The following is a 115,343-nucleotide window of genomic DNA, read 5'->3' as shown; positions in this document are numbered from 1 at the left end:
AAATTTCGGATTTGATCCTGATCAAAGTTTTGTCGTTCCTGATGAGGTTTTAGATTTTTACCGGAAGGCCGGAAAGAAATCGGCGAAAAAAGAAGAAGATTGGAACCAATTATACAAAAATTACAAAAAAAGACATCCCGAACTCGCCAAAGAATATAAAAACATTACTTCAGGAAAATTACCTGAAGGATGGGAAAAAAAACTTCCGGTATTTGATGCGGGTGAAGAATTGGCCACGAGAAAAGCTTCCAGCAAAACTTTGAACGCAATCGCAGAATTTTTTCCACAGTTGATCGGAGGTTCCGCAGACCTTGCACCGTCTACCGATACCAATCTCACTGCTTATCAATCGTTTTCAGTAAAGCACCGCGATGGCCGTAATTTCCATTTTGGAATCCGTGAACATGCGATGGGAGCAGTGTTAAATGGAATGGCACTCAGTAATTATCTGATTCCTTACGGTGCTACATTTTTGATATTTTCAGATTATATGCGACCTCCTCTTCGGTTGGCGGCAATTATGAAAATCCGTCCCATTATGGTTTATACCCACGACAGTATTGGTTTAGGCGAAGACGGTACAACGCATCAACCGGTCGAACAATTAATAGGATTGCGAACAGTTCCAAATATGACGGTAATTCGTCCGGCAGACGCCAATGAAACTGCTCAGGCTTGGCGCGTCGCAATCGAACATACGGACGGTCCGGTTTGTATTGTTTTAACCCGCCAGGGAATTCCGGTCATCGATCAGAAAAAATATGGCAAAGCTAAAAATCTTGAAAAAGGAGCTTATATTCTCTCTGATTCAGAAGGCGAACCGGATTTAATTCTAATGGCCAGTGGATCAGAAGTTCAATTGATTTTGGCAGCTCAGGAAGAATTAAAAAAAGCAAATATTCAGGCGAGAGTAGTGAGTATGCCTTGTTGGAATTTATTCGACAGGCAAAGTGCAACCTATAAAGAAAAGGTTTTTCCGAAAAATATTCGAAAGAGATTAGCGGTAGAAACAGGTTCTCCCGTTGGATGGATGAAATATACAACCGATGATGGCGATGTTATCGGCATCGAAAAATTTGGTGAATCCGCACCGGGAGATGAAGTGATGAAAGAATACGGCTTCACTGCAGAAAATGTAATGAAAAGAGCACGGGATTTGCTTTTGAAAAAAGACTAAGATTTTTTTTCCTGTTCTTCTTTTTTTATTGACCGCATCCCAATTAAATCAAAAACAATGTCCAACGAATCATTAAAAATAGGAATTTGCGCAGATCACGGTGGTTTTGAACTCAAGGAAAGTTTAAAAAGGTTTTTAATTAGAAACCAATTTGAACCCGTGGATTTTGGAGCAAAAGAACTGGACAATGCCGATGATTTTCCAGACTACGTAATTCCTTTAGCAAGAGCAGTTGCGTCTGGAGCAGTTTTCCGGGGGATTGCTATTTGTGGAAGTGGAGTTGGTGCTTGTATTGCTGCCAATAAAGTTCCTGGAGTGAGAGCGGCTCTGATTACAGAGTATTTTTCTGCGCATCAGGGAGTAGAAGATGATGACATGAATTTGATTTGTCTTGGCGGTCGTATTACAGGTTATGCAAGTGCTGAAGAGTTGGTTCTGGCGTTCTTAAATGCCAGATTTATCGGTGCTGAAAAACATCTGCGGCGACTCCACAAAATTCAGAATTTAGAAAAATAATCTTAAAAAAATGGTCGCTTTTCTAAATTGATTTTTAATTCTTATTAATTTTAAAATAAAGAAAATGAACCCATTAAATCAAATACAAAAACAAGGTCAGAGTATCTGGCTCGATTTGCTCGACCGCGAAATTATGGACTCCGGCAAGTTGCAGGATCTCATTGATAATGATGACCTTGGTGGCTTGACTTCAAATCCTTCCATTTTTGAAAAAGCCATCAGTGGCAGTGCAGACTACGACGAAGATATTGTAATTCTCTCGAAAAAGGAGGGCAACAATCCTGCGATTTTTTTCGATTTAGCCATTGCTGATATTCAGAGAGCAGCTGATCTTTTTAAACCAGTATATGATAAAACCAACGGTACCAATGGTTTTGTAAGTTTAGAAGTCTCGCCCTATTTGGCGCGTGATACAGACGCAACAATCGAGCAGGTAAGAGATCTGTGGAAGCGGGTGAACCGGAAAAACGTCATGATAAAAATTCCGGGAACCAAAGAAGGTTTAGTCGCAATTCGGGAATGTTTACGGGAAGGAATCAACATTAATATCACGCTGCTTTTCGGACTTCCCCGCTATCGGGAAATAACAGAAGCGTTTATGGGCGGACTTGAAGATCGACTCAAAGAAGGGAACTCCATAAAGGAGATATCTTCTGTAGCGAGCTTTTTTTTAAGTCGGATCGATGTGATGGTCGATCCTATGCTCGAAGAAAAAGGAGCACAGCGTCTGAAAGGTAAAATTGCAATCGCTTCGGCGAAAAAAGCATATCAGATTTATTTAGAGATGATTTCCAGTGAGCGTTTTAAAAAATTAGAAGAGCAGGGAGCGCAAAGACAGCGTGTACTTTGGGCAAGTACGGGCACAAAAGATCCCTCATTCAGCGATGTGTTGTATGTTGAAAATTTGATTGGAAAAGATACCATCAATACTTTGCCGATGGAAACCATCGATGCATTTCGTGATCACGGAAAAGTTGCCGAAACTTTGACCAAAGAGCTTGATGAATCGAATAAAGCAATGGAAGATCTTGAGAAAACAGGAATTGATATTGATAAAATTACCCAAAAACTTGAAAACGAAGGAATAGAAAAATTTATTCAAGCCTACGATAAGTTGATGAAAAGTATTGAAAGTAAAAAACATAAAGAAAGCTAAAAGTAATGACCGATTTTGAAACATCAAAAATAAAAGCTGTTTTTTTGGATATCGGCGGCGTGATTTTAACGAACGGATGGGATCATGAATCGCGTGAGAAAGCGGCAAACGTTTTTGGTTTTGATTATACCGAAATGAATATCCTGCACAATTTCATCTACAATGTTTTTGAAATTGGCAGTATTTCGTTGGATGAATATCTCGACACTGTACTATTTGAAAATCCGCGGGATTTTACAAAAGAGGAATTCAAAAAATTTATGTATGCCCAATCGGTAGAATTGCCACAGATGTTATCCTGGTTTAAGAGCTGGAAAAAACAGACCGATTTACCCGTATTTGCCATCAGTAATGAAAATAAAGAGCTTAATGAGTATCGAATCCGGACTTTTAATTTACATGAATTATTTGATGGATTCTTCTCCTCCTGTTATGTTGGCTATCGTAAACCTGATCCGCGGATTTTTAAGACCGCTTTAGAAATTACGCAGGTAAAACCAGAGGAATGCATTTATTTTGACGACCGCCCCATGTTAGTTAATGCGGCTGGAAAGCTGGGAATGAACAGTATTGTACATCAAAACTTTGAAACCACTAAAAATATTCTCGAACATTTTATACGAAAATAATATGATGACACATCAAAATAAAAATCAAAGTTCTTTTGGAATGATCGGACTGGGCACCATGGGTTCCAACCTTTTGCAAAATATTGCGGATCACGGTTACCATTGTTCCGGCTACGATAACGATGCTAAAAAAGTCGATACGGTGAATATTTTGAATCGGGAAAATATTCATGCTTTTCCAGATTTAAAGGATTTTGTGCAAAATTTAAAAAGTCCGAAAGTGGTCATGCTTCTGGTTCCGGCCGGTAAAATAGTGGATTCTGTTATTGAAGAATTGCTTCAGGTTATGGATCAAGGAGATATCATTATTGATGGCGGAAATTCTCATTTCACCGATACCGAGCGACGGTTTGTAGATTTGGAGAAAAAAGGTTTTCATTTCGTGGGAATGGGTGTTTCCGGAGGTGAAGAAGGTGCCAGAAAAGGACCGAGTATGATGCCGGGTGGCGATAAAAAAGCGTATGAAACCCTGAAACCTATTTTAGAAAAAATTGCGGCCCATGTCAATGGCGAACCTACGGTAGCTTTTATGGGTGAACGCTCTGCCGGACACTTCGTAAAAATGGTGCATAACGGAATCGAATATGCGTTGATGCAGTTGATTTCTGAAACCTATGAAGTCATGAAAAAAGGACTTCAAATGGAAGACAGAGAAATTCATTCGGTTTTTGAAAAATGGAATGAAGGCCGTTTAAAGTCGTATTTAATAGAAATTACCGGTGATATCTTTGCCTACAAAAAGAAAGGGGCGCACCATCTTTTCTTTAATGATATTAAAGACGAAGCAAAAGCAAAAGGAACCGGCAAATGGACCTCTCAGGCGGCAATGGATTTAACCGTTCCGATTCCGATGATTGATATTGCCGTTTCCATGCGTGATCTTTCAAAATACAAAGACCTCCGGATTAAAGCGTCAAAACTATATCCTGATGATAAGAAACCGGAGTTTGATACAACAGAATATATAGCCAAACTCGAGGAAGCTTTTTATTTCTCGATGGTCTCAGCTTATGCGCAGGGAATGCATCTGCTTGATCGGGCCAATGAAGAATTCAAATATGATCTGAATTTAGATTTGATTGCAAAGATCTGGCGAGGCGGATGTATTATCCGTTCAGAATTTCTGGAAGATATTTATGCAGCCTATAAAAAAGATCCGAAATTGAAACATCTGTTTCTGGACGATTCTATTCATAAAAGTCTCCTTAAAAGTGTTCCCTCTGTCCGGTCTGTTATTTCAGATGCCGTGCTCCAGGGGATTGCAATACCATCTTTTGCGGTAGCAATGAGTTATTTTGATAATGTACGGAATGAAGAAATGCCTGCAAATCTCATTCAGGCGCAACGGGACTTTTTTGGTTCACACACTTATGAACTCAAAGGAAAAGAAGGCGTTTTTCATACCGATTGGGAAGATTCCAGCCATTAAAAAATCTGTTCAAAAATCCAAAGATTTAAAAATTAAAGAAATGCTAAAGACCTCAAAAAATAAATCAGATTCCACTATTTTTATCATTTTCGGCGGGACTGGAGATTTGACCAAGCGGAAAATAATGCCCGCGCTTTACAACCTTTTTCTCAATAAATGGTTGCCTGAAAATTTTGCAATTATTGGTACTTCGTCAACTAAAATGAATGTTCAAAAGTATATTGATGATTTACGGTCAGCAGTCGACGAGTTTTCCCGAAATGGTAAAACAAATGATGAAGACTGGAAAAGATTTTCTGCAAATATTACTTTTCAGGATGCTGATATCACTGATTCTGCAGCATTTAAACCCTTTGGAAAACTTATAGATAAATATAAAAAGGAGTGGCAGAAAACGCCTTCTATTATTTATTACTGCGCCGTGGCGCCGCGTTTTTTCTGTACAATCGCTGAAAATATATCAAAAGCTAACCTCGAAAATGATCCTGGCACTACGCGAATTATTGTAGAAAAACCGTTCGGAATCGATCTGGAATCTGCCAGAGAACTCAATAAAAAACTGCTTGGTATTTTTGATGAAACGCAGATTTACAGAATCGACCATTATTTGGGTAAAGAAGTGGTGCAGAATATCATGGCTTTCCGTTTTGCGAATTCTATTATGGAGCCACTTTGGAACCGAAATCATGTGGAACATGTTCAGATTTCGGTTACGGAACAGATTGGGATTGAAGGTCGAGGTAATTATTTCGAACATGCCGGCATTTTGCGGGATATGATTCAAAATCATTTGTTGCAGCTGCTCTGTATTATTTCAATGGAACCACCGATAAACTTTAATGCTGATGAGGTTCGGGATAGAAAAGTTGATGTTTTAAAAGCAATGCGAAAAATTGAAACTGGAAAAGTGGAAACCATGTCCGCACGAGGCCAGTACAGTTCCGGATGGATAGAAGGGAAAGAAGTTTTAGGCTATCGAGAAGAGAAAAATGTAGATCCCGATTCGAATACAGAAACCTATGCAGCTCTTAAACTTTATGTTGATAACTGGCGCTGGCAAGGCGTTCCCTTTTATTTGAGAACAGGCAAGCGGCTTTTCAAATCAGCTTCTACAATTACCCTGCAGTTTCGGGAAATCCCACACAATATTTTTCTGTCGGAAGAATCCGGTGCTCCCAAACAAAATCGTTTGGTAATCAGTATTCAACCTGATATGGCAATCCGTTTTCAACTGCAGAGTAAAGTTCCCGGACTCGAAATGAATTTAAATACAGTAGATGTCGTTTTTGATTATTCCGCAAGTAAAAAAACAGATTCGCCGGAAGCATACGAAACGCTTTTGCTTGATGCTATTACCGGTGATCAAACGCTGTTTATGCGCGCCGATCAGGTAGAAGCTGCCTGGGAATTGATTATGCCGATCCTCAATTACTGGGAAAAAAATAAGGAACAGAATTTCCCGAACTATTCGGCAGACTCATGGGGGCCTGAAAATGCCGAAGCCCTGATTGCAAGAGACGGTTATCACTGGTTCAACCTACCAGATAATAAATAAGAAGGCTTAAAATGGACTTAAATATTTATAATACTATTGATGAAGTGATGAACGCTTTGGCGACAACCATTTGCCATGCTTCAGAACTGGCGATTAAAAAGCGCGGACAGTTTAATTTTGTACTTTCGGGTGGAAGTTCGCCGCGTAAATTGTATGAACTTTTGGCATCAAAAACATACCACAATAAGATTGCCTGGAACAAAACCTTTTTTTTCTTTGGTGATGAAAGGTTTGTGCCCGAAACCGATCCACAGAGAAATTCGCTCATGGTAAAAGAAGTTTTATTTGATCCTCTGAAGATCAAAAAATCTCATATATTCAATGTCAACACAACCGGTTCTCCGGTAGAAGCTGCCCGAAAATATGAAGAATCCATCGCAGCACATTTTCAAAACAAAACAGTTGAATTCGACTTTGTTCTGCTGGGGCTTGGCGACAATTCACATACCGCTTCTCTTTTCCCAAATACATCTGTATTGGAGGAAACTGAAGCTGCCATTAAATCCGTTTTTGTGAAAGAAGTGGATATGTACAGGATTACGATGACTGCACCCCTGATAAATCAGGCTAGAAAAATTGCGTTTTTGGTTTTCGGAGAAGAGAAATCTGAGGCAGTATTTCATGTTCTGAACGATCAATCCGGTTCGGAAAGTCAATATCCAGCGCGTTTAATTAAAAATGAACAAAAGAAAGTGCAGTGGTTTTTAGATAAAAAAGCGGCGTCCCGATTATAGCTGAAAAAATTTTCTGTACAACTTCCTATTATATTTTTAAAAGATTCGAAAATGTTTCCGAAAATAAATCCTGCCGAAACTTCGGCTTGGGAAGCATTAATTGTACACCAAACTCAGATGAAAAAAGTTCAGCTGAAAGACCTTTTTAAAAATGACTCCCATTTAAAAATGGTAAAATACAGGTTTTAGTCTGCGGATCTCAGGGTGTGAATGGCGTAAATTATTTTAACAATTGTGTAATGGATTTAAGTATAGAATTATTCACCTTTGAATGGCAATTGGTGATTACGTCCTAAAATAAAAGAGATGAAATACAATAATTCTAAAAGTTGTAATCACATACCTGATCATCAATTACAAGCATAAAAGTTTATTAATGGATTTATTCTGATAGTGGTTAAAACATAAATAATATTAACAATGGAAACAACGAACACAAGTACGAATACATTGAAAAAGTTATTTGAAACTGTTTTTATATTCGCGCTATTTATTGCGATGTATGCCAATTTTGGGATAACCAAAGTTTTTGCACAGTCCCGGATTTCTGCAACGATTACCTACCAAACTTTTTATGATGAACTTTCTCCTTATGGGAACTGGATCGAATATCCGGGGTATGATCATGTTTGGAGCCCCAATGTAAATGGCGATTTTAGACCTTATTTAACCAACGGAAATTGGGAATATACGAACGATGGTTGGGCGTGGGCCTCTAATTATGATTGGGGCTGGGCACCTTTTCATTATGGCCGTTGGTTGTATGATCCTCAATATGGATGGTTATGGATTCCTGGTTACGAATGGTCTCCAGCTTGGGTGACTTGGGGAGAAGTCGATAATTATTATGCCTGGGCACCTTTGGGACCGCTTGTAAGTGTAGGTTTTGCCTATAACAACTGGAGACCGAATGCCTTTTACTGGAATATCGTTCCAAGGGAGCATATTCATGATAGAGATATATCGAGATTCGCAGAAGACCGAGGCAGAGATAATGCTTTTACAAATAGAATCCAGACGCTTAATAATTTCGACAGAACGTCCATCCATAATCATTATTATTCCCGTGGACCGGAACTGAAAAATGTTGAACAATATACCAACCGGCAAATCCCTCCTGTATCAATTAAATCAGCGGCTAAAATAATGCCGGCCAAAAGAGAGGGTAATAATTTACAGCTTTATCGTCCTGAAGTCATTCATCCGCAACCCTCAGTTTTTAAAAGGATGAATATTGAAAACCCTCCAATTAGAACTGGAGAAGAAAGAGGCGCTTTTCCATCAAGAAACTCCAATCAACAAAACAATAATAGAAACCCACAAGTGATAGAGAATAATCGTCAAAATCAAAATGCGGAGGTTAGAAGATCACAACCGATAGAAAACAGTCCCCAAATTCGCAATACAGAAGAGCAGAGAATGCCTTCGGTCGACAGGGCTGTACAACGACAAAATGTAGAGCGGATGCCAGAAATGAGAAGTCCCGCACGTTCTTCCGAAAACAGGATGCCTCAGGGTTCAGGTAGAAGAAGATAAAAAAGATAACCGTTCACTGGAGATTCCTGCAATTTTAAAAAGGTACCAGTAATTGTTTTTTACTACATTTTATCTCAGGTGGCGGGTCTGCTGTAATTATAAAAAATCTCTTTTATCTGGTTTAAACAAGCAAATTATCAGACTTCATTTTAAAACCTAACAGCAGGCTTTGAAAAAGTTAGATTTTGTAATAATAAAGCAGCATCCAGTTTTTCTGATATCAATAAGTTTTAACAAATCATCATAATTAAATTTTAAAAAAATGAAAAAGTCAATTTTAATTTTAGCAATGATAGGATTGGGTTTTCAATCCTATGCACAGGATACTTCAGTTCTTTACAGTGCTGTCTTGAAAAGGGGAGACGTACCGGAAGTGGTCCTTAAATCAATTGAAACAAATTTTCCGAATTACGTTGTGGAAGGTTATAACGCAGTTCCTATTGATTATGTAGCGGGAAATGTATATGTAAATAACGATGTAGACCTTTCAGATATAAATAGTTATCAGATCACAATTTCTTCAAAAAATAAAAAACTTGTCGCCAATTTGGATGGAGATGGTAAATTGATGAGCACCGTAGAAAATATAAAAGATGTTCCTCCGCCATCAGCCGTATCCCGATCTATTGCATCAGCATATCCTGGCTGGACTATCGGTAAAGATAACTATCATATGATTAATTATGCCAACGGAAGAACCGTGGAACATTATAGATTTCTTCTTTATAAAGATGGAAAGACCAAACGCGTTCATACCGATGCCAATGGTAAAATTTTAAAGTAAAATCGTTTCTAAATATTGACAAAAATGAAAACAGTACATTATATTGTACTTGCCGTGATTTTTTTAACCTTAGCCAATTGCAAAAAGAGGAAGATGGGTGATCAGGTAACGAATAATAAAGTCCAAACTACACCCAATGGATCTGATATTAAATTTGCTGAAGCTTTAAAATTTATTGAAAATGGGCAATTACCTAAAGCTTCAAAAAGAATTAAAGAGGGAATTGCTGAACTCAACAAAGAAGCGGAAAACATTAATAAGAGCGAAAAACAAAAACTAGATTCTCTTAATTCTCACTTAAATAAGGTTTCTAATGATCTCGAAAACGGGAAGGCTGTACAGATCAACCTAATAAGGAATCTTATAGCCAATGCCGAGATTATTGCGAATCACAGCTACTTAAGCAGTGATGATTTATTGATTTGGGAAGATCCCGACGCTGCGGAAATAAACACAACCTCCAAAAGATTCGATGTCACTTTTGCTAACCTTAAAAATACGGAACGGACCGTGAAACAAGATGCCCAAAAAGATCACAAAGATTTGGTTATGGAAGGGGAAAAATTGAAGGCAGATTATAATGTCTGGGAGAAAAGAACTGTAGAATTCAACAAAAAAGTTAATGATCACTTTAAGAAGAATTTTCAGGAATTTTCTTATTTAAATTAGAGGATTAAAATGTTTTTCTATAAATTTTAAAGTAGGCTGATGTCCTATTTTAAAAATTTCTTAAATAAATCCCATTTTTTTAATCTCCCAATCAATTCGACTGGGAGATTTTGGCCTTTTAAAATAAATTGCCTCGGACCCAACAAAGTAGAATAGAAGTTCGCGGTATTTTCTTCGTATTGGGCTTTGTTTTAAATATTTTATTGTTTATTTCTAAAATATTGAACTATTTCACTTCCGGCTTTGGTGTATTGTTGTTTTTATTCTTTCCTGTAAGAAATTCCTCCAATGATTGAAAGAGAATAAAAAGCCCCGGTATCACAAAAACTCCGAATAAAGTTCCTACAAGCATTCCTCCGACGGCACCAACGCCAATGGATTGATTACCAGCAGCACCGACACCTGATGCAAAAACCAATGGCAGCAGTCCCACAATAAAAGCAAGAGAGGTCATGAGAATAGGGCGTAATCTTGCAGTGGCTCCTGCAACAGCAGCATCAATAATCGTCATTCCCGAATGTCGTCTTTCCAAGGCGTATTCCACGACCAGAATAGCGTTTTTGGAAAGCAGTCCTATGAGCATAATGACCGCTAACTGCATATAAATATTATTATCAATTTTAAACAAATGGGCAAAAAAATAGGTCCCCATCAAACCAACCGGTAAGGTGAATAATATGGAAAATGGTATAAGAAGACTTTCATATAACGCTACCAAAAGAAAATACACGAAAACAAGACACAGGATATAGATGTACAACGTTTGACCACCACTTTTACTTTCTTCCCGTGAAATTCCCGAATATTCAAATCCATAGCCTTGAGGAAGGGTTTTCGCGGCGACTTCCTGTATGGCATTCAGTGCGTTGCCACTGGTATATCCTGTATTGGGCTGCCCGGTAACAGCCATACTGGTATACAAATTAAAACGGGAAATACTTTGCGGTCCAAACGTTTTGGTCATCGTTATAAATTCGTTAATGGGTGCCATCGTGCCGGCGGAATTCTTAATATATATATTGTTTAATCCCTGAAGCACGCTTCTGTAAGGTGCATCTGCCTGAACAATGACCCGGTATTGTTTCCCGAATTCATAGAAATTGGAAGCGTAGTCCCCTCCATAATATCCCTGCATTGTCGAAATAATAGAATTCATAGTAAAGCCAGCTTCTTTTGCCTTTGCAACATTGATCTCCATTAAATATTTGGGGTAGTTTAGCGCAAAACCTGTCGCAGCATACTGAATTTCCGGCCGTTTATTTAATGCGTCCAGAAATTTTTCTGAAACGCTGTTGAATTTTTCAAGACTGCCTCCGGTTTTATCCTGCAGTTGTAATGAAAAACCTCCGGAAACGCTAAAGCCGGTAACCGTCGGTGGCGCAAAAAATAGAATTTTAGCATCCTTGAATTGTGATGTTTTCTGAAACAGTAGACCTATAATATCATTGATGCCTACTCCTTTTCTTTCGCCCCAAGGTTTCAGACGCATGATCAGTAAAGCATAATTGCTTCCGCTTCCATTGATGATGCTGTTGCCTGTTACTACAGCATTGTTCTGTATGTCCGGTATCCCTGATGTTATGTCATTAACCCGATTGGCAATTACGGTGGTTCTGTCCAAAGAACTCCCTGGTGCTAGGGCAATGTCCGCAAAGAGTACTCCTTGATCTTCATCAGGCACAAAGCCGGATGGGGTAATTTTCATAAAATAAATCAATAGCGAAATAGCGACCAATATCGCGACCGGAACCATCCATTTTTTGCGGGATAAAAATAAAATGGATTTTTGATATTTTCCTTTTATAGAATCAAAACCTGTGTTGAAACCAGTTTTAAATTTTTGAAGGAAAGTCTTTTTCTGATTTGGATCTTCGTGATGTGGTTTAAGAAATAAGGCGCATAAAGCTGGACTTAGAGTTAAAGAACTGATTGCAGAAATAACAATAGCTGATGCCAGCGTCAAACCAAACTGATTAAAAAACACTCCCGAAGATCCACTTATAAATGAAACCGGTATAAATACAGAAGCCATTACCAATGTGATTGCGATAATAACGCTGCTAAGATTGGACATGGTATCAATCGCTGCCTGTTTTGATGAAGTATAGCCTTCGTCGAGTTTGGCGTGTATCGCTTCAACCACCACAATTGGATCATCCACCACAATACCGATGGCCAAAACCAAGGCAAAAAGCGTAAGCAGGTTAATGGTAAAACCAAAAAGCGTGAGGCAGGCAAAGGTGCCGACAATGGAAACGATAATGGAAACCGCCGGAATAAGGGTCGACCTAAAATCCTGCAGAAATAACAGCACAACCAAAAAAACAAGGAAGTAGGCGATAAGCAGTGTTTCGACCACTTTACTAATAGAAGCGCTTAAAAAATCATTAACATTAAATAAAGAAATATAATGAATTCCTGTAGGGAAAGACGCTGAAGCGGCGTCGAGTGTAGCAATGGTCTGCGTTACAATATTTTGTGCATTTGAACCTGCCGTTTGGCTTACGGAAATTACGGTCGCCGGTTTTCCGTCTGTACTTTGGGTAGATGCGTAAGTTAAAGTACCCAGCTCTATCCGTGCGATGTCTTTTAACCGTAACAGTGATCCGTCTTTAGAAGCATGCAGGATGATATTTTCAAATTCTGCAACCGATTGAAGGCGTCCTGTAAACTGAATATTGTATTGAAATACCTGATTGCTGTTTTCGCCAAATTTTCCTGGAGCAGCATCGATATTCTGTTCTGCGAGAGCATTCACCACATCATCAGGAGACAGTCCATACACAGCCATAACATCGGGCTTTAACCAGATACGCATGGCATAATCCTGCGATCCAAAAACATTTACACCACCTACACCATTGATCCGCTGAATAGTTGGGACAATATTGATGGTGGCATAATTACTCAAAAACTTTAGGTCATAATCTGGATTGTCGCTTTTCAGGGCAAAAAATAAGAGGTTACTGCTTTGTTTTTTGCTTACCGTAACTCCAGTTTGAATGACTTGAGCGGGTAAAAGTTTTGTGGCGCTTTGAACACTGTTCTGAACATTTACTGCATTAATATCGGGATCGCTCCCCAAATTAAAATAAATAGTAATGGCCGCGGTACCGTCGTTGGTAGCAGTTGAGGTCATATAAGACATTCCTTCAACACCATTGATTGCCTCTTCCAGTGGAATAACGACATTGTTGAGAACTACTTCTGCATTGGCACCAGGATAGGTCGCAGTAACATTCACGGTGGGAGGTGCAATTTGTGGATATTGGGTAACAGGTAATGAGAGGTAGGCTAATACTCCCAAAATCACTATCATTACCGAAATGACGACAGATAATAATGGTCTTTCAATAAATATCTTGAACATTTGATTTTATTTATAAGAGTTATTATTTTACTTCTTTTAAGACAGCTTGGTAAACACTGTCTTTTTTTACAGGAACTGGTTTTATGCGCATTCCCGGTTTTAAACCACCTATACCTTCCAGAACGATGATGGCGTTTTTATTTAATCCTTTGTTTACTATAAATAGATTTCCAATGGTGTTTTCACTAACTTCTATGCTGGTGCTTATTAAGCTGTCTTTGTTGATCACCTGGTACACGAATTTCTTGCCCTGAAGATCAAAAGAGGCTTCCTGAGGAACTAAGATTGTCGACTCCACGGGGATTGGGATTAAAATGTTGGCACTGCTTCCGCTCTGTATCAGCCTGTTTGGGTTGGGAAAGGTGGCTCTGAAATTTGCAGATCCCGTTTCGGTACTTACGGCCCCGGAAGAGGCAGTTACTTTTCCCTTTACAGGATATACGGTTCCGTCTGCCAGTTGTAGGGAGACTTCTTCTAAATTACTAAATTTATTTTGTTGCGTATTTCCCTTAAAATGATGGGTGAAACCAAGCAGCAGTTTTTCATTAACTGAAAAATAAACATACACATTTGAGGTATTGTAAACGGTCGTCAAGCTATTTCCGGCACTGCTGCTTACCAAACTTCCCGTTTTGTAAGGTATGACTCCCACCGTTCCGTCAGCAGGACTTCGAATGGTAAGATAACCGAGATTTACCTGGGCGTTGGTAAGGTTTGCTTTTGCTGAAGCAAGTGATGCCTGGCTGGATTCCAACGCATATTGATTGGCCTCAAGAGCATATTTGCTCACAATATTGCGATCCACCAAAGGTTTTACCTGATTCACCTGCATCTGCGCAGATTTCACATTGGCAACTGCTATTTTTACTGCAGCATTGGCGCTCCGAACCGCTTCCTCGTACTGTGGATTTCTTAACTGAAAAAGAAGCTGTCCTTTTTTAACATCAGCACCTTCGTCCACATACATCTTTTCGATAAACCCATCTACTTTTGGAATAATAACCACGTCCTGCTCTCCCTTTATGGTTGCAGGAAAAGAATAGGTAATAACGGCATCTCCATAATATACCGGTGCTACTTTATAAGCAGCTATGGGGGCCGTCCCAGATTTTCCAGGGTTTTGCTTGTTTTTATTACAGCTTAATAAGACCGAGAGTAATAGTAAGAAGGTTAGTTTTTTCATCAGATGCTTTAATTGAAGAATAGTTAATGACCCCATTAGTTAATGATATTAATTATACATAACTATGGTATTGATCTAAATTGCAATACGCTGCCGTTTCTAAACGGTTTCAATAATTCCCATTGCTGCATAATACGCGGCCCCGATCAAAGCTGTCTGATCGTTCAGTACTATTTTCACAGGAACTGTTTTCAGCAAATGTTCCATACGCCCGAAGTTGATAAAGTTCTTATAAAATTCTTCTTTATTAATGAGACCTAGAATTTTTGGAGCAATCCCGCCACCGATATATATGCCACCGGTTGCTTTGGTTTTCAAGGCAAGCTGTGCCGACTCCACACTAAGGTATCTTACAAAGTGTTGCAAAGTTTCGGCACATATCGGATCTTTCTTTTCCAGAGCTGCGGTAGATATTGCGATAGGTGGATCTTCATTTTGAAATTGTTTAGTGAGCCATTTGGGTTCTTTTTCGTTTCTGAAGTTTCGTAAAAATTGATAGATATTATGAATCCCCTGGCCTGAAATAAGCCTTTCACAGCTAATATGATCAAATTTAGTTTTTAGAAATTTCCATAATTCTATATCAAGCGGACTGCTGGGCGCAAAATTGCAATGTCCACCTTCTGTCGCATACGGATGATAATGTGAACCGTCCCAATACATTCCCGCCTCGCCAAGACCTGTGCCCGGTGAAATTACCGCTGCATTGCCTTCGGATTTTTTACCCACTGTCAAAACTTCAAAGTCATTTTCTTCAAGTGCAGATAGGCCGTAAGCGTTGGCTTCCAGATCATTAATCAGAAGTACGCGTTTAATGTTTAGATCAGATTCTAATTTTTTAGCATCGATTTCCCAGGCGAAATTTACACCCCGAACTTTGTCACCATCCACGGTACCTGCGACACCCAAACAGGCACAATCAATAGTAGAGGAATTATCTTCGTGAAAATGAAGAATTGCCTTTACAAAAGAACCGTGATCTGTGGTAGGATAACGTTGATTTTTAATCGAAATTAATTTTCCTTTTTGAATTTCAAAAAGTGCCAGATTTGTTTTAGTTCCACCCACATCAGCCGCCAAAACCAATCCAGAGCTGGGTAATTTCTTTTCGCGGGAAGGATAGGCCATGGGTAGAGTGGCATCTGAAATATCGGGTAATGATATTGATTTAAAATTCTCCATTTTTGATTGCTTTTATCGTTAAGGGATTGTCCCGGAATAGCGTTTTATATGATTTTTAATTTTCGGGCAAGCTTTCGGGGACTGTCATTTTTGCGACACCTATTCTGTCATCGGCCATTCCGTAATACACATCAATTCTATTGGGTTGGCCGATGTCGTCACGGCGGTCTGTACCGGTGGGAAAAACCACATTACCAACTGTTCCGATTTTTTCCTCCGGTAAATCTGGAAATAAAACAGGCTTCGTCGAACGGTACAAGATTTTTTGAGGCTCTTTTTCAGATAAAATCATCACGCCTGCAGAATAAGAATATTTAGGATCATCTTTAGTGCAGTTTTCATGTTTTTGTACGCCGTGATAAATGATTAACCAGCCGTGTTTTGTCAGGATCGGAGGGGCGCCGCCGCCAATTTTTAAATTTTCCCAGGAGTAAACAGGATTCGCTAAGCAATGATGGGACGTGAATTTTGCATTTTGCAAAGAAGTATCTTTCCCTTCTTTCAGGTTGAAATAAGAAATCCATATGCTTTCCTTATTTTTATCGATATTTCGGTATTCGCCTCTCTTAACTGTTTCTTCCGGAATACTGTCGGGAAAAAGTGGACGGTGCAACATGGCAATAGAAGTGTGGTGGTGCGGACTGGGCAGAGCAATGGGGAAAAAACTGGCATCTTTATCATCCACATTATTAAAATCAAGTGGTTTATAAAGGGTATAACCAATCAAACCCATTCTTTCCCAGGTGAAAAGATCTTTCGATCTTGCCATGGCGATGCGCGGTCCGTGTGGGCCATAAGCGGTATAAGTCATAATATAATGTTCCACAGGTTCTACGTAGGTTATGCGCGGATCCTCGCAACCGCCACCGCCATTCGGACGTTTCTCATAGTCTGCTTCAGGTTCCAGCACAACACCCAAACGTTCTACGCCGACAGGATCACCAGCATCATTAAACAGTACTTTTGCAATACCGATCCGAGAGTAATTATTCTTGGCCACCAAACGTGGAAAAAGATAAAGTTTTCCATCTGGACCGCGGGTTACCGCAGGGTTCAGTACTCCTTCAACTTCAAATTCGTTTCCTTCCTCTGGTTTCATGATGGTACAAAGTCGATGTAATTTGAAGGGTATCATTGTTTTTTATTTTTAGAGGTTAAGCAGGCAATGATTGTTTCAATAATTCTTTTGGTTTCTTCAGGATCTCTTACCTGAATACAATCTGCACCGGTATTTCTGGCAGGGTAATCGTTGCCGCCTTCAAATAATGCATCGCCGATAAAGAGCATTTCAGGAATTTTTATTTCTAAAATTTCATTAAGTTTTCTTATTCCATACGCCTTATCTATACCCGGTTTTACAATATCGATGGATGTTGTTCCGCCCATACCGATCGAAAATTCACTTAACGTTTCTTTCAGTGGTTCGACAATTTTTTTACGTTTTTCAAAATCAGGATCCCAGACTTTTTTCTGGTCCAGAGGTGCCTGTTGTCCTAACCCTGAAAAGGTAATCTGACTTCCCCGGTCTTCAATTTGCTCACCCCAGGTTTTCTTGATGTCCAGACGGGCTGCTTCTATTGCAGTATGCAGATTGTTCAGAATTTTTTCTCTTTCTTCTGCAGTGAAATTTTCTTCATACAATTCTTCCCAATCTTTTCTGTACTGATAAAACTTTGTTCCACAAGTCGGAAGAATCATTAATTTTTTAAGCATTGCTTTTTTTGGTAAATACTGCAACACCTGTGTTTCGAACTGAGGCCAGTCGCCACCGGATATAATAGCGACCTGGGCGACTTCGAGTAAATTATTTAAGAGTTCAGCCATTTCCCTGTCAATTGCTGATTTGCTCTTGGCCAAAGTACCGTCTAAATCAAAAATAATGAGCCTTTTCATCTTTTTTAATGAAGTTTTTTATCGGAAATAGCGATTTGCAGAAGCGTGATTTCTTGCGTCGGTTGAAGATTGAGCAGACCTATAATTGCCGGCAAGAGTATCACTTCACCTTTATCGATGTGGTAATCTTTACCATTGTAATTCATCGAGCCCTTGCCATCGATGCAAACTAAAATTGCCGGTTCATCTTTAAAGCCTACCATATAATCTGATCGGGTTTTGATTCGCCAGGCTTTAAAGTGTTCATTGTCGAAAAGTTTTTCGGTATCTTTAAGATCTGGAGTTATTAAAGGATTCACCGGTCCAATATCCACTTGATTAAAATCAATACAGGCAACAGCTTCTTCGACCTGAAGTTCGCGTGGTTTTCCCGTTTTCTGATCAGTTCGATCCCAATCATAGAGGCGGAAAGTGACATCACTGTTTTCCTGAACTTCAAAAACGACCGTCCCGCCAAGGGTGTGAACCGCTCCTGAATGAATAAATATGGCGTCATCTTCTTTGGGCACGAAACTGTGCAAACAATCGGATACGGTATTGTTCTGAATAGATTCCAGCAATTTCTCTTTGGTCGTTCCTTTTTTTAAGCCTGCGTAGATGCGGCTGGTTTCACTGGTTTCCAAAACGACCCAGGCTTCCGTTTTTCCGGAATCGCCTTCCGGGATATATTCTTTTTGATGATCCGACGGATGAACCTGAACAGACAGTACTTCTTTGCAATCCAGAAATTTTAACAAAAGTGGAAAGTGATCGAAATGGCCACCCAATTTACCCATAATTTCGTACCGGAAATCATGCATTAACTTTGTCAAAGTTGTTCCTTTCAATGCTCCTTCGGAAACCTCGTTTGCATAATCTTTCCGGTCGCTTAACAGCCATGCTTCTCCCACAGGTTCGTCTTCAGGAAGTGGTTTTGAAAGTAAATTTTCTAATCTCCTACCGCCCCATAACCGATATTGATAAATAGGATCGAATTTTAAAGGATACATTTGATTGCTCATCTTGATAAGTTTAGAATAATGAACAACTGTTTTTTTCAATTTTTACAATCCCGCGGAAAAACTTACGGTTTCATATTACTTAAAATTGAAAGATTTAGCCAGTTTTTGAATGTAGAACAAACGTAAATATGAGATATAATTACCTGAAAAGTGTTACATATTTGCTGTAAGAATTACATATGTGACAGATTTTATTGAAGTAGAATGAGGGATGAAATTAATTATGACTAAATTCGTTTTTTTTATTTTCATTGGGCTGACGGCAATGATTTTTTAAAATGCGGAAAAGCAAGAATATAAGATGATTAGCGTCATTTCTTCCAGAGAATTTAAACTTTAAAAAAAAGAAATCTGAACAAGATTCAAAATAGTGGAACAATAACAGTATTTAATTGTTTGATGGGGACAGGAATATAACACATCTATGCTGATGCCGCAGACTGATAAAGGAGTAAAATCCCAAAAAGTTTTAGTCAAATAGATTTATTGAAATTTTATTTTTCAAATTATATTTAGAAAGGCAGCGATAATTTATTGCTGCCTTTTTTTGTTTCAATTATGGAACGTTACTTAGAGAAGGTTGAATTACAGATGAAATTTTTCCGGTGAAGTTGAATATCACAAATCATCCGTATCGTCATTGGTATATCCCATTTTTGTTAATATCTTATCCAGCAGACACCAGTTCGTCACTGAGGACTGCAGTAAATTAACACCTACGAATCCTGTTAACCACAACCAGTTTTGGCTCATATAAAGGGTTAAAAGTATACTTGCCAAAATCATGGTTCCTGCGAAAGCATGGATTATTCTATTTCTCATAATTGTTTTTTTTTATTTTAAAATTGTTGTTCTAAAGCGACAAGCGCAATGTGGATCTTCGAAAGTGTTTCTTGTTTTCCATTGAATTCTTTGATTTTTTCGAGAATTTGAACGGAATTTTCCGCCGATGCAAAAACTGTGAACAACAAAGATTCTGTTTCTGAATAGGAAGAGGCGAACCAATTTTCTAATACATTGCTGGTTTTTTCATTCTTAAAACCTTGAACAGTGTGATAAGTGAAAGATTTTGCCCCGGATTTCACCAATATATTTTTCACTTCATTTTCAAATTCCGTGATGGCCGTGATGAGTAATAATTTCATAGTTTGATGTTTTAAATTTCTCTGCTGAAATAGTTTCCAGCAGAGAAATGAGTTAATTAATCCTTAAGATTTTCTTCAATGGAATCGGGTTCTGCTTTTATAACTACAGGCTCATTCTAAAGCCATTTGTCCTTTTCAGACATGTAATAAATCAGCGGAATGACAATCAGCGTGAGCAAAGTGGAAATAATGGCTCCAAATACCAGCGAAATTGCCAATCCCTGGAAAATTGGATCGAAGAGAATGACTACCGCTCCGATTACAACTGCTCCAGTAGTTAATAAAATTGGTGTTGTTCTTACCGCTCCAGCTTCAATAATGGCTTGTTTAATGGGTGTTCCTTCCTTCAGGCGGATTTCAATAAAATCAATGAGAAGAATCGAGTTTCTCACCATGATTCCTGCCAAAGCAATCATTCCGATAAACGAAGTTGCCGTAAAGAAAGCGCCTAATAACCAGTGTCCAAGCACGATGCCGATTAATGAAAGTGGAATTGGAATCATCATCAGAATCGGTGTTTTGAAGTTTTGAAACCAACCCACAATCAACATATAAATAATGATGATGACCACTAAAAACGCCGCTCCCAAATCCCGGAAAACCTCCAAAGTGATTTGCCATTCTCCGTCCCATTTCACGGTGTAATCGGATTCATCTTTCGGAGGATTCATGTACAGTTCATTCAATGAATATCCTGCCGGAAGTTGAATGTTTTTCAGTTTTTTATCCATTCCGAGAATCGCATAAGCCGGACTTTCTAATCCTCCAGCCATATCTGCAAGGATATAAACCACGCGTTTCTGGTCTTTTCGGTAAATTGATTTTTCTAAAGTTTCCCGCTGAACTTTCACCAAATCGCTTACGGGAACCATTCCGCTTTGACCTTTTATTTTCTGATCGGTAATGTCCGAAATACTGGTTTTATCGCCATCTTTTAATTTTATTACAATATCAACGGCGTCATTGGATTTTGGATCATATAAATTCCCGATGGAATGTTCGCCAATCAGATAAGTGAGGTTTCCTACAATTTGTTGTGGAACAATGCCGTTCAACATTGTTTTTTCTTTATCAGCCACAATTTTGAATTCCGTTTGTGGCGATTCTACCATCCAGTCCACATCCACAACATCATCCGTATTGATGAGGATTTTCTGAACTTCATTTGCAATTCTCACCTGCTCGTTATAATCCGGACCGTAAACTTCCGCAACAATGGTGGATAAAACCGGTGGTCCTGGCGGAACTTCTACAATTTTTACATTCGCACCGTATTTTTTCGCAATCCTGTGAATTTCTGGGCGAATGACTTTTGCAATATCGTGACTTTGCAGATTCCGGTCTTCTTTATGCAAAAGATTCACCTGAATATCCGCTGTATTGCTGCTTCCACGCATGTCGTAATGACGAACCAATCCATTAAAAGTAATGGGAGATGCCGACCCAATATAAGATTGATAATTCACCACTTCCGGCACGGTTTTCAGATATTGCGCGATGTCTTGTGTAGCTGCCGCAGTTCGTTCTAAAGTCGTTCCTTCGGGCATATCGATGACCACCTGAACTTCATTTTTGTTGTCAAACGGAAGCATTTTTACCGCCACCCATTTTGCACCAAAAGCCAACATGGAAATCATTAATAATATAAAAGTAACTCCGAGCATCGTCCATCTTTTTTTACCATTATCCAGCAATGGTTGCTCAATTTTTTTGTAAATTTTGTAGATGAAACCCGTTTCCAGACCCTGTTCTTCTTTATGTTCTTCAGAATCTTTTACTTTTAATAAATGGAATCCTAAATAAGGCGTAATCGTTAAAGCAATAAATAAAGAAAGTAACATCGCAATCGACGCTCCAATCGGCATTGGCGACATATAAGGTCCCATCATTCCGGAGACAAATGCCATCGGTAAAATCGCTGCAATTACCGTAAATGTTGCTAAAATTGTAGGATTTCCTACTTCATTAATGGCGAAAATTGCGGCTTGCTTGAACGGTAATTTCTTCATGTGAAAATGCCGGTGCATATTTTCTGCAATGATAATACTGTCATCAACAACGATTCCCACTACGAAAACCAGGGCGAAAAGCGTAATTCTATTGAGCGTATAACCCAACATATAATAGGAAAAAAGCGTTAAAGCAAAAGTTAAAGGAACCGATAGAAACACGACCAATCCGCCTCTCCATCCCATGGCAAGCATCACCAAAATGGTTACGGCAACAATGGCGATTCCCAAGTGTCCCATTAATTCTGAAACTTTATGAGACGCAGTTTCCCCGTAATTCCGGGTGACTTCTACATGAACATCATTGGGAATTAGAGTTTTCTTTAAAGTTTCTACTTTTGCTAAAATTTCCTCGGAAATATGCATTGCATCTGCACCTTTAACTTTCGAAACAGAAAGCGTTACCGCAGGATATTCTGATAAGAAACTCTTGCCTTTTTCGGTTGCGTTTCCATATCCGAAATTTACATAATTCGTGGAAGAGGAAGCACCGTCTTCAATTTTTGCTACCTGTTTCAAATAAACCGGCATATTTTGCGAAGTTCCGATCACGAGATTTCCCACCTCTTCGGCAGAACTTAAAAATTCTCCGGTGGTGAGTAAATATTCCTGATCGTTACTGGAGAAACTTCCGGATTGTGAACTTCCGTTATTCGCCAGAATCATCTGCATAATTCCCAATGCATCTACATTGGATTCTGCCATTTTATCTTTATCAACAATTACTTTTAACTGTCGGCTTCTTCCTCCAATCACGTTAGTTAAAGAAACATCTTTCACCTTTTTTATTTCAGATGAAAGTTCTTCTGTAATTTGTCTTAACTGAAAATCGTTATATTTTTCGCTCCAAAGCGTTAAACCCAACATAGGAACATCGTCGATGGAACGCGTTTTTATCAAAGGTTCATACACTCCTTTTGGGAAGATGTTTTTGTTCTTCATCATCTCATCGTAGAGTTTCACGTAAGAACGTTCGGTGTCTTCGCCCACGTAAAATTGTACGATAATCATGGCTTTTCCGTTCATTGCCATGCTGTGAACATGCTCTACACCTTTGATGTTGGAAATTATTTTTTCCAAAGGTTTCACCACACGGTTTTCTACTTCTGTGGGATTTGCACCGGGATAACCGACCATTACATCGGCCATAGGAACAATGATCTGCGGCTCTTCTTCTCTCGGTATTAAAGTGGAACTGTATGCGCCAATCACCATCAAAGCAACCATTAATAGAATGGTGAGTTTTGAATTGATAAAGACTTTGGCAATCTTTCCTGCTATTCCTTCTTGCATAATTTATTTTTTTTATTTAACAGTGTATCAATTTACCAGTGTAACAATCTTTAGTTATTCAATCGACCAATTTTTTTTAAGAAAAATATGGACAATTAATACTCATTATTGAATTGATTGGTAAATTATTACATTGATAAACTGTTACATTATTTTTTTACTTTCACTCCGTTGAAAAGTTTGCCTTGTGCAGAAATGATGTACGGTTCTTTTGCATTTAGACCAGATAAAATCTCTACCTGATCGCCTAAATCTTTTCCGGTTTTCACCCAACGAAGAATCGCAGTATTATTTGCGCTTACGGTATAAACTCCCGTTAATTGTCCGTTTTCTACCAAAGCAGATTTGGGAATCATCACACCTTCCTGGGAATCCTGATTCGTTTTTCCATTATTTTTAAAGGGGAATTGAACGTTCACAAACATTCCCGACAAGAGATTGGCACTGTTGGAGACATTCACCTTAACCAAGTATTGTCCACCTGTGTTTGCGGATGATCTGCTGATTTCCGCAACTGTTCCGCCGACTTCCTGATTAGTTGATTTCAAGGTGATTTTCACAGGCATTCCCTGTTTTATTAAAGTGATATTTTGCTCAGAAACCAATACCTGCGCCTTTAAAGCAGATGGAGATTCGATCGTCAGCAAAGGCATTCCCGGACTTGCCATATCGCCTTGTTCGGCATATTTTGCAGTAATGACTCCGGAAATGGGCGCGGTAATATTGGTGTATCTGTATTGTGCATTCACTTCACTTTTCATTGCTTGAGCCGCATCTAATCCTGCTTTTGTCATTTCGTAACGCGCTCTCATATCATCGAGTTCTTTTTGAGAAGCACTTTGACTTTTATATAAATTAGAAAAACGTTCGTAGTCTCTTTTAGCACTGTTGAAATTTGCCTGCGCCTGTGAAATCTGCGCGCCGGCCTGTCCGCCTTTTGCCTGAATGTCGGCGCTGTTGATGCTTACCAACAATTGTCCGGCGCTTACGTTTTGGCCCACTTCGGCTTTCATTCCGGTTATGTAGCCCATTATTCTGGTGCTTACATTTATGGAGTTTTTTGAGACTAATTTTCCGCTTGCGGTGGCAAAAGCACCTTCAGAGCTGGACCGGGACTGACTCACGGTTACTTCAATGGGTTTTTGCTGCAGGGTTGCGTCTTTTTCGTCTTCTGAACAACTTATCGTTAATCCTAATAAAAGGACGGAGTAAATTAATATTTTCATTGGATTTTTTTTTATTTTAAAAATTTAAAGTATTCAAGAGCTGAATTATATTCGAAAATCGCCTGCTGATGTTCCAGTTCTTTTTGGGACATTTGGGTTTCCGCGGAAAGTAAATCTGATGATTTCTCCAAACCCTGAGCATATCTGTTTTTTCTTATTCTATAAGCTTCTCCGCTTTGTTCCCAGGCTAATTTGGAAAGGGAAACTTTTCGGTCCGCATCTAAAACCTGGCGGTATGATTTATTGAGTTCTAGCTGATTCTGTTTTTGGTATTGCTGAATTTCAGTTTGTGCTTTGGATAAATCTGCGCGGTATTTTTCTTGTTCGCTTTTCGCTTTCAGGCCATCGAACACGTTCCAGGAAAGCTGCAGTCCGACCAAATATCCGTTGGCATCAAACTGATAGGGTTTATTGTCATAAAGTTCGAAACTTCCGAAGGCATTTAATTTGGGTAAGAATTTCGCTTTCGATGATTTGATGAGATAATGGTATGCTTCCATAGATTTCTCATACGCCTGCAAATCTTTTCTATCGATGTTGAGTTGGGGATTTTCTTCTAAAATATGTTCTTGATAAGAGAATTTCTCGGATGGTTTGAATACTTTGTTTTTAGAATCTTCATTTAGCAAAAAATAGAGATAATCCGAAGCGTTTCTCACATTGGATTTTGCATATTGGATCTGGTTTTCAATTTCAGAAACACGCACATCCATGTACAACACTTCTGATTTCTGAATCATGCCGTTTTTGTAATAATTGTCGATGACTTTTTTATTGGCAAGCGTAGTTTGTTGGGCTTCTTCCAGAACGTTGACCACTTTATACGCCATTTGCAGCTGGAGATACGCTTTATTCAAATCGAACTGAAGATATTCTTTGGTTCGTTCTGCTTTTATTTTTAAAACATCTACCTGAACTTCGCCCGCTTTTTTCCGATAAACGGCATCTTTATTAAAAATCGGTTGCTGAACTTCCAGTTTCGTGGCGAAATTGAAAATATTATCTGGATTGTTGAGTTTTGCCGGATCAAAATCCATCATCGTAATGCGCTCCTGATTCAGTTTTGAACCAAATGCCATCAATGGATTATTGGTGGAAATTCCCGTGTAAGAAGCGGTTACATTAGGCAAATACATCGCTCTGGTTTCCAGTAAACTTGCTTTTGCAGCATTCACTTCATCGTTGGCTAATTTTACCGATAAATTTTGTCCTTCAATTCGGGCTTCTAAATCTTTTTTAGAAATCTGAAGAGTATCCTGACCAAAAATTTGGGTAGAAATAAAGAGTAAAAACAATAATTTTTTCATAAATCTTAATTTGATGACAAAAGTAAGACTGTGAAAAATCCTGTACAGTGATGTTTATCACAAAGCCCATTAATAAAGAAATTTTGCTGGTTTCATATTGGATGAAAAAAACAAAACCCCGACTTCTCGAGGTTTTATTTCTATCATTGATAAGATGTGTTTTTAAAGAGTGACGATTGTAGTTTTCATTGTGACTTTCGACTTTATTGAATTGGAGATCAAGCAATGCTGCTCAGATTTTTGTAAAACACGTTCTGCTTTTTCACGGTCGCTTTCATTCGCAATGGTAACAGTTGGTTCCAAAATAACTTCTGTCATTAGGAATTTTCCTTCTATTTGCTCCAGTTTTCCGTGTGATTTGCACGTGAAACCTGTGAACTCTAATTTGGAATTTTCCGCGATAGATAAAAATGTGGTCATCAGGCAACTTGCAACTGCAGAAGTGAACAAATGTTCGGGAGACCAAATTCCTTCCACGCCTTTTGGGAATTGCGGTGGAGTAGCGATTTCTACGGTTGTGGAAAGTTCCGGTGAAGACATTTCTCCCTGCCGGTCTTTCGACCAGGTAATATCTACGTTATATAAATGAGGTTCCATTTTTTTAAATTTTACTGTTTAAACTTGCCCAACCGCCGCCGTTATGAACATCGGTATAGCCATTTTTTACAAGCAGCGTTTTTGCAGAAGCACTTCTCATTCCGGAAGCGCAACACGTGATGATGGTTTTGTTTTTGTCTTTCAATCTCGATAGATTTTTCAGAAGTTGATCTACAGGAATGTTGATGGAGTTTTTGATATGACCTCCGGCAAATTCCTCTTTGCTGCGTACATCCAAAATAATAGCTCCTTTTTTAATAAGGTCTGCGTAATCTGTTTTTTTGAATCCGAAAAGATGATTAATGGTGTCTAACATAATTTTGCGTTTTTGATTGATTTAATAATGCAAATTTAAGTCAGAGAAAATATGGCTACAGTAATCTATATCACAGAAGCTTAAATTTTTTACCGCAAAAGAAACAAAAGTTCAGGTTAAAAATTTAGTTATTCAAAAGTTTGCAGAAGCGCAATGATTATCGTTCCTACATTTGCTTTCTTTTGAAGTGATTAAAATCCAAATTTTTCTTTTGCCGCTTTTGCGGTAGAAAATTTTTCCTCCAATCACAGAAGTTCAATTTTATTTCGGGAAAGAATAAGGAGATGTTCCTTTTCCATCTGTTTCAGCACCCGGCTTGTTGCTTCGCGGGTAATGCCCAATTCATCAGCGAGTTGTTGATGGGTAACCGAAATTTCTTTGGACTTATATAACTGTACTTTTTGTTTGATAAGGTGTAAAAGCCGGGTATCTATTTTCTGGAAAGCAACTGAATTGACCACATCCAAAAGTTCTTCAAAACGTTTTTGGTACAGATCAAAAATAAACTCGGTCCAATCGGGATATTTTTTCACCCATTCTTTGGCTTTATCTGCAGGAATCAGCATGATATCTGCGTCTTCTTCTACGATGGCTTTGATTTTTGAAGTCTCATTTTTCATCCCTGAAAGAATGGAAACGATGCAGCTTTCCCCCGGAGTTAAATAATAGAGCAGGATTTCACGTCCATCTTCTTCGGTCCGGATTACTTTAATACTTCCGGAAATCACCACCGGAATATTTTTGATGTACGAATCCATATTCACGATAGTTTCGCCCGCTTTGAAATGATTCAGGTTGCCGGATTCTTCAATTTCTTTCACTAAATCTGACTGGAAAATATCTTTTAAAACCATGGCATAAAGTTAACAAAATTATCATTTCGTATTTGATATTATAACAATTTATGAGTTCTTACGGCTTTTAATCAGAAAAGTAGTTGTTTAATACGTTTTATATGCTTATATGGTTTTGCGGTTTCGCTATGGAATTCAGGTTTTTAGCGATTTTTAAGGAGTTTTTCAAAAAGAAATTGATTAAAAAGAGGTGATAATTAGTTAATTTTTATATTTTTGAAAATCTTAAAAAAAATATAAAATGTCAAATCTTTGGAGAACCAAACCTCTGAGCCAGCTTTTGTCAGAATCTGACGAGACTTCAGACGGATTGAAAAAAACATTGTCTTCCGCTTCGTTGGTGGCTTTGGGAATCGGTGCCATTATTGGTGCCGGATTATTCTCAATCACCGGGCTTGCGGCTGCTAACTACGCCGGGCCTGGAATCATGATTTCCTTTATTATCGCAGCTATTGGCTGTGCTTTTGCCGGATTGTGTTATGCAGAATTTGCCTCAATGATCCCTGTTGCAGGAAGTGCTTATACCTACTCGTATGCCACGATGGGTGAATTTATAGCATGGATTATCGGCTGGGATTTAGTCCTCGAATATGCGGTAGGAGCAGCCACTGTAGCCTCGAGCTGGTCGGGATATCTTGGAAAATTCTTTTCCAGTTTTGGGGTTTCACTGCCTAATAATTTAATGATGACGCCCTTTGACAATTATATAGTCGATGGTGTAGCTCACACAGGTTTAATCAATCTGCCTGCTGTTTTCATTGTAACCATTATGTCCTTGATTTTAATTAAAGGAACAAGCGAATCCGCATTTGTTAATACTTTAATTGTAATTCTTAAAGTTTCCATCGTTATTATCTTTATCGTTGTGGGGTGGAAATATGTAAAACCAGAAAACCTACAACCGCTAATTCCCGCCAATACTGGTAAATTTGGTGAATATGGCTGGTCTGGAATTATACGGGCGGCTGCCGTAGTCTTCTTTGCCTATATTGGTTTTGATGCAGTTTCAACCGCTGCACAGGAAACCAAAGATCCTAAAAAATCGATGCCGATCGGGATTATGGGATCGCTCATTATCTGTACCGTGCTGTATATTATTTTTGCTTACGTAATGGTAGGGGTAGTAAACTATAAAGCATTTACTGCCGGTGGTGGTGGCGATCATTTAGCGCCGGTTGCCATTGCAATTGAAGCGATGGGAAGTGTAGTGAACGGAACAATGGTTCCTGCATATCCCTGGTTGAATACCACGATTATCTTAGCGATTTTGTTGGGGTATTCATCGGTTATTTTGGTAATGTTGATGGGGCAAAGCCGTGTATTCTACTCCATGAGTAAAGATGGTTTGTTGCCAAAAGTTTTCAGCGAAGTTCATGCAAAATTCAGAACTCCTTATAAATCCAATCTTTTCTTCTTGGTTTTTGTGAGTTTGTTTGCGGCTTTCGTACCGGGAAGAGTTGTGGGTGAGATGACCAGTATTGGGACTTTATTTGCCTTTATTTTAGTTTGTGTAGGAGTATTGGTTTTAAGAAAAACACAACCCAATGCGCCGCGTGCGTTCAGAACGCCGCTGGTTCCGTTGATTCCGGTTTTAGGAATACTGGTGTGTCTGGGAATGATGGTTTTCTTACCGTTTGATACCTGGATCCGTTTGGTGTGTTGGATGATGATCGGTCTGGATGTTTATCTCTATCGTGGAATTAAAAACTCTATTTTAGGAAAACAAAACAGCACGACTGACGATCCGAAAAATTATTCTATAACTGCTATTTCCGGTTTTTTCTTAGTCGTACTTTTAGGAGTATTGGCTTATCTGCATCACCAGAATGCAGAAGTTGATGACAGTGGTCTGATCATGTTCTCTATAGGAATGCTTATTGTACACACTGTTTTATATGGATATTATTTCTTTAAATACAAAAAGTAAATATCAAAATATAACAATAGATTTCCCGTCATTTTTTGGAGGTCACTGAAAAACCCTATGATTTTTAGTTTATTCTTCTAATTTGGGTTACAAAGGAGAGCTTATTACGATGTTTAAAACTTTCGTAATAAGTTCTTTTCTTTTTTTGTGTATAAAATTTTTGTGGCTTTATGGTCTTGGATGTGTGCTCTGTGACGACTTTTGATAAATTACTGCTCAGATATCGTTCTTCTCTATATTAACTTCAGTATCCTCTTCAAATTAACTGCGAAAATAGCCATTGCTCCCTGCATTTGCATGTTTTCGATGCCGTAGGCAATCGCTCTGTTATAGCCGTGCACATTTTTAAGTTCGCTGTTTTTGGCTTCAATTTTATAGCGGTGTTTGGATCTTTCTTTGTAATAATCGCTTTCCTGAAAAGCCATTTGCTCCTGATGGAAATTTGATTTAATGGAGACTGAATAGGTTTTGGATTTCGCCCCGGCTTTGTAGCAGCCTTCGTTCAGTGGGCAAACCTTGCACTTTTCGATATCAAAATAATAAGTGTCAACCTGATTTTTCCCTTTGTTTTTCTTGCCCTGCCTAGCCTTGCGGATTGCCATGTGCCCGGCAGGACAAACAAAACGGTCAGCATCTTTATTATAGTCAAACTGATCTTCATCTTTTCGAAACCCCTGCGTGATGGCGGGATTCAGTCGGGCGACCACTTTGATGTTTTGTTCCTTTGCTAATTTCAGATTTTCTTTTCCGCTGTAAGCGGCATCGCCAATAATGGCATCTACCTCCATCCCGTTATCCTGGCTCATCTGCAATAATTTTGGAAGCTCCGGGCCATCACCCTTCTCTCCAGAAGTTACAACGGCTGCCGTGATAATGCGCTCTTCGCTCATGGCCAGATGCGTTTTGTATCCGAAAAAAGAACTGTCAGCGGATTTATGACCCGTTTTGGCGTCACCGTCTTTTGAAAAAACCAATTGCTCGTTGGTGTCTTCCATCATTTCTTTCAGAAGGTTTAGTTTCTCCTTTACGGCAGGGATCTCACAGACAGCGGGGTCGTTTTCAATACGTTTTTCGAGTTCTCTGCAATAATCCAATTCCTTGTTTAGATCATTATCGGTGTTTTTTGAAGGCATTTGAGTTTTAAATTCGTCATCAAACTGATAAACGGTTTTCCGAAGTAATTTTGAGCGTTCCCGCAATGCTTCTATCGTGGAAAAAGGGTTACTTCTGGACAGGGTATGCGTCGCGTCTACAATAATTGATCTGGATTTGATGATCCCTTTTTCAATGGCAATGCTCACAGTTTTGCCTATAAGTAAACTTAACAGATCGCTGTCTTTCAAACGCAGTTTTCTGAATTTTGTAAGCGAGCTGGGATTAATGACATTCTCCTCGGGAGTCATTCCCAAAAAATACTTGAACGACATATCATACCGGGAACGCTCCACCACATCTACATCAGAAACCGTATAAATACTTTTCAAAAGCAGGTATTTGAACATCCGCACAGGGCTTTCTGCATTACGACCGTTGCTTAAACAATATTTGTTCAAAAGCTCATCATAGATAAAAGAAAAATCAATAAGCTCATTAATTTTACGAAGAAGATTTTCTCTGGGAACAATTAAATCATATAATCCGGAATAGGAACTCAGTGCTAGTTTTTCTTGCTGTACCAACATATATTCTGCTTTTGAAATACGCCTTTAAGATACGAAAAAGGAGGGAAAACAAAACTGTTTTCCCTCCTTTGTTTATTATAAAGCACTTTTTCAGTGACCTCATTTTTTGGCGGGATTTTTTTTGGTCAAAACTTAAAATCCTAACTGTTTCCCAAATCGGATTTTTTTAGAGCTAAACCCCAGTTAGATTCATTTAATTATAATACTCGATGAAAATCTTAATTTTCCTTAATCTCTCAATGTTAAAAAGACACTCGCCTTTTTTTACTATTTTTGATTAAATTAAATCTCAATGAAAAAAGCTTTCGGTTTCGTGCTCTTTCTTTTATGCTTAAATTTTCTCTTTGCTCAAAAGGTGGAATTTCAAACGTTATTAAAAGATAATATCTCCATTCGTGCCTTGCAGATTTACGATGGAAAAGTATGGTATTCCGGAACAGATTCCAAATTCGGATATGTCAGTTTAAAGGATTCTGCGGATAAAAAGCAAATAAGATTGTCCGGTGAGAATTTGCAGTTTCGCACCTTAGCGCAGAATAATGCTTATTTTTACGCTATTAATATTGAAAGTCCTGCTTACTTTTTTAGAATTGATAAGTTGACGCTGAAACCGGAAGTGGTGCATACCGATAGCGCGAAAAACGCTTTTTATGACGCCCTGTATTTTCAAGGTAATTATTTTTATACTTTCAGCGATCCTGAAGAGAATTTAAAATTGAAATTTGCAAGATTCACCGGCAACGGAAATTTTAATATTAATTATCTTAATAAAGAGCTTTTGGATTTGAAAAAAGGAGAAGCTGCTTTTGCTGCAAGCAATACCAATATAGCTTCTTCCAAGAAAAATATTTGGATAGCGACAGGCGGAATGGTGTCCCGAATAATAAAGATGAATTTGAAAACAGGAAAAATTCATTTATTTGAAACACCATTTATTCAGGGGACTTCTTCCCAAGGAATCTACTCCATCGATTTCTATGATGAAAATTTCGGAATTGCTGTCGGCGGCGATTATACCAAACAAGCAGAAAATATTAATAATATCGCTACCACAAACGATGGCGGAAAAACGTGGCAGATTCAAGCTTCCGGCAAAAATGGCGGTTATAAAACCTGCGTAAAATTCCGTCCGAAATCGAAAGGAAAAGATATGATCGCAGTCGGTGATCAAAATATCGAATTTTCTAATGATTACGGCAAAACCTGGAAAACCATTTCAGAGGAAAAAGGATTGTATGTTTGCGAGTGGATTGATGAAAATACGGCTGTTTTTGCAGGAAAAAACAGGATTGTGAAGATGAAGTTCAGTAATGGTCTTTAGTCATTTTCAAACATTAGAAAACTGTCAAAACTCATCTGTACGATTTACAAGTTCTATTTCAGAATTCGACCACTCTTAAGTTATTTCGTATTTTTGCAAAATGAAATTTCAAAATGAATTTCATAAATATCCGTAAAAACCATACTTCCAAATGAATTCTTTAATCGATAAATATAATATTCCCGGACCGCGTTATACTTCTTATCCAACCGTTCCTTTTTGGGATGACGCCAGTTTTACCAGCGATCTTTGGCAGCAGTCTGTCTTGAGAACTTTTAATGAAACCAATGATTCCGAAGGGATCTCCATTTATATTCACTTGCCGTTTTGTGAGCAGTTGTGTACGTTTTGTGCCTGTCACAAAAGAATTACCAAGCAACATTCTGTAGAAACTCCGTATCTGGAAACGGTTCTGAAAGAGTGGGATTTATATGTGAAATTATTTGGCCGAACTCCCAAAATCAAAGAACTCCATTTAGGTGGCGGAACACCCACTTTCTTTTCTCCAGAAAATTTAAGAATTCTATTGGAAGGGATTTTTGCCAAAGCAGAAATCGCCGAGCATCCGGAATTCTCTTTTGAAGGACATCCGAATAATACGACCAGAGAGCATTTGCAGACTTTATATGATTTAGGTTTCCGAAGAGCCAGTTTCGGGGTGCAGGATTATGATCTTCAGGTTCAGAAAGCGATCAACAGAATTCAGCCTTTTGAAAATGTAAAAAAGGTGACCGAAATGGCGCGTGAAATCGGTTACAAAGGCGTTTCTCACGATTTGGTGTTTGGTTTGCCATTTCACACTTGGGAAAAAATGGAATATACAATTCGCAAAACTTTGGAATTAAAACCGGACCGCTTAGCATTTTATTCTTACGCCCATGTTCCCTGGATTAAAGGAGTTGGACAAAGAGGTTTCGACGAAAACGATTTGCCAAGCGGTGAAGAAAAAAGAAAACTCTATACCAACGGAAAAAAACTGTTGGAAGAATTAGGCTATATCGAAGTAGGAATGGATCACTTCGCTTTGGAACACGATGACCTTTATCAATCGATGGTTTCCGGCGATATTCACCGAAATTTTATGGGATATTCGTCCAGCAAAACCCAGTTAATGATTGGTTTGGGAATGTCGGCAATTTCAGATTCCTGGTATGCTTTTGCCCAAAATAATAAAAGTGTAGAGGAGTATCAGAAAATCGTAGAAGAAGGAATTATTCCTGTGGTAAAAGGACATGTCTTGAATCAGGAAGATTTAATCATCAGAAAACATATTCTGAATTTAATGTGCCGTCTGGAAACTTCCTGGGATTTGCAAACTGCTTTCCCCGAAATCGAAAATGCGCTGGAAGCCTTAAAAGAAATGGAAACCGATGGCTTGGTAGAAATTGCTGACAATACCATTAAAATAACCGAAAAAGGCCGCGCTTTTACCCGAAATGTAGCGATGACTTTTGATTTAAGAATGATGCGGAACAAACCCGAAACAAGGATTTTTTCGATGACCATATAATTTTGATATTAAAATAAAAATAGAAAGCGGCCTGAAAAAGTCGCTTTTTTCGTTACGTGAAAATTAAAAGTTTCGATTTTTGTTTTTTTAGATGTTTTATTATTGTCGCATCTCCGCATTTTCGAGCCGATTATCATTATCTTTACGAAAAGAAGTTAAATTTCACCTTAAATAATGATCATAACAAACAGCGTTTTAGACGATATCCCCGAAATTTTCAGACTTTATAAATTCGCAACCGATTATCAAAAAATCACCTTTCCCGGAAATGTCTGGCCGGAATTTGATAAAGATTTTATTGCAACTGAAGTCATGGAAAACCGACAGTTCAAAATAATGATCGACGGTAAAATTGCCTGCATTTGGGCGATTACTTATAATGATGCGCAGATTTGGGAGGAGAGTGAAAACAATGATGCCATCTACCTTCATCGAATCGCGACAAATCCTGATTTTAGAGGAAATAACTTTGTTCAGACAATTGCCGAATGGTCAAAAGAATTTGCCAAAAAACAAAATAAAAAATTTGTAAGAATGGATACTTGCGGACAAAACGATCGGTTAATCAATCATTATAAAAATAGTGGATTTCAATTTTTAGGAATGAAAAAGCTAAAAGATTCTTCTGAATTGCAGGAACATTATCAAAATGCCGACGTGTGTTATTTTGAGATCAAACTGTAATAATTAATTCAGCTCCTTTCTACCTTTTTAATTAAAACAGTAGTTGTTTTTGAGGTAAAAACATATAAAATATTCAACAATGAAAACCAGAATAAATATCTCAAAAGTAGATCCCAAGGCGTACGAAGCCATGATAGGACTTGAAAAATATCTTGCCCAAAGTGGTTTGGATAAAATACTTTACGAACTTATTAAAACCAGAGCTTCGCAAATAAATGGTTGCGCATTCTGCATTAATATGCACACGCGTGATGCGATGAAATTGGGTGAAACCTCACAAAGATTATTTTTATTGGATGCCTGGCGGGAAACCGAACTTTTTACAGAGAAAGAAAGAGCAGTTTTAGCGTTGACAGAAGCGATGACTTTGATTACTGACGGTCATGTTCCAGACGATGTTTATAAAAATGCCGAAGAACATTTAGCACCAAATGAATTGGCTGCCGTCATCATGGCAGTTGTCGCCATCAATGGTTGGAACAGAATAGCGATTACAACAAGAACACCTTTAGACTAAGCGCTTTTTTAAATACACCTCAGTCGCATTGGTTTCGAATAGTTTCAAGAAACGGAATTGCACATTCGCGGGAAAATCATAAATTTTCTCAACTCATCTAAAGTATTGTGGTTCCATTCCGAAATAAACGAGCAAAAGAGAAAAGTACTGACTAAGATTGTTAGGTTTCCAACCTGCTTTTTTCGTTCTTTGCAAATTAAGAATTAAGAGGTGAGTTCGCCTGAATCTCAGCCAAGAAATCAATATCAATTATGTCAACAGAAAAAAATACGCAAGAAAAAATAAGACTTCATATCCGTAATAAAAATCGCGAAAGATATGATTTAGATGCCCTGAAAATAGCGGTACCTGAATTGGCTGAACATATTACAGTTAATAAATATGGTACCGAATCGGTTGATTTTGCAAATCCTATAGCGGTGAAATTGCTCAATAAAGCTTTGCTGAATCATTATTACGGAATAAAAAACTGGGATTTCCCGGATGAAAATTTATGTCCGCCCATTCCCGGTAGAGCCGATTATCTGCATTATATGGCCGATTTGTTAGGTCAAAGTAATTTTGGTGATCTGCCGGAAGGTGATAAAATCAAAGTTTTAGATATTGGTGTCGGCGCCAGTTGTATTTATCCGGTCATCGGGGTTTCAGAATATGGCTGGAATTTTATCGGGTCAGATATTGATCCGCAGTCTGTGGAATCTTCAAATAATATTGTCACTTCAAATCCATCTTTGGAAGGAAAAATCGAAGTTCGTTTACAGGAGAATCCAAAAGCTTTTTTTGATGGAATTTTAAGCAGTGAGGAGAAAATTGATTTCTCCATGTGCAATCCTCCCTTTCACTCTTCCACTGAAGAAGCTCAAAAAGGAAGTCATCGAAAAGTGAAAAACCTCAAAGGAAAAAAAACCGAAAGACCGGCGCTTAATTTTGCCGGCATCAGCAGTGAATTGATTTGTGAAGGAGGCGAATCCAGGTTTATTCACGATATGATTACCGAAAGTCAGAAATTTGCAGAGAACTGTTTTTGGTTTTCGACTTTGGTGTCAAAACAATCAAATCTGAAAGGGATTTATAAAGCCTTAAATGAAATGGAAGTTGCCCAAATTAAAACCATTCCCATCGGAACAGGTAATAAATCAAGTCGAATTATCGCGTGGTCTTTCCTGTCGAAAGAAGAGCAAAAAGAGTGGCGGGAAATGAGATGGAGAAAAACAGAAGATAAATAAAAAATTTGCTTTTTTCATTTATACGATAATTAGCAGTGATCTAAACACTAACAAAAAGATTCATGTCTTATAATTTACACGACCAAACTTTTGACAAAATAGATTTTTCCCAAAAACCTTTAATTAAAGGCGAATATGAAAACTGCCTGTTCACAAACTGCAATTTTGAAGAAACTAATCTCACTGAATTTAAATTCGTTGACTGCGAATTCCGGGATTGCAACTGGAGCCTGGCGCTGCTGCATGGAACGGTTTTGCGGGAGGTGAAGTTCACCGGCTGTAAAATGCTCGGTCTTCAGTTTGAAACGTGCAATGATTTTGGACTGTCCTTTTCTTTTGAAAATTGCCAATTGAACCATTCGACCTTTTTTCAGATGAATATCAAAAAAACCGTCTTTAGAAATTGTCAGTTACGGGAAATCGATTTTTCAGAATCCAATTTAACCGGTGTTATTTTTGACAACTGCGATCTTTTACAGGCCATTTTTGCGCACAGTATTTTAGAAAAAGCAGATTTCCGAACCGCTTACAATTATTCCATCGATCCTGAAAATAACCGTCTCAAAAAGGCGAAATTTTCAGTCTCAGGAATTTCCGGACTGCTGGATAAATATGATATTGTCATAATTTAATTGGCTCGTTTTCATTTAAATGTTTTTTTGACTGCCGCAGAAATGCTTAAATTATTAAAAAAAATAAATGATGACTGAAAAATATTTTCTGAGACAGAAGGTTTAATTAAGATTAATTTAACTTTCATCGTACCGATCTTGGTTAAATTTTTCCTAATTTTGAATGAATATAAATAATCGAAATTATGGCAGACATTACATTACAGGGCAATCCGGTTCACACAGTCGGGAACTTGCCAGAAATAGGAACCACGTTGAAAAACTTTAAACTGATCAATGTGGATTTAAAAGAAAAAACCAATGATGATTTTTCCGGCAAAAAGAAGATTTTCAATATCTTTCCGAGTATTGATACCGGTGTTTGTGCGGCTTCTGCGAGAAAATTTAATGAAGAAGCAGGGACGTTAGAAAATGCCGTAGTGATCAATGTTTCAAAAGATTTGCCTTTTGCATTGAACCGCTTCTGTGCTGCAGAAGGTCTCGATCATGTGGTAAGTTTATCAGATTATCGTGGCTCTTTTGGAGATGATTTCGGGGTGAAAATTTCCGATTCTCCAATGCAGGATCTTTTGAGCCGTGCCGTAATTGTGGCCGATGAAAACGGAAAAGTAATTTATACAGAGCAGGTTCCCGAAATTGCACAGGAACCTAATTACGAAGCAGCTTTGAATGCTTTAAAGTAAATTGTAAAAAACCAATCATAAAACTTGTCAGTAGTAAACTGGCAAGTTTTTTTATTTATACCGAAATTTTTTAACTTTAAATATTTAAATAATGGATTCAATAAAAATTGAAATAACAATTCTAAAACCCGTTTCAACCGTGTGGGAATTTTTCACCCAACCCGAACATATCACCCAGTGGAATTTCGCAAGTGATGAATGGACTTGCCCCAAAGCAGAAAATGATTTACAGATCGGTGGCGAATTCAATTATAGAATGGAAGCAAAAGACCAGAGTTTCGGTTTTGATTTTAAAGGAATCTATGATGAGGTTGCTCCTTTTGAAAAGATAAAATATCATTTGGAAGATGGCAGAAAGGTGGAGGTATTATTTGAAATTCTAGATCAGAATACAACAACTGTAACCGAAATCTTCGAGCCGGATCCAGGGCAGCCAGAGCTCATGCAGAGAGAAAGCTGGTATGCAATTCTTGATAATTTTCATAAATATGTAGAGAATTATTAACCGTACAGACTTCCTTATATTAAATTTTAAAAATTATTCCGTATTTTTATAAAAAATAATCTATGGAGCCGATAACGATAAACATTACCATTCTAAAACCCATTCAAAAAGTATGGGATTATTTTTACAGCCCAAAGCATATTGTAAAATGGAACTTTACCACACCCAACTGGCATTGCCCCAAAGCGGTGATCGATTTTCGCGAAGGTGGACTCTTTGATTATCGTCTGGAATATAAAGATAAAAGCTTCGGTTATGATTTCTCCGGCCAAATCGTAGAAATCAGAGATTTGGAATATGTGAAAAGTATTTTAAATGATGGCAGGATGATCGAAGTGTATTTTAATAAAATTGATGAAACTACCACCGAAGTTGTAGAGGTTTTCGAACCGGAAGAACAATATTCCACAGAAATGCAACGCGTTGGTTATTATGCAATTTTAGACCGCTTTCATAAATACGTCGAGAATAATTAATAAATTTACAGCGTTTTTTTATGCTGTTTTTTAATTCAAAAATATGAACAATACTATATTTCCCTGTCTTTGGTTCAACGGCGATGGAAAAGAAGCCGCTGATTTTTACTGCGAAACCTTTGGTGGAAAAATTACCGCTGATACTCCGGTTGTTTTAAATATCGAATTGTTCGGGCAGAAATTAATGTTTCTCAACGGTGGTCCGCAGTTCGAAAAAAATGCTTCTATTTCTTTCATGGTTCTTTGTGAAACCGAAGAGGAAGTTCAGAAATACTGGCAAAATATTTCTCAAGACGGCATCATTTTAATGGATTTGGGCGAATATCCGTGGTCGAAAAAATACGGCTGGGTTCGTGACCGGTTTGGCGTTACTTGGCAGATTAATCTTACGGACAAAAAAAACGGTCAGAAAATAATTCCTACCTTGATGTTCATTCATCAGAACAATGGAAAAGCGATGAAAGCGATGGAGTTTTACACCGGAATTTTTCCTAATTCCAGAATAGAAAGTGTCCTGAAATATGGGGAAGGAATCGGCGGTAAAAGTCAGGAAAATCCCGAAAATATACAGCATGCTCATTTTGTAATTGATCATTATTCATTCTTCTGTATGGATAATTCTTACGATCATCAATTTGATTTTAATGAAGGAATTTCAATTGTCGTAATGACCGATGACCAAATACAAACGGATCATTTATGGAATTCGCTTATTGAGAATGGCGGACGACCGTCGATGTGCGGATGGTTAAAAGATCAGTTCGGCGTCAGTTGGCAAATTGTTCCCAAAAGATTATTAGAATTAATGAATGATTTCAATCAACCGGTGAAAGCGCAAAAAGTTGTAGAAGCAATGATGAGCATGCAGAAAATTGAAATTTCAGCGTTAGAATACGCCTATAATTCTTAAAAATAAATTGAATACAAGTGAAATTATTAGAGTTTAAAATACAGATTAATGCCACTCCTGAAAAAGTTTGGGAAGTGCTGTTCACTCAGGATGCTTACCAAAAATGGGCTTCTGCGATGAATGAAGGTACCTATTTCGAAGGAAATTGGGAAGAGGGAAGCGTGATGAAATTTCTTGATCCCAAAAATAATGGAATGTACAATCAGGTGATTAAAAATATTCCCAATCAGGAACTCAGCATGAAACATTTGGGCTGGATTTTTGATGGCGAAGTCAGTCCTCAGGATTGGGAAGACTCGACCATCAGCTATCTTTTAGAACCCTATGAAAACAAAACTCTTTTAATAGGAAAGGTAAATTCGCTGGATGAATTTGTAGATTTCTTCAATACAAAATATCCGAAAAATTTTGAAAAAATAAAAGAACTTTCGGAAGAGCAATAATTTTAAAACGCAAAACCATGGAAACTTTAGATTACGAAATTCATATCAATGCGCCGATTCAAAAAGTTTGGGATTTACTATGGAACCCGGAAACATATCCAATATGGACGCAGTTTTTTGCACCAGATTCACAAATGAAATCTGACTGGAAAGTTGGTGGCAAAACCTATTTTACCAATCAGAAAGGTGAAGGGATGGTTTCGACCATTGAAAGTTTAGACGAGCCCAATGAAGTTGTTTTCAAGCATTTGGGAATTGTAAAAGATGGGGTAGAAGATACGTACACAAAGGACGTTAAAGACTGGAGTGGCGCCGAAGAAAAATATTTTCTGCGGGCGGTTGACGAAAATATGACGCAACTCAGGGCGAGTCTTCATACCAGCAATGAAAATGAAGATTTGATGAATAAAGGTTTTAAAGAAGGTTTCGCAATGCTGAAAAAGCTGGCCGAAAAAGAATAGAAAAAAATGAGAGCAGGTTTATATCTGCTTTTTTTTATTGTGGAATAATGATTGCTGCTTTTTGAACATAATAAAAATTACAAAATTTATTTAAAGTAAATTTTCAGCTGATCCATCTGTCAAATAAAAGGAGATTGTTTCTTTTAAAAATTAAAGTAAAAACGGAATTCATTCCTCTTTAATAAAAAGAAGATCAGTTCAACGTAAAATTTAAAATTTAAAAAAATGAAAAATTCAAATGTAAAAACGGCCTTTGGAGCTTTCGCTGTACTAGGTTTGGTTATGGCAGCAAACAAAATGTATCAAAGAAGAAAAGCCATGAAAGCTATTCTTGAGGAATATGGAATCATTGAAAAAACGGTTTTTGGTGTTGTTGATAAAATCCGGGAAATGAATGACGAAAAGTATACGGAAATGAAGGATAAAATTAAAAATCAATATAAGTCGGAATGCTGTAAAAAATGAAGTGAATCTTAAGTGCCATTTCATTTCATCCTAAATTATTATTACAAGTGCAGAGAATCCTTTCTTTTGCACTTTTTTATTGATCTTCTCTTTAAAGGATAAGTTTTATATTTCGCAGATGCTTATTATTACAACAGACTTGACTTTTTTTGCAATAATTAATTTTTAAAATCCTTACTTTTGCTCATCAAATTACGTTTGGAAAACGTTTTTAAACTGGAATGAAAAATTACTATTATTTTCTCGGTGTTAAAGAAAATGCTTCAGAAGAAGACATCAAAAAAGCGTATCGTAAATTGTCTTTAAAATACCATCCCGATAAAAATCCGGACGATTATTTTTTCGAAAGCCGTTTCATGGAAATTAAAGAAGCGTATGAAATGTTGATTGATGCTGAGAAACGAAGAATTTACGATGACAATTTAAGTCATCTGCAAAGAAGTTATCGGCCGAATCTTCCACCCTCAATCAAATCTTTTTCGGCGAATAAAGTGAGGGTTCAAAAAGGGGAGGAAGTGATTATTTCGTGGCAGACTCAAAATGCTGATATTGTAAAAGTGTTACCATTTGGCTTGCAGAAAGGATATGGCGAGAAAGTAATCCGAATTACGGAATTTCAGGACGGCAAATTTCAATTGTTATTGCACGTGACCAATTCGCTGTTGAATAAAACGGTGGTGCAGGGAATTACAATCACCGAAATCTTTGAGAATAAAAGCGAGGAATTTAGAAATGATGTCGAAAATTTATTTAAACCCGAAAAACCAACATCCATCAATCCGCACGGAATTCCGAGGTCCATCCGGATCATCATCGCACTCGTCATGATTCTGATTGTCATGATGATATTATGGAAGAATTTCTTTAATTAAAAAGAAATCCGACGGTTTTTTCAGACCATTTTAAGCCGGCCGGGACATTTCTTACACCGTTTTCCTTTCTTAAATTTTTTACAGCAGTTCTTTTTACCACAGGTTAATTCCTCTTTAATTTCGCTAAAGGGCATCAGTGGTGATACTTTAAAAGGGATAATCTGACCATTCATGATGCAAATATAAATCTAATTTAGAATAAATCAAAATAAGGAGTGTGGAAATTTAAAAGTATTCTTCAGGCGATTAAAGTTTTCTTTGCAATTAAAGTATTTTATCTTTTGTCTATCGGCAAAGCGGTCTATGATCTTAATTAAATGAGATTTATCAATTGTGGTAATGCGCAAAAATTTGTATTTTTACGAACCTTTATTTCAGAAAAAATCTAGTAAAAACATATGAATACCACACAATTTGTAAATCGTCACATTTCCTTGAATGAAGCCGATACACAAGCGATGTTAGAAAAAGTAGGCGTTGCAAGTATTGAAGAATTAATTGGTCAGACCATTCCGGATTCCATTCGATTGCAGAAAGAGCTCGATATTTCGGAAGCACTGTCGGAGCAGGAAATGTTAGCGCATTCCAAAGAATTAGCTGCCAAAAATTTAATGTTCGATAACTATATCGGTTTCGGATATCACAACACGGTTTTGCCAAGTGTTATCCAACGTAATATTTTGGAAAATCCGTCCTGGTACACTGCTTATACGCCTTACCAGGCAGAAATTGCTCAAGGGCGATTAGAAGCATTATTGAATTTTCAAACGGTAGTTTGTGATTTAACCGGTTTTAAGTTAGCGAATGCTTCCCTTTTAGATGAATCTACTGCCGCTGCCGAAGCGATGCACATGTTCTTCGAGAGCAGAACAAAAACGCAGAAAAAATCCGGGGCTCATAAATTCTTCGTTTCAGATTTAGTATTACCGCAAACGTTGGCTGTTTTGAAAACAAAAGCAGAAGGTTTGGGAATCGAAGTGATTGTAGGAGATCACCAAATGCATCAGTTCGACGAGTCTTGTTTTGGTGTGATTTTGCAGTATCCGGGGAAAAACGGAATGATTATAGACTATTCAGAAAGCATTAAACAGTATAAAGAATTTGAGCTGCAGGTAGTTGTTGCCTGTGATCCGATGTCTTTGGTGAAACTGAAATCACCGGCAGATATGGGCGCAGATTGCGCAGTTGGAACTACCCAGCGATTTGGAATTCCGATGGGTTACGGCGGTCCTCACGCAGCATTTTTTGCCTGTAAAGACGAATACAAACGTGATCTTCCCGGCAGAATTATCGGAGTTTCTCAGGATGCTTACGGAAAGAGAGCTTTGAGAATGGCGCTTCAAACCAGAGAGCAACATATTAAAAGAGAAAAAGCAACTTCTAATATCTGTACCGCACAGGTTCTTTTAGCGGTTATGGCTGGAATGTACGCTGTTTACCACGGCCCGAAAGGATTGAATTTCATTGCTGACCAAATCCATTTCAAAGCGGTTGCTTTGCGGGACGGACTGGCAACTTTGGGTTATAAAGTGGTAGAAGGACCAATTTTCGATACCGTAAAATTCAGAATTAATGAAGACGATAAAAGTCGTTTAATGAGAATGATGCGTGACCGAAAAATCAACCTTAATTATTTCTCGGAAGGAATTGTAAGTGTTTCTTTAAACGAATCTTCAACTACGGCCAAAGTTCAATATCTTTTTGATGCTTTTGCAGGATTTTTAGATAAACAAAGTTTCAAATTAACCTTTAAAGAGGAAGTTCAAATTCCACAGGAATTTTTAAGAACTGATGAAATTCTGAAAGAAGAAGTTTTCAACAGATACCATACAGAAACCGAGTTAATGAGATACATCAAACGCTTAGAAAAGAAAGATCTTTCTTTGACGCAGTCGATGATTTCACTTGGTTCCTGCACGATGAAGTTGAATGCCGCAACCCAAATGTTACCGTTATCCTGGGCAGAATGGGGAAGTGTTCATCCTTTTGTACCCGTTGAACAAGCTGGAGGTTATCAAATCTTAATTAAAGAATTAGAAAAAGATTTAGCGGAAATCACAGGTTTTGCAGGAACTTCTCTACAGCCAAATTCTGGTGCTCAAGGAGAATATGCAGGATTAATGGTGATTCGCGAGTATCATAAATCCCGTGGTGAAGGTCACCGGAATATCGCTTTGATTCCACAATCTGCGCACGGAACAAATCCTGCGTCTGCAGTTCTGGCGGGCATGAAAGTGGTAGTAGTGAAAAATCTTGAAAGCGGTGAAATCGATTTCGAAGATTTAAAAGCAAAAGCCGAACTGCACAGTGAAAATCTTGCCGCAGTGATGATTACTTATCCGTCAACCTACGGTTTCTTTGATGATAATATCATTGAAATAACAGATTTAATTCACTCCCACGGTGGACAGATTTATATGGATGGCGCGAATATGAATGCGCAGGTTGGCTACACGTCGCCTGGAAATATCGGAGCTGATGTTTGTCACCTGAACTTACACAAAACCTTTGCAATTCCGCATGGTGGTGGTGGTCCCGGAGTTGGCCCAATCTGTGTGGCAGAGCATTTGGTGAAATTTTTACCGAGTAATCCTAATATTAAAATCGGAACCAAAGAGTCTATTGAAGCTATTTCCAGTGCCCCTTACGGTTCTTCTTTAGTGCTGAATATTTCTTACGCTTATATCAAAATGCTGGGAACGTTTGGTTTGAAAAAAGCGACCGGTCATGCGATTCTTAATGCTAATTATTTGAAAGAAGTTCTGGGCGAGCATTTCCCGGTACTTTATTCGAATGGGAAGGGCAGAGTTGCCCACGAATGTATCATCGATTTCCGCCAGTTTAAGCCTCTTGGAATTGAAGTTACGGATATCGCAAAACGGTTGATGGATTACGGTTACCACGCTCCAACAGTAAGTTTCCCGGTTGCTGGAACTTTAATGATTGAACCGACTGAGTCTGAAAGTAAATCAGAATTGGACCGTTTCGCAGAAGCATTAATTTCAATCAAAAGAGAGATTGATGAAATCGCAGAAGGAAAGTATGATACCGCAAACAATGTTTTGAAAAACGCGCCACATACAGAACAGGTCGTGATTTCGGATGCCTGGGATCGACCATACAGCCGCGAAAAAGCAGCTTATCCATTGGATTGGGTTCGTGATCACAAATTCTTCGCGTCTGTTTCCCGTGTTGATGAAGCGTACGGCGACAGAAATCTGGTGTGTACCTGTGCACCGATTGAAAGTTATATGTAATTAAATTGAAATAAAAATAAAAATCCTGAAGATCATCTTCAGGATTTTTTTATAGTAAATTCTTCTTTAAAAAAACCAGAAAGGTGAATTTTACAGAAATTTTTTCACCACCTTAAACCGATCGTTCAATTTTCATTGATGTTTTTCGGTAGATGATTTAAATGTGCTTGGGGTCATAAAAGAAGATCAGTTTTTTATTGGCAGAATGAAAATCAGACCATGAATCGCAGTCTATTTCAAAACCCGCAACACCGGCAGTTGGGAAGATAAGCATATCATCAGTCATGGTGTTGGCAAAATTCGAGATGCCGTTATTGTGAGAAAACATCGCCACTTTATTCAGTTGGTCATCTAACCCCAAAGTGATATTTTCGAAATTAGTGTCGGATGCGTTGTACAGTTTTTGTATGGTCTCGATTTCAACTTTATATTCTTTGTTGAAAATTTCACACGTTGAAAATGCCCGTAAAGCAGGACTGGTGAAGAATTTCTCGATTTCAATGTTTTTTTCTTTCAGAAAATGAGACATTTTCTCGGCATCATGTATCCCTTTTTCAGCAAGTGGCCGGTCGAAATCTTCGGTGTTTTCGGGCCAGTCGCTTTTAGCATGGCGGACAAGAATCAGTGTTTTCATTTGGTTTTTTTTCGGAGACTAAAATTAAATAAAAAAAAGGAGAAGTGAGGTTACTTCCCCTTTTTTAAAGTGAAATATTAAACATTTTTAAAAAATCAGTTGAAATTAATAATAACTTTCAGTGCTTTTTCTTTTGCGGCATTACCGAACACTTCATACGCGCGGATCATGTCTTTGAAATCGAAACGGTGGGTAATGAGTTTTTCGGGCTGCAGTCTTTTACTTTCTACATTTTTCAGAAGCATCGGTGTCGTATTGGTACAAACCAGTCCCATGGTAATCGTTACGTTTCTGATCCACAGTTGTTCGATATGCAATTCCACAGGTTTTCCGTGTACGCCTACGTTCGCGAGGTGAGCACCGGGTTTCAGGATTTTCTGACAAATGTCAAACGTAGCCGGGATTCCCACTGCTTCTATGGCGACATCAACTCCCTGTTCGCCTACTATTTTTTTCAAGGCTTCTACGGCATTACCGTCTCCGCTGTTAATAATATCGGTAGCACCAAAACTTTTTGAAAGTTCCAGTCTTTCCTGGTCCAAATCAATCATAATGATTTTTGAAGGAGCAAAAAACTGAGCCGTCAGCAGTGCTGCAAATCCGATAGGTCCTGCACCAACAATAGCCACGGTATCGCCGGGACTTACTTTTCCGTTCAGTACGCCGATTTCAAAACCGGTGGGTAAGATATCACTCAGCATTACTGCTCCTTCTTCATTCATATCTGCTGGCAAAGGATAAAGCGAATTGTCACCGTGAGGAATCCGTACATATTCCGCCTGAGTTCCGTCGATTAAATGTCCTAAAATCCAGCCACCATCAGAACAGTGGGCATAGAGTTGTTTTTTACAGTTCTCGCATTTTCCGCAGGAGGTAATGCAGGAAATCAATACTTTATCTCCTTTTTTGAAGCTGATGACGGAACTTCCGACTTCTTCTACAATACCAATTCCTTCATGTCCCAGGATTCTTCCCGGAGTTACTTCAGGAACATCGCCTTTTAAAATATGAAGGTCTGTTCCGCAAATGGTAGATTTTACCATTTTTACAATCACGTCGGTTGATTCTTTTATCACCGGCATCGGACAATCGACGAGGTCTTTTTGTCCGGGTCCTTTAAATACTAAAGCTTTCATAATGAATGTGATTATTAATGAGACATTTTTTGCCTTATTAAAGATAGAAAGATTACCGGTGACTTTTCCGAAAAAAGAAATGATTTTAATCACTACTTTTTAAATATTGTACGCAAAGACAAATATTTGTAAATTTGTACCCGATGTCACAAATTTTAGCAATTGATTATGGAAAAGCCCGGTGCGGTATTGCGGTCACCGATGATATGCAAATCATTGCCAGTGGTTTGGATACTGTTGCCACCAAAGATGTTTTTTTATTTTTAAAAAAGTATTTTAGTGAAAACAAGGTAGAGCAAATCGTAGTAGGACTTCCCACTGATTTAAAAGGAAATTTAAATGAAGTGGAAGTTCATATTTTGAAATTTATAGAAAAATTCAAAACCGAATTTCCGACCATTGAAGTAGATCGTTTTGATGAACGTTTTACCTCAAAAATGGCTTCTTTTTTTATCTCACAAAGTGGAAAGACGAAGAAGAAAAGAGAAGAAAAAGGATTGATTGATAAAATAAGTGCAACCATTATATTGCAAAATTATTTAGAACAGAAACAGAAATGATATTACCGATAAGAGCATTTGGAGATGCTGTATTAAGAAAACATTGTCACGAAATTAACAAAGATTATCCGGAGCTGAAATCCTTATTGGATAATATGTTCGAAACCATGCTCAGCGCAAACGGCATAGGTTTGGCAGCACCACAGATTGGTTTGGATATCCGCCTTTTTGTAGTAGATGTTTCTCCGTTGGCAGAAGATGAGGATTATGCAGATATTGCCGATGAACTGAAGGATTTCAGAAAGGTTTTCATCAACGCGAAAATTCTGGAAGAAAGTGGCGAAGAATGGAAATTCAATGAAGGTTGTCTGTCCATTCCCGATATACGTGAGGATGTGAAAAGAAAAGAAACCATCCTGATTGAATATTATGACGAAAACTTCGTTAAACATACCGACACTTTTTCAGACATGAGAGCGCGCGTAATTCAGCATGAATATGATCATATTGAAGGAATTCTTTTTACCGATCATTTGAGTTCATTAAAGAAAAAATTAGTCAAAGGGAAACTGTTGAAGATTTCCCATGGGGACGTGTCCGTGACTTATAAAATGAGATTTCCCAAGTAAATAATCCAGCTAAAAGGCGGATCCAGCTAAAAATAAAATTCAAACAAATATTAAAAAAATGAAGTTAGAGAAAATAATATCAATTTCCGGGAAACCAGGACTTTACAAATTGATTTCGCAGTTGAAAAACGGATTTATCATCGAAGATGTGCTGACCAAGAAAAAAGTCAGTATTTCTAATTCTTCACAAGTAAGCTTGCTCGATAATATCGCGATGTTTACGAAAGACAATGAAATTCCTTTGTTTGAGGTTTTCGAAAACTTAGCAAAAAACGAAGATTATAAAGAAACGATTTCTCATAAATCTTCCGAAGAGGATTTGCGAGCATTGATGTCTACATCTCTGCCCAATTATGACAAGGAAAGAGTATATGTTTCCGACATCAAAAAATTGGCTCAATGGTATAATATCCTTCACAAAGCGGGATATATTACGCCGGACAGTTTTGTTAAACCAGAGGTCGAGGCCGAAGAAGAACCGGCAATCGCAGAAAAAAAGGAAACTAAAAAAGCAGCTCCAAAAACAGAGAAAGCAACCACTCCAAAAGCGAAAGCTTCTACTTCATCAGCCAAATCAGCGCCGAAAAGTACACACCGAAAAATGGGATAAACAGCCGCAATTTTTAATCAGTAATATTGCAATTTTTTTTTCCATTAAAATAAATCTGCTTCGACAAGGAATTAAATTTTTGTCGAAGTTTTTTTATTTAAACTAAATTTGCATCCATCACCCAACACCCTACACCCCATGAATTCCAGAGCAGAACAATTAGCCTCTTTCGACCGCTTACTCGATATCATGAATGATCTGCGCGAAAAATGTCCGTGGGATCAAAAACAGACTTTGCAGACCCTTCGGCACTTGACTTTGGAAGAAGTTTATGAACTTTCTGATGCTTTGCTGCAAGAGGACTTACCGGAGATCAAAAAGGAGTTGGGAGATGTTCTGCTCCATTTGGTTTTTTATGCAAAAATCGGATCTGAGAAAGGAAGTTTTGATATCGCTGATGTGATTAATTCTTTAAATGAAAAACTTATTTTCCGCCATCCCCATATTTATGGTAATTTGGAGGTGAAAGATGAAGAAGAAGTTAAACAAAACTGGGAAAAACTGAAACTGAAAGAAGGCAACAAATCCGTACTTTCTGGCGTGACGAAAGGAACTCCGAGTTTGATAAAAGCGTACCGGATTCAGGATAAAGTAAAAGGAATCGGTTTTGAGTTTGCCAACGCCGAAGATGCCTGGAAAAAAGTAGATGAGGAACTCGCGGAATTCCACGCTGAAACCGATTTGGACAAAAAAGAATCGGAGTTGGGCGATGTTTTTTTCTCGCTCATTAATTATGCCAGAATTTTAGGGATCAATCCTGATTCGGCTTTGGAAAGAACCAATAATAAGTTCATCGGCAGATTTCAGAAAATGGAGAATCTGGCACTCGCAAAAAATATCAGTTTATCAGATTTAAGTCTGGAGCAAATGGATGAACTTTGGGAAGAAGCTAAACTATTTGAATAAGAAAAATGAGATTTCAACATCAATTAAATGACCACGTAAAATCGCTCGTGGAAATCAAAAAAACAGAGCGACTTTGGCATTTTCCTTTTTTAGCGGGAATCTGTGTTGGTGTTTGCCTTTTTATTGGGTGGTATTTTCAGAAACCTGCATACGGAAATCTTGCGAGCATCGGTGCCTTGGTAATTCTTTACTTTACGCAAGCGCCCCTCGCTAAAAGAATGATTCATCTGTGTGTTTGTGCCTTCGGTTTTACGCTTTCGTTTGCGTTGGGATCGGTCTTGAGTTTTAATCCCTACGTAAGTGCTGCTGCGCTTGGACTGATCGCTTTTCTTGCTCATTTAATATCAACCTATTTTGATATTCCGCCGCCGGGAAATTTCTTTTTCATTATGATTGGTGCAGTGGCCATTTCCCTTCCTTTTGAGTTCGAATCGATTCCTGTGAGAGTGGGTTTGGTTTCGATGGGTGCAATGCTTTCTGTATGTTTGGCATTTTTCTATTCGGTTTTCATTGCGAAAAAAGCAGAAGCACCAAAAGCGAGAAGAGTTCTGAAAAAGAAACGCTATACGGGTATTGTCGAAAGTCTTATTCTTGCCGTCGCGATGTTTTCAGCACTTTTAACCGCCAATATTTTAGAAATGAAAAGCGCTTATTGGATTCCCGTTTCCGCCTTGGCAATTATGCAGGGCAAAGATTTACTACACACACGACAGCGCAATTTGCACCGCATCATCGGGACATTTATTGGCATGGGAGTTACCTGGATCATTTTGATTTTAGAACCAAAAGGTTTGGCATTGGTTTTAATTATTGCAGGTTTGCAGTTTGTGATCGAACTCATCGTGGTCCGCAATTACGGTTTGGCAGTTATTTTCATTACGCCTTTAACCATTTTTCTCGCTGAAAATTCTTCGGGAGCGATGATTAATGTTAATGAATTAATGGGAGCAAGGATTTTAGATACGGTCATCGGAAGTTTAATCGGACTTGCTGCTGGATGGTTTTTGCATCACCACACTTTAATCGCCACTATAGAAAAGAAGATCCGCGGAACAAAAATGAAGTTGAACAGGAATTGAGATTAAAAAAGTAACCTCCAGATATACTGAAGGTTACAATTGATACTCTTTTCTAATCAAAATATTGATGGTATTCCTTCATCGATTCTTTGAGTTTGCCAACGATGTGATTGGCATCTTCCCGGTTTTCAGCTTTCTTTAGTTTTTCTATTTCTTTCATGTAAGGAGCTAACCAGGCGTGCAGGATCTCATGAGATGTCCCTGTCATCGTACAGCTTTTTACAAGATTATCATTTGTGGCACTCAGGTGAGCCGCCAACATTTTATAGTCACCATTTTCCGGTTTGTACGCATTAAGCTGGGTTTCCATCTCGGAGATAAAAGGTTTCATTTCTGCATTCGCAGCCCATTTTGCGCCGTTGTTTAATTCCAGTTTTACATGATCGTCATGGTCATCAGATTTTTCCTTATTTTCTGTTGCATGTTCGTCAGCAACGTGTTGCTCTGTCGCTGTTTTCTCCTGGTGTACATGTTCCTCCTGTTTCTTCTCACAGGAAATTACGATTGTTAATCCGAGGATTGCAGATACAAATAGTTTTTTCATTTTTTAGAAATTTTTGTTGTGATATATAAAAATGTTGCCGACACTAAAATTCTGAAAGCCATCGCCCCCACGGTTTTTGTTTCAAATAATCCCCCATTATTGATGTGAATAAATAACCCAGCATAAGCCAGAATCAGGATTATTAATGAAATAATTAAAGGCACCTTCGCCCAAACCTGATTTTTAAAAATTGCATAGGCAGTAATTAAATAAAGCACTCCACAAAGCCAGTTCGCCCAAACGATGAACGGAACAAAATTGCCTTCTTTTGCTCTGATTCCAAACCAGTCAAATAAGACCGAACTGCTCATGAAAAGTGTGAGGAATCCGAACAGGAGAAGGAAGATGAGTAGTATTGTTTTTTTCATAATTGTAAATACATAAATATACGCTTAATAATTGATGTTCTTTAATTAAAGGGCTTCTACTCAGTCTGCAAAAGAAAAATCAGTATTTTACTTTTTTATCATTTAGAAATTAATTGGATTAGGAAAGGTGTTTTTCGCCGCTTTTGTCTGAACACTTTGTTCTGTTTTTATAAAACTTAATTTTCTTAATACTTTATTATTCCTAATGGTTAAATTCTTTATTTCTAATTCGTTTTTCTATACCGCAATACCGCCCACGAAATGACAACGATTGCCAATCCGGTGATAAACCCAAAATGAGGCAGTAAATCTTTGAAGCTGCTGTTTTTGAGTATAATCAACCGGATAGCGTCTACACCGTAAGTTACCGGATTGGCGTAGGCGATATATTTTGCCCAGTCGGTCATGCTTTCTACAGGTGTAAATAGTCCGCTCATCAAAACGAAAATCATCATAAAGAAAAAGACGACAAACATGGCTTGCTGCTGGGTTTCACTGTAAACAGAAACCAAAAGTCCCAGTCCTAAAATGGCGATGAGATAAACCGCAACAAATCCATAGAGCAGCAGAAAACTTCCCTGCATTTGAATTCCGTACACCAAGATGGTCACCAAAAGTCCGATAGTAAAGGCCAGCATCGCCAGTAACCAAAAAGGGATGAGTTTCCCCATGATAAAATCTGTTTTCGTAACCGGCGATACATTAATCTGTTCGATGGTTCCGTTTTCTTTTTCCTGAACGATGTTTAGCGCTGTCAAATAGCCGGAAATCAAAGTAATCAGAAACGCTAAAATTCCCGGTACCAAAGACAGCCTGTAATTGTAATTTTCATTAAACCAGAATTGGGGAACGATTTCCAAACCCGATGTTTTTGTGATGTTTTCGGTTTCCGGTGCGAGTTCTACCTGGATCTGCCGGTTGTAATTCTGTAGAATCTGCGCAAGATAACTGGCAGAAAGTCCTGCCTTTGTCCCATTGATGGCGTTGATGGCGAGCAGTACTTTTTCGTTGTTTTCACGAACCAGATTTTTTTCGAAATTGTTTGGGATTTCTAAAATTAAATCGACTTTATCGGTTTCAATTTCCTGAAAAGCCTGCATATAACTTTCACCGTAATTGATGATTTCAAAATACCCTGAAGCGGTAATCTTCCGGATGAGTTCTCTGGAAAAAGTGGATTTGTCATGATCAACAACTGCAATTTTTATATTTTTAATTTCATAGCTCGCCGCCAAAGGAAGAATCACGAGCTGAATAACCGGCATCACAAAAATCACGGCCAGGATTGCTTTGTTCCTGAAAATCTGCAGGAATTCTTTTTTGATTAATATGCCTAAAGTTCTGAACATTTTATCTCTTGTCTATAATCTTTTCTCTTTTTTCTTTCATCTATCCGTCTAGCTGTCTATCCGTCTAGCATCTATCCGTCTATCATCTTACTCCAATCGTATTTTAAATTTTTTCACAGCGATGACGAACAAGAGCGCCATCATTGCTAAAAGGATCAGTGTCTGTTTCCAGATGACTTCCAGGCCGGTGCCTTTGATCATCACGTTTTTTACGATTTCATAATACCATTTTGCCGGGATGAGGTTGCTGATGAGCTGCAGCGGAACCGGCATGTTTTCGACGGGGAACATAAAACCACTCAGCATTAAAGTGGGAAGCATGGTTCCGACGAGGGAAATCAGCATGGCGACCTGTTGCGTATCGGTTAAAATTGAAATTAAAATCCCGAGTAACAGATTGGTGATAATGAATATCGTACTGACCAGAAAAAGCAGGATCAGGTTTCCTTTGATGGGTAAATCGAGTAGGGTCACACTTAAAATCATGATGGAAATAAGAATAACCATCGACAATATAAAGTACGGAATCGCCTTGGCCAGAATGATGGTGGATGGTTTCATAGGCGATACCAAAAGAACCTCCATGGTTCCCGATTCTTTTTCGCGTACGATGGCAACGGCGGTCATTAATACGCAGATAATGAGAAGAATTAAGGCCATGACGCCGGGAACGAAATTGGGTGCCCCTTTAAGTTGAGGATTGTAGAGCATCCGTATTTCAGGCTGCACACCGGAAACATTTTGCAAGGTTTGTTGACCATTATAATCCATTAAAATATTGGACATGAAATTGTAAATCTGATTGGCGAGATTGATGTCGGTTCCGTCGGTAATCAGTTGGAGCTGTGTTTTTTTTCCTAAGATTAAATTTTCCGTAAACTGCTGTGGGATAACCAGAATCATTTTTATTTCTCCACCTTTAAAAGCATTTTCGGCCTGATCGATGGATTTCAAATATTTATCGACATCGAAATATTGGTTGGCATTTATTTTCGAGATCAGCTCGGCGGAGATTTGGGTCTTGTCCTGATCGAGAACTCCGATTTTTGTGTTTTTAACCTCCGTACTTAGGGCGAAACCGAAGAGCAGAACCTGCACGACCGGCATCCCGAAAAGAATAAGCAAAGTTCTTTTATCACGTAACACATGATAAAATTCTTTTTGTACAAATGTGAGGAGTTGGTTCATTTTTAAAGTTCTTTCTTATTCAGTCCGTTGCGCGCCACGCGCCAGTTCATAAAAAACGTCATCCATCGTTACTGCATTAAACTGTTTTTTCAGATGGGATGGCGTATCCAGTGCGGCAATTTTTCCATCGACCATGATAGAGACGCGGTCGCAATATTCTGCTTCATCCATATAATGGGTGGTTACGAAAATGGTGATTCCACGGTCAGCCGCTTCATAAATCATGCTCCAGAACTGTCTCCGTGTTACAGGATCAACGCCGCCTGTGGGTTCATCTAAAAACACAATTTCAGGTTGATGAAAGATGGAGACAGAGAATGCCAGTTTCTGTTTCCAACCTAGAGGAAGCTGCGATACCAGTTTGTTCTTTTCCTCTTCCAGCCCCAATTTCCGGATGAGTTCTGCACTTTTTGTTTTCAGTTCTTTTCTTGGAATTCCATAAATTCCCCCGAAAAACTCCAGATTTTCTTTAACGGTCAGATTGCCGTAGAGTGAAAATTTCTGGCTCATGTAGCCGATATTTCTTTTGATTTTTTCTGTATCGCGATAAATATCAAAACCGGCAACCGTTGCATTTCCGGAAGTAGGAACAGAAAGTCCGCAGAACATTCTCATCGCGGTTGTTTTTCCGGCACCGTTCGCTCCGAGGAAACCAAAAATTTCTCCTTTTTTTACTTCAAAACTGATGTGGTCAACCGCCACGAAATCACCGAACGATTTGGTGATGTTTTCAGCAGTGATGGCGGTATTTGGATTTTCAGGATTCATTTTAATGGTTTTCATTTGAAAGAAGCTGTATGAAACTGTCTTCGGTATTTGCTTTTATGGCTGTGACTTCTATATTTTCAAATCCTTTATTTTTTAAAAATTGATAGATGGAACCGATTTCGAACTTGCTGTTCTGGTCTGCGCTTAAATGCACGAATTCACCAAATGCATAGGCGTTTTTTTTCTGTTTGAAATTTTCCAGCGCTTTTAAAACTTCAGAAGTCCGGCCCGCTTTTACTTCAAATAATAAGTCAGGGTAGGAGTTGCTGATGTTTTCAGGCGTTGCAATGGACAGGATTTTTCCGTTTTGCATTAAAGCGATTCGGTCGCAGAGAGAAGCTTCATCCATATAAGGCGTAGCGACGACCATGGTGATTCCCTGCGTTTGCAGACGTTTGAGCATTTCCCAGAATTCTTTTCGCGAAACGGGATCAACTCCGGTCGTAGGTTCATCGAGAAATAAAACTTTCGGTTTGTGAATTAGGGCGCAACACAAGGCGAGTTTCTGTTTCATACCGCCCGATAATTGTCCGGCTCTCCGGGTTTTAAAAGGTTCGATCTGAATATAAATATCTTTGATTAAACCGTAGTTTTCTTCGATGGTTGAATTGAAAACGCTGGCGAAAAATTTCAGATTTTCTTCAACGGTTAAATCCTGATAGAGCGAAAATTTTCCGGGCATATATCCCAGGATATTTCTGATTTTTTTATAATCTTTTACCATGTCAAAATCCTCAATGGTTGCAGAACCGGAGTTGGGCAAAAGAAGCGTGGTCAGCATTCTGAATATGGAAGTTTTGCCGGCACCATCGGGACCGATCAATCCGAATATTTCGCCGTGGTCAACGCCGAAGCTCACGTCGTCAACCGCAAGGATTTTTTCTTTTCCTTTGCCGTAGGTTTTTACGAGGTTATTGACGGTGATTGATTTCATGATGATGGATGTTTGGTGCTGGATGTAGGATTATATCTAAATTTTTTTTACCGCAAAAGAGACAAAAGTTAACTGTATATTTCAGTGAGTCAAAAGACTGTAAAAGTTTTGGTTTTAATGAAAGCTTCCTGTTACGAATTTTTGTGATTGAAGTTTTACATTGCATTTTTGTAACTTCATGGTTAATTTTTTATTTTTAAAACTTCACGTCGGCGTACATTCCGATTTTTAGATAACCATCATTTTTTACATGAACTTTTACGGCATAAACCAAGTTCGCTCTTTCGTTTTTGGTTTGAATTGTTTTTGGCGTAAACTCGGCTTTGGAACTTATCCAGTAAACGGTTCCGGGAACTTCGCTGGTTTTTCCGTCGCCTTTGTCGAGTAAGACTTTGACTTGCTGACCGGTTTTTATTTTTGGCAACTGATCGCCGGTGATAAATGTTTTTAAAGTCATCAGGTCGAGACCGGCCATTTTGAAAATTGGTTTTCCCACCGTGGCAAACTCACCTTCACTGGAATATTTCGTCAGAACCATTCCGGAAATGGGACTTACAATGGTGTTGTTTTTCAGCAGTTCATCGATCTGTTCAACTTTTTTTTCTGTTGGTTTTCTTTCACTTAAAACTGCTCTGTTTTGAATGGCAACATTTTCTTTAGCTGCGGAGATTTGTTGATTGAGCGTTGTCAGTTGAGTTTGTGCTGCTGCAATTTGTTTTTGAATAACATCGGTGAGCCCGTTTGCATCGTCGAGTTGTTTTCTGGTTGCCGCATCTTCACGGACAAGATTCGCTGTTCTGTTTCGCTCTCTGACTGCGTTTTGCAACTGTTCCTTTAATACCGAAATATTGGCATTTTGAGAATGATACTGCGACTGTAAAACCTGAATCTGAGGAACTGCCGAATTGGTTTTTTCCCCGATTGCATCGAGACTTGCGATAACCTGCGCTTTCTGTAATTCGACCGATTTCGGATCGATTTCCCCAACGTTTTGATTTTTGGTAAGCTGTTGGCCTTCTTCCACATTCAGTCGGGTGATGGTGCCATTGGCTTTGGCACTGACCATGACTTCATCGGCCTCGAAAGTGCCCGAAGCATCGTACTTATGATCTACATTCCTGCAGGAAAAGAGCGTGAGAGCAGTTATTAAGAAAATATATTTTTTCATGAGAAGTTTTTTGATTTTTAAATAAAATTGCCGTTCATTTTAGAACTCAAACATTCAAATATTCAAACACTTAATCATTGATTAAGATGCGCTTTCAGATTGTACTGCGTTAAGAGATATTGGATTTCGTGAGTGATTTTCTGGTTTTTAGCGCGGTCGAGTTCATTGACTTCCCGCAGATAATCGCTTGTTGTGATAACGCCGTTTGCAAGCTGAGCCAAAGAAGCTTTTTTAATGCTTTCGCGCAGGATGATGAGTTCATCGTCCTTATTAATAAACTCCTGGATTTTATCCAGATCGTTATTGTTCTGAATGGTTTCGAACTGGAGATTGAAAAGGAAGTTTTCTTTCTGTACGTCGATTTCCTGTTGTCGGTTTTGGATTAAAGCCAAATCGTTTTTCCGGGTATAAAATCCCGAGATGGGAATATTCAAACGCAAACCGCCGATATAGAAAATATCGAATTCATTTTTCAGCATATTGAAACCCGGTTTTCCGTAACCGCCCTGGAAAAATGCGCCTAACTTCGGTGTGTTTTTAGAATTAATCAATGATTTTTGGTCTTCTAAAGCCAGTTTCTGCAAATCGAAAAGTTTTAGTTCTGCGCGTTTATTCTGTTCAGGGATGAGGATTTTTTGCGGTCTTTGTAGTTCAGTATTTTCGTCTAGTTTTTTTTGAATAAAAAGGGAAAGCATCTGTAAGAAACTTTTTTTCATACTTTGAAGTTCCAACTGTTTCTGTTCCAAATTGATGAGTTGAGCTTTCAGAACATCCACGTTACTTCTATAGATAGCACCATTCTGCAGTTGTGCTTCTGCTTTTTTTAATCCGTTTAAAAGGTCGGATTTTGTGAGTTCTGTTTGCTGGATTTGTTCGTCGGTTTGTAGAATTCCGAAATAAATCTGGTTGATTCTTACTTCCAATTGATCAATTTCGACTTCGGTTTTCTGCAATTCGATGTCTGAATTTACGATAGCCATTTTCTTTTGATTGGCAATCATTCCGCCGTCGTACATATTTTGCTGAACATCTGCGTACACTTTATATTGGTCTTTACTGACTCGATTAATGGTGAAATTAGGAATTTGAATGGGCAATTGCGTAACATCATTCTGATAAGTAGCCTGTCCGGTTATCTGGATTTGTGGAAGCCAGCCTTTTGCGGCATTCTGCAGATTGTATTCCTTTGTTTTGGCAATTAAATTATTTCTTTTGATGAGCGGATAATTTTGTTTCGCCAAACCGTAACATTCTTCCAAAGTCAATGTCTGGGCATTAACCGAAACGAAAAGGAAGAGCAATAGATATTTTAAAATTCTCATTTTTAATCAATTTAAAAAAATGGTGCGCAGGTATTTTAATGATTTAGCATCATTTTCATCCACATTGGAACAAGAGTTTTTCTTTCTTCCACGAATTTCTGAAATTCAGCGTCATCCATTAAATCAAATGACTGTAAAATGGGTTTTCCTAAAAATGGGAAAACGGTCATGCTTAAAAAGTTCAATAGAAAATGAAAAGGATCGATTTCAGGTTTGCGCTCTTGAATCTGTCTTATGATGAATGAGTTTTTCAATACTTTGTCAAAGGGAAGAATTGATTTCACATCTGATGTTTTCTTTTGAATTTCGCTCAAAACAAAGATGGGAAGATTAGGGTTTTCAGACAGAATCTCGAAATATTTTGCACTTGCCAAGTCGAGTTTTTCATCTAATGACGTTTTCTCGTTCGTAATGATTGGAATAATTTTTCCGAAAAGCAAAACGATTTTCACTTTCATGACCTGTTCAAATAATTTCTCTTTGGTTCGGAAATAATAATTGAGAAGCGCCACATTAATTCCAGCTTCTTCAGCGATATCGCGCGTTCTGGTTCCGGAAAAACCTTTTTCGGTAAATATTTTAGAGGCTGCGAGTAATATTTTGTCTTCGGAAGAAAGCTCGTCTGATTTCATATCTTTTTAATCTAAAGTAAAGTTAGCATTATTTTTTTGATTTAAACAAATGAATTAAACAAATTAATTAATCAAATGATTAAACCATATGAAATAAAAAACGCAACTCAGAAGAATTACGTTTAATATTATATGGTAATTTGGTTTTACAGTCCAAATTGTTTCGCAAACAAATCCGGGAAAACACCCATCGTTACTAAAGCGAAGATGATGAAAACCGCCACAATATTGTAAGTTAAGGAAACTCTTTCTGAGGTTTTGAAACTGCTTTCTTTCGGGAAGAACATGGCCATGATCAAACGGAGATAGTAGGCAATTGAAATTGCAGAGCCCAAAACAGCTACTAAAACTAAAAATGGTGCTTGATCAATCGCTTGGGCAAAAATCGAAAATTTCCCCATGAATCCCGCTGTTAATGGAATTCCGGCCATTGATAATAATGATACTGTTGCAGCAACCGCAAGAATTGGTTCTGTGTGTGCCAAGCCATTAAATGCGGTGTAAGATGTTTCTCTTTTCAGTTTTTCTACCCAGATCAGACACATCATAACGCCCACCGTTGCTAAGGAATAAGCGAATAAGTAGAAAGCAAGATTATAACTTGACAGACTGTTCATTCCGTAGAAAATCAAAGATAAATATCCCACGTGAGAAACGGAAGAGTAGGCCAACATTCTTTTTACGTTGGTTTGTGCTAATCCCATGACATTGGCCAGGAATAAAGTAATGATAATTAAAACACCGATAATATTGATCCATTCTCCGGTAATTCCCAGGAAGCCGATGGTCATTAATTTAAAGAAAGCAAAGAAGGAAGCGATCTTTACCACCGACATCATAAAGGCGGTGATGAGTGAAGGCGAACCTTGATACACATCCGGACTCCACATGTGGAAAGGCGCAAGAGAAACTTTAAAAGCTAAAGCGACTAACATTAAAACCGCACCTAAAATAAACATTAAGTTTTTAGGATTTACAACGGCAAATTCGTGGATTTTATAGAGATCAAAACTTCCGCTGCTTCCGTAAATCAGGGCGACACCGAATAAAAGGAATCCTGTGGCAAAAGCGCCCATCAGGAAATATTTTATAGAAGCTTCATTGGACCGTAAATCGGTTTTGTTACTTCCTGCTAAAACATAAAGTGGAATTGAAAGGATTTCGACTCCTAAAAATAAGGTCACTAAATTTTGAAATCCAAATAAAATGATTCCTCCGCAGAGTGAAAATAACATCAGCGCATATAATTCTGACTGGTGATTGCGGTGATTGCTGAAAGAAAATCCTCCCAGAAAGAATAACAAGATTGTAATAACAATCGCTATTTTAGTGAATAATGCAGCATTGGCGCCAAACTCAAACATGTGTTGGTATTGGCTGAAGAATGAAATTTCCGGTAAGAAACTGACATAAAAAGCAATCATCAGTCCCAAAATACCAATGTATCTTGAGAATTTTCCCTGTTCAAAAACACCCGCAAATAATGCGATAACTGCGGTAAGGAATATAATTATTAAAACGCTCATTGAGTATAGATTTGAGATTTATAGATTTGAGATTTTAGATTTTGTCCTGGTCTCGATCTCTTTATTTCTTAATTATTAATTTTATTAATTCATCATTGAAGTGAAAATAAACTTCAACGAACTGTTCACCATATCGAGGATTGGCTGCGGGAATATTCCTAAGAATATTACAAAAACAACCAAACTTGCCAATACCGAAAATTCAACACCGGTTAAATCTCCTGCGCTTGCCAATACTTCTTCGTCACCTTCTCCAAACATGGCTTTTGCATAAAATCTGAAAAGGTAAACTGAGGAGAAAATCATGGTTGTTCCGGCAATCACCGCGGCGATAATACTGTAATCGAAAATCGATTTGATTAAGATAAATTCTCCCACGAATCCGTTGGTTAATGGAAGCGCAATTGATCCTAATAAAATGACCATGAATAAAACGGCGAATTTCGGTGCGACTCTTGCCAAACCACCCATTTGTCGGATGTCTCTGGTTTTGAATCTTTTGTAAAGAATATCAGCACAGTAGAATAGTCCTACTACGTTGATCCCGTGAGCAAATGATTGAATCAACGCTCCTTCGCCACCTTCAATCATCAAAGTTCCTTTCACCGTCAAGATTGCAGACGCCATAATACCGGCAGTCATTAAACCAACGTGAGATAGAGAAGAATAGGCAATTAATCTTTTTGAATCATTTTGAATAATGGCAATTAAAGCACCGTGAACGACTCCGATAATTGCGAGAACCAATACAATCTGTCCTGAAATTCCTAAAATAGGTTCTGGCGTAATTGGTAATAACCATCGTAGTAAACCATAAACGGCCATTTTCAACATAATTCCCGAAAGTAACATGGAACCTTGTGTTGGTGAATACGTATAAGTATCCGGTTGCCAAGAATGGAATGGGAAAATCGGTAACTTCACTGCAAAGGCAAAGAAGATGAACCAGAAAATTACGGTTTGCGCTCCTGAGGTTAAATCGGCGTTATACAAATCGGTCAGTGTAAATGAAGCAGAGTGATTGTAAACGTAGATCAAACCGATCAACATAAACAGGGATCCGACAAAAGTGTACACAAAGAATCTTGTTGTAAACTGAATTTTTTTGTCTTCCTGTCCCCAAATTCCGGCAATCAACCAGATTGGAATCAAGGTTACTTCCCAGAAAATATAGAATAATAAACCATCTAAAGAAGTGAAAACTCCAATTAGACCGAATTGCATTAATAAAATTAATCCGTAAAAAGTATTTCTGTATCCCGGTTTTTCATTAAAGGAAGAAAGGATAATAAGCGGTGTTAAAATATTGGTTAATAACAACATCAGCATACTCATTCCATCGATCCCGAAATGCAGATTACTCTTGATATAGTTGGACCACGGATAATTGATTTCATATTGCAAAACTCCGTCAACGGTAGGTTTGAAATCGAAACCGGTCAGCATATAAAAGGTCAATAACATTTGTGCAAATGCAATTCCTAATGCGAGATATTTACTGGCGGGATTTTTCCACGCGAACACCAATACTGAGCCTATAAGAGGTAAAAGCAGTAATGTTAATAATAGGTACGACATTTACTATTGTAATATAAAGTTAACAATTAAAATAATTCCGATGGCTAAAGACATGATGAGAACATAATTCTCTACATTTCCGTTCTGAAGCTTTTTTGCGGCTCTTCCAGAATCTTCTGCTCCGATACCGATGTAATCTACAAATCTTTTGAGAATACCTTTGTCAAACATATTTCCGCCGATACCAAGACCCTCGATGAATTTCACAAATGTTGCGTTATTCAGTTCATCGATGTATAATTTTTTAGTAGAAAGTTTCTCCCAGCCGGTATAATTTTCTTCCGGTAAAGCCATTTTTTTCTTAGTAACGTAAATGTTTCTTACAATGAACCAAACTACGAAGAACATTAAAACAGTTAACCCCAGAAGAATCATTTCTGTCATCAAAGGAACTTCTGGAAGTTCTACATCATAAACGTAAATATTCTGTAACCAGGTTCCTAACTTCGCATAGCTGCCGTGGCCGATAAAATGCGGAAGGTTGATGAAACCTCCAATCACTGAAAGTACAGCCAAAACCATTAAAGGTAAAGTCATATTTAAAGGACTTTCGTGAAGATGATTTTTTTGTTCTTCCGTTCCTCTAAACTCACCGTGGAAAGTTAAGTAGTATGCTCTGAACATATAAATCGCAGTCATCGCTGCAATGATGAAAAGAACTGCCCATAAATAAGGACTTCTTCCATAAACATTTGCTAAGATTTCATCTTTGGAAATCATCCCTGAAAGGAATGGGAATCCCGAAATTGCTAATGTTCCAATTAAGAAAGTAATATGTGTAATTGGAATTTTTTTCTTTAATCCACCCATTAATCTCATATCCTGTTCGCCGCTCATCGCATGAATTACAGAACCAGAACCTAAGAATAGCAACGCTTTGAAAAACGCGTGCGTCATCAGGTGGAACATTGCTACTGTATAAGCGCCAGTACCTACTGCTACGAACATAAATCCTAACTGAGAAACGGTAGAATAGGCTAAAACTTTTTTAATATCATTTTGTCGAAGGCCAATGAACGCTGCTACCAAAGCGGTTAATAATCCTATGAAGAGGATTCCGTCCATCGTGGTTGGCGCTAACGAGAACAGGAAGTTCGAACGAACTACTAAATAAATCCCTGCAGTTACCATCGTCGCCGCGTGGATCAATGCAGAAACCGGAGTTGGTCCGGCCATCGCATCAGGAAGCCAGGTGAATAATGGAATCTGTGCAGATTTTCCTACTGCTCCAATAAATAAACTCGCGGTGATGAAAATAATAACCGTTGAATCTAATTCGAATTTCCCTGAGTTTTGCGCAACAGAAAGGTAATCGACAGCATTGGTTTGAGAGGCAATCATCAGAATTCCGATAATCATTCCTAAGTCACCAATACGGTTCATGATGAAGGCTTTTCTAGCCGCTGCACCATATTCCTTGTTTTTGTACCAGAATCCAATCAATAAATAAGAACATAATCCAACCCCTTCCCATCCGATGAAAAGAATCAGATAATTGCTTCCCATTACCAAAAGCAACATCATGAAGATAAATAAATTCAGGTAAGAAAAGAATTTATGAAAACCTTCGTCAGTACTCATGTATCCGATAGAGTAGAGGTGTATCAAAGATCCGATTCCCGTAATAATCATAATCATCATTAATGATAACTGATCGATTTGAAAACCGAAATTCACTTGAATACCATTAATCCTGAACCATTCAAAAGCTCTTACAATAACGGGTTGTGAATCTGCATTAAACTTTAAGAATAAACTCAAAGCAATAATAAATGAAGCAAATACTACCGCAGTGGCCAAAGTTCCTACCAACATCTTCGGAAGTTTTTTTCCGAATAATCCGTTGATCAGAAATCCTGCAAGTGGTAAAAGTATAATCGCGTAAACTAAATTTTCCATCCTTTATTATCCTCTTAATTTATTAAAAATACTGATGTCTACTGATTTTGTATTTCTGTACAGCATCGCGATAATTGCTAAACCTACGGCAACTTCCGCAGCGGCAACCACCATGATGAAGAAAACCAGAATCTGCCCGTTTCCGTCACCTTTATAAGATGAGAAAGCTGCGAGCAAAAGGTTTACAGAATTCAGCATCAACTCTACACATCCTAAAATGATGATGGCATTTTTGCGGATCAAAACCCCCAGCACACCGAGACTGAACAGAACAGAACTTAGAATAATGAAATATTCCAGCGGAACTGCCTGTATAAATGTATTTACTTCTCCCATAACTCTATAAATCTTTTTTACCAATTAAAACTGCTCCTACAATTCCGGCAAGAATAAGGATTGAGGCCAACTCAAACGGCAAAACATATTCGTTAAACAATAACCGGCCAAGGTTTTTAGTTAAACCAACCGACGAATCGATATTTCCTGCAAATGTTTTTTGGTTCAAACCTTTGAATGCTCCTAAAATTCCTACCAATAATAATCCTGCGGAAAATACACCGATGAATTTGGGAAGGTTTTTCTTTTTACTTTCATCTTCTTTATTCAGGTTCAGCATCATTAAGATATAGAGGAACAGAACCATGATCGCACCTGCATAAACTATGATCTGTACAATTCCCAGGAACTGTGCGTTGAGTAAAATATATAAGGCTGCAATCGAAAAGAAAGTAACGATGAGTGACAAAATAGAGTAAATGGCGTTTCTTGCAAAAACAAAATAAAATCCGCTTGCCAACGCCAAAAATGCCACGAAGAAAAATATGATCTGTTCCATACTATTTTACTGATTTTTTTTGCAATTCACTTTGACGCTCCGTAATATCAATTCTTTCGTTGATTTTTTCCACCAATTTATCTTTACCATAAATGAAACTTCCGCGGTTGGTTTCTACATCTACCAAACGGTCTGTTAAATAAATAGCTGATTTCGGACAAGCCTCTTCACAAAGACCACAGAAAATACATCTCAGCATATTGATTTCATAAACCGACGCGTATTTTTCTTCACGATAGAGATGTTGTTCGTCTTTGGTCCGTTCTGCACCCGTCATGGTAATTGCTTCTGCAGGACAAGTCACTGCGCAAAGTCCACAAGCGGTACATCTTTCTCTGCCTTCTTCATCACGTTTTAAGACATGAAGTCCGCGCCAGATTTTAGTTCTTGGTTTTTGAACTTCAGGGTAAGAATAAACTTTACCTTTCGGTCCTGCTATCGCGTGCTTCAACGTAATTGCCATTCCCTTGAAAATTTCCGGGAGGTATAATTTTTCCATAAAAGTCATCTCTTTGTTCGAGACTACTTTTGATCTGTTTGTCAGTTTCATATTAATGGGTTTTAGCGCCACTTTTCAGTGTTGCATTAAAACTTCTATTTTTAATTAATGGGCGAAGAAAACAATCACTGCTGCAGTAATCACTAAATTCACTAATGCTAAAGGGATTAATGTTTTCCAACCCAAATGCATCAATTGGTCATATCTGAATCTTGGGATGGTCCAACGGATCCACATAAAGACTAAAATTCCAAATACTACTTTCGCTAACATTGCGAAAATACTTAATGTTCCGGCAATATTTTCACCCCAGTTTTCAGAAACCCAGTTGATTCCAGGATAATTAAATCCACCGAAAAATAAAGTTACAATTAAAGCATTGGAGATAAACATGTTGACATATTCACCGAACATATACTGCCCGAAGTTCATGGAGGAATATTCGGTCATATAACCATTCACCAGCTCGGATTCACATTCCGGTAAATCAAAAGGGTGACGGTTTGTTTCTGCCATCGCTGCAACGAAGAAGATGATAAATGCTAAAGGCTGATAAAAGATATTCCAGTTCATTCCGTCTGCCGGAATAAAACCCCATATTTTACCTTCACCTTGTGAAGAAGTGATGAAATGTAAATCTAAACTTCCGGCCATTAATATAATAGAAAGAAGAGAGAGACCCATTGCCAGTTCGTAAGAAATCATTTGCGATGAAGCACGGATTGCACCGATCAGCGAGTATTTATTATTCGAAGCCCAACCTCCAATCATCATTCCGTAAACTCCGATGGAAACCATTGCTATCAAGTACAAAACCCCTACATCGATATTGGCCACCTGAATGTAAAAAGAATTCCCACCAATATTCAAAGATTTCCCCCACGGAATCACTGCTCCGGTAATCAGGGAAATAAACATGGTTAATGCAGGACCGACATAGAATAAAAACCGATCGGCTCCCTGTGGTACAAATCCTTCTTTGAAGAAGAGTTTTCCACCATCGGCTAATGGTTGCAAAATCCCGAATGGACCGGCTCTGTTAGGACCAATTCTGTCTTGAAGAATCGCCGCCACTTTTCTTTCGCCCCATGTAGAATAGGCCGCAACACCTAAGGATACAGCGAAAAGTGTAACAACTAATATTATTTTAAAAGTAATTAACTCCATAATTATTTCTCGTCTTTATCGCTCAGTTCTTTTGCATCCGGATTATCCAAAAGACTGATCATATTTTTAGGTTTTTCGTAATGGTTCAAAGAGATTACCGAATGACGATCGATATGACGTGGTCTTTCAATCGTCCAGTATTTCAAATCTTTTTTGTGGAATCTACAGTCGTCGCAGATCCAGTCCTGTACTTCATCGTACTGGTCTTTTCTGGCAGTTACCCTGATCACTTCCTCGCCTTTCATCCAAACGACTGCTTTACCTGCACATTTTGAACATTCGCAAGTGGCATTCATTGGTTTGGTAAACCAAACTCTGCTTGCGAACCTTGCCGTTCTGTCGGTTAAAGCACCAACGGGACAAACATCAATGACATTTCCAATGAAATCATTTTCTAAAGCCTTGTTCAGATTGGTCGAAATCTCTGCGTGTTCTCCCCGGAACAAAATACCGTGTTCTCTGTTTTCGGTCAATTGATTGGCCACCAAAACGCATCTTGCACACAGGATGCACCGGTTCATGTTCAACTTAATATTTGGACCGATATCTTCCGGCTCAAAAGTCCTTCTTTCGAATTCTGTTCTTGTTCTTTCTAAACCATGTTCGTAACCTAAATCCTGTAAATGACATTCTCCTGCCTGATCACAGATAGGGCAATCCAGCGGGTGATTGATCAGTAGAAATTCTGTTACGGCTTTTCTGGCTTCCTGCGTTTTTTCGGAGGTGAGGTTTTTCACTTCCATTCCGTCCATCACGCTTGTTCTGCAACTCGCTACTAATTTCGGCATCGGTCGTGAATCAGCGTCAGATCCTTTAGATACTTCTACCAGACAGGTTCTACATCTACCGCCGCTAGATTCCAGCGGTTTGTAATAACACATTGCCGGTGGTACCGATTTACCGCCGATTTGTCTCGCGGCTTCCAGAATAGAAGTGCCAGGCAAAACTTCGGTAGTTTGACCATCGATGGTTATTTTGAATTTTTTAACTTCTTCGCTCATTATGGATGAATTCAAAAATGAATTAATTATTTTTTCTTGTATTAAAAGTGTATCCTATCCCTGCATTAATCTGTCCGAAAACAAAATCCTGGGTCGCTTTGTCAGGTTTATTATTTAGAGTCGTTTTGATGTCCCACATATTGATGTACCCAGCTTTTGCTTCAACTCTGGCTATCCAGTGTTTCCAGAAGACTAAATTCAAACTTGTTCTCAGATCGGTTCCCATTCCTGCAATGTGAAAACGGTCGCTTCTTTCGTTCCCGAATAATTTTACATTACTCTTTGGAAACATCACTCCAATACCTGCACCGTAAGACCAAACCAAATCTATTTTGTCTTTATTAATGAGATTTTGATATTTTTCCAAACCCAGGTTTTCATAATTCAATCCGTCGGTATGCTCGAAAGTGAGGAAGTTTTCATCTGCTAAATTCACCTGTCCGTTTTGCACATAAGCTGCATATTTTGGATCGCTGATTGTTCCTGAAAAATTAACCGTTTGATTTTGGTCCATCACATATTTCATGTGGTCGATTCCCAAAACTAAAGCTAAATTATCTTTGATAAAATATCCTATTCTGAAATTATACTGTGTTACCGTAAACCAGACCGGATCAAAATAAACCAATCCAAATTTCGTAGGTCTGTCTGCCGCGGCTACATTATTCAACTGAAAATCGTATCCATTTCCTTTAAAGTGAATATCAGAATTGCTAAAAGCACCTCTGTTCCAACCGTAAAAAACGAACATTTGACCTTTTTTGGTCAATGGTTCATTTTTAGGGGTTATATCCTGACCAAAGCCAAAACCAGATCCTAAAAATACCGCTGCTAAAACTACTACTTTCTTCATGTTTTAAAGAGTGTGCACTCTTTATATCTTCTTAATAAAACTTCTTTTTACTCTGCTTTTGCGGCCACCGGAATTGGGTCAGCGTAATTGGCCAAACCATAATTTCTGGTTTGAGATTCCGGATTATCGATATACCACTCAAACTCATCACGGAAATGACGTATCGCTGCAGCAACTGGCCAAGCGGCAGCATCACCAAGCGGACAAATTGTATTTCCTTCGATTTTTCTTTGAACATCCCATAGCAGATCAATATCTGCCAACGTTCCTGCACCGCTGTGTATTTTTTTCAAAATCTTATACAACCAAGGCGTTCCTTCTCTACAAGGCGTACATTGGCCACAGCTTTCATGCGCATAGAAATGGGCTAAAGTCATGGTGTGTTTAACGACAGACTGATCTTCATCTAAAACGATAAATCCGCCTGATCCCATCATTGTTCCGGTAGCAAAACCACCGTCTGAAAGGGATTCATAATTCATGAGTCTTGGTTCACCATTGATGGTTTTCAGCAATAAATTTGCTGGGACAATCGGCACAGAACTACCGCCAGGGATACATGCTTTTAATCTTTTGCCGTTTGGAATACCGCCGCAATATTCGTCAGAATAAATGAATTCTTCTACGGTAATGGTCATGTCGATTTCGTAAACTCCAGGCTTATTGATGTTCCCACAAGCAGAAATTAATTTCGTACCTGTCGAACGGCCAACACCAATCTTCGCATATTCTGCTCCGGTGATATTGATAATTGGAACAACTGCCGCAATTGTTTCTACATTGTTTACAACTGTTGGTGATTCCCAAAGTCCTTTGACCGCTGGAAAGGGTGGTTTCAAACGGGGATTTCCTCTTTTTCCTTCCAGAGATTCTAAAAGGGCAGTTTCCTCACCACAGATATAAGCACCAGCACCGCGGTGAACATAAATTTCCAAATCGAAACCAGTTCCTAAAATATTTTTGCCTAAGAATCCAGCAGCTCTGGCTTCTTCGATTGCCTGTTCCAGAATATCCGGAATCCAGGCGAACTCACCACGAATATAAATATAGGCAGTATGCGCTCCTAAAGCGAAAGAGGAAATGATCATTCCTTCGATTAAAAGATGGGGAATATGTTCCATCAAATACCGGTCTTTGAAAGTTCCCGGTTCAGATTCATCTGCATTGACCACCAAATATCTTGGCACGCCTTCTGGTTTTGCCAGGAAACTCCATTTCATTCCTGTGGGAAATCCTGCGCCACCACGACCTCTGAGTCCAGAAGTTTTCACTTCTTCGGTAATGGCGTCGGGAGCCATTTTGAAAGCTTTTTCCACCCCTTCGTAGCCACCTTGTTTGCGGTAAACTTCGTAAGTGCGGATTCCTTCTATATGGGCGTCTTTAAGTAAAAGTTTTTTACTCATTATTCTTATAAATTAATCCAAAGCAAGCGTTCCCTGTCTGCACAGCTCAAGGATTTCGTTTACTTTTTCTTTTGTTAAATGTTCATGATAAAATTTCCCGAGTTGCATCATCGGAGCGTAGCCGCAAGCACCGAGACATTCTACTGTTTTTAAAGTAAACAGTCCATCGGCAGAAGTTTCTCCGGCATTGATGTGCAATGTTTCTTTAATATGTTGAATGATTTCATCGCTACCGTTTAACATACACGGTCCCGTTTGACAAACTTCTAAAACGTATTTTCCTACAGGTTTCATGTTGAACATGCTGTAGAACGTCGCTACTTCATAAACCTCGATAGGTTTGATTTCTAAGAGTTCTGCAACATAATCCATTACTGGAACCTGCAGCCAGCCACCAAATTCCTTTTGTGCCAAATGAAGCACCGGAATTAACGCTGATTTTTTTCTTTCTGCTGGATATCGTGCGGTAATTTTATCGACCTGAGCCAAGGTTTCAGGTTTAAAAGCAATCGTTTCGCTCATTATTTTGATAGATTAAAGAACAAAGAACAAAGAGTAAAAACTCTAAAATTGTTCCGTATTCTATTTAATTTTTTTAATGATAAAAGTTGAAAAGTTTTTCATCTTTCATCTATTTTCTTTTCTCTTAATACTCAATTTTACGCGTCTAATTCTCCTGCAATTACGTTCATGCTGCATAAAGTAACAATCGCATCAGAAATCAAACTGCCCTGTATCATCTCCGGATAGGCCTGATAATAAATAAAGCAAGGTCTTCTAAAGTGAAGTCGGTAAGGAGTTCTTCCACCATCGCTTACGAGGTAAAATCCTAATTCACCATTTCCACCTTCTACACAACTGTAAACTTCACCTTTTGGAACTTCTGTTTCTGCCATCACGATTTTAAAGTGGTAAATCAAAGCTTCCATATTGTTATACACATCTGCTTTTTCCGGTAGGTAAAACTCTGGAAGATCAGCATGGAAAGGTCCTTCCGGTAAATTGGTGTAGGCCTGTTCGATGATCTTTAGACTTTCCCAAACTTCCTGCTGACGAACCATGAATCGGTCGTAAGTATCTCCGGAAGTTCCAACGGGAATTATGAAATCGAAATCTTCATAAGAACAGTAGGGTTGGGCAACCCGTACATCATAATCCACGCCTGTTGCCCGTAGATTTGGACCGGTGAAGCCATAACTTAAAGCTCTTTCCGCAGAAATTGGTCCGGCGTTAATGGTTCTGTCCATGAAGATTCTGTTTCTCTCATTCAGAGAACAGAAGTCCTGCCATACAACCGGGAATTTTTTCAGGAAGGTTTTCAAAAGTTCATGGAACTTCGGAGAGAAATCTCTTTCAAAACCTCCAATTCTACCCATGTTGGTCGTCAATCTTGCTCCACATACTTCTTCGTACATTTCGTAGATTTTCTCTCTTTCCTGGAAAAGATAAGTTAATCCTGTAATTGCACCAGCATCCATCGCAATAACTCCGTTGCAGATCAGGTGATCTGAAATTCTGGCCAACTCCATCATAATCACCCGCATATAGTCTACACGTTTAGGAATTTCGCAACCTAAGAGTTTTTCAACTGTTAAGTGCCATCCTATATTATTAATAGGAGCCGAACAATAATTCATCCGGTCGGTTAATGTTGTAATCTGTGTGAAGTTTCTTCTTTCAGAAATTTTTTCAAAAGCACGGTGAATGTATCCTACGGTTTGTTCGGCGTGCAAAATTCTTTCACCATCCATGGTAAGGACGTTTTGGAAAATTCCGTGGGTCGCCGGGTGAGTTGGACCGAGATTCAAGGTGTATAATTGTCCGTCAATCTGTTCCTTAGAATCGTGCTGGTTCAGTATATTTGAGAGTGCGTTGTCTTTCATAATTATTTGACTTTAAGTTAAAAGGATTTCCCTTTCAACTAATTATCTTCCGAACATTTTATCGTCTTTGTCGGTTCTGGTTCCATCTTCTAAACGATATTCCTTTAGCATGGGATGATAGCCTAAATCTTCCATATTCAGGATGACTCTTAAATCCGGATGTCCTTTAAATTTAATTCCGTAGAAATCAAAAGTTTCTCTTTCCATCCAGTTGGCACCTGCGTAGAGATCTGTCATAGAATCTACTTCTGCATTTTCTCTGGTCATGAATGTTTTCAGGCGTATTCTGAAATTAGTCATCATATTATGAAGATGATAAATCACACCAATTTCTTTTTCGGGAGTTTCAGGGTAGTGAATACCGCAAATATCAGTCAGGAAATTGATTTGAAGAGAAGAATCCTTTAGATGATGAATTACCTTTTTGATATCTTCTTTCTTTATTTCTAAAGTTAAAAAATCGTAAGGGGTATCATGAGACAGTACGGATTCTGGAAACTCTCTGGTAATTGCTTCTAAAACAAATTCATTCGTCATTTCCATTAGTTTATGTCGTAAGAGGCTAATAATTGTTGGTATTCCGGCAAATCTCTCCTGCGGATGCTTTCACTTTCGCAAAGGGCTTGTACCTGCATGACGCCTTCAATGATTTGTTCAGGTCTTGGCGGGCAGCCAGGGACATATACATCTACCGGGATTATTCTGTCAATTCCCTGCAATACAGAATAAGAATCGAAAATCCCACCGCTTGAGGCACAGGCACCCACAGCGATCACCCATTTTGGCTCAGCCATTTGGGTATATACCTGTTTTAAAACAGGTCCTAATTTTTTTGAAATGGTTCCACAAACCATTAACATATCTGCCTGTCTTGGCGAGAAAGAGTTTCTTTCCATACCAAATCTTGAAGCATCAAAAGTTGGATTTAGCGTAGCCATGAATTCAATTCCACAGCATGAAGTTGCAAAAGGCAATGGCCAAAGCGAGAATTTTCTTGCCATCCCAATCACACTGCTGAGTTTGGTGGCGAAAAAACCTTCTCCTTCAAAACCTTCCGGAGCTTCCGCATCCATTCTTATTACTGGTTTATTATCAGACATTTTAATTTTCTTAAAGTTACTAAAAATTCAAATTTTCAGACTGTTATTTATCCCAATCCAGTGCGCCGCGTTTCCATACATAAACGAAAGCGATGAAAAATACAGAGATAAAGGTAAGTACTGCGAAGAAACCTTCGACACCGAATTCACGGATGTTAACCGCATAAGGGTAAAAAAAGACGATCTCGATATCGAACAGTACAAAAAGTACTGCTGTTAAAAAATACTTTACAGAAAACGGCGTTCTTGCATTTCCTTCTACTTCTACACCACATTCGAAACTTTCATTCTTTTTGGTAGACGTCGATTTTTGTCTTGGTCCTAAAAAATGAGTTCCTAAGATAGAGAGTAAAACGAAACCAGCACCAACCGCAATCTGAAGAATAATCGGGATATAATTTTCGGGGAGATTCATCTTGTCATTATTTTCTTAATCATGCAAATTTAAGGAATTAAGTATAATAGAAAAAATTATAACCCTTAAATATCGTTGTTACCAAACAAATTTAAATGTATGACAAGCATATAATTTATTTTTTGCCGGTATCTTTTATCCTTTTCAGGACCAGATACGCCAAATACCCGATATACAGAAAAAGAAAACTGGCAAAAATAATGTTGATCGCTTCATTAAGCCGGGCGTCTTTGACCTGAAAAAACTGGTTGTAGACGATGAATGCGATGATCATCGCCATGTAGATGTAGAGTTGTTTCTTCATTTTCGTCTTATTGTTTTTCGTTGCCAATTTCCATTGAATAAGTTCTGCGGCGTTTGTGATTTACAGGATTGTAATCCTGCCAGAGAACCTGTACACTTTTATTTTCTTCGAGTTCGGGGTTCGTTTCAAGGATTTTAACCCCTTTTTTACTGAAATTACGCCAAATTTCTTTAAATATAATTGAAGTTACGCCTCTTCTTTGATAATCCGGATGAATTCCGATGAGATAAAAATTAGCACGCAGGTTCTTTTTGCCCGCCTGTAAAAAATGGTACCAACCAAAAGGAAATAATTTACCGTTGGCTTTCTGCAAAGCTTTCGAATAAGAAGGCATTGTAATCGCAAAGGAAATAAGTTCGTTGTGTTCATCGACGATACAAACAATGTAATCTTTGTCAATAAAACCAAAATATTTTTCCTGGTAGGTTTTTATTTGCTCATCTGTAATAGGAGTGTAGGTTGAGAGGGTTTTGTAGGTTTCATCCAGCAGTCTGAACATGGGTTCCACATAAGGAAGTATTTCTTTCTTATTATTAAACTGCAGTACTCTCAATTTATATTTCTCAGCGATTAGATTACTGAATTTCTGCACTTTTTCTGACAGAACTTCCGGAAAATCCAGTTCAAATTCTACCCATTCTTTTTCTTTAACTAAACCTAATTTTTCTAAATGTTGTGGATAATATTCGAAGTTATATAAGCCAATCATCGTAGCGATCTTATCAAATCCCATGGTCAGCATGCCGGCTTTGTCTAAATTGGTAAAACCCATCGGTCCTTCGATTTTAGACATGCCTTTTTCTCTGGCATAATCAATGGCTTTCTCAATCAGCGCTTTTGAAACCTCAATATCATCGATAAAATCTAACCATCCGAATCTTACTTTATTGATTTTTAATTCATTGACTTCTTTATGATTAATCATCACCGCAATTCTGCCCACCACTTTTCCGTCTTTGTAAGTCAGATATTTTTTGAATTCTGAATAATCCAAAGCCGCATTTTCCCTGGGATTCCAGATGTTTTTTTCGTCATTGATTAAGGGCGGAACGTAATTTTCATTACTTTTGTAGAGTTCCATCGGAAATTTGATGAAATTTTTTAAATCAGCATCGGTTTTTACTTCAAGAATCGTAATCACATTCATCAGTTTTAGTTTGAGAAAACAAAGATAAATCATTCGGCCAAAACTAAAAACTTTGGCACGTTTTTTATTGCTAGATAGTCGATTATTAAATTTAGATAAAAAAAGAAAAAATGACAGGGTATTATGTAATTATTGGGATTTCAATGTTGGTAAGTTGGTTGGTTTCATCCAGATTAAAAGCAAAATTCGAACATTATTCGCAAGTACATTTGCGCAACGGGATGTCCGGAAAAGAAGTCGCCGAAAAAATGTTGAGAGATAACGGCATCAATGATGTTAAAGTAATTTCAGTTCCGGGACAATTGACGGATCATTATAATCCGGCAAACAAAACAGTAAATTTATCAGAAGGGGTTTATATGCAGAGAAATGCAGCAGCAGCGGCAGTTGCGGCACACGAATGCGGTCACGCTGTTCAGCATGCTGTGGGATATTCTATGTTGCAGTTACGGTCAAAATTGGTTCCGATGGTCAACATCAGTTCTAATTTAATGCAGTTTGTATTAATCGGTGGGATCGTCTTGATGGGCGCCACCAGAACCATCCAAAATCCAAATGGGAATACCACCGTTCTTGCTATTGGGGTAGCCATGTTTGCAGTAACCACTCTTTTTGCCTTTGTGACTTTGCCTGTGGAATACGATGCAAGTAACCGGGCGATGAAATGGTTGAAAGATACCGGAACGGTGACTTCAGAAGAATATGTAGGGGTAAAAGATTCCCTGACCTGGGCGGCTAGAACATATGTGGTTGCAGCATTGGGTTCATTGGCACAACTCTTATACTGGGCATCACTACTAATGGGAAGGAGGGATTAAAAGAGCCAGGTAAAAAAGGCTAAGTAAAAAGAACCAATTACCAGAGGAATGATTTTATGGATGATAGGGATTTACGCTATGGAATTTAATTTAGGAAGAGTTTATTCCTAAGAATCCACAAATTCAAACGAAATATTTTGCATCTCAGACAACTGCTCTGAGATGTTTTCTTTTTCAGAAGTTTTGAGTTGGGCGGAAATAGTGCATTTTTCTTCTGTTTTAAAATCAATTATTTTTGCACCGAATTTATTTAATAAAGTGAAAATCACATTTTGCTGGTCGAATTCAAACTGAATTTCTATTTCAGACTGTAATTCTTTGGTAATCAGTTCGCAGGATTCCAACGTGAATTTAGCCGATTCTTTATACGTTTTAACCAAACCCGAAACGCCTAATTTTGTTCCGCCATAATATCTTACCACGATCAGCAGGACCTGGGTAATATTATGCGCCAGCAACTGATTGTAAATCGGTAATCCTGCGCTGCCGGAAGGTTCGCCGTCATCGTTTGCACGGTAATTTTCACCATTTATTCCCAAACGGAAAGCGTAGCAGTGATGGGTTGCCTTTGGATGTGCTTCCTTAACTCTCGCCAAAGCCTCTTTTACTTCCTTTTCATTTTCTACGGGAAAAGCAAAACCAATGAATTTGCTTCCTTTTTCTTTAATAAGGATGTTTTCGACCGGCGATTTTATGGTGTCAAATGAAAATTCCATGGTTAAGAATTTTTATAGAATTCAATTCTATTGTCCCGAAATTGTTTTGTTTCCAACTTTTCAAAATCAAATTCCGGTGCTTTTGTTCCATGAAGTAAATGCAGATTTTCATTTTTAATGATAATGGCTTCATCCCAAAGATTTTGGCCGATAAACTGTTGCAAAGTAAAACTCCCGCCCTCAATGATAACCGATTGAATTTGCTGTTCAAATAATTTTTCCATTAACGTTTCTAAGAAATTTTGTTTTTCAATTTTAATAAAAGTAATATTTCTTTCAACTGAATTTTTCACAGCATTGAAAACCAGTGTTTCCGCTTCGTCATTGTATAAATTAAAATGGGTAGGAACTTTTAAATCAAAATCGATTAATATTCTCACCGGATTTCTTCCCACAATTTCTCTGGTTGTCAAACTTGGATTGTCTGTCAAAGCCGTATTTGTTCCCACTAAAATCGCATGTTCCTGACTCCTCAACTGATGAACAAATTGCCTGGTCAAAGCATTACCGATTTGAGTCGGTCTAAAATCCTGATCTAAAAATCCATCGCCAGATTCGGCCCATTTCAAAATAAGATAAGGTCTCCGTTTTTGATGGAAAGTAAAAAACCGTCTGTTCAGTTCCTGACATTCTTTTTCCAGGATTCCGGAAATAACTTCAATTCCTGCGTCTTCTATAATCTGTTTTCCTTTTCCATTCACTTTATCATGAGCATCCAAAGTTCCGATGACCACCTTTTTGAAAGCGATTTCTACAATTTTGTTGGCACATGGAGGTGTTTTTCCAAAATGTGCGCAGGGTTCCAGCGAAACATAGATCGTAGATTCCTTTAATAATGCTGTGTTTTTGACAGAATTAATTGCATTGATTTCAGCGTGAGCACAACCTGCCTTTTCATGAAATCCCTCGCCGATAATTTCGTTATTATATACAATTACGCAACCCACCAAAGGATTTGGATAGGTTTGTCCTAAAGCTTTTTGGGCGAGATTGATGCAGCGCCGCATGTAAATTTCGTGGTTCATCTGAATTAAAAAACACCCAACGGTTGCCGGGTGTTTTATTGATTATCATTAAAGATTAATTTTTAGCAACAACTTTTATTTCCGGAATCTTGAACTCAATCATCGTGGCAATGAGATGGTCCCTTTGTCTCGCCAGAGATTTCGCGGCAGATTTTAGGTCGCCGTACATTCTTTTTGCATGAGATAAAATAAGGAAGCTTTTTGAGGTTCCGTTGTCATACTTTTTAAAACGGTAGACATTATACTCGATAAAAGAACTGCCTTTTTCCGGACTTTCAGAAATGAAATAATCGACGATATATTCCTTACCATCGGGACTTTCAACTATATTCACTTTTGCAAATTTATCTGATTTTGCTCTTTGCTGGATTCCCTCAACTTTTTGACGGACCGCTAAGTCCATTTCTATTTCTTTGGTGAAATAGGAAAAATCGAGGAGTTGAGTGAAGTCTTCAATTCGCTCATCACTGGGTAAATACTGCTGTCGATAAAGGGTTTTCGACATTGGTTTGCTCCAGGATAAAAAATATTCTGTCCCATCATATTCGATCGGACCTGGGATCGATAATAAATCCGGTACGCTGTCCTGTGCTTTAGCAAAAGATAAAGTGCTGAGGAAAAGGAGGAAGAATATTTTTTTTAACATGACTTTTTTATTGATTTTCGCCGATCAGAATACTGTGCAAGCTTTGTTTCATGCTCTCGAGCTGTTCTTTTTTGTCGTCAATTTTCTGGTAAGTTTCTTTTAGTAAAGGGTTTTCTCTGGATGAATTACTGAAGAATCCAACATTGTTTTCCATTTTCACGATTTCCGCTTCTAAATCAGCAATTTGATTTTTGATTTTTCTGGCTTTATCGGTCACTTGGTTTTCAGAAAGTCCTTCTTCTTTCAAATCATACTCGTGAATTTTGTTCAGTTTCAGTTTGTCGCGAAGCACTTTGTTGAACTCGGTATTGATGGTGATTTTCTCTCTTGGAACTTTTCCGATATTATTCCATTTTGATTTAATCTGCTCTATTTTTTCTACGCTTCCTTCTTCGTTGCCGATTTCTTTTAATTCATCCAAAAGCAGTTTTTTACTTTTGAAGTTTTCTTTCCAGTTATCGTTGGCTGTATTGTTTTTTTCTCTGAAATTATTAAAGAAAGTATTGCATGCTTCCCGGAAATCGTCCCAAACTTTGTTGGTCATGCTTCGTGGTACGTGGCCGATTTTTTTCCAGTCTTCCTGTAATTTTTTAAATAAAGGAACAACGACTTCCCATTCTTCAGACAGCATATTGTCTTTTGCGGTGGCAATTAATTTCAGTTTTTCGTCAAGGTTTGTTTGCTGAGAATTTTTTAAACCTTTGTAAAATTCATTTTTCTTAACATTAAAGTTTCTTAAATGTTCTTTAAAGTCGTTCCAGTTTTGATTCGAAACTTTTCTTGGGACATTTCCTAATCTTAAGAATTCGGTGCGCAAAGCTTCCACTTTTTTAATGGAGTTTTGCCAATAATTATGATTGATTTCTTTTGTGGCTTCCGCCATTTTTTTAATCTCTCCGATAATTTCATTCTTGCGAACCAGGTTATCGTTTTGTTCTTTTTCGATTTGCTCGGTCAGTTCAGATTTCCTGTCATGGATTTTGTTCGAGATTTCTTTGAATTCGTCCCATGTTTTTTCTCTGAATTCTTCGGCAACAGGTTCTGCTTCTTCTTTCCAGAGTTTATGAAGATACTGCAACTCATTCAGCGCTTTTTGCACAGAAGGTTCCTGCTGTAATTCTTTGGCTCTTTCAATGATGTGCTGTCTTTTTTCTAAATTGTGTGCAAATTCCTGCTCCATATATTCTTTGTTCATATCAAGCATTTGATAGAACTGATTCAGATGATGGAAGTAATTGTTATTCAGTAATTTGAATTCGGATTTTGCCACCTGACCGGCATTTTTCCATTCTTCTTTTATTTCGCGGATGGCTTTGAAAAGATTGGTTCCTGCTTCGGTATTGGTATAGAGGTTTTTCAGATTTTCGATAATCCCCTGACGGTGCTCTAAGTTTATATGGTGACTTTCTTCTTGTTTTTTGTGGTATTCAGCGTTTTTTTCCCGATAGATATTCAGCAAGCCCGAAAGTTTGGCTTGGGATGGATGTTGATGACTGAAAAGTTCTATAGGATTTCCTGCGGCAACGAATTCACTTTTTAAATCTTCGGTTTGATTGTGGATCAAATGATTCGCCAGTTCTTTCAGTTGATTGAATTTTCTAAAATGCGCACCGGCATCTTCTTTGTTAATGAGGGCTTCCATTAAGGACAGAATTTCAGATAAAGATAAGTAGGATAAATCTTCCGCTTGCTCTTCATGATGTTCTTCCTCTTCGTTTTCCTCCGGTTTTTCAGTGGCAAATGATTTGGTCTCTGCTTCTTTAACGGCGTCTGGTTTTTCAGAAGATTCTTTTTCCTCGATGGTTGGCTGAATTTCTGCAGGAGCTTCCTGTACTTTTTGGGTTTCTTCCTGTTCTTCTACAACTGCATCTACAGGATTGTCTGAAGGGGTTTCAGTAACTGTTGCTGCTGGGTTTTCAGCTGTTTGTTCGTTTGAAACCTCTTTGTTAATTGGTTCTTTCTCGTGGTTTTCAGAAAGTGAATCTTCTGTAATCATAGCAGTCTTTTTATTAAGTTTTTTTGGTCAGTTTATTTTCAACGATAAACAGTGCACTAAATTAACTTATTTTTTTTGAACATTCCAAATTTCCCATGCTTTTTCTGCTTGTTGTTCAAGCATATAAAACCCATTCACTGTTTTTGCGCCATTTTCAGCGGATTTTTTTATAAAAGTGGTATATTCCGGATTGTAAATCAGGTCGATAATTAAATGACCGGAAGTTAAGCCGGCAAAAGGGAATTCAAGACAATCTTTCACATTGGGGAAAGTTCCAACCGGGGTACATTGAATGATTAACGGATTTTCCCTAACGATTTCTTCACTAAGATTCTCGAAATTTAAATCTCCTTTTCTGGTCACCGTTTGATAAGGGATTCCATGCTTTTCCAAAATATATTGTATAGCTTTCGCAGCACCGCCATTGCCTAGAATTAATGATGAACGGTGATGGTCTTTTTTGTGAAGTAAAAGTGTCTTCTCGAAACCAAAAGCGTCGGTATTAAATCCTTTTTTAATATTGTCTTTTATAAGAACCGTATTTACGGCACCGATTTTTTCAGCTTCATCACTTAATTCATCCAGATAAGGAATTATTTTTTCTTTAAAAGGAATGGTCACATTGAGACCGTATAGATGTGCATCATTGAAAACTTGGTCAACGTCGCCAATGTCATTTAAATCGAAAATGTCGTACGTATGATTGGTAAGAAATAGTTTTTTGAATTTATTTTCAAAATAATTTTTAGAAAAAGAGTAGGAAATATTTTTTCCGATGAGTCCCAATTTTTTTTGTTCCATTCTTCAAAATTAAAAAAAGACCAGCTAAAAACGGATCTTTTTAGAGGATTTCTTTTTTTATCAGTCACTTCTGGTAATTAAATATTTTTCAAAATAAAATCCACGCGTTCTTCCGGCGGTAAAACCGGTACATGAACCAGTGGAAAGTGTAAACTTTCGTACACGCTGATGATAAGGTGATGGATCCGCAACTGTTCCGATTCATCTTCAAGCCGCGCATAATCATTGGTTAAAGGGAGCCGGTCTAAAATGAAAATTTTGTGATATGCATATTTATGGCATTCCTCAATGAGAATGTCATCATACTTCAAACCTAAAAATTGATAGTACGCCATCGCATCGGGTAAAGCCCGGTCCAGAAAGACCTGTTCATGAGGGTCCAGGCTTGATTCTTTTGCAATCTGCATTTTCAGGACGTTTAACTGAAATTCTTTTTTATTCTTCCTTATTTCCTCCACGGTCCGTCCCTTTATTTCCTGCATATCAATATAATGACGGGCAAACTCAATGGTCGTTCTGTAGCCCCTTTTTGCAAGGAGATCCACCACTGTTGTTTTGCCGGTGCACGGTCCGCCGGTAATGACATTCCAGTTCGTCTGGATTTTTCTATTTTCCATTTATAGGAATTAAATTTTTAACTTTATGGAATGACAGTGATTTCAGCATGATCATTCAAAGCTGGGATTTCGGCATCCCAATCATAGACTTTTTTAATTTGCTGCTGCAGCCCTTCCGCTCCCTCTTTTTCTGCATGAACGATGAAAATCTTTTCGGGTTTGGTGGTGAGTTTGTTCATCCAGCCAATTAAACCATTTTGGTCGGCGTGACCGGAGAGTCCTTCGATATTCTCGATCGCTGCCCTTACGGTAAAATATTTCCCATAAAGTTTCACTTCTTTTGCGCCTTCGAGTAAAGCCCGGCCTCTTGTTCCTTCTGCCTGAAAGCCCGCCAGCATAATGGTAGCGCTTGCATCCCCCAGATATTTTGCAAAATAGGTGAGGACCCTTCCGCCTGCTGCCATGCCGCTTCCGGCGATAATGATTTTCGGACGGGAATCTTTTGCCAAAGCAAGGGTTTCATTAATGGTACCGATAAATGAGATCTCATCACACATCCCGTAATATTCTTCTGGAGAAAGCTTGTGCCAATCTCTGTTCTGATGGAAAACTTCCAGCACATTCCGGCTCATCGGACTGTCCATGTAAATCGGGATTTTTGCCATTTTTCCGCTTTTCTTCAGCTGCCAGAAAAGGTACATGAGGAGTTGGGTGCGCTCCACTGAAAAACTTGGGATGATGATGGTTCCGTTTCTCTCAGTACAGCGGTTGATGATTTTCTGTAAAGCATCAATAACAGGAATCTCAGGATGAAGGCGGTCACCGTAAGTGGCTTCAATGAAAAGCACGTCGGCTTTTTCCGGCTTTTCCGGCGGAAACAGTAAAGGATCGATTTCCCTTCCAATATCACCCGAGAATACTAAAGTTTTGTCCCCGATTTCCATCTCGATAAACGTCGCACCAATGATATGACCGTTGTACCTGAAGCGGTAGCGGATATTTTCGTTAATGCTTTGCCAGTCATTTAAAGGTTTTGATTTGAATAAAGGCAAAGTTTTTTCTACATCATCAAGGTTATATAAAGGCAGGGCAGGATGGTGCTTGGAATATCTGAATTTGTTTGCTCTCACCGTATCTTCTTCTTGAATTTTGGCGCTGTCTTTTAAAATGATTTCGGTGATTTGTAGCGTTGGTGAAGTACCAATAATATCACCGGAAAATCCTGCTTTTACCAATCGGGGCAAATAGCCGGTATGATCTAAGTGCCCGTGGGTAAGCAGAACCAGATCGATTTGATCAGCTGGAAACGCCAGCGGTTCCCAGTTCAGCAACCGCAGTTCTTTAAGTCCCTGAAACAGTCCGCAGTCAATAAGGATATTTTTTCCGTATGCGGAAATTAAGTGTTTGGAACCGGTGACAGTACCTGCTGCTCCCAGAAATTTGATTTTGATTGCGCTCATGATTTTACGTTTTAATGGAGTTGACTGTCATGGGAAATGGTTCACACAATGCGGTGCATTCGGCCTGCACTTTTTGAAGACGTGGAGGTCTCACTCCAATATGTTCAAGAAGTTCGCGGTTGTTCACGATGCTTTTGCACAGCACGATTTTATCGTCCAGCAACTGTTGTTTTTCTTTTTGGGTGAGTGAGGTTAATGAGGTAACAGGGTGAAGCCCGGAACGGTCTATCCAGTCTTTCAGCGCGTTATTTTTTGGGTAATCCCAGCCGACCAGCTGCATTCCCATACATTTTGCGTACTGTGCGGCATCTTCCGAAAAGCGCGTATTGGTGATGACCCATCCCTGATCAAATTTTTCAGGCTGACCCGTTGCAATATTCTTTGAAGTGGCCACATCGCGAAATCTTGAATGGATATACAGTGGTATTTTGATGTCGCATACATAACCGGGTCGGTTATGAAATTTACATTCAATCATGATGTGATGGTCTTCTTTTTCGGCAGTGATATCCACTTCATGGGTAACGCAATGTCCCTGAAGAAAAACTCCAACCTGGGTTTTGTATTCCTGCACCTGTAAAAGTTCAGCGACATACCGTTCGAATGGAAATCCGGAAGGACCCAATTCCAGCAGTCCCTGTTTTAGTTTATACCTCGCGGCGACCGGACGGGAAACATTTTTTAGTAAACGGAAGGCAACTTTATGGATTTTGCCCGTCGACATGCCTTCAACCAGCAGCGAGATTACTTCATTAATCACTTCCTCCGCCTCAAAATCACTGGCGCCGGCTCTTAACAGGGATTTTTTTAGTTTCCCGACATTGAATGGCACTTTCTGTCCTGAAGATTTGGTGATGAGGATGCGTTCAGCTTTATTCTTCATGATGGTAACTTTTCCCGAAATAATTGTTAAATGGTGAGTTTACGCTGCATAAACTAAGCAGGTGTTGGATTTCAAACTGTTCAATATCAAATGAATAGTGTTTTCGTGATACTAATTTACGAAAAAATCGGTACATCGGAATCACTAAGGGATTACAAAAATGGCCGGAAAAAACATTCCGGCCATTGCAACTTTTTTAAAGTGATTCTCTGAAAAAAATCCTGAATTTATTTCAGATAGTTTTCTACCAACGCTACCCAATATCTCGCTCCGACAGGTAATAATTCCTGGTTGAAGACATATTGAGGGTGGTGAACCATAAAAGTATCGCCGTTTCCTACCATACAGTAATTTCCTTTCTCTTTCTCGAGCATAAAGGCAAAGTCTTCACTTCCCATATACGGCTTAGCATTGGTAAACACACGATCTGAACCAAAAGTTTCCTTCGCTACATTCGCTGCCCAATGCGTTTCTTCCTCAGAATTGACGAGCACTGTTCCAGGAATTCCTTCCCGGATCTCCACTTTGCAGTTAAAAGAGTCGGCCTGTGCTTTGGTGATTTTTCTCACTTTATCCAGAACCATTTTTCTGTCGTCAGGATCCATATTTCGGATGCTTAAACGCAGGATTGCATTTTGTGGGACTGCATTTCCTGCAAGTCCAGACTGAAACGACCCGACATTCACCACAGAATTGTGCCACGGCGAAAGATTTCTTGACACGATAGTTTGTAATGCCATGACCAAAGCAGAGCCGCAAACGATTGGGTCAATGCCCAATTCCGGCATAGAACCGTGACTTCCTTTTCCCGTAATCTCAATTTCCCAGTTGTCCACTGCCGCCATAAATTTCCCGGTGTTAAAGTAAAATTTACCCAATTCCAATCCGGGCATATTATGCATTCCGTAAACAGAATCCACAGGGAATTTTTCAAAAAGACCGTCTGCAATCATTGCAGGAGCACCTTCCATGGTTTCTTCGCCAGGCTGGAAGAAGAGCCGCACGGTTCCGTTGAAATTTTTGGTTTCTGACAAATATTTTGCAGCACCCAAAAGCATCGTTGTATGACCGTCGTGCCCGCAAAGGTGGGCTTTTCCGGGAATGGTACTTTTATAAGGCAACGAATTGTCTTCCTGAATCGGCAGTGCGTCGAAGTCTGCGCGTAAACCGATTGATTTGTTGCCGTCGCCCACTTTCATGGTGGCTACGATACCGGTTTTACCCACTCCTTCTACAATTTCCCAACCGCCGATTTCGCGGAGTCGGTCTGCAATAAATTTGGAGGTATTCGTTTCTGTCATCGCCAGTTCAGGCGTTTCATGCATGTGGTTCATCCAGGAAGTCAAGGTTTCCTGTCCTGATTTAATTTTTTCTAAAACTTCTGTGCTCATTTTAATAGATTTTTAAATATTAATTATTCTACCTAACAACATTTTTATTTTAATAGTGGCTCTTTGCTGTGTTTTGGAACGGTAAGTACAATAGAAATGATGGCCAAAACAACCATAATTAAATTCACTCCCAATGCAATCATTGCTCCCTGTCTTATAGCGAGATTATCCTGTCTTCCCACAAAAGTGAGCAGTCCGTCCATCCATTTAATAGAATCGTTGCTTCCGCTTAAAGCCGTGAAAATTGCAGCGGAAATCGCTACTCCCAATGCAACTCCTAATGAAGATGCCATTTTATAGATTCCGGAGCCTGCCCCGGCTTGATCTTCGGGAAGATTGGATAAAGCTGCATCCGTAGAAGGCGTTGCATAAAAGGCCAATCCTAATCCAAAGAGCGTGTAAGATACCACTGCCAAAATTTTATAAGTTTCTGTCATCAACTGTGTTTGCATCAGTAAAATAATGGAAACACCCACGATTAGACAACCCCAAATCATGGGTTTTCTGGCTCCAAACCTTTGAAGAAGTTTTTCACCCACCCTGATAAACGCGACAATTGCGATGGCGTAACCTAATGTTAGCAACCCAGATTCCTGTGAAGTTAATCCGGCGCCTAACTGAACTAATGAAAGTGAAACAATCAGGATGCCGGCAGTGGCATTCAAAAGAAAATTGGAGATGGTTGCACCGGTGTAAGTAGAATTTTTGAAAAGTTTGAAATCCACAAATGCACTGATGTTTTTAGATTCAAGTTTATAGAAAATGAAACCAAAAACAGCGAACGCTGCAAATAAACCCAATGAAATTCCACTGGTCCATCCAAAAGAACTTCCTTTACTCAGGAAGATCTGCAATCCGATGATGGAAAGCATAAAAGTAATCACACCGGCAAGGTCAAATTTATAATCCCCTTTGGTCTCGCCTTTACTTTCGGGTGTTCCTTTTACCATCAGGAAACCGATAATAGAGATCACCACGGTAGCCCAGAAAATGTATCTCCAACCCAGATTGGATGCTACCAAACCGCCGAAAAGTGCACAGAAACCGGAGCCTCCCCAGGAACCGATAGACCATAAACTTACTGCCCGCTGTCTTGCGGCACCGTCCCAATATGCTTTTACCAAAGCTAAACTTGCAGGCATCAGCGCGGCGCCTGAAAGTCCCTGAAAGATTCTGCCTGTCATTAAAACAGGAGTTGCCAGCGCTCCGCTCGGTGTTAAAGCCACCATCGCGGAACCGATAATACTGAAAATGAAACCGATCTGTATCATTTTCACACGGCCGATTCTGTCGGCCAAACCTCCTAAAACGACAATGAAGATACCGGAAAATAAGGAGGTGATTGATACCGCGATATTCATCATGTTTTGCTCCATTCCAAGGTCTTTCGCCATTCCTACGTTAATGTTAAGGGTAGTTTGTGCGAATAACCAGAAGGCCAAAACCCCTAAGATAATTCCATAAAGCAAACGGTCGTTACCTTTGTAAGCTTGCTGTACTGTTGAATTTTGCATACTATTGTTTTTAAATTATTATTTATTGATTATTTTTCCTCCGTCTTTCGGAATTTTAAAACCGGCTACAACTGCTGAAAGAAGTGCAAACAGCAGAACCGAAGTCAGTGCCAGAATGGCCGCCAGCCGGAAGTTGATATTGTCCTGTCTTCCTGAAAATATATTGGGGAACCATTCCAGTGCATCAGTAGATTTCGAAACGGCAGTGAAAATTCCTGCTGAAATTGCAATGCCGAACCCTGCACCGAGCGATGAAGCCATTTTGAAAATTCCGGCTCCTGCTCCGGACTGTTCGGCGGGCAGATTCGAAAGCGCCGCTGTAGTCGCCGGAGTGGCAAAAAACGCCAATCCTGTTCCGAATAAGGTGAAGGCAACAAGGGCCAGGATTCTGTACGTTCCTACCATCACGTGGGTCTGCATCAAAAGAATGGTTGCCAAAGCCACAATGAGCGAACCCCAAACCATCGGTTTTCTTGCTCCGATTTTACGCATTAAACGTTCGCCGGTTCTGATAAAAAGGATGACCGAAACGGCATATCCTAATGTCAGCAAACCTGCTTTCTGTGCGCTGTAATTGGCAGCAGTCTGCATTAAAGTTAAAGCCACAATGACGATTCCCGCCGCAGCATTCATCAAAAAATTACAGATGATGGCTCCGGAAAACACTTTATTTTTAAATAAACTCAAATCGAAAAAGTGGTTTGAAGACCGCTTTTCATAATAGTAGAAAATGATGAAAGTGATCATCGCCCCTAAAATCAGAAGTATTGAAGTGACACTTAACCAACCGAAAGTGGCGCCTTTGGTAATGAAAAGTTCAAGACAAATCATTGAAACCAGAAAAATAAGGATTCCGGCCCAGTCGGGTCTGTATTTTCCGGAAGATTCTTTTTTGCTTTCCGGAAGGTTTTTTAGCAGATATAAGGCAATCACGGCCACGATGACAGAGAATACAAAAATCCATCTCCAGCCCAAATTCGTAGCAACAATTCCTGCAAAAAGCGCAGAAAGTCCGGAACCACCGAATGTTCCCATACTCCAGAAGCTGATGGCGCGCTGCTGTGCAGAGCCTTCCCAAAGAATCTTCAGCAAACCTAAACTCGTCGGCATGATGCAGGCCGCAGAAAGCCCCTGTAAGGCACGGCCGGTTAATAAAAGCGGTTCAGCAAATTTTCCGGAAGGAATCAGCGCAATGAACAGTGAACCGACCACACTTAAATAAAGTCCTAATCTGAGGATTTTTGCACGTCCAATACTATCTGCCAGACCTCCCAAAACCACAATAAATATACCCGCAAACAAGGCAGCGAGCGATACCGCGATGTTGATCGTGTTGGCAGCTACGCCCAACTCTTTGCTCATGATAGGACCAATATTCATCATCGAATTGGCAAAAAGCCAAAACGTGAGAACAGCAAGAATAAATCCTGTAAGAATTCTGTCGTTGCCTTGGTTGATCAGCGTGTTTTTCATACCCGGAGCTGTTTATTTTAACGTTAAATTCACGGTGCAGCCACCCACAATGTGTGACATATTTGAAATAGGGTTGTGGGCGAGTTTCACAAAAACCGGGAACGGCACATTTTTATGAATAACGAAATTATATTGAATCTTCGCTTCAAGATTGTTGATGCCGGCTTTTTGGGCGTAAAGCCCTTTCCATGGCGTAGCGCCAACATATCCGTCGACCTGCCATCTGTTGATTTTAAATCCTGAAGAAACCTCCGCATACGTAGAAAAATTTCTTTTGCCGTCTGCATTGGCATCTTTACCCAGAACGATGCTTGTCCATTTGAGCTGTAAAGGAAATTTCTTAAAACGGTAAATCATGTAATAATCCACAAAATGTTTGGAAGTGGCTATATTATAATCAAAGGGTTTCGAATTCCAGAAATTGGTTCCGGGAGAATAAATGTCCTGTACCGCTACCGAAAATTCCGGTGTTACGCTGTAAATAACGAAAGGCAGCACGGTTTTGTAAATATTGTCGAAAGAAGCGCCGGCGGAAACCCCGAAAGTCCATCTGTTTTTTACGAAAGTCAGCTGAGGTTCAAAAGAAGGTGCATCACCGAAGAGTTTTCCGCGCCCAATTCCACGCCAATAGTGCTGCGTAACGTAGGTTGCGCTTAAACTTATTTTCATGGGATTGCCCACGGTTTCAGTTGTTCTTATCGTATCGGATTCTGTCTGCTGAGCAAAACAGAAACCACTGACGAAGACCGCCAATATCAAAAGGAGTAACTTTTTCATTTGAATAAATTATTAATGAAAGCTCACTCTGCCCTGATCCGTCTGAAATTTTCCTGAAAGAAAATTCTATATGAAATTACGGATTTTTTGGCAGCATGTGAGTTTTATGGTATTAAATATTTCTTAAAACAGATTTGCACTGATCTGAAAACGTGCGATTTTTTGCGAAGGATTCCAGAAAACTACGCCGGTTACCGGAAACTGCCAGTTCGAAACCTTTACCTTTCTTACTGCCATGACGCCAACATTTACCACATCGAAATTTCCTTTGCCGTCACCATATTCCATGGTGTTCCCTTTAAAAGACATTCCAACACCGACAAAAGGCCCGAAGCGCATTTTCGGAGTGTTAATTAAACGGTAAAGCCCTTCAATGTAAGTGGAATACAACCGTGTTTTATTGCCGAATTCATCAGTTTGAAAGTCGTTTCCGTACAACGCAATATCTGTTTGTAAACGGAGCGGAAACTGATCGCCGAAGTAATAAATCATTTCAAGGTCGATATAATGTTTGGTAGAAGAGTTTCCATAATCGAAAATATTCGGATTTACCTGGTTTTTCATCGGGAACTGATCCCAGATTCCCACAGAAAACCTGGCATTGGGCTGATAAACCACGAAGTAATCAATTTCTTTATAGTGAACTCCCGAGGTTTCGTCGGCAATTGCACTTGCGCCCCAAATTCCGGCCTGCCATTTTTTGTTTTTGTCGAGATTAACTTTTAAAGTTCCGGTAATTGTCGGGCGGTCAGAGGATGCATTTCCACGCCAGCGGTGCATACTTTCTATTCTTGAGTGGAATTCCACCGTAGTTTGGCTGGCGATGACTGAATCTTTGTCGAGTTTGGTGTTCACGGATTCCTGTGCAGTCACATTTATACTTAAAAACAGAATTGAAAAAAGGATTAAGATGTTTAACTTCATTGCTGAAAAGGTCTTTTTTAAAACTACCACAAAGGTAAAATGAAATTCAGTTTTGGTAATAATAATATCTTATGAGATTTCTCATAAGTTGCTGAGTATGAGAAATCTCATGGTTTAAAATAAAAAAATAGTGCTATGAAATCAATCTGTTTTAGGAGGGGGAGAAACCGAGAAAACGCCTGTTATAAAAAGAATAAATGGCTGCTATTTTTTGGGTCTGCATTCTTGCAAATAAAAAGGCCGGAAGAAAAATCTTCCGACCATAATGGGGTTAAAAACCGGTCTTTATTTAAAACAGGAGTTCTGAAATTATTCAATAATAAATTTCGCAGTGCTGTTTCCTGCTTTCAAAATGTAAATACCTTTTGGCAAGTTTTTCAAAGTAATTTTACCTGAGTTTTTGAAAGGTTGAGAAATCGTTTGCACTAATTTTCCACTGTAATCAAAAATCTGAGCGGTTGGAATATTTGTTAAATCTTTACCACTGATATTCAATTCTCCATTTTTTACGGGATTTGGATAAATTGTAAAATTAGATTTAAAAACTGTATTCTCATTGGTAGCTAAGTCTGAATAGCAAGTCCATTTCATATCATCAATTGCAATTCTGTTGGAATTTGAATTTACTAAACTGATTTCGATATTCCCGGAAATGTTAATTCCTGTAATGGTAGTTGTCGTTTTTGTAGCGCTGTATGGAATGGTTTTTCCAGTGTCAACATCGAATTTCATTTTTAAAAATACAAAAAAATGATGGGACATCGGTTTTTAATGCTGTTTTAACTGGTTTTAAAATGCCTTTTGTTCACCTTCGAGAAAAGCCATGCAATCATGAGTCCAAAGATTCCGGCAGTGGCGCTGACGATGAAATAGTTTAGGGTGTTAATTCGAACCGGAAAAGCCAAATCGGTATTCGCGCCTGCTTTAAAGAAACCGGTATTGATCTGTATATAACAGATCGCAGTTCCCAAAATCAATCCGCAAATAATCCCGAAAAAGACAATTAAAAGTCCAGTATAGAAATAGATGTTTCGCAGCGATTTGAAATTCATTCCCAAAGAAATAAGCGATTTCGCCTGTTCTTTTTTATCTAATTGTAAAATAATAATCGCTCCTGCCAAATTGAAAGTGGTAATGAAAATAACCAGAGCGAAAATCAAATAGATAAAGAGTTTTTCAGTGTTGATCATCTTCCAGAAAGCCGCATTTTCTTCTTTCTTGGTTTTCAGGTCATAGTCCGTTCCGAGTAATTTCGAAAGCTGTTCTTTAACCTCATCTGCTTTATCAGCGTCCTTTAGTTTAATAACGATCTGATAGGCGGAGTTTTTCGGCAAGTTCAAAAGTTCCCTCGCAAGTTCAATCGGTGAAATAATGGTATTGTCAAGCTGATCATTTCCGGGAAAAATACCCGAAACTATAATTTCTCTTTTGGTGAAAATATCTTCTTCTTTACTGATCATTCCCGTCCCCGGCTTGGGCATCAGAATCGTGGCATAATCGGCAGCTTCACCAACGGGAATCGTCAGGCGGTTGTTGAGTTTGTTTTCCATCAACACCTCGTTTGAATATTTAAAACTCGGATAGTTACCGTAGAAAATATTTTGATTAATGGGGTTTACAAAAATATAGGCCGAATCCACCCCACGCAAATTGGCGATATCCCCATTTTCGCGAAAACGGATATAAGCCTTCTCTTCAATCACTTTTGAGAAATGGGCAATGCTTTTATTTTGTCCGATGATTTTCGTTGCATTGTCGATATTGGGCAGCACTTTTCCTGTATTGCTTTTAATGGTAATATCGGCGTGCACATTCGCAATTAAATCCTGGTTGAGTTCCTCTAAACCCGAGAAAACGGAGATGATGATAAACATCGCGGCCACTGCAACCATCATCGCCACTGCAGCCAGCCACGTAATAAAAGTGACGGCCGTACTTCCTTTTTTTGCCAGAAGATAGCGGGTAGCGATATAAAATGAAGTGTTTTTCAAAAGAAAATAACGATTTATAACAGATTAAAGGATTGGATTATCACCTTCGCCTCTCAATTCTTTTTCAATTTTTTCTACGTCATCTAAAGTGGTGTCCAGGTAGAAATTCAGTTCCGGAATAATCCGGACCTGTTTGCCCATTTGCTTCCCGAGGAAGTTTCGGTAAGTTGCTTTGTTGACCAAAATTTCCTTCATAATATCTTTACGGAACTCTGGCGGAAAAATGCTCAGGTAAACTTTTGCAATACTCAAATCGGCCGTTACTTTTACATCAGAAACGGAGATTAAAAATGACTGTTTGCTTTCTGAGGCTTGTTTACGGAAATTTTCCGCTAAATCTTCCTGTATAATTTGGGCGACTTTTCTTTGTCTGTTGCTTTCGTTCATGGCGCAAATTTACTACTTTTGTTTGAATTATTTTCCCGTCCCCGGGCGAGATTTTTTTAACCATAATAAAGGCAACGAAAATAAAGGCCAGATCCCGTTCGGTTTGTTTTAAATCTGGCAAAAACAGCTTTAAAAATACACTTCGTTCTCTGACAAACTGCATTAAAAATAAAAGTCCGTTATAAAATAAGAATAGAACGCTTTAATTAAATCATTTATTTATTCCAATTTAATTTTTTTGATCTCATCCATCATCCAACACCCAACACCCATCATCCAACATTTATGAAAATAGAACATCTCGGTATTGCCGTAAAATCCTTAGGAACATCGAACGAATTATTTGCTAAATTATTAGGCAAAGAAAACTATAAACAGGAAGCCGTGGAAAGGGAAGGCGTTACCACTTCTTTCTACGAAGTGGGTGAAAGCAAAATCGAACTTCTGGAAGCGACCAATGCCGATAGTGCCATTGCCAAGTTCCTCGATAAACGCGGCGAAGGAATTCACCATATTGCTTTTGGCGTAGAAAATATTTATACGGAAATCGCACGCTTAAAAACGGCAGGATTCATCTTCATTTCCGAAGAACCGAAAGACGGTGCCGACAATAAACTCATCGTTTTCCTTCATCCGAAATCCACCAATGGTATTTTAATAGAATTGTGTCAGGAGAAGCCTTAAAGAGCAAGTAAAAAGTAAAAAGAGCCAAATAGAGTGAATGGGGAATTTTTTAAACCGATTTCATTAAAGCTTATCAAAAGATTGCAAAAGTCTGCGCCTGTGCTAAGTGTAAAGCCTTTGCGTCTTAAATAGTGAGAAAAACTGCGTGTTTGTAAATGAAATCTTTGTCTTGTTCACGACGGGATTAAAAATTTCCATGATGAGTACTGCCAGATATAAAAAAATCTTCAAACTGCATTTATCAAAACTTTATCAGGAAAAACCTCAAATAAATTTTGATTTTTTAAAAAAAACGCTATTTTTGCAGTCCCAATTGAGACTTCTATTTCTTTGAAATAAAGTTAGGCCCTATAACTCAGCTGGTTAGAGTAGCTGACTCATAATCAGCAAGTCCCTGGTTCGAGCCCAGGTGGGGCCACAACATTGGAAATAAAGCACTTACAGCGATGTAGGTGCTTTTTTATTATGTCCGGTTTTCAGTGCTGGGAGTTGGCATTCGAGCTCATGGGTATCCAATTCCTTGAATTTGGGATAAAAGCGGGTGATTTTTTCCCACGGGCAGAGCGCATTAAAGTCGAAACCGGTCAGCGATTCCGGCAGCCCGGGGTTCAGGGCTGTATTTACAGGATTTTGTTGTGCCTGTACCATGAGGGCTTTGTTCATTCTTGCGCGGTGTCGGGCGGCATAGCGGCTGTCGGTCATCAGTATGAACTGATGCATGAGTGCCTTGCGGAGCAGTTTGTCCTGTGCACTTGCAATACCGAATGCCTAGGCAGCTGCTGTTGTTTTTGGGTTCTGTTTAAGGCGCGAAGGCTTGGAGCGTACGTAATTTTGGGATTCGCTGTTCACGAAAACCAGGTTTCCGAAAGCTTCGCTCAGAATACCGTTTTTTGAAATTCTTGCCATAATCTTGGTTATTAGCTTAAGATATAGATAGGGATTCTTCACCTTACAGTGTGCCTAAATCTTAAAATAGTATACTGTAGGTTAACGGCTTGACTATAAAATTACTGGTGTGGCTATGGAGTTGCTATGGACTCGCTATGGAGTAGCGCACTTGGAGAGTGGAACGTGGCCGTCCGGAAATAATGATACAGATCATACATTGTTTTATCACTGTACAAATATAAATAATAATCTTGAAAGAACTGCACAACGGCATATTTTGCAGCTGAAATTTCGGTTATCGTTCTTCTGTCATTTCCTTCGTTTCCCTTAGCTGGTGCGAGCGTGGGTAAAGTTTGGTTCTGGTGAAAACAAAGTTCTGTACAGGAAATTTTATTATCTTTAGGTATGAAAGGAACGGGGGAGTATTTATTCTGCAAAAAGTCTTCAGGGCGTACTAAAGCAGGCCATACAAAAAGCCAACATCAAAAAGTCCGTGACCTTGCATGCAGCACAGTTATGATACTCATTTACTGGAGAGTGGAACCGATTTGCGGTATATCCAGAAGCTATTAGGACATAGCAGCAGCAGAACTACAGAAACCGAGCATGCTCGGTTCATGAAAACCTTTAAAAAAAAATAGAATTTTGAATAAATCTATACGCATGGCAGCACCAAAAATCTGCAGCAGATAAAAAGTCCGTTTGATGATTTATAAAATATTTTTCCTATTTTAGCGATGCAGTAATGTATCACTATAATCATACTAATACACCCAAATCGGGGTGGCTTTATATGATTTTGTCATACATATAAATGAGTTGTGCATAATCATAATGGAATATCGCATCAAAAAATAAATTTAAAATGAAATGTTTTGTTATAATGCCGTTTTCAGAAACTAGTCATTCAGTTGATGGAAAGACACAAGTCATTAAATCAGATGAATGGACTTATATATTTACTGAGTGGATTAAAAAAGCCGTTGAAAGTTATAAAGACGAAAAAATTGTATGTGAACGTTCAAAAACTATTCAAGGAAACTTTATTAAAGGAATAATAAATGACATTTATAATTCTGAAATTGCAATTGTCGATTTAACTGGACAAAAACCTAATGTTTATTATGAATTAGGCATTCGCCATTCTTTGAGATTAGGAACAATTATTATTACACAAGATTTCAATGCACTGCCTTCTGACTTAAGATCATACTACTGTTTCTCATATAGCTATTCAGATAAAAGCCATGATTATGACAAGTTTTTTGCTGAGTTCGAAAAAAATCTTCACAAACAAATTGATTCACTATTAGCAAATATAAATCAATCAGATAATCCCGTATCAGATTTTTTAAATTTAAAGCATTACAATCAGGTAAAGGAGAAAGAAAAGCAATCCAAAATACTTTTAAAAATTATTAACCAATTACATTTCCATTTGGTTTACGTGATAGGAAAGTTTAAGGCAGAATTAACAGATAAGGAAGAGTGCATTCAAAAACCTAAATTGTTTTTTACTTTCTTAGATTTTGGCTACATGGATAACACTATTTCTCAAATTTTTAATTTAGAGTTTGATAGCTTTGATTCTCAAGATATTGAAAACCTTCAATCATATTACCTTAATTTCCGAAAAGAATTATATCATATTCACCAATATTGGGAAGGAACAAGAGTCAATATGGGTTCCAGCAACATTGAAAAGTTAATGGAACGTTTGGAAAATTTCCTTAAAACAAGTCAGCAAAAATTAGATGATTTGGAGAGTTTGAAAAAAAAGATAATAACAGAATCATAAAAATGACTATACACAATAACTAAGCTTCGTTTTGTCTGAAAGACAAGAAATGAAAGCCCGTTGAATCCTTCGACTTCGCTCTGGACAGGCTCCCTCTGGTAGCTTTTCAGCAGCATGTTGGTAACCTTATGGAGTTATCGTTTTTAGAATTTAGATATACAAAGCAGTTTTTTAGAAGGACTGCTTTTTTTTTGTGGCGTTTGGTAAAGTCCGCTTGCTTTGCCCAGGAGGGAAGTGTTTCTGTCAAAACGTTGCAGGAGTTCGGCAGAACCGTTGACTTCGTTGCAGGCACGATTCAGAAATTTATAAAGGTCACACTGCTAAAATGAGATGAAATGGTGAAGGTTTAAAAATTGCCATCTGCCATTACATTAGTTTTGGTCGAAGGGCACTTTAATTTTTAAGTTTTTGAAGACCTTTGAGATTAAGTATTGTAATCACCCCTGCATTTTTATTAATGAGTTTTTCTGTTTTGAAATCGCTGAGAATCCTGCTTACCGTTTCATTGGCCATTCCTGCCATCGCAGCAAGATTTTCTCTGGAAATTTCGAAACAGTTGGTGGGAGAATGATTTGCATGCAGTTTGATCAGTACTTCAGCCATTCTTTTTCGGACCGAATAATAGGCGAGCTGTAATAATTGTTCTTCGTGATCAATAACATTCTGTGCTAAGATTGTGATGAATTTTTCGGCAATGTCAGGGTATTTATGCAGCAGTTGCTCTATAACTTCTTTTGGTACAGAGCATAGTGTAGTATCTTCCAATACCTCCGCTGTTTCCTTATATTCTTTTCCAGAAAACAAGGATACAATTCCAAAATAGTCTTCGGGATGATAAGTTCCTGTCATGAGTTCTTTACCGTCCTCCGTCATTTTTGTCGTTTTCACTGCCCCTGAAAGGACTAAATAGGCGGTATTTGCAGCATCGCCTTCGTAATAAATGATCTGCTTTTTTTTAAAGAATTTAATTTTTCTTTCGTCAAATGATTTTTTTAGTTCATCCAGACCGTGTGAATCCCGAAATAGATTGGTCATCCTGGTGAGGGTAGAGGTGTATATGCTTTTCTGAAGTTCTTTCTTTTTCAGTCTGCTTTCGACTGCACTCAGGAGTTCGGTATCATCGAAAGGTTTTGTGAGATAGTCATCTGCTCCCATTTCGATTCCTTTTCTGATTTCTGTTCTATCGGTTTTCGCCGTCATAAAAACAAAGGGAATCAATGCGGTATCTTCCCGGTTGCTCAGCAGATGGAGGACGCCATATCCATCCATTTCGGGCATTATAATATCGCACAGGATAACATCCGGCATATGTTCAATCGCCATTTCTACTCCTTTTCTGCCATTAGCCGCCTGAAATACTTCGTAGCTTGCCAGTGTAAGAAGGTCGGAGGTATTCTCACGGATGTCTTCATTGTCTTCAATGACCAGAACGCGTTTTTTTTCCATTGGTTTAAAAAAAACAGTATTAATGTTCATTATATTTTATGAAATGATCGTGTAAATTTGCTGCGATACAACAGTTTTTCACTTTTCATCATTTATAAGTAACTGAATGTTATAAAGTTAAAACTTTATCTTTAAATTAAACGATTAACATGGAAAGATGTAAATTTTTTTATATTGTTAGGCTCTGTTTTGCTTTCTTGATCGGCAAAAATCAGCATCCAGGAAATGTATTTAAAAATTCCTCATTTTATTTATACTAAAAAAACACCATCCCATCTTCGGGTAAGGTTAACAGGAGAATCTATAGATATAGTGATCACCGAATCTACCGTCTGGATTTTTTAAAATAGTTTTTTATTGAGATCGGCAGCGGTAAACTTACTTATGATTTTGAATGTCATTAAAAATACGTTCTGCATTTTCTTTTGTAAAGAGTCCTGTTCCTTCTGCCATTGTAGCAGCCGATCCACATGCTATCCCCATCGAAATCATTTTTTTATGGTCTCCTCCGTTGATCAGGACAGACAACATCCCGGCAACCATACTGTCCCCGGCACCCACCGTACTTTTCACTTTTACCGCAGGAGCTGCAACTTGAATCTTTTCATTTTCTGAGAATAAAACAGCTCCTTTAGAACCTAGTGACACAACAACTATTTTAGCTTTTCCCTGCGAAATTATAAGTTGTGCGGCATGCTCTATCTCCCTGTCTTCCAGCTTTTCTTTTCCGACAAAAGCACTCAGTTCCCGTACGCTGGGCTTGATTAAAAATACGCCTGCTTCTATCGCTATTTTGAGCGCTTCTCCTGAGGTGTCTACAATTACGTTACTGCCTTTGGCTTTGCATTTATCAACAAGTTGTCTCAAAAAAACTGGATCAACCCCCGGTGGAAGGCTGCCGCTAAACACTACAAAATCGGGACAGGGATTTATCCTGTCGACAAAATCTGTTATTTTTTTTTGTTCTTTCAAGGTAAGCTTCCCGCCGGGGAATATAAACCGATATTGTTCTTTGCTAAAGGTATCCATAACAGTAATGTTTTCTCTGGTTTCTGTGGAAATATCAAGTGGGAATGTATGGAGTTTCTCGGCCTGGAGTATTTCTTCCAACAACTGGCCGGTTCTTCCGCCAGAGGTGAAGAAAACATCAGAGGAAATTCCCAATCTTGCTAATGCTCTGGAAACATTGATGCCGCCACCTCCTGCCTCATGTTTAGGGGGTTTGCACCGTAGTTTCAATCCTGGTACTATGTTTTGTACGCTGCTGCTTTTGTCAATTGACGGATTCAAAGTAATGGTTAGAACAGATTTTTTCATTGTTGTTTTTTATTAATGTCATCATAAAACAGGTGTTTTTCTATATGCATAGCCGTTTTTAAACATACTTTAATTTTCATTGGGGTCAAATTTGCAAATTACAGGCTCACCAAATAATGAATTTGGTCACGGAAAATAATGAGATAGCGGGTTGTGCCCCCTTTGTAATAGTTGAAACAGTATGAATGATGAATTTATAAAAATAATTCTTTCTTAAAAAATTTAAAAATTGACCAGTATCAGATTTCATAATGATGAAGATCATTTTACTTATGAGGTGGTTTATGGAACTTTGAGTCTCTTTAAATAATGAAAGGATTATCATCTAATCTTATAAAAATCAAATAAGTGTTTAACAGAAAACGAGAGGATTGCAGATATGCTGCATCTATTTTTATCAAAGACGGCATTCTATAAGCAAATTTAAAATTCCCAAATTAAGATTTAAAATTAATATGAAAACAAATGCAGAATTACAACAGGACGTGTTGGATGCAATCAAATGGGAGCCATTATTACATGCAGCGGAAATTGGAGTAACCGCGAAAGACGGTGTAGTTTCTTTGATAGGTGTAGTTGACAGCTATGCAAAAAAGAAAGAAGCAGAAGCCGCTGCTAAAAGAGTGAGTGGCGTAAGAGCTTTGGTTGAAAATATTGAGGTGAAAATTCCCAGTGCCTGGTCAAAAACCGATGTGCAAGTCGCTAATGAGGTTTTAGCAGCTTTGAAAGCGGATTGGTCAGTTCCAAATGATAAAGTATCCGTAAAAGTAGAGGACGGCTGGGTGACTTTAGAGGGCGAGTTGCCCTGGAATTTCGAGAAAGAAGCCGCTGGCAATGCAGTGAAATATCTTACGGGAGTAAAAGGAGTCATCAATAATATAAAAATTAAATCCGAGGTACACGATAAAATTGAACAGAAAACCATTAAAAATGCCCTTCGAAGAAGTGCAATTGACGATAGTGAAATCGAGGTTTCAGTTTCAGGTACAACTGCTACGCTCACAGGAGTCGTTAATTCCTGGTATGCCAAAGAGGAAGCAAGCCGTATTGCCTGGAAAACACCCGGGATTTGGCATGTAAAAAATGACCTTGCAGTTGGTTACGAATATGCCTATTAACTACTGATAATAAGTTTTTTATTGACATAACCGCAAACACAGATGTGCCATATAACTGTTGGTTCAGCCCGCATAGGAAAAACTACCGCAGTTTTTCCGTTTTGAGTACAGCAAGGAAATAATAACGTGATTACCCTTTCATATTGATACGGTTGAGTGACAGAAGGCAGATGATGAGAAAAAAATAGAAAGATAAAAATAATGATTCCCATAATAGTAAATTGTACGAACAAAATACATCAATACTATGTCGGTCAAACATAATCTTCAGTCCACAACCAGAAAAATCAAAGAATTCTTTGGGCTTTTGGGTCCTGGGGTCACTACCGGTGCGGCTGATGATGACCCTTCCGGTATCGCCACCTATTCGCAAACCGGTGCACAATTTGGCTACGGGCAGTTGTGGACCGCGCTGTACATGCTGCCCTTTATGACGGCTGTGCAGGAAGCCTGTGCGAGGATAGGGATGGTTACCGGCAAAGGACTTACTGCTGTTATCAAAGATCATTATAATAAAAAGGTACTGTATGCTTCTGTGGGGCTGGTTGTTATTGCCAACACCATTAATATAGGTGCGGATATCGGTGCAATGGCCGCCGCTGCACAGCTGCTTGTTCCTGTTCACTTTGTCGTACTTACGGTATGCTTTACCATCCTTATCCTATTGTTAGAGATCTTTATGAGTTACCGGGTCTATTCAAAGGTACTTAAATGGCTGGCTTTATCACTGCTGGCCTATCCTCTCACCGCATTTATTATCGATCAGCCCTGGACAGAAGTGTTAAAAGCATCTGTTGTTCCTCATTTTGAGTTTTCTTTTAGTTTTCTGTTCATCATCACCGGGGTGTTTGGTACTACCATTACCCCATATATGTTCTTCTGGCAGGCTTCTCAAGAGGTAGAGGAGGAAAAGGAAAAAGGGCTCATACAGGATGGTAAACCCAGAATCAGATGGGTGCATATCCACGCTATGAGAAAAGACAATAACATTGGGATGATCATCTCTGAATTCACTACCTGGTGTATCATACTGGTCGGCGGGACTGTACTTCATAAGAGTGGCGTTACCGACATCGGAACTGCCGCCGATGCAGCCAGAGCTCTGGAGCCTCTGGTGAACTCATTCCCGAATTCGGGACTTCTGTCCAAGATGATATTTGCTATAGGGATTATTGGTCTCGGTATGCTTGCAGTACCCGTACTTTCGGGTTCAGCATCATACGCCGTATCCGAAGTCTTTAATTGGGATGCGAGTTTAGGACTCAAATTCAAAAAAGCAAAAGGCTTTTATATGGTCATTATCATATCAACGCTCATCGGTCTGGCGATGAATTTTATTGGCATCGACCCGGTAAAAGCTCTTGTTTATACCGCTGTACTCAATGGAGTAGCCGCAGTACCGCTGCTGTTTCTTATCGTACGGATATCCGCAAGTGAACAGATTATGGGTGATTTCAAAAGTGGATGGCTTTCCAAAGGATTGTTATGGGCGACCTTTATCGTCATGGCCGCAGCATCTATTGCCATGTTCGCTGCTTTTTAACATCAAAAGAAGTTGATGTAAATAGAAGTAAAATGTCAAAAAGTACATGAGTCTTAACCCAAACTTCTGTAATAACTCAGATCATTTTTAAAAAAAATAATAATTAAAAAAAATAGATTTTTAAAACAATTATAATACACGTTTTAAAGGTATTTTACACCCGAAAGCTTCATGTCTGCATCAAAATGGTAGATTCTGGGTACCCCTGTGGGAATATTTACCGCACAAATATCCTGCGGACTGATATTTTCCAGATGCATCATTAAAGCGCGCAAGCTGTTACCATGAGCCACAATCAGAACATTTTTGCCCATTTTTAACTGCGCAGCGATTACATTTTCATAATAAGGAATAACACGTTTACCGGTATCTGCGAGACTTTCGCCGTCAGGTGGGCGGATATCAAAACTTCTCCTCCAGATTTCGACCTGTTCCACGCCATATTTCTGCGCCGTTTCTGCTTTATTGAGTCCTTGTAAGCTGCCATACATCCTTTCATTCAGGGCACTGTTTTTTACGATGGGGATTTTCAAATGAATTTCATGGAGGATAATGTCCAGACTCTCCCAAGCTCTGACCAGCATGGAAGTGTATGCGATATCAAAGACATAACCCCTGAGTTTCGCTCCTGCACTTTTTGCCTCCTGCCGGCCAAGAGGGGTCAAACCAATGTCGAGGGTTCCGGTGAAACGGTTCTCAAAATTGTATAAAGATTGCCCGTGTCGTACGAAGATTAATAAAGCCATTTCATCATTTTAAAGAACGGTTTAGTACAATTACAACCTGCTGAAATCAACCGAAAATTTACGGTGAACAGCGCTCAAGTTGATCTTAGCACTCATAAAAGAGTTGAAAACTTTATTCCTATAAATCATTTTTAACCGGATCGCTTATTATAATTTAATATCGCCCATCCATTAAAAAAAACGGCAAAGCCGATTAAAGCCAATATCTGGTATTTGATATCTGCCAGTCCGCTGCCTTTTAACATGACCATACGCATTACTTCGATAAAATAAGATACCGGATTAAATTTCGTAATAATCTGTGCCCAGTGCGGCATACTTTCGATGGGAGTGTACAGTCCGCTCAACAGGTTAAAAACCATTGTGACAAAAAAAGACACCAGCATCGACTGCTGCTGTGTTTGGGCATAGGTGGAAAGCAATAAACCCAGTCCGAGTATCGCCAGGAGGTAAATGGTTGCAAACATATAAATGGTACTGTAATGTCCCAGTGGCACTATTCCGTACACGAATCTGGCGATGAGGAGTCCCATGGTCAACACGATGATTGCCAGCATCCAAAACGGAATGAGTTTACCCAAAATAAACTGTATTTTCCTGATGGGACTTACATTGATCTGTTCCAGGGTACCCATTTCTTTTTCCCTGACGATATTGTTTGAAGCAAAGGACGAACCGATCATCGTTATGAGCATGACCAGGATTCCGGGAACCATAAAAACACGGTAGTTCATATTGGGATTGTACCAGTCGGCTGAAACGATTTCGATAGTCGGCTGTGGGTTAAACCGCTGGTCCCGTAACCATTGTAAGCGGATTTCCTGATTGTAATCCTGTATGATCTGTTGTATATAAGCGCCTCCCAATCCGGCTTTAACGCCATTTACAGCATCTACCGCAACGAAAAGGGTAGCCTGATCTTCTTTGATGAGGTCTTTTTCAAAATGGGCCGGAATTTCCAGAATAAGATCGGTTCTATCTGATTCAATGGCTTTCATTCCTTGCTGAAAACTGGGGCTGTAATCTTTCAGACGGAAATATCCGGAAGATATTACTTTATTGACAAGCTTCCGCGAGTATTCAGAATGGTCACGATCAACCACGCCCAGATTTATGTTTTTGATCTCATAGTCGGCGGCAAGGGGTAAAATAAGCAATTGTACCATCGGCATTACAAACAATATTCTTATAATGGCCGGGTCCCGGAAGATCTGTAACAGTTCTTTCCACAACAAAAACTTCATCATTCTCATGTCAGCCTGATTTTAAATTTATAAATACTTGCAGCAAGTAATATCGCCGTCATGGCAATTAAAACCAAGGTTTCCTTCCAGACTGCTGCAAAACCAAGTCCTTTAATCATGACATCTTTTACGATGATGAAATACCATTTTGCCGGAACCAAATTGGAGATGACCTGCAAAGGAACCGGCATATTTTCAATAGGAAACATAAAACCGCTGAACAGCAGGGTAGGCAGGAATAAGCTCATCATTGAAGTAAACATCGCCGTTTGCTGGGTTTTGGCGGTATTGGAAATTAATATTCCCACCGAAAGAGAGGTAACGGTGAATAAAATGCTCTCAGCGATTAATAAGCCCAGGTTTCCGGTGATGGGCACTTCCAGGGCGTAAACGCTGAGCAAAAGAATGCTGGCGATATTGACCATCGAAACCAGAAGATAAGGAATCGTTTTGGCAATGATGATCCGAAAGGGTTTTAAAGGAGACACCAAAATGACTTGCATCGTGCCCATTTCCTTCTCCCTGACAATCGAGATGGAGGTCATCATGGCGCATACCAGCATCAATACGAGGGCCATGACTCCGGGGACAAAATTGTAAGCTCCTTTCAGTTCCGGGTTGTAAAGCATTCTCCGTTGGGTATGGATGGTGTATGGCATTTCCTGATCAGGATTGATCGTCTGCTGATAATCCTTAATTATTGAAGTGGCGTAATTGGTGAGGGTATTTGCGGTATTGGGATCAGAAGCGTCGGCTATGAGCTGTATCTGCGCCTGATTGCTGTGCAGGAGATCATATCTGAATTTTGCCGGAAATACAATGGCCACCCTCATTTCATCCTTACGGAAAGCAGCTTCGATATCTTTATAGGAATAAAGGTTCCTGGCCAGATCGAAATATCTGCTGGCGGCTATTTCATTGGAGATCACCATGGTGGCTTCGTCTTTGGACTGATCGAAAATTGCGATTTTAGAGTTTTTAACCTCAGTAGTAAGGGCAAAGCCATACAGAACAATCTGGATAATTGGCATAAAGAGAAGAATGAACAGCGTTCTGCGGTCTCTCCAGATGTGGAGCCATTCCTTTTTCACAAAAATTAAAAACTGTTTCATTTTTTTAGGATTTAATTTTCTGTCCGTACCGCTTTTCTTGCCAGCTGTAAAAAGACACTGTCCATCGATGATGCCGAATACTGTTTCATAAGATTTTCAGGGGTGTCGAGTGCATCAATCCTTCCATCCACCATAATAGAAACCCGGTTGCAGTATTCTGCTTCATCCATATAATGGGTTGTGACAAAGATGGTAATGCCTTTTGCCGAAGCTTCATAAATCAGATTCCAGAATTCCCGTCTTGTAATGGGATCGACACCTCCTGTGGGTTCATCCAAAAAAACGATGGCGGGATCATGAATGATGGCAATCGAAAAAGCCAGTTTTTGACGCCACCCAAGAGGCAAAGCCTTTACCAGTGTTTTTTTCTGGCCCACGATGTGCAGTTGCTCCAGCAGGAAGACTGTTTTTTCCTTAATCAGTTTATCAGTTAAGCCGTAGATGCCGGCATAAAACCGGATGTTTTCTCTAATGGTCAGGTCTTCATAAAGAGAGAACTTCTGACTCATATAACCGATGTTTTTTTTAATCTGCTCGTTTTGTTTGTAAACATCAAAGCCGGCGACGGTAGCCAATCCCGAAGTGGGCAGAGACAAGCCGCACAGCATGCGCATTGCTGTAGTTTTACCGGCTCCATTGGCTCCTATAAAACCGAAAATCTCTCCTTTTCTCACGTCAAAAGAAATTTTATCGACTGCGGTAAAATTACCAAACTGTTTGGTGAGCTCTTTGGCTGTTATTACTTTTTCTGTTTCCATGATTACTCCTGCATTAAGGCCATAAAACAATCTTCGACACTGGGTTCAATTAATTTAATTTCGCTCTGGCTGTATTTCCCCTGCGCTATAATCTGTTCCAATTGGGCTTTACTGTTTTCCTCTGTTTTAAAAACAACGTGATGCACCTGCCCAAAAGGATAGCAACTTGCTATCGACGCATTTTTTTTAATGTCATTCATCAGGCGGAACATATCGTCGGCTTTTACAGACCATAACTGTTTTTTAAATTCAGTGACAATACCTTTTGGGGTATTCACTGACAACAGCTTTCCTTTCTGGATCAGCGCCACTCTGTCGCAAAGGCTGGCCTCGTCCATATATGGGGTGGAAACCAGTATTGCGATGCCCTGATTTTTGAGCCTATAAAGCATTTCCCAGAACTCTTTACGCGATACCGCATCGACCCCCGTTGTAGGTTCATCGAGAAACAACACAGATGGTTTATGAATCAGTGCGCAGCAAAGTGCCAGCTTTTGCTTCATTCCCCCGGATAGTTGTCCCGCTTTCCGTGTTTTAAAAGGTTCGATCTGCCGGTAAATCTCCTTGATCATGTCATAATTCTGTTCAATAGTGGTATTAAAAATAGTGGCAAAAAACTCCAGATTTTCCTGAACCGACAAATCTTGGTACAAGGAAAATTTTCCGGGCATATACCCGATGCTGCTGCGTATCTGTTTGTAATCTTTTATCACATCAAAACCATCTATTGAAGCACTTCCTCTGTCAGCCAACGCCAGGGTTGTCAGAATATGGAATAGAGACGTTTTTCCGGCACCATCGGGACCGATAAGACCGAATATTTCCCCTTTTTCCACAGCGAAAGAGATTCCTTTTAAGGCCGAAATGACCTCCTTTTTCACCCGATAGGTTTTTGTAATATTTTCAATGATTATGGATGGGCTCATTTCATTAAAATTTTACATTACCATACATTCCGATTTTCAAATAACCATCGTTCTTTACGTGAATCTTAACTGCATAAACAAGATTAGCCCGTTCTTCTTTGGTCTGAATGGTTTTGGGGGTAAATTCTGCTTTATCAGAGATCCAGATAATGGTACCGGTGTATGTTCTGTAAGAGGTAGGACTGCTGTCTACCAGTACTTTTACCTGTTGGTTCAGTTTTATTTGTGCCAGTTGTGTTTCTGTAATATAGGCCCGTAAGGTAATTACAGATAAATCACCGATTTTATACACAGGTTTTCCTATGGCGGTCATTTCGCCAGCCATTGCATATTTTATGAGTACGGTGCCATTTATTGGATTGATGATGTTTGTTCTTTTGAGCTGATCATTAATTTGTGCGACCGATTTTTTTAGGGGCTTAAACTCACTCAGTACCGAACTGTTTTGGACTGCTGTCGCGGTCTCCTGCACTTTTATCTGTTGTTCATTCACGGTGATCTGTTTTTGCAGTACATCGATTGCGTTATTCCAGTCATCCAGTTGTTTGCCGGTAGCTGCGTCTGCTTTTAATAATCTTTCGGTACGGTTCTTTTCATGGATGGCATTTGCGAGCTGAACTTTTTGTACCGCAATTTGATCTTTGAGCATTTTAACCTGAGGTCTTACGTCCATTGTTTTTTGATGCAGTGCAGCCATTGTCGCCTCCACCTGTGCTTTTTGTAAATTAAGAGGGATAGAGTCGATCACGCCTACGACGCTCCCTTTTTTAAGCAATGAGCCTTCCTCCACATTTAGGGATATGATCTTACCCGGAACTTCCGAAGACACGATGACCTCATCTACCTCAAATGTACCTTCGGCATCATACAATGCATTATTCGAATTGCATCCCGTGACAGCAAGACCCAGTATAACGGTGTATAAAAAGCTCCTGATTTTCATTATTGATTGTTTAGCGTTTGAATGTTCCCTGTGGTATTTTGATAATTATACTGCTCCTGTAAAAGCTGTATTTCATGAAGGATACGGGTTTGGCGGGCTTTGTTCTCTGCATTTACTTCATTGATGTAATCGTGAGCACTTAAAACTCCGTTTTCCAACTGTGCGGCCGCTGCCTTTTTTACAGATTCGAGCAAAGCAATGATGGCGTCATCTTTTTTAAAAAGTTCTGCATATTTTTCGATGCTGGAGCGTTGTTGTTTTTGGGAAATTTTGGTGTTGAAAATAAAAGTTTCCTTTTGTATATCAAGTGTTTCTTTGTTTAAAGCGAATATTTTCTTTTGATTTTTTAGGGTATATAAACTTTCCAGATTCCAATTTAATTTGAGTCCGCCAATGTAATACCAGGAAAAATTGTTGCTCAGTGGGTTGAGTCCCGGCCGCGCATATCCGCCCTGAACAAAAAAGCCAAGTCTCGGCCGAAGCTGTATTTTTAAAAGTTGTTCCTGCAGGTCATCTATTTTTTTCTGCGCCTCATAAAATAAAATTTCCGGCCGGTTGATCTCTGCTGAAATGATGGGAGAATCAGGTTTTTCAAGAATTGAGTTTTCATCAAGAGGAACATTGATGAACAAACTCAGCATATCCAGGTATGCTTTTTTTGTGGCATTTAATTCTATCTGAGATTGTTCCGCCTGTAACAGTTGGGCGGTAAGTTCATCCACATTGCTTCTGTATGCGAGACCGTTTGCAACCAAAGCTTTTGCCTTGTCGATTCCATTCTGAATATCAGATTTCAATAAATCGTTTATTTTTAACTGTTCATCAATGATTACAGCTCCAAAAAACAACTGATTAATACGGCCATATAAAGTATATAATTCAATTTTGAGATTTTGCTGCTGAACGGTTTCGTTGGCTTTTGCAGTTTTTTTTTGATTGGATATGCGCCCGCCATCATAGATCAACTGGTTTATTTCACCGTAAATTTTATATTGATCCTTACTGTAATTGGGTAATGTAAAAAGAGGGTTGTTCACCGGAAAATCAGTCACCGTAGACTGGTAAGTAGCTTGCCCGTTAATGGATAAAGTAGGCAGATATCCTTTGGACGCATTTTCAACTGAATATTCGGCTGTTTTAGCAATCAATTGCGCCTGTTGGATGAGCGGATAATTTTTGTAGGCCAACTCGTAAGCTGATTCGATGTCAACTTTTGCAGGCTCCTGTGTATAGATATTATATCTGCCAAAAATTATTAAAATAGCGGTAATGGTTGCCATTGTAAATTTCCTTCTTAGCGAATTTGTTGGTTTTATCATAATGCAATTCCTATTGAAATGTTGGCAGGTAAATGTTTCTATGGAGTTTATCGATGCAAGTGAATCCTGCTGTTGGCTGTTTCGGCTCTATTTATCAATCATTGGTAGCTTTATAATTTTCGCTTCTTTTTTATACTCCATATCCACAGGCAGAAGTATTGCGCGTCCGTTTATTTTTAAATTAAATTTCGGATTTATTAAGCCTGTACAGTTATATATTTATAAAAATAAATTATACATATAACAGATTAGCAGTCCATTATAACAATATTCCGTAACAAAAGTAAAGCTGTAATTTTGCACCTGGAGGAAACAGAGAAAAATGACCAAAGGGAATTTATGGTGTACATCCAGGCGAAGAGCGTTGCGGGCAGGTGCGAAATCTAATCGTCACGCGACAGAATTCACTTGGTATTATTTCGCATCCAAACTGAAAGCAATAATTGGGGTTTCCCAGCGGTAAAACAGTACTATTCTGTGTTTTAAAGCGGTTTTTAATTGTTTGAAGTATTGGTCTTTCAAAAGAAAATTATCAATGGGAGCGGCAAAAAATAAACTTTCATCTTAAAAACTTTTATTACTTAAAATTAAGCATTATTTTTGGGTTAATATTATGATTTTAAACAGCCTATTTACCCATCAGCGAACCGGAAACCATCCCGCAACTTCGGCTTCGCGAACCGATTTTCAGAGAGATTTTGACCGTATTATTTTTTCTGCCTCGTTCAGAAGACTGCAGAATAAAACGCAGGTTTTTCCACTTCCAGGAAGCGTATTTGTTCACAACCGTTTGACGCATTCTCTCGAAGTTTCTTCTGTTGGTCGAAGTTTAGGAAGTGCTGTCGGAGATTTTATTTTCAATAATTATAAAAACGATCTCGATGAAAACGCACAGAATTTTTATCAGCACAATTTACATAATGTCATCGCTGCGGCCTGTCTGTGTCATGATGTAGGGAATCCAGCCTTCGGACATTCCGGCGAAGACGCCATTGCCAGTTATTTTGAGAAAAATGAAAACGATTTAAAAGGGAAATTCAACGAAAAAGAATGGGCAGATCTGGTGAATTTCGAAGGGAACGCCAATGCCATCAGAGTTTTAACACATCAACAAAACGGGAAAGATGAAGGCGGAACACAGTTAACCTATACCACGTTGGCAAGTATTGCAAAATATCCGTGTGAAGCGATTGCCAAGAAAAAAGGGATCATTCACCGCAAGAAATTCGGTTTTTTTCAAAATGAAAAAGAAACGTTTCTGAACATTGCAAAATCGGTTCATCTGCATCAGGAAAGTGAGGAGCCAACTATTTTCAAAAGACATCCTTTTGTGTGGCTGGTCGAAGCCGCAGACGATATTTGCTATAATATCATCGATATGGAAGATGCGCACCGGTTGGGAATTGTTTCTACTTCTGACTGCGAAAATCTGTTCCTTGAACTGATTAAATCCGAAAATGGAAATACCAAAAGAGTAGAAGATAAATTAGCGATTTTGACGAACGCCAACGAGCGAATTTCTTATTTAAGAGCAAAAGTAATCAATGCATTAATTAATAAATCGATTCAGGTTTACCAGGAACGTTTTCTGGATATTTTACATGGGACATTAGACAAAGCGCTGCTCGATATTTATAAAATCGATAATCCGTCTTTACAGGAAATCGAAAACTTCTCCATTGAAAAAATTTACAATCACAAAAATGTTATCGAAATAGAAAATGCCGGTTATAACGTGATGTACGAATTGCTGAATCATTTTATTCCACCGATTTTAACAGAGAAATCCCAGCGGAAATCTTACGATATAATGGCTTTGAAACTTTTGCCCAAACAGTTTCTTTATGAAGATGGAACTGATTACCAAAAAGTTCTCGGTGTAATTGATTTTGTTTCCGGAATGACCGATAATTTCGCGACTGATTTATATAGAAAAATTAAAGGAATTGATATCGGAATGACGATGTAAATTCGGTAATTTTAATTATCTTTATCCAAAATCAAAACGATTTAATAAAAACCATTAAAAAAATTCCAATGACTTATTTAGGATTTATTATCTTTTTCGCCCTTGTTGTTTTATTTGCCTCATTTTTTACGGTGAAGCAGGCAACCGCTGCAATTGTAGAGCGCTTAGGGAAATTTCATATCGTGCGCCAATCCGGTTTGCATTTGAAGATTCCGTTCATCGATCAGGTTGCCAAAAGAATGAACTTGAGAATTCAGCAGTTAGATGTAATTATTGACACCAAAACTTTAGACAATGTTTTCATCAGGATGAAAGTTTCTGTGCAGTATCAAGTAATTGCCTCACAGGTTGCCGATTCTTTTTACCGGTTAGAAAACCCGGAAAACCAAATCACCTCTTACGTTTTTGACGTGGTAAGAGCGGAAGTTCCAAAGTTAAAACTGGATGATGTATTCGTAAGAAAAGACGACGTTGCAATCGCGGTGAAAGGAGAACTTCAGGAAGCAATGCAAAGTTATGGTTATGACATCATCAAAGCATTGGTAACCGATATCGATCCGGATGAACAGGTGAAACATGCGATGAACAGAATTAATGCTGCAGAACGTGAAAAAACGGCCGCAGAATACGAATCTGAAGCACAGAAAATTAGAATTGTTGCCGTAGCGAAAGCAGAAGCAGAATCTAAAAAATTACAAGGTCAAGGTATTGCCGATCAGCGAAGAGAAATTGCCGCCGGTTTGGTAGAATCGGTGAAAATGCTGAACGAAGCGAATATTAATGCACAGGAAGCTTCTGCATTAATCGTGGTAACACAGCATTATGATACGCTTCAGGCAATTGGTTCCACGAACAAAAGCAGCTTAGTATTGTTGCCGAATTCGCCAAATTCCGCAAGTACTTTATTAAATGATTTAATGGTTTCTATGGCTGCTACCCAGCAAATGGAACATATTAAAGAATAAGTTATTTTCTGTATTTATAAAATTAAAACCAACTTTTCGGAGTTGGTTTTTTTTGGCGGAAATTTTGAAAAATGAGTTATTTTACAGCATGACATATTTATTTTAAAAAGTATTTTCGATTTAAAAAAAAGATTAATACTTTTGAAAAAAAAATATATGAAAAAAATCAATTTTCTTGGCCTTGTAGCGCTGTTCTTTATCCTGGTTTCCTGTGTCACCAATGTACCGATGAATGCTGAATACTTTCAGAAACCTTCAAAAGTTGGTGTTTTTGTAAATGTCAATGATCCCCAAAAATTTAGAGAAGGATCGCAAGGATTATTAGATTTGGCGGTAACTTCCGGAGATAAGTACCAGCCTCTTTTAGATCATGTTAATAAAGAGATTAAATTTAAAAATGAACTGATCGGCATTTACTCCGAAACTTTAAAAACGAGAGGAAAGGAAGTGGTCGTTATCGATGAAAAATTTGATCCCAAAACAGCTGAGAAATTTAAAGGAAATAAAGAAGAATCTAAAAAATATTACAATTATGATATGAGATATCTTAAGGAAAAATATGGGGTTGATGATGTCGTTTTTGTTAATGTAAATTGGGGAGCGATGATTAGTTATTACAGTATGGTGGAAACCGGCAGAGCAGGATATGCTTATGTTTCTAACCGGGTAATCAGTTTAAAAGACAATTCTCTTTATTTTGCGAATGATAATCCACAAACTGAAATTATAAAAGGAAAATGGAATACCGCACCTGATTTTGAAAACGCAAAAGGCAGAATTGAACAGGCGGTGAAAAAAGCGATTGACGTTGAAAGAAATGTCTTTAAATAATTAAATTTTTATAACAGAATTGAAAAGCCCGAATCATTTTCGGGCTTTTCTGTTATCGTTTTTATTTTAATTCTTTATAAGTTGAGTAAACTTAACGGAGGAATCATCTTTCACTTTAATCGTAAGTAATTCATTTTTATTTAAAACATTTTTAAGTATTTTTGCATGACTTATGATTAACAGCGACCAAATAAAAGACGTTCAATCCAGAATCGGCGAATTGTATAAATATCTGCAAATCGACCGAAAAAAAATTGAAATTGCAAACGACGAAGAAAAAACGGTGTCACCAGAATTTTGGGATCGTCCGAAAGAAGCTGAAGTTTTTATGAAGCAGCTGCGGTCCAAGAAAAAATGGGTCAACGATTACGAAGAAATTTTCGCGCGCTTTGAAGATATTCAGGTATTGATGGAATTTGCCAAAGAAGATCCGGATTCCGAAAAAGAACTGAATGAATCTTTCCCGGTCCTTGTAAAGAAAATTGAAGATTTAGAATTCAAGAATATGCTTTCTAATGAAGGCGATGAACTCTCTGCCGTTCTGCAGATTACGGCAGGAGCAGGTGGTACAGAAAGTTGCGATTGGGCTTCGATGCTGATGAGGATGTATACCATGTGGGCAGAGAATCAGGGTTATAAAATCCGTGAACTGAATTATCAGGAAGGCGAGGTTGCCGGTGTGAAAACGGTGACTTTAGAAATCGATGGTGAATTTGCTTTTGGATATTTAAGAGGAGAAAATGGTGTTCACCGTTTGGTGAGGATTTCACCTTTTGATTCCAATGCGAAACGGCATACCAGTTTTGTGTCGGTTTACGTGTATCCTTTGGTTGATGATACCATTGAAATTAATATTAATCCGGCTGATATTTCCTTTGAAACCATGCGTTCCAGTGGCGCAGGCGGGCAAAATGTAAATAAAGTGGAAACCGCAGTCCGGCTGCGTCACGCGCCAACCGGAATTATTATCGAGAATTCAGAATCCCGTTCCCAGCTTCAAAATAAAGAAAAAGCAATGCAGTTATTGCGTTCCCGTTTATATGAAATGGAACTCGAAGAGCGCATGAAAGCAAGAACAGAAATTGAAGCCGGAAAGATGAAAATCGAGTGGGGAAGCCAGATCAGGAATTATGTGATGCATCCTTACAAGTTGGTGAAAGATGTGCGTTCCGGCTACGAAACTTCAGATGTAGATGGCGTGATGAATGGTGATTTAACTCCTTTTCTAAAGGCATTCCTGATGGCCGATGGAACGGCTGCGCAGGAGGATGATTTTTTAATCTAAACTTTAAGAAACTTTAACAGATACTTAATATCGACAGACGCTCTCTTTTATTATCTTTGCAAATATGGAACATTTCGAAAGTTGGAAGGATCTTTTAAATCCTGAATTTTATATAAAGATGGGTGGTTTTTGGCTCATCTTATTTATTATCTTCGCAGAGACCGGTTTGTTTGTAGGGTTTTTTCTCCCTGGTGACAGTTTGCTTTTTGTATCAGGCATCTATGCGGTAGAAATTATTAAAGAAACTTTCGGTGGTACTGGAAGTAATTTATTGGATACTACCATTTTGGCAACTGCAGTAGCAATTGCTGCCGTAATTGGTAATGAAATTGGGTACTGGTTTGGTCTTAAAGCCGGACCGGCTCTTTACAAAAAAGAAGATTCATTCTTTTTCAAAAAAAAATACCTTTTTCAGGCACACGATTTTTTTGAGCAACATGGCGCTTTGGCAGTGATTATGGCGAGATTCTTACCCATCGTAAGAACATTTGCGCCGATTGTGGCCGGCATTGTGAAAATGGATAAAACCCGGTTTTTAATCGATAATATCATTGGTGCTTTTTTGTGGTCATTCTCTTTGATTTTCGCGGGACATTATTTAGATGCCTTGTTCAAAAACCAGTTTGATATTGATTTGAAAGCACATTTAGAAATGATCATCATCATTATTGTTTTGGTTACGACCGTTCCAATTATCATTAAATTTTTCTTCGGAAAAAAGAAAGAAGAAGTAAAACAAGACATCGATATTTCTGAATAAAGATCTTTTCTTTTAAAATATAAAAGCAGCATTTTTCACAATGCTGCTTTTTTTTTGTTGTAAAATCCGGAATAAAGTAATGATGATTACTTTATCTGGTCCTTTATTCTTTCGGTCAGCATGGTGATAATTCTTTTGTTATACTCTTTGCTTTCCAAAGTATACGACTCCAGTTCTGAAAGGGTCAGCATACCAATCGTTATTCCGATGAAGATATTTTTCAGAACGCTGTCTTTCTGTAAACTCTGTTCGATGAAAGTTCTCTTTTTTGCTGCGGATAAAGAATTGAAATCTGGATTTTGGCGGGCACAGTACGTTGAAAATAATTTCAGATAGAGTTCGTTCTGTAATTTCAAAACCGGTCGCAAGGATTGATTCTGAAATTGCTCAATTGCGGAACCCATTTCTAAAACAGGAATTTCTAAAGTTTCCCTTAAATCAAGTTTGGTGATCATTTAATTTTTTCTTTGCCGTAAATGTAAAGTTTTTGAATTTAAACAGGGATTAATTTCACCACATTACTTTTTTTAATGATTGAATAAATTACCATCTCCACCAATGTTTACTTTATTGGATTTTTATCGTTTTTAAAGCCCAAAAGCAAGAGAAGTTCTTGCTTTTGGGGTACTATAAATCCGTAATTAACAGGAGTGGTAAAGATTGAAGTTTACCTTTTCTTTGATTTAATATAAAGAAATCCTAATGCAATACCGGCTGCCATCATCATAACGGTTTTTGTTTTTCGTGAAGGAACAGGAATCGCCAGTTCACCGTAAATCCTCATTGGATCTTTTGATTGATAATTGACGTTTCCGTCGGTATTGGTATCTGCGTCCGGTTTCATTGCCAATCTTAAAACGGCCGATGCAGTGTTGATAATTGTTTTCGGAAATAAACCGTAAAGAACTTTCATCACGTGGGCATAGCCATCTGTGATAATGCTTTTCTTCGGATTTTTTGCAGCCTCAACCATTTTTGCAGCCAATTCACGCGGGTCGCTGGAAAAAGGTGGAATTTTAAAATCCAGACCCGAATATTTTGCGGAGTGCATATTTCCTGTTGATCTTTGAATTCCGGGATAAAGTCCGACAATATGGATATTCGGTTCATCTGAAACCTCGCCCTGCAGACCTTCTACCATTCCGCGGATACCAAATTTGGTGCTCGAATAGGCCGTTGAATAAGGAGCCGGCATCCATCCGCCGATTGAAATATTGTTAATTAAAATTCCTTCTTTCTGCTTTTTAAAAATAGGAAGAACGGTATGAGCACCGTGTAAAAATCCTAATAAATTGGTTTTTACCAGCTGATCCATCGTTTCAACCGGGATTTCCTCAAATTTACCACTTGCCATTACACCGGCGTTATTTATCCAGATATCAATCCGACCATTAAATTGCAGTGCCTGTTCTGCCAGATGCTGAACTTGCTGCGCATCGGAAACATCCGTCTGAACGCCCAGCGCAACTACTTCTAAATCGTGACACAAGGCGACAGTTTCATCTAATCCTTCCCGGCCTCTGGCGGCAACCACCACATTGCAGCCTTCCAGCGCAAATGCTTCTGCAGCGGCTTTTCCAACGCCACTTGTTCCTCCGGTGATGACGACTGTTTTTCCACGTAATTCCCCGTGGTTTATTTCTTTATTTTCCATAATAGTAAATTGTAATGTTAGATTGATGCTGAGATACTATCAATTATTATGCAATTGATTTCTAAAATTCAATTAATGCCTTCTTTAAGAAGGTCACGGACTTGCTGTGAAAATTAAATGGTCTTTATTTTAATAATCCTTTTTATGCTTTTTCAGTGTGCGTTTTGAT

General features: G+C 38.6%; 115 protein-coding genes and 1 tRNA gene (1 of these 116 cut by a window edge). 44 read left to right on the top strand and 72 right to left on the bottom strand.

What is annotated here, in order from left to right:
- The 11 genes from tkt to QGN23_RS06280 all read left to right on the top strand — a co-directional run.
- A protein-coding gene (gene tkt / locus QGN23_RS06330) for a transketolase (protein ID WP_282906151.1) crosses the window boundary here: on the top strand, positions 1–1,177 show its 3' portion. The gene continues 833 nt to the left of window position 1, outside the view; 1,177 of the gene's 2,010 nt are visible here — the last part of the coding sequence; its start codon lies off the left edge, out of view; it ends in the stop codon at positions 1,175–1,177.
- A 57-nt stretch (positions 1,178–1,234) separates the two neighbouring features.
- Positions 1,235–1,693, top strand: coding sequence for an RpiB/LacA/LacB family sugar-phosphate isomerase (locus tag QGN23_RS06325; RefSeq protein ID WP_282906150.1), 459 nt, complete (start codon positions 1,235–1,237; stop codon positions 1,691–1,693).
- A 64-nt stretch (positions 1,694–1,757) separates the two neighbouring features.
- Positions 1,758–2,849 carry a transaldolase gene (gene tal, locus QGN23_RS06320; protein ID WP_282906149.1) on the top strand — a complete coding sequence of 364 codons (1,092 nt, stop codon included), beginning with the start codon at positions 1,758–1,760 and terminating at the stop codon, positions 2,847–2,849.
- Positions 2,850–2,854: 5 nt separating this feature from the next.
- The gene (locus QGN23_RS06315; protein WP_282906148.1) at positions 2,855–3,478 is read left to right on the top strand and encodes an HAD family hydrolase; all 624 of its coding nucleotides are present in this window, start codon (positions 2,855–2,857) and stop codon (positions 3,476–3,478) included.
- A gap of 1 nt (position 3,479) precedes the next feature.
- Positions 3,480–4,907, top strand: coding sequence for an NADP-dependent phosphogluconate dehydrogenase (gene gndA, locus QGN23_RS06310; RefSeq protein WP_317622317.1), 1,428 nt, complete (start codon positions 3,480–3,482; stop codon positions 4,905–4,907).
- Positions 4,908–4,947: 40 nt separating this feature from the next.
- On the top strand, positions 4,948–6,462 hold the full coding sequence (zwf, locus tag QGN23_RS06305; RefSeq protein ID WP_282906147.1) for a glucose-6-phosphate dehydrogenase: 1,515 nt from the start codon (positions 4,948–4,950) through the stop codon (positions 6,460–6,462).
- An 11-nt stretch (positions 6,463–6,473) separates the two neighbouring features.
- The gene (gene pgl, locus QGN23_RS06300) at positions 6,474–7,196 is read left to right on the top strand and encodes a 6-phosphogluconolactonase (RefSeq protein ID WP_282906146.1); all 723 of its coding nucleotides are present in this window, start codon (positions 6,474–6,476) and stop codon (positions 7,194–7,196) included.
- A gap of 51 nt (positions 7,197–7,247) precedes the next feature.
- Positions 7,248–7,385: a hypothetical protein gene (locus tag QGN23_RS06295; RefSeq protein WP_282906145.1), complete on the top strand. Its 138-nt coding sequence runs from the start codon at positions 7,248–7,250 to the stop codon at positions 7,383–7,385.
- Between the two features lie 231 nt (positions 7,386–7,616).
- Positions 7,617–8,732, top strand: a complete 1,116-nt coding sequence (locus tag QGN23_RS06290) for a DUF6600 domain-containing protein (protein ID WP_282906144.1) — start codon at positions 7,617–7,619, stop codon at positions 8,730–8,732.
- 262 nt (positions 8,733–8,994) lie between these two features.
- Positions 8,995–9,516, top strand: coding sequence for a hypothetical protein (locus QGN23_RS06285; RefSeq protein WP_282906143.1), 522 nt, complete (start codon positions 8,995–8,997; stop codon positions 9,514–9,516).
- 24 nt (positions 9,517–9,540) lie between these two features.
- Complete coding sequence (locus QGN23_RS06280; RefSeq protein ID WP_282906142.1) at positions 9,541–10,185, top strand: hypothetical protein; 645 nt, start codon at positions 9,541–9,543, stop codon at positions 10,183–10,185.
- A 226-nt stretch (positions 10,186–10,411) separates the two neighbouring features.
- Here the strand turns inward: QGN23_RS06280 and QGN23_RS06275 are convergent, their stop codons facing one another.
- From QGN23_RS06275 to QGN23_RS06210, 14 genes are all read right to left on the bottom strand, one after another.
- Positions 10,412–13,555, bottom strand: coding sequence for an efflux RND transporter permease subunit (locus QGN23_RS06275; RefSeq protein WP_282906141.1), 3,144 nt, complete (start codon positions 13,553–13,555; stop codon positions 10,412–10,414).
- A 22-nt stretch (positions 13,556–13,577) separates the two neighbouring features.
- Positions 13,578–14,738, bottom strand: a complete 1,161-nt coding sequence (locus QGN23_RS06270) for an efflux RND transporter periplasmic adaptor subunit (RefSeq protein ID WP_282906140.1) — start codon at positions 14,736–14,738, stop codon at positions 13,578–13,580.
- 99 nt (positions 14,739–14,837) lie between these two features.
- Entirely contained in the window at positions 14,838–15,920 is a 1,083-nt protein-coding gene (gene glk / locus QGN23_RS06265; RefSeq protein ID WP_282906139.1) for a glucokinase, read from the bottom strand.
- Between the two features lie 55 nt (positions 15,921–15,975).
- On the bottom strand, positions 15,976–17,055 hold the full coding sequence (locus QGN23_RS06260; protein ID WP_282906138.1) for a glycoside hydrolase family 130 protein: 1,080 nt from the start codon (positions 17,053–17,055) through the stop codon (positions 15,976–15,978).
- A complete protein-coding gene (locus tag QGN23_RS06255; protein ID WP_282906137.1) occupies positions 17,052–17,813 on the bottom strand; it encodes an HAD-IIB family hydrolase in 762 nt (253 codons plus the stop codon). The genes QGN23_RS06260 and QGN23_RS06255 overlap by 4 nt, the downstream gene beginning before the upstream one ends.
- 5 nt (positions 17,814–17,818) lie before the next feature.
- Positions 17,819–18,853 carry a type I phosphomannose isomerase catalytic subunit gene (locus tag QGN23_RS06250; RefSeq protein WP_282906136.1) on the bottom strand — a complete coding sequence of 345 codons (1,035 nt, stop codon included), beginning with the start codon at positions 18,851–18,853 and terminating at the stop codon, positions 17,819–17,821.
- Between the two features lie 579 nt (positions 18,854–19,432).
- Positions 19,433–19,636 (bottom strand): YgaP family membrane protein, encoded by a 204-nt coding sequence (locus QGN23_RS06245; protein ID WP_282906135.1) that lies wholly within the window; start codon positions 19,634–19,636, stop codon positions 19,433–19,435.
- Positions 19,637–19,653: 17 nt separating this feature from the next.
- Positions 19,654–19,959: a P-II family nitrogen regulator gene (locus QGN23_RS06240; protein WP_282906134.1), complete on the bottom strand. Its 306-nt coding sequence runs from the start codon at positions 19,957–19,959 to the stop codon at positions 19,654–19,656.
- A 116-nt stretch (positions 19,960–20,075) separates the two neighbouring features.
- On the bottom strand, positions 20,076–23,261 hold the full coding sequence (locus tag QGN23_RS06235) for an efflux RND transporter permease subunit (protein WP_282906133.1): 3,186 nt from the start codon (positions 23,259–23,261) through the stop codon (positions 20,076–20,078).
- Between the two features lie 149 nt (positions 23,262–23,410).
- The gene (locus QGN23_RS06230) at positions 23,411–24,487 is read right to left on the bottom strand and encodes an efflux RND transporter periplasmic adaptor subunit (RefSeq protein ID WP_282906132.1); all 1,077 of its coding nucleotides are present in this window, start codon (positions 24,485–24,487) and stop codon (positions 23,411–23,413) included.
- Positions 24,488–24,498: 11 nt separating this feature from the next.
- The gene (locus QGN23_RS06225; protein WP_282906131.1) at positions 24,499–25,794 is read right to left on the bottom strand and encodes a TolC family protein; all 1,296 of its coding nucleotides are present in this window, start codon (positions 25,792–25,794) and stop codon (positions 24,499–24,501) included.
- A 162-nt stretch (positions 25,795–25,956) separates the two neighbouring features.
- Positions 25,957–26,391, bottom strand: a complete 435-nt coding sequence (locus QGN23_RS06220) for an OsmC family protein (protein WP_282906130.1) — start codon at positions 26,389–26,391, stop codon at positions 25,957–25,959.
- 4 nt (positions 26,392–26,395) lie between these two features.
- Positions 26,396–26,707, bottom strand: a complete 312-nt coding sequence (locus tag QGN23_RS06215; RefSeq protein WP_282906129.1) for a rhodanese-like domain-containing protein — start codon at positions 26,705–26,707, stop codon at positions 26,396–26,398.
- Positions 26,708–26,952: 245 nt separating this feature from the next.
- Complete coding sequence (locus tag QGN23_RS06210) at positions 26,953–27,561, bottom strand: Crp/Fnr family transcriptional regulator (RefSeq protein ID WP_282906128.1); 609 nt, start codon at positions 27,559–27,561, stop codon at positions 26,953–26,955.
- Positions 27,562–27,802: 241 nt separating this feature from the next.
- Here QGN23_RS06210 and QGN23_RS06205 point away from each other — a divergent pair, with 241 nt between their 5' ends.
- Complete coding sequence (locus QGN23_RS06205; RefSeq protein ID WP_282906127.1) at positions 27,803–29,488, top strand: amino acid permease; 1,686 nt, start codon at positions 27,803–27,805, stop codon at positions 29,486–29,488.
- Positions 29,489–29,721: 233 nt separating this feature from the next.
- Here QGN23_RS06205 and QGN23_RS06200 read toward each other — a convergent pair whose 3' ends face one another.
- Positions 29,722–31,170 (bottom strand): IS1182 family transposase, encoded by a 1,449-nt coding sequence (locus tag QGN23_RS06200; RefSeq protein ID WP_282904574.1) that lies wholly within the window; start codon positions 31,168–31,170, stop codon positions 29,722–29,724.
- 292 nt (positions 31,171–31,462) lie between these two features.
- On the opposite strand from QGN23_RS06200, the gene QGN23_RS06195 reads away from it, so the two are divergent.
- From QGN23_RS06195 to gcvP, 15 genes are all read left to right on the top strand, one after another.
- Positions 31,463–32,491 (top strand): WD40/YVTN/BNR-like repeat-containing protein, encoded by a 1,029-nt coding sequence (locus tag QGN23_RS06195; RefSeq protein WP_282906126.1) that lies wholly within the window; start codon positions 31,463–31,465, stop codon positions 32,489–32,491.
- A 151-nt stretch (positions 32,492–32,642) separates the two neighbouring features.
- Positions 32,643–34,001: an oxygen-independent coproporphyrinogen III oxidase gene (gene hemN, locus QGN23_RS06190; RefSeq protein ID WP_282906125.1), complete on the top strand. Its 1,359-nt coding sequence runs from the start codon at positions 32,643–32,645 to the stop codon at positions 33,999–34,001.
- A 174-nt stretch (positions 34,002–34,175) separates the two neighbouring features.
- Positions 34,176–34,685, top strand: a complete 510-nt coding sequence (locus tag QGN23_RS06185; RefSeq protein WP_282906124.1) for a GNAT family N-acetyltransferase — start codon at positions 34,176–34,178, stop codon at positions 34,683–34,685.
- A gap of 79 nt (positions 34,686–34,764) precedes the next feature.
- Positions 34,765–35,202 (top strand): carboxymuconolactone decarboxylase family protein, encoded by a 438-nt coding sequence (locus QGN23_RS06180; RefSeq protein WP_282906123.1) that lies wholly within the window; start codon positions 34,765–34,767, stop codon positions 35,200–35,202.
- A 251-nt stretch (positions 35,203–35,453) separates the two neighbouring features.
- Complete coding sequence (gene rlmF / locus QGN23_RS06175; RefSeq protein ID WP_282906122.1) at positions 35,454–36,428, top strand: 23S rRNA (adenine(1618)-N(6))-methyltransferase RlmF; 975 nt, start codon at positions 35,454–35,456, stop codon at positions 36,426–36,428.
- Between the two features lie 62 nt (positions 36,429–36,490).
- Positions 36,491–37,060 carry a pentapeptide repeat-containing protein gene (locus QGN23_RS06170; protein WP_282906121.1) on the top strand — a complete coding sequence of 190 codons (570 nt, stop codon included), beginning with the start codon at positions 36,491–36,493 and terminating at the stop codon, positions 37,058–37,060.
- Between the two features lie 185 nt (positions 37,061–37,245).
- On the top strand, positions 37,246–37,743 hold the full coding sequence (gene tpx / locus QGN23_RS06165) for a thiol peroxidase (RefSeq protein ID WP_282906120.1): 498 nt from the start codon (positions 37,246–37,248) through the stop codon (positions 37,741–37,743).
- Between the two features lie 91 nt (positions 37,744–37,834).
- Positions 37,835–38,248: an SRPBCC domain-containing protein gene (locus QGN23_RS06160; RefSeq protein WP_282906119.1), complete on the top strand. Its 414-nt coding sequence runs from the start codon at positions 37,835–37,837 to the stop codon at positions 38,246–38,248.
- 62 nt (positions 38,249–38,310) lie between these two features.
- Positions 38,311–38,724, top strand: a complete 414-nt coding sequence (locus QGN23_RS06155) for an SRPBCC domain-containing protein (protein ID WP_282906118.1) — start codon at positions 38,311–38,313, stop codon at positions 38,722–38,724.
- 43 nt (positions 38,725–38,767) lie between these two features.
- On the top strand, positions 38,768–39,634 hold the full coding sequence (locus QGN23_RS06150) for a VOC family protein (RefSeq protein ID WP_282906117.1): 867 nt from the start codon (positions 38,768–38,770) through the stop codon (positions 39,632–39,634).
- A gap of 17 nt (positions 39,635–39,651) precedes the next feature.
- Positions 39,652–40,077 carry an SRPBCC family protein gene (locus tag QGN23_RS06145; RefSeq protein WP_282906116.1) on the top strand — a complete coding sequence of 142 codons (426 nt, stop codon included), beginning with the start codon at positions 39,652–39,654 and terminating at the stop codon, positions 40,075–40,077.
- A gap of 17 nt (positions 40,078–40,094) precedes the next feature.
- Positions 40,095–40,538 (top strand): SRPBCC family protein, encoded by a 444-nt coding sequence (locus QGN23_RS06140; RefSeq protein ID WP_282906115.1) that lies wholly within the window; start codon positions 40,095–40,097, stop codon positions 40,536–40,538.
- A 225-nt stretch (positions 40,539–40,763) separates the two neighbouring features.
- Positions 40,764–41,003, top strand: coding sequence for a hypothetical protein (locus QGN23_RS06135; RefSeq protein ID WP_282906114.1), 240 nt, complete (start codon positions 40,764–40,766; stop codon positions 41,001–41,003).
- A gap of 221 nt (positions 41,004–41,224) precedes the next feature.
- Entirely contained in the window at positions 41,225–41,875 is a 651-nt protein-coding gene (locus tag QGN23_RS06130) for a DnaJ domain-containing protein (protein ID WP_282906113.1), read from the top strand.
- Between the two features lie 398 nt (positions 41,876–42,273).
- Positions 42,274–45,132 (top strand): aminomethyl-transferring glycine dehydrogenase, encoded by a 2,859-nt coding sequence (gcvP, locus tag QGN23_RS06125; protein ID WP_282906112.1) that lies wholly within the window; start codon positions 42,274–42,276, stop codon positions 45,130–45,132.
- Between the two features lie 157 nt (positions 45,133–45,289).
- Here the strand turns inward: gcvP and QGN23_RS06120 are convergent, their stop codons facing one another.
- A complete protein-coding gene (locus QGN23_RS06120) occupies positions 45,290–45,766 on the bottom strand; it encodes a SixA phosphatase family protein (protein ID WP_282906111.1) in 477 nt (158 codons plus the stop codon).
- 95 nt (positions 45,767–45,861) lie between these two features.
- On the bottom strand, positions 45,862–46,902 hold the full coding sequence (locus QGN23_RS06115; RefSeq protein ID WP_282906110.1) for a zinc-dependent alcohol dehydrogenase family protein: 1,041 nt from the start codon (positions 46,900–46,902) through the stop codon (positions 45,862–45,864).
- Between the two features lie 143 nt (positions 46,903–47,045).
- Here QGN23_RS06115 and ruvX point away from each other — a divergent pair, with 143 nt between their 5' ends.
- From ruvX to QGN23_RS06090, 5 genes are all read left to right on the top strand, one after another.
- Positions 47,046–47,462 (top strand): Holliday junction resolvase RuvX, encoded by a 417-nt coding sequence (gene ruvX / locus QGN23_RS06110; RefSeq protein WP_282906109.1) that lies wholly within the window; start codon positions 47,046–47,048, stop codon positions 47,460–47,462.
- Positions 47,459–48,031 (top strand): peptide deformylase, encoded by a 573-nt coding sequence (def, locus tag QGN23_RS06105; RefSeq protein ID WP_282906108.1) that lies wholly within the window; start codon positions 47,459–47,461, stop codon positions 48,029–48,031. The genes ruvX and def overlap by 4 nt, the downstream gene beginning before the upstream one ends.
- Positions 48,032–48,089: 58 nt before the next feature.
- Entirely contained in the window at positions 48,090–48,641 is a 552-nt protein-coding gene (locus QGN23_RS06100) for a DUF5606 family protein (protein WP_282906107.1), read from the top strand.
- Positions 48,642–48,779: 138 nt separating this feature from the next.
- Complete coding sequence (gene mazG / locus QGN23_RS06095) at positions 48,780–49,547, top strand: nucleoside triphosphate pyrophosphohydrolase (protein ID WP_282906106.1); 768 nt, start codon at positions 48,780–48,782, stop codon at positions 49,545–49,547.
- A gap of 5 nt (positions 49,548–49,552) precedes the next feature.
- Positions 49,553–50,626 (top strand): FUSC family protein, encoded by a 1,074-nt coding sequence (locus QGN23_RS06090; protein ID WP_282906105.1) that lies wholly within the window; start codon positions 49,553–49,555, stop codon positions 50,624–50,626.
- A 52-nt stretch (positions 50,627–50,678) separates the two neighbouring features.
- Here the strand turns inward: QGN23_RS06090 and QGN23_RS06085 are convergent, their stop codons facing one another.
- The 26 genes from QGN23_RS06085 to QGN23_RS05960 all read right to left on the bottom strand — a co-directional run bounded on the left by QGN23_RS06085 (position 50,679) and on the right by QGN23_RS05960 (position 74,509).
- On the bottom strand, positions 50,679–51,170 hold the full coding sequence (locus QGN23_RS06085) for a hypothetical protein (protein ID WP_282906104.1): 492 nt from the start codon (positions 51,168–51,170) through the stop codon (positions 50,679–50,681).
- Positions 51,167–51,538, bottom strand: coding sequence for a hypothetical protein (locus tag QGN23_RS06080; RefSeq protein ID WP_282906103.1), 372 nt, complete (start codon positions 51,536–51,538; stop codon positions 51,167–51,169). The genes QGN23_RS06085 and QGN23_RS06080 overlap by 4 nt, the downstream gene beginning before the upstream one ends.
- Positions 51,539–51,762: 224 nt before the next feature.
- Entirely contained in the window at positions 51,763–52,887 is a 1,125-nt protein-coding gene (locus QGN23_RS06075) for an ABC transporter permease (RefSeq protein ID WP_282906102.1), read from the bottom strand.
- A gap of 87 nt (positions 52,888–52,974) precedes the next feature.
- Positions 52,975–54,075, bottom strand: coding sequence for an ABC transporter permease (locus QGN23_RS06070; protein ID WP_282906101.1), 1,101 nt, complete (start codon positions 54,073–54,075; stop codon positions 52,975–52,977).
- Positions 54,076–54,090: 15 nt separating this feature from the next.
- The gene (locus QGN23_RS06065; RefSeq protein WP_282906100.1) at positions 54,091–54,858 is read right to left on the bottom strand and encodes an ABC transporter ATP-binding protein; all 768 of its coding nucleotides are present in this window, start codon (positions 54,856–54,858) and stop codon (positions 54,091–54,093) included.
- Positions 54,845–55,777 carry an ABC transporter ATP-binding protein gene (locus tag QGN23_RS06060; protein ID WP_282906099.1) on the bottom strand — a complete coding sequence of 311 codons (933 nt, stop codon included), beginning with the start codon at positions 55,775–55,777 and terminating at the stop codon, positions 54,845–54,847. The genes QGN23_RS06065 and QGN23_RS06060 overlap by 14 nt, the downstream gene beginning before the upstream one ends.
- A gap of 196 nt (positions 55,778–55,973) precedes the next feature.
- The gene (locus tag QGN23_RS06055; RefSeq protein ID WP_282906098.1) at positions 55,974–56,945 is read right to left on the bottom strand and encodes an HlyD family secretion protein; all 972 of its coding nucleotides are present in this window, start codon (positions 56,943–56,945) and stop codon (positions 55,974–55,976) included.
- 74 nt (positions 56,946–57,019) lie between these two features.
- Entirely contained in the window at positions 57,020–58,267 is a 1,248-nt protein-coding gene (locus tag QGN23_RS06050) for a TolC family protein (RefSeq protein ID WP_282906097.1), read from the bottom strand.
- A gap of 35 nt (positions 58,268–58,302) precedes the next feature.
- Positions 58,303–58,899, bottom strand: a complete 597-nt coding sequence (locus QGN23_RS06045; protein WP_282906096.1) for a TetR/AcrR family transcriptional regulator — start codon at positions 58,897–58,899, stop codon at positions 58,303–58,305.
- A 146-nt stretch (positions 58,900–59,045) separates the two neighbouring features.
- Positions 59,046–60,425, bottom strand: a complete 1,380-nt coding sequence (locus QGN23_RS06040; RefSeq protein ID WP_282906095.1) for an NADH-quinone oxidoreductase subunit N — start codon at positions 60,423–60,425, stop codon at positions 59,046–59,048.
- Positions 60,426–60,509: 84 nt separating this feature from the next.
- Positions 60,510–62,003 (bottom strand): complex I subunit 4 family protein, encoded by a 1,494-nt coding sequence (locus QGN23_RS06035; RefSeq protein WP_282906094.1) that lies wholly within the window; start codon positions 62,001–62,003, stop codon positions 60,510–60,512.
- Between the two features lie 3 nt (positions 62,004–62,006).
- On the bottom strand, positions 62,007–63,902 hold the full coding sequence (gene nuoL / locus QGN23_RS06030) for an NADH-quinone oxidoreductase subunit L (RefSeq protein ID WP_282906093.1): 1,896 nt from the start codon (positions 63,900–63,902) through the stop codon (positions 62,007–62,009).
- 6 nt (positions 63,903–63,908) lie between these two features.
- Positions 63,909–64,238 (bottom strand): NADH-quinone oxidoreductase subunit NuoK, encoded by a 330-nt coding sequence (nuoK, locus tag QGN23_RS06025; protein WP_282906092.1) that lies wholly within the window; start codon positions 64,236–64,238, stop codon positions 63,909–63,911.
- A 4-nt stretch (positions 64,239–64,242) separates the two neighbouring features.
- Positions 64,243–64,737: an NADH-quinone oxidoreductase subunit J family protein gene (locus QGN23_RS06020; protein WP_282906091.1), complete on the bottom strand. Its 495-nt coding sequence runs from the start codon at positions 64,735–64,737 to the stop codon at positions 64,243–64,245.
- Position 64,738: 1 nt separating this feature from the next.
- Entirely contained in the window at positions 64,739–65,287 is a 549-nt protein-coding gene (locus tag QGN23_RS06015; RefSeq protein WP_133438520.1) for a NuoI/complex I 23 kDa subunit family protein, read from the bottom strand.
- 54 nt (positions 65,288–65,341) lie between these two features.
- On the bottom strand, positions 65,342–66,403 hold the full coding sequence (nuoH, locus tag QGN23_RS06010; protein ID WP_282906090.1) for an NADH-quinone oxidoreductase subunit NuoH: 1,062 nt from the start codon (positions 66,401–66,403) through the stop codon (positions 65,342–65,344).
- Positions 66,404–66,405: 2 nt separating this feature from the next.
- On the bottom strand, positions 66,406–67,404 hold the full coding sequence (locus QGN23_RS06005) for a 2Fe-2S iron-sulfur cluster-binding protein (RefSeq protein WP_282906089.1): 999 nt from the start codon (positions 67,402–67,404) through the stop codon (positions 66,406–66,408).
- 22 nt (positions 67,405–67,426) lie between these two features.
- The gene (locus tag QGN23_RS06000; RefSeq protein WP_282906088.1) at positions 67,427–68,257 is read right to left on the bottom strand and encodes a hypothetical protein; all 831 of its coding nucleotides are present in this window, start codon (positions 68,255–68,257) and stop codon (positions 67,427–67,429) included.
- 47 nt (positions 68,258–68,304) lie between these two features.
- The gene (gene nuoF, locus QGN23_RS05995) at positions 68,305–69,660 is read right to left on the bottom strand and encodes an NADH-quinone oxidoreductase subunit NuoF (RefSeq protein WP_282906087.1); all 1,356 of its coding nucleotides are present in this window, start codon (positions 69,658–69,660) and stop codon (positions 68,305–68,307) included.
- A 12-nt stretch (positions 69,661–69,672) separates the two neighbouring features.
- On the bottom strand, positions 69,673–70,182 hold the full coding sequence (locus tag QGN23_RS05990) for an NADH-quinone oxidoreductase subunit NuoE family protein (protein ID WP_282906086.1): 510 nt from the start codon (positions 70,180–70,182) through the stop codon (positions 69,673–69,675).
- 137 nt (positions 70,183–70,319) lie between these two features.
- Positions 70,320–71,543, bottom strand: coding sequence for an NADH-quinone oxidoreductase subunit D (locus tag QGN23_RS05985; protein WP_282906085.1), 1,224 nt, complete (start codon positions 71,541–71,543; stop codon positions 70,320–70,322).
- A 42-nt stretch (positions 71,544–71,585) separates the two neighbouring features.
- A complete protein-coding gene (locus QGN23_RS05980) occupies positions 71,586–72,080 on the bottom strand; it encodes an NADH-quinone oxidoreductase subunit C (RefSeq protein WP_282906084.1) in 495 nt (164 codons plus the stop codon).
- Between the two features lie 5 nt (positions 72,081–72,085).
- Positions 72,086–72,643 carry an NADH-quinone oxidoreductase subunit B gene (locus QGN23_RS05975; RefSeq protein WP_282906083.1) on the bottom strand — a complete coding sequence of 186 codons (558 nt, stop codon included), beginning with the start codon at positions 72,641–72,643 and terminating at the stop codon, positions 72,086–72,088.
- Positions 72,644–72,686: 43 nt separating this feature from the next.
- A complete protein-coding gene (locus QGN23_RS05970) occupies positions 72,687–73,058 on the bottom strand; it encodes an NADH-quinone oxidoreductase subunit A (RefSeq protein WP_133438511.1) in 372 nt (123 codons plus the stop codon).
- Between the two features lie 115 nt (positions 73,059–73,173).
- The gene (locus QGN23_RS05965; RefSeq protein WP_133438510.1) at positions 73,174–73,362 is read right to left on the bottom strand and encodes a hypothetical protein; all 189 of its coding nucleotides are present in this window, start codon (positions 73,360–73,362) and stop codon (positions 73,174–73,176) included.
- 7 nt (positions 73,363–73,369) lie between these two features.
- Positions 73,370–74,509, bottom strand: coding sequence for a GTP cyclohydrolase (locus QGN23_RS05960; RefSeq protein WP_282906082.1), 1,140 nt, complete (start codon positions 74,507–74,509; stop codon positions 73,370–73,372).
- 110 nt (positions 74,510–74,619) lie between these two features.
- On the opposite strand from QGN23_RS05960, the gene QGN23_RS05955 reads away from it, so the two are divergent.
- Positions 74,620–75,327 (top strand): zinc metallopeptidase, encoded by a 708-nt coding sequence (locus tag QGN23_RS05955; RefSeq protein WP_282906081.1) that lies wholly within the window; start codon positions 74,620–74,622, stop codon positions 75,325–75,327.
- 107 nt (positions 75,328–75,434) lie between these two features.
- Here the strand turns inward: QGN23_RS05955 and QGN23_RS05950 are convergent, their stop codons facing one another.
- The 16 genes from QGN23_RS05950 to rbfA form a co-directional block, all read right to left on the bottom strand.
- Positions 75,435–76,043 carry an IMPACT family protein gene (locus QGN23_RS05950; protein WP_282906080.1) on the bottom strand — a complete coding sequence of 203 codons (609 nt, stop codon included), beginning with the start codon at positions 76,041–76,043 and terminating at the stop codon, positions 75,435–75,437.
- Between the two features lie 2 nt (positions 76,044–76,045).
- Entirely contained in the window at positions 76,046–77,068 is a 1,023-nt protein-coding gene (gene ribD, locus QGN23_RS05945; protein ID WP_282906079.1) for a bifunctional diaminohydroxyphosphoribosylaminopyrimidine deaminase/5-amino-6-(5-phosphoribosylamino)uracil reductase RibD, read from the bottom strand.
- Positions 77,069–77,123: 55 nt separating this feature from the next.
- Positions 77,124–77,714, bottom strand: coding sequence for a hypothetical protein (locus tag QGN23_RS05940; protein ID WP_282906078.1), 591 nt, complete (start codon positions 77,712–77,714; stop codon positions 77,124–77,126).
- A 7-nt stretch (positions 77,715–77,721) separates the two neighbouring features.
- Positions 77,722–79,710: a DUF349 domain-containing protein gene (locus tag QGN23_RS05935; RefSeq protein WP_282906077.1), complete on the bottom strand. Its 1,989-nt coding sequence runs from the start codon at positions 79,708–79,710 to the stop codon at positions 77,722–77,724.
- 66 nt (positions 79,711–79,776) lie between these two features.
- Positions 79,777–80,511 carry a shikimate dehydrogenase family protein gene (locus tag QGN23_RS05930; protein WP_282906076.1) on the bottom strand — a complete coding sequence of 245 codons (735 nt, stop codon included), beginning with the start codon at positions 80,509–80,511 and terminating at the stop codon, positions 79,777–79,779.
- Positions 80,512–80,588: 77 nt separating this feature from the next.
- Complete coding sequence (locus QGN23_RS05925; protein ID WP_282906075.1) at positions 80,589–81,128, bottom strand: ATP-binding protein; 540 nt, start codon at positions 81,126–81,128, stop codon at positions 80,589–80,591.
- 23 nt (positions 81,129–81,151) lie between these two features.
- Positions 81,152–82,528, bottom strand: a complete 1,377-nt coding sequence (locus tag QGN23_RS05920; protein WP_282906074.1) for an MBL fold metallo-hydrolase RNA specificity domain-containing protein — start codon at positions 82,526–82,528, stop codon at positions 81,152–81,154.
- A gap of 4 nt (positions 82,529–82,532) precedes the next feature.
- Positions 82,533–83,411 (bottom strand): restriction endonuclease, encoded by an 879-nt coding sequence (locus QGN23_RS05915; protein ID WP_282906073.1) that lies wholly within the window; start codon positions 83,409–83,411, stop codon positions 82,533–82,535.
- 227 nt (positions 83,412–83,638) lie between these two features.
- Positions 83,639–84,802: a M20 aminoacylase family protein gene (locus tag QGN23_RS05910; protein ID WP_282906072.1), complete on the bottom strand. Its 1,164-nt coding sequence runs from the start codon at positions 84,800–84,802 to the stop codon at positions 83,639–83,641.
- 44 nt (positions 84,803–84,846) lie between these two features.
- Positions 84,847–86,316 (bottom strand): MFS transporter, encoded by a 1,470-nt coding sequence (locus QGN23_RS05905; protein ID WP_282906071.1) that lies wholly within the window; start codon positions 86,314–86,316, stop codon positions 84,847–84,849.
- A gap of 18 nt (positions 86,317–86,334) precedes the next feature.
- Positions 86,335–87,789: an MFS transporter gene (locus QGN23_RS05900; protein ID WP_282906070.1), complete on the bottom strand. Its 1,455-nt coding sequence runs from the start codon at positions 87,787–87,789 to the stop codon at positions 86,335–86,337.
- Positions 87,790–87,801: 12 nt separating this feature from the next.
- Positions 87,802–88,566 carry a hypothetical protein gene (locus tag QGN23_RS05895; RefSeq protein WP_282906069.1) on the bottom strand — a complete coding sequence of 255 codons (765 nt, stop codon included), beginning with the start codon at positions 88,564–88,566 and terminating at the stop codon, positions 87,802–87,804.
- 123 nt (positions 88,567–88,689) lie between these two features.
- Positions 88,690–89,490 (bottom strand): hypothetical protein, encoded by an 801-nt coding sequence (locus QGN23_RS05890; protein ID WP_282906068.1) that lies wholly within the window; start codon positions 89,488–89,490, stop codon positions 88,690–88,692.
- A gap of 309 nt (positions 89,491–89,799) precedes the next feature.
- Positions 89,800–90,222, bottom strand: a complete 423-nt coding sequence (locus QGN23_RS05885) for a T9SS type A sorting domain-containing protein (RefSeq protein WP_282906067.1) — start codon at positions 90,220–90,222, stop codon at positions 89,800–89,802.
- A gap of 47 nt (positions 90,223–90,269) precedes the next feature.
- Positions 90,270–91,481, bottom strand: coding sequence for an ABC transporter permease (locus tag QGN23_RS05880; RefSeq protein WP_282906066.1), 1,212 nt, complete (start codon positions 91,479–91,481; stop codon positions 90,270–90,272).
- A 24-nt stretch (positions 91,482–91,505) separates the two neighbouring features.
- Positions 91,506–91,868, bottom strand: a complete 363-nt coding sequence (gene rbfA, locus QGN23_RS05875; protein ID WP_282906065.1) for a 30S ribosome-binding factor RbfA — start codon at positions 91,866–91,868, stop codon at positions 91,506–91,508.
- Between the two features lie 285 nt (positions 91,869–92,153).
- Here rbfA and mce point away from each other — a divergent pair, with 285 nt between their 5' ends.
- Together mce and QGN23_RS05865 are read left to right on the top strand one after the other, a co-directional pair.
- Positions 92,154–92,552 (top strand): methylmalonyl-CoA epimerase, encoded by a 399-nt coding sequence (gene mce, locus QGN23_RS05870; RefSeq protein ID WP_282906064.1) that lies wholly within the window; start codon positions 92,154–92,156, stop codon positions 92,550–92,552.
- Positions 92,553–92,896: 344 nt separating this feature from the next.
- Positions 92,897–92,970: transfer RNA gene (locus tag QGN23_RS05865), tRNA-Ile, on the top strand.
- A gap of 20 nt (positions 92,971–92,990) precedes the next feature.
- Here the strand turns inward: QGN23_RS05865 and QGN23_RS05860 are convergent.
- Both QGN23_RS05860 and QGN23_RS05855 read right to left on the bottom strand, forming a co-directional pair.
- Positions 92,991–93,215 carry a hypothetical protein gene (locus tag QGN23_RS05860; RefSeq protein WP_282906063.1) on the bottom strand — a complete coding sequence of 75 codons (225 nt, stop codon included), beginning with the start codon at positions 93,213–93,215 and terminating at the stop codon, positions 92,991–92,993.
- A gap of 105 nt (positions 93,216–93,320) precedes the next feature.
- Positions 93,321–93,458, bottom strand: coding sequence for a hypothetical protein (locus QGN23_RS05855; protein WP_282906062.1), 138 nt, complete (start codon positions 93,456–93,458; stop codon positions 93,321–93,323).
- Between the two features lie 485 nt (positions 93,459–93,943).
- On the opposite strand from QGN23_RS05855, the gene QGN23_RS05850 reads away from it, so the two are divergent.
- Both QGN23_RS05850 and QGN23_RS05845 read left to right on the top strand, forming a co-directional pair.
- Positions 93,944–94,081 (top strand): tyrosine-type recombinase/integrase, encoded by a 138-nt coding sequence (locus QGN23_RS05850; RefSeq protein WP_282906061.1) that lies wholly within the window; start codon positions 93,944–93,946, stop codon positions 94,079–94,081.
- A 224-nt stretch (positions 94,082–94,305) separates the two neighbouring features.
- Positions 94,306–95,238, top strand: coding sequence for a hypothetical protein (locus tag QGN23_RS05845; protein ID WP_282906060.1), 933 nt, complete (start codon positions 94,306–94,308; stop codon positions 95,236–95,238).
- A 393-nt stretch (positions 95,239–95,631) separates the two neighbouring features.
- Here QGN23_RS05845 and QGN23_RS05840 read toward each other — a convergent pair whose 3' ends face one another.
- Together QGN23_RS05840 and QGN23_RS05835 are read right to left on the bottom strand one after the other, a co-directional pair.
- Positions 95,632–96,714, bottom strand: a complete 1,083-nt coding sequence (locus tag QGN23_RS05840; protein WP_282906059.1) for a response regulator — start codon at positions 96,712–96,714, stop codon at positions 95,632–95,634.
- Positions 96,715–97,062: 348 nt separating this feature from the next.
- Positions 97,063–98,001: a 1-phosphofructokinase family hexose kinase gene (locus QGN23_RS05835; RefSeq protein WP_282906058.1), complete on the bottom strand. Its 939-nt coding sequence runs from the start codon at positions 97,999–98,001 to the stop codon at positions 97,063–97,065.
- A gap of 455 nt (positions 98,002–98,456) precedes the next feature.
- On the opposite strand from QGN23_RS05835, the gene QGN23_RS05830 reads away from it, so the two are divergent.
- Complete coding sequence (locus QGN23_RS05830; protein ID WP_282906057.1) at positions 98,457–99,119, top strand: BON domain-containing protein; 663 nt, start codon at positions 98,457–98,459, stop codon at positions 99,117–99,119.
- A gap of 247 nt (positions 99,120–99,366) precedes the next feature.
- Positions 99,367–100,662, top strand: a complete 1,296-nt coding sequence (locus QGN23_RS05825; protein ID WP_282906056.1) for an NRAMP family divalent metal transporter — start codon at positions 99,367–99,369, stop codon at positions 100,660–100,662.
- 143 nt (positions 100,663–100,805) lie between these two features.
- On the opposite strand, the gene QGN23_RS05820 is transcribed toward QGN23_RS05825, so the two are convergent.
- The 7 genes from QGN23_RS05820 to QGN23_RS05790 all read right to left on the bottom strand — a co-directional run bounded on the left by QGN23_RS05820 (position 100,806) and on the right by QGN23_RS05790 (position 107,671).
- On the bottom strand, positions 100,806–101,408 hold the full coding sequence (locus tag QGN23_RS05820; protein ID WP_282906055.1) for a 2,3-bisphosphoglycerate-dependent phosphoglycerate mutase: 603 nt from the start codon (positions 101,406–101,408) through the stop codon (positions 100,806–100,808).
- A 131-nt stretch (positions 101,409–101,539) separates the two neighbouring features.
- On the bottom strand, positions 101,540–102,655 hold the full coding sequence (locus tag QGN23_RS05815; RefSeq protein ID WP_282906054.1) for an ABC transporter permease: 1,116 nt from the start codon (positions 102,653–102,655) through the stop codon (positions 101,540–101,542).
- Between the two features lie 2 nt (positions 102,656–102,657).
- On the bottom strand, positions 102,658–103,764 hold the full coding sequence (locus QGN23_RS05810; RefSeq protein ID WP_282906053.1) for an ABC transporter permease: 1,107 nt from the start codon (positions 103,762–103,764) through the stop codon (positions 102,658–102,660).
- 11 nt (positions 103,765–103,775) lie between these two features.
- A complete protein-coding gene (locus tag QGN23_RS05805; RefSeq protein WP_282906052.1) occupies positions 103,776–104,522 on the bottom strand; it encodes an ABC transporter ATP-binding protein in 747 nt (248 codons plus the stop codon).
- A gap of 2 nt (positions 104,523–104,524) precedes the next feature.
- Positions 104,525–105,448 (bottom strand): ABC transporter ATP-binding protein, encoded by a 924-nt coding sequence (locus QGN23_RS05800; protein ID WP_282906051.1) that lies wholly within the window; start codon positions 105,446–105,448, stop codon positions 104,525–104,527.
- 4 nt (positions 105,449–105,452) lie between these two features.
- Positions 105,453–106,391 carry an HlyD family secretion protein gene (locus tag QGN23_RS05795; protein WP_282906050.1) on the bottom strand — a complete coding sequence of 313 codons (939 nt, stop codon included), beginning with the start codon at positions 106,389–106,391 and terminating at the stop codon, positions 105,453–105,455.
- On the bottom strand, positions 106,391–107,671 hold the full coding sequence (locus QGN23_RS05790) for a TolC family protein (RefSeq protein ID WP_282906049.1): 1,281 nt from the start codon (positions 107,669–107,671) through the stop codon (positions 106,391–106,393). The genes QGN23_RS05795 and QGN23_RS05790 overlap by 1 nt, the downstream gene beginning before the upstream one ends.
- A gap of 652 nt (positions 107,672–108,323) precedes the next feature.
- Here QGN23_RS05790 and dgt point away from each other — a divergent pair.
- The 5 genes from dgt (at position 108,324) to QGN23_RS05765 (ending at position 113,520) form a co-directional block, all read left to right on the top strand.
- Positions 108,324–109,679, top strand: coding sequence for a dGTP triphosphohydrolase (gene dgt, locus QGN23_RS05785; protein WP_282906048.1), 1,356 nt, complete (start codon positions 108,324–108,326; stop codon positions 109,677–109,679).
- Positions 109,680–109,747: 68 nt separating this feature from the next.
- Entirely contained in the window at positions 109,748–110,644 is an 897-nt protein-coding gene (locus QGN23_RS05780) for an SPFH domain-containing protein (protein ID WP_282906047.1), read from the top strand.
- Positions 110,645–110,800: 156 nt separating this feature from the next.
- A complete protein-coding gene (locus tag QGN23_RS05775) occupies positions 110,801–111,475 on the top strand; it encodes a hypothetical protein (RefSeq protein WP_282906046.1) in 675 nt (224 codons plus the stop codon).
- A 172-nt stretch (positions 111,476–111,647) separates the two neighbouring features.
- Entirely contained in the window at positions 111,648–112,760 is a 1,113-nt protein-coding gene (gene prfB / locus QGN23_RS05770) for a peptide chain release factor 2 (protein ID WP_282906045.1), read from the top strand.
- Between the two features lie 64 nt (positions 112,761–112,824).
- Positions 112,825–113,520: a DedA family protein gene (locus QGN23_RS05765; protein WP_282906044.1), complete on the top strand. Its 696-nt coding sequence runs from the start codon at positions 112,825–112,827 to the stop codon at positions 113,518–113,520.
- An 86-nt stretch (positions 113,521–113,606) separates the two neighbouring features.
- Here the strand turns inward: QGN23_RS05765 and QGN23_RS05760 are convergent, their stop codons facing one another.
- Positions 113,607–113,975, bottom strand: a complete 369-nt coding sequence (locus QGN23_RS05760) for a glyoxalase (RefSeq protein WP_282906043.1) — start codon at positions 113,973–113,975, stop codon at positions 113,607–113,609.
- A 212-nt stretch (positions 113,976–114,187) separates the two neighbouring features.
- Complete coding sequence (locus tag QGN23_RS05755; RefSeq protein WP_282906042.1) at positions 114,188–115,174, bottom strand: SDR family NAD(P)-dependent oxidoreductase; 987 nt, start codon at positions 115,172–115,174, stop codon at positions 114,188–114,190.
- Positions 115,175–115,343: the final 169 nt, after the last annotated feature.

This window comes from Chryseobacterium gotjawalense, assembly GCF_030012525.1.
GTDB lineage: Bacteria > Bacteroidota > Bacteroidia > Flavobacteriales > Weeksellaceae > Kaistella > Kaistella gotjawalense.
Note: the sequence above shows the minus strand (reverse complement) of the source record. Positions and strands in the feature narration are given on the sequence as shown.

Bases quoted from the DNA above. Each gene is read 5' to 3' on its own strand.
- QGN23_RS06325 (WP_282906150.1), top strand. From the start codon at position 1,235: ATGTCCAACGAATCATTAAAAATAGGAATTTGCGCAGATCACGGTGGT.
- tal (WP_282906149.1), top strand. From the start codon at position 1,758: ATGAACCCATTAAATCAAATACAAAAACAAGGTCAGAGTATCTGGCTC.
- QGN23_RS06315 (WP_282906148.1), top strand. From the start codon at position 2,855: ATGACCGATTTTGAAACATCAAAAATAAAAGCTGTTTTTTTGGATATC.
- gndA (WP_317622317.1), top strand. From the start codon at position 3,480: ATGATGACACATCAAAATAAAAATCAAAGTTCTTTTGGAATGATCGGA.
- zwf (WP_282906147.1), top strand. From the start codon at position 4,948: ATGCTAAAGACCTCAAAAAATAAATCAGATTCCACTATTTTTATCATT.
- pgl (WP_282906146.1), top strand. From the start codon at position 6,474: ATGGACTTAAATATTTATAATACTATTGATGAAGTGATGAACGCTTTG.
- QGN23_RS06295 (WP_282906145.1), top strand. From the start codon at position 7,248: ATGTTTCCGAAAATAAATCCTGCCGAAACTTCGGCTTGGGAAGCATTA.
- QGN23_RS06290 (WP_282906144.1), top strand. From the start codon at position 7,617: ATGGAAACAACGAACACAAGTACGAATACATTGAAAAAGTTATTTGAA.
- QGN23_RS06285 (WP_282906143.1), top strand. From the start codon at position 8,995: ATGAAAAAGTCAATTTTAATTTTAGCAATGATAGGATTGGGTTTTCAA.
- QGN23_RS06280 (WP_282906142.1), top strand. From the start codon at position 9,541: ATGAAAACAGTACATTATATTGTACTTGCCGTGATTTTTTTAACCTTA.
- QGN23_RS06275 (WP_282906141.1), bottom strand. From the start codon at position 13,555: ATGTTCAAGATATTTATTGAAAGACCATTATTATCTGTCGTCATTTCG.
- QGN23_RS06270 (WP_282906140.1), bottom strand. From the start codon at position 14,738: ATGAAAAAACTAACCTTCTTACTATTACTCTCGGTCTTATTAAGCTGT.
- glk (WP_282906139.1), bottom strand. From the start codon at position 15,920: ATGGAGAATTTTAAATCAATATCATTACCCGATATTTCAGATGCCACT.
- QGN23_RS06260 (WP_282906138.1), bottom strand. From the start codon at position 17,055: ATGATACCCTTCAAATTACATCGACTTTGTACCATCATGAAACCAGAG.
- QGN23_RS06255 (WP_282906137.1), bottom strand. From the start codon at position 17,813: ATGAAAAGGCTCATTATTTTTGATTTAGACGGTACTTTGGCCAAGAGC.
- QGN23_RS06245 (WP_282906135.1), bottom strand. From the start codon at position 19,636: ATGAGAAATAGAATAATCCATGCTTTCGCAGGAACCATGATTTTGGCA.
- QGN23_RS06240 (WP_282906134.1), bottom strand. From the start codon at position 19,959: ATGAAATTATTACTCATCACGGCCATCACGGAATTTGAAAATGAAGTG.
- QGN23_RS06235 (WP_282906133.1), bottom strand. From the start codon at position 23,261: ATGCAAGAAGGAATAGCAGGAAAGATTGCCAAAGTCTTTATCAATTCA.
- QGN23_RS06230 (WP_282906132.1), bottom strand. From the start codon at position 24,487: ATGAAAATATTAATTTACTCCGTCCTTTTATTAGGATTAACGATAAGT.
- QGN23_RS06225 (WP_282906131.1), bottom strand. From the start codon at position 25,794: ATGAAAAAATTATTGTTTTTACTCTTTATTTCTACCCAAATTTTTGGT.
- QGN23_RS06220 (WP_282906130.1), bottom strand. From the start codon at position 26,391: ATGGAACCTCATTTATATAACGTAGATATTACCTGGTCGAAAGACCGG.
- QGN23_RS06215 (WP_282906129.1), bottom strand. From the start codon at position 26,707: ATGTTAGACACCATTAATCATCTTTTCGGATTCAAAAAAACAGATTAC.
- QGN23_RS06210 (WP_282906128.1), bottom strand. From the start codon at position 27,561: ATGGTTTTAAAAGATATTTTCCAGTCAGATTTAGTGAAAGAAATTGAA.
- QGN23_RS06205 (WP_282906127.1), top strand. From the start codon at position 27,803: ATGTCAAATCTTTGGAGAACCAAACCTCTGAGCCAGCTTTTGTCAGAA.
- QGN23_RS06200 (WP_282904574.1), bottom strand. From the start codon at position 31,170: ATGTTGGTACAGCAAGAAAAACTAGCACTGAGTTCCTATTCCGGATTA.
- QGN23_RS06195 (WP_282906126.1), top strand. From the start codon at position 31,463: ATGAAAAAAGCTTTCGGTTTCGTGCTCTTTCTTTTATGCTTAAATTTT.
- hemN (WP_282906125.1), top strand. From the start codon at position 32,643: ATGAATTCTTTAATCGATAAATATAATATTCCCGGACCGCGTTATACT.
- QGN23_RS06185 (WP_282906124.1), top strand. From the start codon at position 34,176: ATGATCATAACAAACAGCGTTTTAGACGATATCCCCGAAATTTTCAGA.
- QGN23_RS06180 (WP_282906123.1), top strand. From the start codon at position 34,765: ATGAAAACCAGAATAAATATCTCAAAAGTAGATCCCAAGGCGTACGAA.
- rlmF (WP_282906122.1), top strand. From the start codon at position 35,454: ATGTCAACAGAAAAAAATACGCAAGAAAAAATAAGACTTCATATCCGT.
- QGN23_RS06170 (WP_282906121.1), top strand. From the start codon at position 36,491: ATGTCTTATAATTTACACGACCAAACTTTTGACAAAATAGATTTTTCC.
- tpx (WP_282906120.1), top strand. From the start codon at position 37,246: ATGGCAGACATTACATTACAGGGCAATCCGGTTCACACAGTCGGGAAC.
- QGN23_RS06160 (WP_282906119.1), top strand. From the start codon at position 37,835: ATGGATTCAATAAAAATTGAAATAACAATTCTAAAACCCGTTTCAACC.
- QGN23_RS06155 (WP_282906118.1), top strand. From the start codon at position 38,311: ATGGAGCCGATAACGATAAACATTACCATTCTAAAACCCATTCAAAAA.
- QGN23_RS06150 (WP_282906117.1), top strand. From the start codon at position 38,768: ATGAACAATACTATATTTCCCTGTCTTTGGTTCAACGGCGATGGAAAA.
- QGN23_RS06140 (WP_282906115.1), top strand. From the start codon at position 40,095: ATGGAAACTTTAGATTACGAAATTCATATCAATGCGCCGATTCAAAAA.
- QGN23_RS06135 (WP_282906114.1), top strand. From the start codon at position 40,764: ATGAAAAATTCAAATGTAAAAACGGCCTTTGGAGCTTTCGCTGTACTA.
- QGN23_RS06130 (WP_282906113.1), top strand. From the start codon at position 41,225: ATGAAAAATTACTATTATTTTCTCGGTGTTAAAGAAAATGCTTCAGAA.
- gcvP (WP_282906112.1), top strand. From the start codon at position 42,274: ATGAATACCACACAATTTGTAAATCGTCACATTTCCTTGAATGAAGCC.
- QGN23_RS06120 (WP_282906111.1), bottom strand. From the start codon at position 45,766: ATGAAAACACTGATTCTTGTCCGCCATGCTAAAAGCGACTGGCCCGAA.
- QGN23_RS06115 (WP_282906110.1), bottom strand. From the start codon at position 46,902: ATGAAAGCTTTAGTATTTAAAGGACCCGGACAAAAAGACCTCGTCGAT.
- ruvX (WP_282906109.1), top strand. From the start codon at position 47,046: ATGTCACAAATTTTAGCAATTGATTATGGAAAAGCCCGGTGCGGTATT.
- def (WP_282906108.1), top strand. From the start codon at position 47,459: ATGATATTACCGATAAGAGCATTTGGAGATGCTGTATTAAGAAAACAT.
- QGN23_RS06100 (WP_282906107.1), top strand. From the start codon at position 48,090: ATGAAGTTAGAGAAAATAATATCAATTTCCGGGAAACCAGGACTTTAC.
- mazG (WP_282906106.1), top strand. From the start codon at position 48,780: ATGAATTCCAGAGCAGAACAATTAGCCTCTTTCGACCGCTTACTCGAT.
- QGN23_RS06090 (WP_282906105.1), top strand. From the start codon at position 49,553: ATGAGATTTCAACATCAATTAAATGACCACGTAAAATCGCTCGTGGAA.
- QGN23_RS06085 (WP_282906104.1), bottom strand. From the start codon at position 51,170: ATGAAAAAACTATTTGTATCTGCAATCCTCGGATTAACAATCGTAATT.
- QGN23_RS06080 (WP_282906103.1), bottom strand. From the start codon at position 51,538: ATGAAAAAAACAATACTACTCATCTTCCTTCTCCTGTTCGGATTCCTC.
- QGN23_RS06075 (WP_282906102.1), bottom strand. From the start codon at position 52,887: ATGTTCAGAACTTTAGGCATATTAATCAAAAAAGAATTCCTGCAGATT.
- QGN23_RS06070 (WP_282906101.1), bottom strand. From the start codon at position 54,075: ATGAACCAACTCCTCACATTTGTACAAAAAGAATTTTATCATGTGTTA.
- QGN23_RS06065 (WP_282906100.1), bottom strand. From the start codon at position 54,858: ATGAAAACCATTAAAATGAATCCTGAAAATCCAAATACCGCCATCACT.
- QGN23_RS06060 (WP_282906099.1), bottom strand. From the start codon at position 55,777: ATGAAATCAATCACCGTCAATAACCTCGTAAAAACCTACGGCAAAGGA.
- QGN23_RS06055 (WP_282906098.1), bottom strand. From the start codon at position 56,945: ATGAAAAAATATATTTTCTTAATAACTGCTCTCACGCTCTTTTCCTGC.
- QGN23_RS06050 (WP_282906097.1), bottom strand. From the start codon at position 58,267: ATGAGAATTTTAAAATATCTATTGCTCTTCCTTTTCGTTTCGGTTAAT.
- QGN23_RS06045 (WP_282906096.1), bottom strand. From the start codon at position 58,899: ATGAAATCAGACGAGCTTTCTTCCGAAGACAAAATATTACTCGCAGCC.
- QGN23_RS06040 (WP_282906095.1), bottom strand. From the start codon at position 60,425: ATGAGCGTTTTAATAATTATATTCCTTACCGCAGTTATCGCATTATTT.
- QGN23_RS06035 (WP_282906094.1), bottom strand. From the start codon at position 62,003: ATGTCGTACCTATTATTAACATTACTGCTTTTACCTCTTATAGGCTCA.
- nuoL (WP_282906093.1), bottom strand. From the start codon at position 63,902: ATGGAAAATTTAGTTTACGCGATTATACTTTTACCACTTGCAGGATTT.
- nuoK (WP_282906092.1), bottom strand. From the start codon at position 64,238: ATGGGAGAAGTAAATACATTTATACAGGCAGTTCCGCTGGAATATTTC.
- QGN23_RS06020 (WP_282906091.1), bottom strand. From the start codon at position 64,737: ATGGAACAGATCATATTTTTCTTCGTGGCATTTTTGGCGTTGGCAAGC.
- QGN23_RS06015 (WP_133438520.1), bottom strand. From the start codon at position 65,287: ATGAAACTGACAAACAGATCAAAAGTAGTCTCGAACAAAGAGATGACT.
- nuoH (WP_282906090.1), bottom strand. From the start codon at position 66,403: ATGGAGTTAATTACTTTTAAAATAATATTAGTTGTTACACTTTTCGCT.
- QGN23_RS06005 (WP_282906089.1), bottom strand. From the start codon at position 67,404: ATGAGCGAAGAAGTTAAAAAATTCAAAATAACCATCGATGGTCAAACT.
- QGN23_RS06000 (WP_282906088.1), bottom strand. From the start codon at position 68,257: ATGAAGAAAGTAGTAGTTTTAGCAGCGGTATTTTTAGGATCTGGTTTT.
- nuoF (WP_282906087.1), bottom strand. From the start codon at position 69,660: ATGAGTAAAAAACTTTTACTTAAAGACGCCCATATAGAAGGAATCCGC.
- QGN23_RS05990 (WP_282906086.1), bottom strand. From the start codon at position 70,182: ATGAGCGAAACGATTGCTTTTAAACCTGAAACCTTGGCTCAGGTCGAT.
- QGN23_RS05985 (WP_282906085.1), bottom strand. From the start codon at position 71,543: ATGAAAGACAACGCACTCTCAAATATACTGAACCAGCACGATTCTAAG.
- QGN23_RS05980 (WP_282906084.1), bottom strand. From the start codon at position 72,080: ATGACGAATGAATTTGTTTTAGAAGCAATTACCAGAGAGTTTCCAGAA.
- QGN23_RS05975 (WP_282906083.1), bottom strand. From the start codon at position 72,643: ATGTCTGATAATAAACCAGTAATAAGAATGGATGCGGAAGCTCCGGAA.
- QGN23_RS05970 (WP_133438511.1), bottom strand. From the start codon at position 73,058: ATGAATCTCCCCGAAAATTATATCCCGATTATTCTTCAGATTGCGGTT.
- QGN23_RS05965 (WP_133438510.1), bottom strand. From the start codon at position 73,362: ATGAAGAAACAACTCTACATCTACATGGCGATGATCATCGCATTCATC.
- QGN23_RS05960 (WP_282906082.1), bottom strand. From the start codon at position 74,509: ATGAATGTGATTACGATTCTTGAAGTAAAAACCGATGCTGATTTAAAA.
- QGN23_RS05955 (WP_282906081.1), top strand. From the start codon at position 74,620: ATGACAGGGTATTATGTAATTATTGGGATTTCAATGTTGGTAAGTTGG.
- QGN23_RS05950 (WP_282906080.1), bottom strand. From the start codon at position 76,043: ATGGAATTTTCATTTGACACCATAAAATCGCCGGTCGAAAACATCCTT.
- ribD (WP_282906079.1), bottom strand. From the start codon at position 77,068: ATGAACCACGAAATTTACATGCGGCGCTGCATCAATCTCGCCCAAAAA.
- QGN23_RS05940 (WP_282906078.1), bottom strand. From the start codon at position 77,714: ATGTTAAAAAAAATATTCTTCCTCCTTTTCCTCAGCACTTTATCTTTT.
- QGN23_RS05935 (WP_282906077.1), bottom strand. From the start codon at position 79,710: ATGATTACAGAAGATTCACTTTCTGAAAACCACGAGAAAGAACCAATT.
- QGN23_RS05930 (WP_282906076.1), bottom strand. From the start codon at position 80,511: ATGGAACAAAAAAAATTGGGACTCATCGGAAAAAATATTTCCTACTCT.
- QGN23_RS05925 (WP_282906075.1), bottom strand. From the start codon at position 81,128: ATGGAAAATAGAAAAATCCAGACGAACTGGAATGTCATTACCGGCGGA.
- QGN23_RS05920 (WP_282906074.1), bottom strand. From the start codon at position 82,528: ATGAGCGCAATCAAAATCAAATTTCTGGGAGCAGCAGGTACTGTCACC.
- QGN23_RS05915 (WP_282906073.1), bottom strand. From the start codon at position 83,411: ATGAAGAATAAAGCTGAACGCATCCTCATCACCAAATCTTCAGGACAG.
- QGN23_RS05910 (WP_282906072.1), bottom strand. From the start codon at position 84,802: ATGAGCACAGAAGTTTTAGAAAAAATTAAATCAGGACAGGAAACCTTG.
- QGN23_RS05905 (WP_282906071.1), bottom strand. From the start codon at position 86,316: ATGCAAAATTCAACAGTACAGCAAGCTTACAAAGGTAACGACCGTTTG.
- QGN23_RS05900 (WP_282906070.1), bottom strand. From the start codon at position 87,789: ATGAAAAACACGCTGATCAACCAAGGCAACGACAGAATTCTTACAGGA.
- QGN23_RS05895 (WP_282906069.1), bottom strand. From the start codon at position 88,566: ATGAAAAAGTTACTCCTTTTGATATTGGCGGTCTTCGTCAGTGGTTTC.
- QGN23_RS05890 (WP_282906068.1), bottom strand. From the start codon at position 89,490: ATGAAGTTAAACATCTTAATCCTTTTTTCAATTCTGTTTTTAAGTATA.
- QGN23_RS05885 (WP_282906067.1), bottom strand. From the start codon at position 90,222: ATGAAATTCGATGTTGACACTGGAAAAACCATTCCATACAGCGCTACA.
- rbfA (WP_282906065.1), bottom strand. From the start codon at position 91,868: ATGAACGAAAGCAACAGACAAAGAAAAGTCGCCCAAATTATACAGGAA.
- mce (WP_282906064.1), top strand. From the start codon at position 92,154: ATGAAAATAGAACATCTCGGTATTGCCGTAAAATCCTTAGGAACATCG.
- QGN23_RS05860 (WP_282906063.1), bottom strand. From the start codon at position 93,215: ATGAACAAAGCCCTCATGGTACAGGCACAACAAAATCCTGTAAATACA.
- QGN23_RS05855 (WP_282906062.1), bottom strand. From the start codon at position 93,458: ATGGCAAGAATTTCAAAAAACGGTATTCTGAGCGAAGCTTTCGGAAAC.
- QGN23_RS05850 (WP_282906061.1), top strand. From the start codon at position 93,944: ATGCAGCACAGTTATGATACTCATTTACTGGAGAGTGGAACCGATTTG.
- QGN23_RS05845 (WP_282906060.1), top strand. From the start codon at position 94,306: ATGAAATGTTTTGTTATAATGCCGTTTTCAGAAACTAGTCATTCAGTT.
- QGN23_RS05840 (WP_282906059.1), bottom strand. From the start codon at position 96,714: ATGAACATTAATACTGTTTTTTTTAAACCAATGGAAAAAAAACGCGTT.
- QGN23_RS05835 (WP_282906058.1), bottom strand. From the start codon at position 98,001: ATGAAAAAATCTGTTCTAACCATTACTTTGAATCCGTCAATTGACAAA.
- QGN23_RS05830 (WP_282906057.1), top strand. From the start codon at position 98,457: ATGAAAACAAATGCAGAATTACAACAGGACGTGTTGGATGCAATCAAA.
- QGN23_RS05825 (WP_282906056.1), top strand. From the start codon at position 99,367: ATGTCGGTCAAACATAATCTTCAGTCCACAACCAGAAAAATCAAAGAA.
- QGN23_RS05820 (WP_282906055.1), bottom strand. From the start codon at position 101,408: ATGGCTTTATTAATCTTCGTACGACACGGGCAATCTTTATACAATTTT.
- QGN23_RS05815 (WP_282906054.1), bottom strand. From the start codon at position 102,655: ATGATGAAGTTTTTGTTGTGGAAAGAACTGTTACAGATCTTCCGGGAC.
- QGN23_RS05810 (WP_282906053.1), bottom strand. From the start codon at position 103,764: ATGAAACAGTTTTTAATTTTTGTGAAAAAGGAATGGCTCCACATCTGG.
- QGN23_RS05805 (WP_282906052.1), bottom strand. From the start codon at position 104,522: ATGGAAACAGAAAAAGTAATAACAGCCAAAGAGCTCACCAAACAGTTT.
- QGN23_RS05800 (WP_282906051.1), bottom strand. From the start codon at position 105,448: ATGAGCCCATCCATAATCATTGAAAATATTACAAAAACCTATCGGGTG.
- QGN23_RS05795 (WP_282906050.1), bottom strand. From the start codon at position 106,391: ATGAAAATCAGGAGCTTTTTATACACCGTTATACTGGGTCTTGCTGTC.
- QGN23_RS05790 (WP_282906049.1), bottom strand. From the start codon at position 107,671: ATGGCAACCATTACCGCTATTTTAATAATTTTTGGCAGATATAATATC.
- dgt (WP_282906048.1), top strand. From the start codon at position 108,324: ATGATTTTAAACAGCCTATTTACCCATCAGCGAACCGGAAACCATCCC.
- QGN23_RS05780 (WP_282906047.1), top strand. From the start codon at position 109,748: ATGACTTATTTAGGATTTATTATCTTTTTCGCCCTTGTTGTTTTATTT.
- QGN23_RS05775 (WP_282906046.1), top strand. From the start codon at position 110,801: ATGAAAAAAATCAATTTTCTTGGCCTTGTAGCGCTGTTCTTTATCCTG.
- prfB (WP_282906045.1), top strand. From the start codon at position 111,648: ATGATTAACAGCGACCAAATAAAAGACGTTCAATCCAGAATCGGCGAA.
- QGN23_RS05765 (WP_282906044.1), top strand. From the start codon at position 112,825: ATGGAACATTTCGAAAGTTGGAAGGATCTTTTAAATCCTGAATTTTAT.
- QGN23_RS05760 (WP_282906043.1), bottom strand. From the start codon at position 113,975: ATGATCACCAAACTTGATTTAAGGGAAACTTTAGAAATTCCTGTTTTA.
- QGN23_RS05755 (WP_282906042.1), bottom strand. From the start codon at position 115,174: ATGGAAAATAAAGAAATAAACCACGGGGAATTACGTGGAAAAACAGTC.